Below are 114,562 nucleotides of genomic sequence, written 5' to 3'. Positions count from 1 at the left end.
TCCTCCCCTTCCGGATGACGCTTATGTCCAAGTTAAAACATATATTTCTGCAAGCAGCCGGCTGGCTGCTCTTCCTCAGCCTGCTGATGGGTCTCGCCCTGCTGTTGCCGGCGAGCACCTTCGATTCGCAATCGAAGAATTTTATTTTCCTGATTGGCGCCGTGGGTATCTGGCGTTACTCGATGGGTGCGACGCATTTCTTTCGCGGCATGCTGTTCCTGTACGTGGTCTACCCGCACCTGCGACGCAAAGTGCGCAAGCTGGGCAAGGCCGCCGACCCGTCCCATGTGTTCCTGATGGTCACCAGCTTCCGCATCGACGCGCTGACCACCGCCCAGGTCTACAGCTCGGTGATTCGTGAAGCCATCGAATGCGGCTTCCCCACCACCGTGGTCTGCTCGCTGGTGGAAATGTCCGATGAGCTGCTGGTCAAGAGCCTCTGGGAAAAGATGAACCCGCCGGCCCACGTCAAGCTCGACTTCGTGCGTATCGCCGGTACCGGCAAGCGTGACGGCCTGGCCTTTGGCTTCCGCGCCATCTCCCGCCACCTGCCGGATGACCGCGCCGTGGTGGCCGTGATCGATGGCGACACGGTGCTGGCCGAGGGCGTAGTGCGCAAGACCGTGCCGTGGTTCCAACTGTTCGGCAATGTCGGCGGCCTGACCACCAACGAATTCTGCGAAGTGCGCGGCGGCTACATCATGAGCGAGTGGCACAAGCTGCGCTTCGCCCAGCGTCACATCAACATGTGCTCCATGGCCTTGTCCAAGCGTGTGCTGACCATGACCGGGCGCATGTCGGTGTTCCGTGCCAGCGTGGTCACCGACCCGGGCTTTATCGCCGATGTGGAAAGCGACTCGCTGCAACACTGGCGCCTGGGCCGCTTCAAGTTCCTGACCGGTGATGACAAGTCCAGCTGGTTCAGCCTGATGCGCCTGGGCTACGACACCTTCTACGTGCCGGACGCCGCGATCAACACCGTGGAACACCCGCCGGAAAAGAGCTTTATCAAGGCCAGCCGCAAGCTGATGTTCCGCTGGTACGGCAACAACCTGCGCCAGAACTCCCGCGCCCTCGGCCTGGGCGTGCGTCGCCTGGGCCTGTTCACCAGCGTGGTGCTGTTCGACCAGCGCGTGTCGATGTGGACCTCCCTGCTCGGCCTGACCGTGGCAATCATCGCCACCTTCAAGTACGGCGGCGCGTTCATCCTCGCCTACCTGCTGTGGATCGGCATCACCCGCCTGATCCTGACCCTGTTGCTGTCGTGCTCGGGCCACAAGATCGGCCCGGCCTACCCGGCGATTCTCTATTACAACCAGATCATGGGCGCGTTGGTGAAGATCTACGTGTTCTTCCGCCTTGATCAACAGTCCTGGACCCGCCAGGACACCAAACTGACCCGCGATTTGGCCAGCTTTCAACGTTGGTTCAACACCTGGTCGTCTCGGACCATGACCTTCTCCGCCGGCAGCATCTTCGTTGCCGTGTTGCTGATGATGGTCTGACCCTGCCAAGCCTGAATTAACTTAAGGAAATGCCCTGATGAACAGCCAAGTAAACGCCAACGTTGTCCACGAATCCGAAGCCCAGCGCCAGCACGCCCGGGTCAAAATCCCGGCCAAGTTGCGCTTCTTCAACAGCGACCGCACGCCCACTGAAGCGCGGGTCATCGACCTGTCCGCCGGCGGCCTGGCCTTCACCGCGACCCAGCCGCTCACTGTCGGGCAAGTGCACAAGGGCCGCCTGCAGTTCGTGATCGATAACCTCGGCCTGGCCATGGACGTAGAGCTGCAGATTCGCTCCTACGACCGCCAGACCGGCCGCACCGGCTGCCAGTTCCAGAACCTCGATGCCCAGGATATTTCCACCCTGCGCCACCTGATCACCTCGCACCTGTCCGGTGACATCGTGACCATGGGCGACGTACTGGCGACCCTGCAACGCGACAACTTCACCAAGGCACGCAAGGTCAAGGACGGCGGCAGCGGCATGACCGCGTTCGGTCGCCTGCGCGCCGTGGTATTCAGCGCCGGCATCTTCATTGTTGGCCTCGCAGCGTTCGGTTTTGTCTTCAAGTCGGTGTATGGCATGTACTTTGTCAGCCACGCCCAGGCCGGCCTGGTGAGCGTGCCCGGTATGAACGTGACCATGCCGCGCGACGGCACCGTGCAAAGCCTGCTCAAAGGTGATTCGGTTGCGGCCAAAGGCGCGCCCCTGGCGACCTTCAGCACCAGCATGCTCGACGTACTCAAGGGCCACCTGGACGAAGACCAACTGCAACCGGCCAAGGTCGAAGAACTGTTCGGCAAACAAATGACCGGCACGCTCACCTCGCCGTGCGATTGCGTGGTAGCACAGCAACTGGTCGCCGACGGCCAGTACGCCAGCAAAGGCGACGTGATCTTCCAACTGGTGCCACGCGGCAGCCAGGCTAACGTCGAAGCTCGCTTTACCTATCGCCAGTTCGGTGACGTGCGCCCAGGTACCCCGGTGAGCTTCCAGGTGGCCGACGAAGAACAAGTGCGCACCGGCACCATCGTCAGCAGCACCAGCCTGAACAGCGCCGACCTGTCCTCCGACATCCGCGTGCAGATCAAGCCGGACGCCCCGCTGGACAGCACCTACGCCGGCCGCCCGGTGGAAGTCATCAGCGACCGTGGCCCGTCCCTGAACTGGCTGATCGATAAAGCCATGGCTCACGGTCTGTAAGCGAGGACATGCCTGTGACGAATTTCTCAAATACACCCAGGTCAATGTGGGAGCGGGCTTGCTCGCGAAAGCAGTGTGTCAGCCAACACATGCATCAACTGACAGGGCCTCTTCGCGAGCAAGCCCGCTCCCACATGAGTACTGCGGCGTTGCTGGCTGTTGCGGTCAGCCTCGCCGGTTGCGCCGGCCTGCCCGACCAACGCCTGGCCAATGAAGCGCTCAAGCGCGGCGACACGGTCACCGCCCAGCAGAATTACCAGCAACTGGCAGACCTGGGCTACAGCGAGGCCCAGGTCGGCCTGGCCGATATCCAGGTAGGCACCCGCGATCCGGCGCAAATCAAGCAGGCCGAGGCCACCTACCGCGCCGCGGCGGACACTTCGCCCCGCGCCCAGGCACGCCTCGGCCGTCTGCTGGTGGCCAAGCCCGGCGCTACAGAAGCCGAACACCATGAAGCCGAGAGCCTGCTGAAAAAAGCCTTTGCCAATGGTGAGGGCAACACCCTGATTCCGCTGGCGATGCTGTATCTGCAATACCCGCACAGCTTTCCCAACGTGAATGCCCAACAGCAGATCAGCAAGTGGCAGGCAGCCGGTTACCCGGAGGCCGGCCTGGCCCAGGTGCTGCTGTATCGCACCCAGGACACCTACGACCAGCACCTGGATGATGTGGAGCGCATCTGCAAAGCCGCGCTGAACAGCACCGATATCTGCTACGTCGAGCTGGCCACGGTCTACCAGAAAAAAGCCCAGCCGGAACAACAGGCCGAGCTGCTCAAGCAGATGGAAGCCGGCTATAGCCGTGGCAGCGTCACCGCGCAGCGCGTGGATAGCGTCGCTCGCGTGTTGGGCGATGCATCGCTGGGCAAAACCGACGAGAAAACCGCCCAGGCCCTGCTGGAAAAAATCGCCCCGGGCTACCCGGCATCTTGGGTCAGCCTGGCGCAGCTGCTCTACGACTTTCCCGAACTGGGCGATGTCGACCAGATGATGAAGTACCTGGAAAACGGCCGCGCCGCCGACCAGCCGCGTGCCGAATTGCTGCTGGGCAAGCTCTACTACGAAGGCAAGTGGGTGCCGGCCGACGCCAAGGCCGCGCAAGCGCACTTCGAAAAAGCCGTGGGCCGTGAAGTGGCCGCCGATTACTACCTCGGCCAGATATACCGCCGTGGCTACCTGGGCAAGGTCTACCCGCAAAAAGCCCTGGACCACCTGCTGACCGCCGCGCGCAACGGCCAGAACAGCGCCGACTTCGCTATTGCTCAACTGTTTTCCCAGGGCAAGGGCACCCAGCCCGACCCATTGAACGCCTATGTCTTCAGCCAACTGGCCAAGGCCCAGGACACGCCAGAGGCCAATGACTTGGCCACGCAGCTCGAAGCGCCGCTGACGCCTGAGCAACGCGCCGAAGGCCAACGCCTGGTGCAACAGGAACTGGCCGCCCGCGGCACCCTGGCCCAGAGCACGCTGCAACTGCACGCCCTGCAAGAAGAAGACGGCGAGGAATCCCTATGAAGCTCAACCCATTCGTCAAGGCCGGCATTGGCCTGACCTTCGCCCTGCTGTGGTCGTGCCCGACCCTGGCCGCGCTGACCGAAGCCAAGAACTTCGGCCTGGAAGTCAAAGCCACCGCGCAGTCCGAAGACGACCGCGACCTCGGCACCCAGAAAGGCGGCGACGTCAACGGCATCGGCCTTGACGTGCGCCCGTGGATCTACGGCGAAAGCGGCGCATGGAGCGCCTACGCCATGGGCCAGGCGGTCGTGTCCAGCGACATCATCGAGACCGACACCCTGCAACAGTCGGCCGATGACACGACCGAACAATCGAGCAACGACGACCGCAAGGCCAAGAAAAACTACCTGGCCCTGCGCGAGTTCTGGGTCGGCTACAGCGGTTTCACGCCCTACCCCGGCGAGATCCTCAAGTTCGGCCGCCAGCGCCTGCGCAATGACGACGGCCAATGGCGCGACACCAACATCGAAGCGCTGAACTGGACCTTCGACACCACCTTGCTCAAGGCCAATGTCGGCGCCGCTGAACGTTTCAGCGAGTACCGCACCGACCTCAAAGAACTGTCGCCCAAGGACAAGGACCGCCAGCACTTCTACGCCGACGCCGCCTACCAGTGGACGCCGGGCCAGTGGATCGGCCTGCGCGGTCACCATACCCATGACGACGGCAAACTCGACTACGCCGAACCGGGCGTGGCCACTGACCCGTTGGACAAGCGCGAGAACGGCGACCTGACCTGGCTCGGCATCGAAGCCAACAGCGACGCTTATAACTGGCGCAACACCAATACGGTCAACTACTGGGCCAGCATCACCGGCATGAAAGGTGACCGCGACACGGTCAACGCCTTGAACGCCGACGGCAGCCGCCCGACCAACGCCAAGCGCAGCGATGACGTGAATGGCTGGGCCACCGATATCGGCGTGCGCTTGCGCCTTGACCCGCAGTGGCAAGTGGGCGCGGCGTATTCACGCGCCAGTGCCGAATACGAGCAGAACGGCCTGCAAAGCAACCGTTCGAACTGGACCGGCACCCAGTCCCGTGTGCATCGCTTCGGTGAAGCGTTCCGCGGCGAGATGAACAACATGCAGTCCATGAGCCTGTTCGGTTCCTGGCAGCTGCGCGAGGACTACGACGCTAGCCTCGTGTACCACAAGTTCTGGCGTGTAGACGGCAACAAGCCGGTGGGCAGCAATGGCATCGATGCGGTGCAGAACAACACCGACGACGTCACCGGCGCGATCCTCTCCAGCACGTCCCTGCCCCTGGAAGACGGCAAGAAAGACCTCGGCCAGGAGATGGACCTGGTGGTCACCAAGTACTTCAAGAAAGGCTTGCTGCCCGCCGCGCTGAGCCAGTCGATCGACGAACCATCGGCCCTGGTGCGCTTGCGTGCCGGCGTGTTCAAGCCGGGCGACGCCTATGGCAGCCAGGTCGACTCGTACATGCACCGCGCGTTTGTCGACGTGGTCTGGAAATTCTGATGGGAGCCTGCGCAATGAATGCTCAAAGCCTACTCGTCGCGGCAATGCTGATGGCCAGCGCCACAGCGTTTGCCGATACGGCGGCCAAGGCGCCGATCATCGCCAAGGAACTGCAACAGGCCAAGACCTACACCATTTCCAGCCCGCCCACCGCGCCGCTGGAAATGGCCAAGCCGGCGTTGCCCGACCTGTCGGGATACACCGCTGCGGCCATGGAAAAAAAGATCGTCAAGACCAAGGCCGGCAAAATCAGCATCCGCCGCATGATGCAGGAAGACGCGCTCAAGGACTTTATCGGTGGCGACAACAAGATGGCCGAATGGGTGGTACGCCAGCACGGCATTCCCCAGGCGATCTTTGTCGACGACGGCTACATGAACCTCAAGGACCTGCTGGGCAAGGTGCCCAAGCAGTACTTCAGCGAGACGTCGCCGGGTGTGTTCCTGGCCAAATTGCCGATCGTGGTCGGGCGTAAAGGCATCCTCGATATCGACAAAAACACCCAGGAATTGCGCCTGTCCCAACAAGCCGGTTCGTTCCTGATCAACGACGGCCAGCTGTTTGTGCGTGACACCAAGGTCACCGGCTGGGACGAAAAAACCAACGGCCCGGCGTTGTTCAAGTCGGCCAAGGAATTCCGCCCGTTCCTGCTGGCCTGGGGCGGCACCGAGACCTATATCTCCAAGACCAGGATGGCCAGCTTCGGCTACGCCAACAGTAAGTCGTACGGGGTGAGTATTTCCCAGTACACGCCGAACATGGCCAAGGTGCTCAAGCGCCCTGAGCCGACCGGCTGGATCATCGACTCCGAGTTCTCGGACATGTGGTACGGCTTTTACTGCTACGAGACCACAGGCTTCGTGATCAAGGGCAATACCTACAAAGACAACATCGTCTACGGCATTGACCCCCATGACCGTTCCCACGGCCTGATCATCGCCGACAACACTGTGTACGGCACCAAGAAGAAGCACGGCATCATCATTTCCCGTGAAGTGAACGACAGCTTCATCTTCAACAACCGCAGCTACGACAACAAGCTCTCGGGCCTGGTGATCGACCGTAACAGCGTGAACAACCTGATCGCCGACAACGAGATCTACCGCAACCACACCGACGGCATCACCCTCTATGAGAGCGGCGACAACCTGCTGTGGGGCAACAAGGTGATCAGCAACCGTCGTCACGGGATCCGTGTGCGTAACAGCGTGAACATCAAGCTCTACGAAAACACCTCGATGGCCAACGGGCTGACCGGCGTGTACGGCCACATCAAGGACTTGACCGACACCGACCGCGACATCGCCCTCGACCCGTTCGACACCAAGGTCTCGCTGATCGTGGTCGGCGGTGAGCTGGCGGGTAACGGCAGCGGGCCGCTGTCCATCGATTCGCCGTTGAGTATCGAGCTGTATCGCGTGTCGATGCTGGCGCCGACCAAATCCAGCGGCATCAGCTTCTCCGGCATTCTGGGCGACCGCCAGGAAGAAATTCTCGACCTGCTGGTGCGCCAGCAGAAAGCCGTGCTGATCGACCCCGTCGAACGCCAGACCGAACTGCAGGACTGAGGATGACCCTTATGCACCCACACATGATCAAACTGCTGAGCCTCTCGGGTCTGACCCTCGGCCTGCTTGCGGCCAGCCAGGGCGTGCGCGCCGACGAAGTCAAGGCGCCGACCTTCAGCGCCGAACCGTGCTGCAGCCTGTGCCCGGCGGCCCATGACGCGAAGAACTACACCACGCGCTACCAGCAGAACTTCACCACCCTGGTACAAGCCCAGGGCGACTGGCTGTTCCGCACCCAGGAAGACCTGCGCACCGAATTCGACACCAGCCCCGCCGGCTACAAGCGCATGCAGCAACTGCACGATGCGTTCAAGGCCAAGGGCGTGGAACTGGTGGTGGTCTACCAGCCGACCCGTGGCCTGGTGAACCGCAACAAGCTCAACCCCGAGGAAAAAGCCAAGTTCGATTTCGACAAGGCCCTGGGTAACTACAAGACCATGCTCGGCCGTTTCGCCAAGATGGGCTACGTGGTGCCGGACCTCTCGCCGTTGACCAACGAGCAACTGCCGGACGAATTGCCGGCCCACGATTTCTACTTCCGCGGCGACCAGCACTGGACGCCTTATGGCGCCCAGCGCACGGCAAAAATCGTTGGCGCCAAAGTGCGTGCAATGCCTGAATTCGCCGATATTCCCAAGCGCGAATTCGAAACCACGCGCTCGGGCCGCATGGGCAAGACCGGCACCCTGCACAACATGGCCGGGCAACTGTGCGGCACCAGCTACGCGATCCAGTACATGGACCAGTTCACCACCGAGCCCAAGGGCGAAGCCGGCGACGGTGACCTGTTCAGCGATTCGGGCAACCCGCAGATCACCCTGGTGGGCACCAGCCACAGCGGCAAGAACTACAACTTCGCCGGCTTCCTCGAACAGGAAATCGGTGCCGACGTCCTCAACGTCGCCTTCCCTGGCGGTGGCCTGGAAGGCTCGATGATCCAGTACCTGGGCAGCGACGAATTCCAGAAGACCCCGCCGAAGATCCTGATCTGGGAATTCTCGCCGTTGTATCGCCTCGACCAGGAAACCATCTACCGCCAGATGATGGCGCTGCTGGACAACGGCTGCGAAGGCAAGACCGCGCAGATGTCCGCCAGCACCACATTGAAGCCCGGCAAGAACGAGCTGATGGTTAACAGTGCCAACAAAGACCTGCGCAACGCCAACCACCAGGTGGATATCCGCTTCGCCGACCCTTCGGTGAAAACCTTGCAAGCCACCCTCTGGTACATGAACGGGCGCCACGAGGACATCAAGATCGAGAAACCCGAAACATCCGATACAGACGGGCGTTTCGCCTTTGAACTGCGCACCGATGAAGACTGGGCCTCGCAGAACTTGCTGGCCGTGGAAGTGCAGGGCCCGGAAAAGGGCGCTGCCGCGCAGAAGGTCGAAGCAAAAATTTGCACACGCAACGTATTCCCAAGCGGTGGTCAACAGACCGCTTCAACGCCTTGAAATAAGCGTGCAATGAGGTTACTTATGCAGAAGCTATTGATTCCATCGTTACTGGGCCTGGCGATCTTCGCCGGCTCAGTCAACGCCGCCGCGCCGCTGCGTCCGCCCCAAGGCTATTTCGCGCCAATCGAAGCGTTCAAGACCGGCGACTTCAAGAATGACTGCGACGCCATGCCGGCGCCGTACACCGGCTCGCTGCAATTTCGCAGCAAGTACGAAGGTTCGGACAAGGCGCGCTCCACGCTGAATGTGCAGTCGGAAAAAGCCTTCCGCGACAGCACCGCCGACATCACCAAGCTGGAAAAAGACACCAGCAAGCGCGTGATGCAGTTCATGCGCGACGGCAGGCCCGAGCAGCTGGAATGTACGCTGAACTGGCTGGCTACATGGGCTCGGGCAAATGCGTTGATGTCCAAGGACTTCAACCACACCGGCAAATCCATGCGCAAATGGGCGTTGGGTAGCATGGCCTCGGCCTATGTGCGCCTGAAATTCTCCGAGTCGCAGCCGCTGGCCAAGCACCCGCAGGAATCCCAACAGATCGAAGCCTGGTTCAACAAGCTGGCCGATCAGGTGGTGAGCGACTGGGACAACATGCCGCTGGAAAAAACCAACAATCACTCCTACTGGGCCGCTTGGTCGGTGATGGCGACTTCCATCGCCACCAACCGCCGCGACCTGTTTGATTGGGCGGTGAAGGAATACAAGGTCGGCGCCAACCAGGTCGATGACCAAGGCTTTTTGCCGAACGAGTTGAAGCGTCAGCAGCGTGCCCTGTCGTACCACAACTACGCATTGCCGCCATTGTCGATGATCGCCAGTTTTGCCCTGGTCAACGGTGTCGATCTGCGCCAGGAAAACAACAGCGCACTCAAGCGCCTGGGCGACAAGGTGCTCGCCGGGGTGAAAGACCCGGACATCTTCGAGCAGAAGAACGGCAAAGAGCAGGACATGAAGGACCTCAAGGAAGACATGAAATTTGCCTGGCTTGAGCCCTTCTGCACGCTCTACACCTGCGCGCCGGAGGTGATCGAACGCAAGCATGGCATGCAGCCGTTCAAGACCTTCCGCCTGGGGGGCGACCTGACCAAGGTCTACGACCCGGCGCACGAGAAAGGCAACAAAGGTTCCTGAGCGTACTCGGTAAAAAATGTGGGAGGGGCGGTGCGACGATTCGACTTGCTCCCGATGGCGGTGTACCAGTCGCCATGTGTGTTGAATGACACACCGTTATCGGGAGCAAGCCCCCTCCCACATTTGAAGCCGGTTTCGACAGTGAGAATGCAATACAACCTCCCCGAAATTCGTGGGGGGGTTTGGGGGGGCTCTGGCCCTTGACTGTTGGTTAAACATGGAGAGATCGGGATGGTTTTCTCGTCCAATGTGTTCCTGTTTCTGTTCTTGCCGATCTTCCTCGGCTTGTACTACTTGAGCGGGCAACGCTATCGCAACCTGCTGCTGCTGATTGCCAGCTATGTGTTCTACGCCTGGTGGCGAGTGGACTTCCTGGCGCTGTTCGCCGCCGTGACGCTGTGGAACTACTGGATCGGCCTCAAGGTCGGTGCCGCCGGCGTGCGCACCAAGCCGGCGCAGCGCTGGCTGTTGCTCGGCGTGGCAGTCGACCTGTGCATCCTTGGCTACTTCAAGTACGCCAACTTCGGCGTCGACAGCATCAATGTGATGATGAAGTCAGCGGGGCTGGAGCCGTTCATTCTTACCCACGTACTGTTGCCGATTGGTATCTCGTTCTACATTTTCGAGTCCATCAGCTACATCATCGACGTGTACCGTGGCGATACCCCGGCGACCCGCAACCTGATCGACTTTGCGGCGTTCGTAGCGATCTTCCCGCACTTGATCGCAGGTCCCGTGTTGCGCTTTCGTGACCTGGCCGACCAGTTCAACAACCGCACCCACACCCTCGACAAGTTCTCCGAGGGCTGCACGCGGTTCATGCAGGGTTTCATCAAGAAAGTCTTCATCGCCGACACCCTGGCGGTGGTGGCCGACCACTGTTTTGCCCTGCAAAACCCTACTACCGGCGATGCCTGGCTGGGTGCGCTGGCCTACACCGCACAACTGTACTTCGACTTCTCCGGCTACAGCGACATGGCCATCGGCCTGGGCTTGATGATGGGCTTCCGCTTCATGGAAAACTTCAAGCAGCCGTACATCAGCCAGTCGATCACCGAGTTCTGGCGGCGCTGGCACATCAGCCTGTCCACCTGGCTGCGTGACTACCTGTACATCACCCTGGGCGGCAACCGCAAAGGCACGCTGACCACCTACCGCAACCTGTTCCTGACCATGCTGCTCGGTGGCCTGTGGCACGGTGCAAACATCACCTACATCGTGTGGGGTGCCTGGCACGGCATGTGGCTGGCGATTGAAAAAGCCATCGGCCTCAACACCGCGCCACGCAGTTTCAACGTGGTGCGCTGGGCCTTCACCTTCCTGCTGGTGGTGATGGGCTGGGTGATCTTCCGCGCCGAAAACCTGCACGTCGCCGGGCGCATGTACGGTGCGATGTTCAGCTTTGGCGAGTGGTCGCTGTCGGAACTCAACCGCGCCAACCTCACCGGCCTGCAAGTGGCAACCCTGGTGGTGGCCTACGCAACCCTGGCGTTCTTCGGCCTGCGCGACTTCTACACCAACCGCCCTGCCGAGAAAACCAAGCCGGCCGACCCGAGCCTGATCAAGGCGGTACCGGGCGACAACCCCGGCAGCATTCACGAGCCCGGTTTCACCGTGGGCCAGGACGCCGCCGTGCAACCGGCCTACTGGACCGCTGACTGGCCACGCTACGCCATGCGCGCGGCGGTGCTGCTGCTGTTCGTGGCGTCGATCCTGAAACTGTCGGCGCAGAGTTTCTCGCCGTTCCTTTACTTCCAATTCTGAGGGAGCCGACCATGACCCGTTCATTACGCGTCCTCTATATCGCGCTGTTCCTGGTGGTGCTGTTGGCATTGGGCGCCTGGTCGCTGCGCAGCTTCATGGGGTTCAGCACCAACGCCGAGGCCACCGTGCTTAACGGGCGCTGGACCAAGGCCGTCGAGACCCACTACGACGACGAGTTCCCGATCAAACGCATCGGCACCAACCTGTGGGCGGCGCTGGACTACAAGCTGTTCAATGAAGGCCGCCCTGGCGTGGTGCTGGGTCGCGATCACTGGCTGTACAGCGACGAGGAGTTCAACCCCGCCGTCAATGAAGACCAGAACCTGGAGGGCAACTACGCGCTGGTCGAAGGCGTGCGCCAGAAGCTCAAGGCCCAGGGCATCCAACTGGTGATGGCGATTGTGCCGGCCAAGGTGCGCCTGTACCCGGAACACCTGGGTGAAGTGAAACCGGCGAGCATCCACGCCAACCTGTACCAGGACTTCCACGCCCGTGTCGCAGCCGACCAGATTATCGCCCCGGACCTGCTCGGCCCGCTGCAACAGGCCAAGCTGGGCGGCAAGCAAGTGTTCCTGCGCACCGACACCCACTGGACCCCGGACGGTGCGGAAATCGCCGCCAAGCAACTGGCGAAGACCATTGCCGACAAGACGCCACTGAGCGGCGAGCCGCAGCGTTTTGTCACCGAGGCCGAGAAAACCGAGCCGCATAAAGGCGACCTGCGTCTGTTCCTGCCGCTGGACCCGCTGTTTGAAAACCTGATGCCGCCTAAAGAGCCGCTGCAAAAACGCGTCACGCACCTGGCCGAAACCAAAGGCGACGACGCGCTGTTCAGCGACAGCGAAACCCCGGTGGCACTGGTGGGCACCAGCTACAGCGCCAACCCCAACTGGAACTTCGTCGGCGCGCTCAAGCAAGCCTTGCACAGCGACGTGGTCAGCTACGCCGAAGACGGCCACGGCCCGATCCTGCCGATGCTCAGCTACCTGAAAAGTGACGACTTCAAGAACAACCCGCCCCAGGTGCTGATCTGGGAGTTTCCTGAACGCTATCTGCCCGTGAATAACGAAATCGGTGATGCCGACCCATCGTGGGTTGCGCAGCTTAAACAAGCCGGTTCGCGCCAACAGAACATGGCAATGAACACCCCAGCTGAAAACCCTAAATCCGAGACGCCCGACCGGGCGCAAAACTGAAAGAGAGGTAACTCACATGACTTTCACTACTACTCCGCGTCGTCTCGCTAAGACTCTGGCCCTGGCTGCCGGTATGAGCTTGGTATCCCTGTCCGCCTTCGCCGGTGACGCTGCCTTGTACGGCCCAGTCGCACCGAAAGGCTCAAGCTTCGTGCGTGTCTACAACGCCTCCAACCAGGAAGTCAGCGCCACCGTCGGCGCCACCAACCTCAGCGACGTCGCGCCGCTGGCAAGCAGTGACTTCAGCTTCATGCCAGGCGGCGACTACAGCGCCAAGGTCGGCAGCCAGACCGTGCCGGTCAAACTGGCCGCCGATCACTACTACACCCTGGTCAACAACAACAGCGGCCAGCCGCAGTTGATCGAAGAACCACCGTTCAAGAACAAGCAGAAATCCCTGGTACGCGTGCAGAACCTCAGCGACAAGGCCCTGACCCTGAAAACTGCTGACGGCAAGACCGACGTGGTCAAGTCGGTGGCCGCCAAGGGCCGTGGTGAGCGTGAGATCAACCCGGTGAAGGTGAGCCTGGCGCTGTATGACGGTGACAAGAAGGTCGGCGATGTGAAGCCGGTTGCGTTGGAACGTGGTGAAGCGGCGGTGCTGTATGTCACCGGCTCAGGTTCGAGCTTGTCGCCAGTCTGGGTCAAGCGCCCAGTGTCGACCCGCTGATTAGATTCTGAAATTGACGCTCCCCCTGTGGGAGCGGGCTTGCTCGCGAATGCGATAGTTCAGCACCCAGTGTGCCGACTGAAACACCGCTTTCGGGAGCAAGCCCCCTCCCACAGGCTCTGACCCAAACTGATTCAAGGAGAAACACCCATGATCCCAGTAATCCTTTCCGGTGGTAGCGGCTCACGTCTTTGGCCGCTTTCCCGTAAACAGTTCCCAAAACAGTTCCTGGCCCTGACCGGCGAGCACACGCTGTTCCAGCAAACCCTGGAACGCCTGGTATTCGAAGGCATGGACTCCCCTATCGTGGTCTGCAACAAGGACCACCGTTTCATCGTCAACGAGCAGCTGAGCGCACGTAAGCTCGAATGCCAACGCATCCTGATGGAGCCTTTCGGCCGCAACACCGCGCCGGCCGTGGCGCTGACCGCGATGATGCTGGTCAACGAAGGCCGCGACGAGCTGATGCTGGTACTGCCCGCCGACCACGTGATCGACGACCAGAAAGCCCTGCAACGTGCACTCGCCCTGGCCACCGTGGCGGCCGAGCGTGGCGAGATGGTGCTGTTCGGCGTGCCGGCGACCCGTCCGGAAACCGGTTACGGCTACATCAAGTCCAGCAACGACTCGCTGCTGCCTGAAGGCGTGAGCCGCGTACAACAGTTCGTGGAAAAGCCCGATGAAAAGCGCGCCATCGAGTTCGTCAAAAGCGGCGGCTACTTCTGGAACAGCGGCATGTTCCTGTTCCGCGCCAGCCGCTTCCTCGAAGAACTGAAAAAGCACGATCCGGACATCTACGACACCTGCGTGCTGACCCTGGAACGCAGCGAGCAGACCCACGACACCGTGACCTTCGACGACGCCACCTTCGCCTGCTGCCCGGACAACTCCATCGACTACGCAGTGATGGAAAAAACCCAGCGCGCCTGTGTCGTGCCGCTGAGCGCCGGTTGGAGCGACGTGGGTTGCTGGGCCTCGCTGTGGGCGGTCAACGATAAAGACGCCGACGGCAACGTGAGCAAAGGCGATGTGGTGATTCAGGACAGCCGCAATTGCATGATCCACGGCAACGGCAAACTGGTCTCGGTGATCGGCCTGGACAACATCGTGGTGGTGGAAACCAAGGACGCGATGATGATTGCCCACAAGGACAAGGTCCAGGGCGTCAAGCAGATGGTCTCCACCCTCAACGAACAGGGCCGCAGCGAAACCCAGAACCATTGTGAAGTCTATCGTCCGTGGGGCTCCTACGACTCGGTGGACATGGGCGGACGCTTCCAGGTCAAGCACATCTCGGTCAAGCCGGGCGCATGCCTGTCGCTGCAGATGCACCACCACCGCGCCGAACACTGGATAGTGGTCAGCGGCACCGCCGAAGTCACCTGTGACGATAACGTGTTCCTGCTCTGCGAGAACCAGTCCACCTACATCCCGATCGCGTCGGTGCATCGCCTGCGCAACCCAGGCAAGATCCCGCTGGAGATCATCGAAGTGCAATCGGGCAGCTATCTGGGTGAGGACGATATCGAGCGCTTCGAAGATATCTACGGTCGCTCGACGCCGGTTGAACGTGGCGTGTCGGTGAAAACTATCGCGCAGTAAAACAGTCGTACAAGAAGCCCTCGCCCAACCCATTGCGTCCCCTATCCGCAGTGGGTTGGGTGGGGGCTTTTTGTTTGGGATTGGTGGTGCCTGTCAGGCCCTCATCGGGAGCAAGCCCCCTCCCACAGTTTGACCTTATTCCGAGGATGCACCCTGGCCAAATGTGGGAGGGGGCTTGCTCCCGATGGCGTCAGCCCAACCAACACACCTTTCAAGGTAACCAATCCCACCTACGCTTAAGTTAGGATGCTCGTTCCCTATTTGAGGTGGTCTCCATGTTCTTCGGCGTTCTCCTGATCATCACCTGGCTGATCCTGCTGCTGCGCTACCCGGCCAAGGCGCTGCCGGTGTCACTGGCAGCGGCCGTCGGCCTGGGTTTCGTCGCCGTCTGGGTGGTATGGCTGGACAACCGCGAAGCCGCGCAATTGGCCCGCCTCGAGCTGCGAATCACCTATGCCCCGCTGGAATGCCCGGCCGACCGTCCTTTAAAACTGACCCTGAACAACGGCAACGACGTACCGCTGACCGAACTGCGCTGGCGCGTCGCCGCCTATGCGCCGGGCGACACGGTCAACCTGGCTGACAACGTCTACGCCGCCCCACGCTATCGCGGCCCCGGCGAATTGCAGGCCGGTGCCACCTGGGACGATTGCCTGCCCGCACCGCCGCTGCGCCCCGGCTATCGCCCGCAAACCCTGGAATTTCGCGCCGAGCACCTGCAAGGCAGTTTCTCGGACTGACAAAGGAATGATGCATGCCCAACGTACTGATCACCGGTTGCTCCAGCGGTATCGGCCGCGCCCTCGCCGACGCCTTCAAAGCCGCCGGTTTCGAGGTGTGGGCCAGCGCCCGCCAACCCGATGACGTTGCCGCTCTCGCCGCCGCCGGCTTTAACGCCGTGCAGTTGGATGTCAACGACAGCGCCGCCTTGCAGCACTTGGCCGAGCAGTTGGGCGAGCTGGATGTGCTGGTCAACAACGCCGGCTACGGCGCCATGGGCCCGTTGCTCGACGGCGGCACCGAGGCGATGCAGCGCCAGTTCGAAACCAATGTGTTTTCCATCGTCGGCGTGACCCAGGCGCTGTTTCCCGCCTTGCGTCGCAGCAAGGGCCTGGTGGTGAATATCGGCAGCGTTTCCGGGGTGCTGGTCACACCGTTCGCCGGCGCTTACTGCGCGTCCAAAGCTGCCGTACATGCCTTGAGCGATGCCCTGCGCATGGAGCTGGCACCGTTTGGCGTGCGCGTGATGGAAGTCCAGCCCGGTGCGATCAATACCAGCTTTGCGAAGAACGCCGGAGCCCAGGCCGAATTGTTGATCAACGAAAAATCGCCATGGTGGCCGCTGCGCGAGGGCATTCGTGCGCGCAGCCAGGCCTCCCAGGACAAGCCAACCCCAGCCACTGAGTTTGCGGCGGCTGTGCTCAAGGCCGTGCAACAAGCGCAGCCACCGCGCTTGCTGCGCGCGGGCAATGGCAGCCGGGCGTTGCCATTGATGGCGGCACTGTTGCCCAACGGGTTGTTGGAGTGGGTGTTGAAGAAGCGCTTTGGCTTGGGCGGCAGGCTCTAACCCTTCATAAAATCAATAAACGCCCGCACCTTCAGCGGCAAATGCCGGGTGTCCGGATACATCGCATAGATGCCCTGGGGCGCGAAGCGATGGTCCGCCAACAAGCGCACCAACCTTCCAGCATCCAGATCCTCCTGCACCAGCCATTGCGGCAAAATCGCTACACCGTGGCCGCGCACGGCAAACGCTTGGAGCACCGCCGCACTGTCGGCCACCAACGCTGCCGGGCCGGCGCGGTATTGATGTTCATTGCCTGCCGGGTCGGTCACGCTCAACTCGGTCAAGCGGCCATGGCCCAGCCTGGGCACCTGGTCCAACTCATCCAGGGTTTGAACCCCGGCAAACTGCGGTGCCGCAATGGCGAACACATCGAACGTCGACAACTGCACGGCGCGGTGACTGGAGTCCATCAAGCGCCCCAAACGAATTGCCACGTCAAAACGCTCGGAAATCAAATCGGCGTGAGTGGAGGATGTGGATAAGTGGATATGCAGGTCCGGGTGCAGGCGACGGAAGGCTTCCACCGCTGGGGCAACCACTGCCAACGCATATTCCACGGTGGTGGTGATGCGCAGGGTGCCTTTGAGCTGGGCATGTTCCGAGCGGGCCTCTTCCACCGCCAACTGGGCCTCTTCCAACATGCGCGTGCAGCGCAGGTAAAAGCGTTCGCCAGCATCGGTCAGCGCCAGTTGGCGGGTGTTGCGGGTCAGCAGGGTGACGCCCAGTTCTGCCTCCAGGCGCTTGAGGTTGAAGCTGACAACGGCCCGGGTCTGGCCGAGTAGATCCGCCGCGGCGGTGAGCGAGCCGGCCTCGACTACGGCCTTGAAAGTGTCGAATCGGTCCAGGCTGACCATCAATCACGCCCCCTTTTGTCAAAATATTTTTGACAAACTAGCAGGCAAACCGGTGTATCCCAAACCCTGCGTGCGGCCTACCCTGCCCGCTTCACTCGCAGGATCGCGTTCATGACCTACCGCTCGAAAGTCGCCTGGATCTTTTTACTGGGCTTTGCCCTGGACCTGGTGAACATGTTTGTCGCCACCGTCGCCTACCCGGATATCGCACGCGAACTGCACGCCTCGGTCACGCAACTGGCGTGGATCAGCAATGCCTACATGCTTGGGCTGACCCTCATCATTCCGTTGAGTGTGTGGCTGGCGGCAATCATGGGCGAGCGCACGCTGATCGCCACCAGCTTGCTGCTGTTCGCCGGCGCCTCTGTGATGGTGGGCCAGGCTGGCTCCATCGACGCGTTGATTGGCTGGCGTGCCGTACAAGGGCTCGGTGGCGGCCTGCTGATTCCCGTAGGGCAAGCCATGGCTTACCGGCACTTTCCAGCGGCCGAGCGCAGCCAGTTGACGGCGCGGGTGATGTCAGTGGCGTTGCTGGTGCCGGCGCTGTCCCCGGCGTTGGGCGGGGTGATTGTCGACAGCGTGTCCTGGCGCTGGATCTTCTACGCCAATCTGCCACTGGCCTTGGTGCCCTTGCTGCTGGCATTGCTGTGGATAAAACCCGATGTGCCTGAAAGCGAGCGCCCGCGCCTGGACCTGGGCAGCATTTTCAAACAGGCCGCCAGCCCGATGCTACGCGTGGCGATGTTGGTCTACCTGTGCATTCCCGGGGTATTTATCGGCACCAGCCTGATCGCCATCCTTTATGTGCGCGGCCTGGGGTATGACGCCACCCAAACCGGCGCGTTGATGCTGCCGTGGGCGCTGGCCTCGGCAGTAGCAATTTACCTGAGCAAAAAACTCTTCAATCGCTGCGGCCCAAAACCTTTGCTGCTGGCGGGCATGGTGCTGCAATGCGGCGGCATCTTGTTGCTCAACGAGCCGGCCATGATCATTGCGGCCTACGTCTTGATGGGCCTGGGCGGCAGCCTGTGCAGCAGCACCGCGCAGACCCTGGCTTTCCTGGATATCCCCGCCGACCGCATGGGCCACGCCAGCGCCTTGTGGAATATCAACCGCCAAGTGAGTTTCTGCGTGGGCGCCGCCGTACTCAGCGCGGTGCTGTCGGCCTTGGATTCCTATGCCATAACCTTCACGATGGCGGCAGCCTTGACCCTGTTGCCGCTTTTCGCAGTGCTGCGCCTGGATACGTCCAGGGTACGCACACTGCTTCACCCTTCCAGCGAGCCCAACCATGATTGACTACAGCGATTTTTTTGAAGAAGTGATCCAGACCCACGTCGAGATCGAGCAATGGTTTGCCGGCGTTGCGCCTGAGGGCACGCTGCAAAATCTGCTGGCGCGCTTCTCACCCGAGTTCAGCATGATCGCGCCCGCCACGGGCACACGGGTCAATACGGCCGGGGTCAATGCGTTGTTCACCCGCCTGGGTGGGATGCGTCCGGGATTGAAAATCACCTTGAGTGAAATGACCGGGATTGACCGGCATGCACGGGGGGCCACGGTGACTTATCGCGAACATCAGGTGGATGACAGCGGTACGCAGACGGATCGACGGGCCACGGTAGTGTTCGAGAAGCAGGCCAGTGGTGCGCTGTTGTGGCGGCACTTGCATGAAACTTATGTAGCGCCATGAAATAACCGTTCGGCCAGATCCTACAGAAAACAGCGAATGGCCTGACATCATTACGAGGAAGCTATCCCCAGGCTCTCTCACCTCTGTCTAATCACAGGTGAAAGGATGCCAAGCGCTTTCCTGCGAAGCGGTGTGCCTGATGCGCACACCACGACTCGCCAGCGGCTAATCAATCTGCTGGACCTGCCCAAACTCTATCGAACCATTGACGCCGACCCGGCCATCGTCGGCGCCGGCGTAGTGCATATCGGCAGTGATTATCAGGTGACGGTGCTGCGTGAGTTTGTGCCGTCGTGCAGTATCAAGCCTAAGCGGGTGATTCTGCGAGAAGTGACAGGCCCAATGATGACTGCTGATGAGTACGCGCATTGGGTGGCAAACTCGCCACGCGAGTCGCAGATATGGCGCGAAGCCGCGGGAATGGCCGTAGCATGCGGTGGGGCGGTGATTGGGATTATTGTTGCCAAGGCAGGCATCGCGTCAGCGCCCCTCAGTGCAGGTTCCAGCCTTGCAGTTACTTACATTGCTTATACAGCTGCAGCCGCCAGTGCTTTGCAATGTGGCAACGGCCTATGGCGAACCTACAAAGAACTAACCAATCCGTCTGACAACGATTATTACGACAGCCATAGTTGGTATCAGGCAATGACCGTAGCCCTGGACGGCATTTCGCTGGTGGGCGCGGGCAGCACGACGTTTGTTACGGTAAAGACCGTCATGACGATCAAAAATACGACCGGCCGCAACCTGACCGACATCTTGAGGCACATGAGTCGCCAGGAGCGCGCAAAGCTGACAAACGAAGTACTACGCCTGCAAAACCCTCGTCATCCTCGCGAAATGATTCGGTTAAAGCAGCTGGCCGGAACACTCCCCAAACGCTTCAGCAATACCCGGTTACGCCAAGACCTTCTCACTCAACTCTCCGATCAGGTAGGTGCCGCTCTGGCGATTACTGGCAGCGGACTGTCCGGGAATATCAACCCTATCCTTATCGGCATCTATGAAGAGTTCAACAGCCATGAACAATGACATCGATACCCTGCAGGCCCCCCGAACGTTAAGTCGTTACACACGACGTTTTGCATTCACGGTGGGTATGGGGGTATCAATGAACTTAGTCAGCATTTCAGGCAACCTGTCACATAGCCTGTCGTATTACGCCCGAATAAATTATCTCCCTGGCGAATATGCGATCGTGGCGGGCATGGCTCTGCTACTGGCAATGTGCATTGGCCTGGCCTTAGTGGCGGCAGGGTTTCGTTCGGGGCCTCCACTGCTTGTAGGCGTCGCGGCCCTGAACGCCTTGCTTTCGGCAGGCTACTTGGGAAACAACCCAGTGACTATGTTTGCAGTATTTCCATTGTTTCAATCGCTGTTCTGCCTGCTGATCCTCAATACAAGAAACCACCGCCGCTTCGTCGGCATGCTGCGGGTCAAGCGTCGACGGAAAATCAGAGCCAACACACAAACCTGAGGCGGTGCCCAATCCGCCCCTCCCACATTTCAGTTTTGTGTTGGGTTGACGATAACGGTGCAGGTAATCCCTGCCGCCAACAACACCCCTTCCGGCACTTCATCGATATGAATGCGCACCGGCACGCGCTGGGCCAGCCTCACCCAGTTGAACGTCGGGTTCACGTCGGCGATCAGCTCGCGGCTCTCGGGGTTGTCGCGGTCGTAGATACCGCGCGAGATGCTTTCCACGTGGCCCTTGAGTGTCTCGCCACTCATCAATTGCATATCGGCTTTATCACCGACTTTGACGTGGGGCAGCTTGGTCTCTTCGAAGAAGCCATACACCCAGAACGAGTTCATATCGACCACGGCCATCTTGGCTTCGCCGATGCGCGCGTAGTCACCGCGATGCACGTTGAGGTTGGTGACGTAGCCGTCCACTGCCGCCAGCACTTGCGTGCGTTTCAAGTTGAGTTCGGCGGCTTCCAGTTGCGCCAGCGCATGCTGGTAATCGGCCAGGGCCGAGTCGGCGATGTTGCTGGCGTCGTCACGGTTTTCCTTGGAGATCACCAGGGCGTCGAGGTCGGCGCGGCGGTGGGCGTTGACCTTGCGCATTTCCCAGGTGGCCTTGCGTGAAGCCACCAGCGATTGCGCCTGTTTCACCGCGATGCGGTAGTGCTCGGGGTCGATCTGCATCAGCAGGTCGCCTTTTTTCACCAACTGGTTATCGCGCACCGGCACGTCGACCACTTCGCCTGTAACGTCGGCGGCGACGTTGATGATGTCAGCGCGTACGCGGCCGTCGCGGGTCCACGGCGTTTGCATGTAGTGCACCCACAACGTGCGGCCAATCCAGATCGCCAAAGCCAGTACGAGCAAGGTCGCGAGCAGGCTGAAAAACTTTTTCATCGGGGCATTCTCAACGGTAGACGGTCAGCGCCAGGGCGCCGAACAGGCAAGCGAACAGGCTCAGGCGCAGTAACGCCGGATGCCAGAAAAAACGGTACAGGTCGAACCCGGCCAGGAAGCGATCAACCGCCCAGGCCAGCCCCGCCGCGATCAGGAACATCAGGGTCATGGTCGGCATATAGACGCCGTGGAATGCGATTTCACGAGGCATGCGGGGCTCCTTTGAGGGCCGCCAGGGGCGATTGCGGGTCGAGCAGCGAGGTGCGGATAAAGTGCAGGTAGCTCTTCACCCGGCGCAGGGCCGAGGTATCGAAGTGCGGGGCGAAGGGTTCATCGGTGGCCTGCACGCGGCTGATCGCATGGTCGACGGCGATCAGGCCGCGCTCCAGGTTGCTGGCGCTGGGTTGCAGGAACAGCCGCACCAGCGAGCGGCCCATCACGCGGATTGCCTGGCGCCACGGCTGGGACTCGGCGTACGCCGGGTGCACCGGCAGGATCGCCTGCTCCTTGCGCAACTCGATGATCGCGTGGCCGACTTCCAGCACTACGAACATCCAGCGCAACAAGTCGCGCTGCACCTGCGGCTGGCCGACCGCGAGGCCGTAGGCCTGGTGCAGCAGGTCGCGGGTGCGGCTTTCAAAACTCGACGCCAACCCCTTGAGCTTGCCGCTGATCGCGTACACCACCTGCTCGCGCAGATCCTGCTCCAGGCGCCGCCACAACCAGCGACTATTGGGCGGCAGGATGATCGCCCCCGCCGCCGCGCACACCAGCATGCCGATGACCATGGCGATGTAGTCGTTGATAAAGGTGTAGGGGTTGTAGACCGTGAGGTTGTCCGGCACCGAGCCGGTGCTGAAGAAGATCAACAGACCCACGCCGACACCCGCGTATCGGGGGCGGGAAGAGAGGAAGGCACCGAAGATGATCACCGGCGCGAGCATCACGCACAGTAGCGGGAAGCCGTCGATCCGGGGGAACACGAAGAACATCTCGACAAAGCCGACCAACGCGCCGATCAAGGTGCCGCAGGCCATCTGGAACGCCATGCGCTTGGGGTTCGGCGAAGCGGCGGAAAGGCCCACCGTGGCCGCCGCAATCAAGGTCATGGTTGCGCCGCTGGGCCAGGCGGTGGCCACCCAGTAACTGCCCAGCACGATGAGGATGAACGAGGCCCGCACACCGGCGGCGGCGCAGGCCAGCCAGTTGGTTTTCGGCGTATAGGCTTCGTGCCAGTCTTCCCGCGCGTGGCGGTGGTCGGCCAGGGAAGCATGGGTTTGTGCGTAGTTGTGAAGGTCGTCGACGAAGCGGTACAGCAGCTCGTAGGCGGTATGGAAATCCAGTTGCTCGGCTTCCGTGGGGCCGTCTACCTGGAAGCTCGCCCGCAGGCTGCGCACCTTGGCGGGCAGGCCGTCCTTGTAGGCGCTCATCTGGTTGACCAGGCGCGCGGCATCCGGGCTGGTGAGGGCGCGGCCTGAGAAGCTGTCGAGCACTTCAGCCAAGTCTTGCAGGCCGGGTTTGATCGCTGCGACCACATGATCGGCCGCATCGGCACGCAGGCGTTCAAGCAACTGGTGCAGGGCGTTGAAGCGCGTGGTGATGCTCATGAATTCGCTGTTGAGGCGACTGAGCCGGCCGTTGCGCCGACGCATGTGCGGGTCTTCGAACACGGTGACACTGCGCAACCCTTCCAGACCCACGGCTTCGGCGATAAAACGCACGTTGCTGGCCTCGAAAGCCTCGCGCTGGCTGCGCCCACGCAGGCCGTCGGTGACGAACAGCGCGAACACGCCAAAGCGCTGGTAGAGCGCGTTACGCATGGCGGCGCTGGAGGTCTGCGGCAGGATCGCCGCGCTGACCAGCGTAGAGCAAAGAATCCCCAGGGAAATTTCCAGCACCCGCCACACCGCCGCCATAAAGGCACCGTCCGGGTGGGCCAGGGCCGGCAGGCCGACCATCGCCGCGGTGTAGCCGGCGAGCACAAAGCCATAGGCGCGGAAGTTACGATTGCGCGTGGCGCCAGCGGTGCAAATGCCCACCCAGATCGCCAGCGCGCCGAGGAACAGTTCAGTGTTCTGCGCAAACAAGGCGATCAGCAGCACCATCACCGCCGACCCCGCCAGGGTGCCGAGGAAACGATAGAAGCTCTTGGCGAACACCTGGCCGCTCTGGGGCTGCATCACGATAAATACGGTGATCATCGCGGTGCGCGGTTGCGGCAGTTCCAGGCGCATGGCCAGCCACAGCGTGAGGAATGCGGCGACCAACACCTTGAAGATATACACCCAGGTCACGCCGTCGCTACGTGCCCAGTCGAAGAAACCACGGCGCCACTCAAGGGAATGCAGCCAGCGCAGCGGTGCAGGCAAGGGAGTCATTAAATCCTACTCAGTGATCAAACACGGCAAGCGCCGTCGGGGTCTTGCTTGGAAGGGTCTTGGCATCCTCGGGCGCATCGTTGCCGGCGCCGAGGCCGCCGCCCAGGGCCGTCACCAGCTCGGCATGCGCACTCAGGCGTGCCGCCTGTACCTGCTGCTCGACCTGTTGCTGACGGAACAGCAGAGTCTGGGCGTTCAGTACGTTGAGGTAATCGGTAAGGCCACGCTGGTAGGCGATCATGGCGATGTCGTAGGTTTTCTGCGCCGAGGCCACCGACTGCGCGGCGAAGGTCGACTGCTTATCCATGGACTCGCGGCGGATCAACTGGTCGCTGATGCCCTTGAGCGCATTGACCAGGGTCTGGTTGTACTGGGCGACCGCGATGTCATAGCCGGCACTGGCTTCGCCCAGTTCGGCGCGCAGGCGGCCGCCGTCAAAGATCGGCAAGGTGATCGCCGGGCCGACGTTGTAGTTGAATTTCTTGCCGGCGAGGAACTCCAGCATACCGCCGCCGGTGGCCATGTAGCCGAGGCTGCCGACCAGGTCGACATTGGGGTAGAAACCCGCATGGGCCACATCAATGCCCCTCGCCTGGGCCGCCACCTGCCAGCGGCTGGCAACCACGTCCGGGCGCTGGCCGAGCAGTTGCGCCGGCAGGCTCGAGGGCAGTTTCAACGGCGCGGCGAGAGCCAGGGTCGGGCGCTGCAACTGGGCGCCCTGCCCCGGGCCTTGGCCGGCCAGCGCCGCCAACTGGTTACGGCTCAGGGCGATTTCTTCGTCGAGAGCATCCAGCTGGCGATGGGTTTCCGGCAGCGGAGTTTCGGCCTGGCTGACGTCGAAGTGTGTACCGATCCCGGCGTTCAGGCGTTTGTTGGCCAGGTCGAGGATCTGCTGTTGCTGGGCCAAGGTGGCGGCGGCGATATCGCGGTTGGCGTAATGCAGCGACAGCTGGATATAGGCGCGCACTATGTTGTTCTGCAGTTCGAGCTGGGCCTGGCGCGCTTCGGCGGCGCTCATATGCGCGAGGTCGACGGCGCGCTCGGTGCTGTTGCTTTCACGGCCCCACAGGTCGAGGGCATAGCTCAGGCCCAGGGACGAATTGTTGTCCCAGGTGTTGGCGCCGCTTAATTCGCCGGGGCCGTAGAACTGATCCTTGGGCCAGTTGTGGCGCTTGAGGGTGGTGTCGCTGTTGATCTGCAACGACTCGGCCGACTCTGCAACCCCGGCCAGCGCCCGAGCCTGGCGCACGCGCGCGGCGGCCATGGCCAGGCTGGGACTGTTCTGGGTGGCGAGCTCGACCCAACGGTTGAGTTGCAGGTCGCCGTAGGCTTGCCACCAGTGTGTGGTGGGCCAGTGGGCGTCCTGGGCGGCGCTCTGGATGGCTTCGTCGGTGGCCAGGGTATTGGCGTTGATGGCCTGGCTGTGCGGGGCGATCCCTCCGGTTCCGATGCAACCGCTGATGGCTAACGATAAGGCGCAAATACTGAGAGCCTTCAGCTCTCTGCTGATGTGACGCGGCACGGCAAGCGAATTCCTGAAAGGGTGTAGCGCAAGAGGTGGCGCAATTCTAGGCGGCGGCAGGAAGGACGATAAGCTGGCATTCCTGTGAATCTTTGTTACCGTTCAGGCGATAATCCGTTGGTAGGGATCACTGGACGGCGTAACTTTCTGTCACAATTTGTTATCTCCCTTGAGAACACTCCATGGACACTTTGCAAAACATGCGCGCCTTCAGTTGCGTGGCTGAAGCCGGCAGCTTCACCGCCGCCGCCGTGCAACTGGACACCACCACGGCCAATGTCTCGCGCGCGGTCTCCAACCTTGAGGCCCACCTGCAAACCCGCTTGCTCAACCGCACCACCCGGCGCATCGCGCTGACCGAAGCCGGCAAGCGCTATTTGTTGCGCTGCGAGCAGATCCTCGCCTATGTGGAAGAAGCCGAGGCCGAAGCCAGCGACGCCCACGCCCGCCCCGCCGGGCAGTTGAAAGTGCACACCATGACCGGCATCGGCCAGCACTTCGTCATCGACGCAATTGCCCGTTACCGCCGCACGCACCCCGACGTGACCTTCGACCTGACCCTGGCCAACCGCGTGCCGGACCTGCTCGACGAGGGCTACGACGTCTCCATCGTGCTGGCCAGCGAACTGCCGGATTCAGGGTTCGTATCCCAGCGCCTGGGCATCACCTACAGCATCGCCTGCGCCTCACCGGAATACGTCAAGGCCAAAGGCTGCGCACAACGGCCCCAGGATTTGCTCAACCATGCGTGCCTGCGCCTGGTCAGCCCGGTGATCCAACTGGACAAATGGACCTTCAACGGCCCTGAAGGTCAGGAAAGCGTGTCGATCAATAGCTCGCCATTCCTCGTCAACTCGGCCGACGCCATGAAAACCGCGATCACCAGCGGCATGGGCGTCGGCCTGTTGCCGGTGTACGCCGCCATCGAAGGGCTGCGCAACGGCACACTGGTGCGAGTGATGCCGACCTACCGTTCCCAGGAGTTGAACCTGTACGCCATCTACCCCTCGCGCCAATACCTGGATGCGAAGATCAAGACCTGGGTGGAATACCTGCGTGGTTCGTTGCCGGAGATTCTGGCCGCGCACCAGGCGGAGTTGGTGGCGTATGAGTTGAGCGGAGGCTTGGGTGGCGTGCGGATGGCGAACTGAGTCTTACCAAACGATAGAGATTAAATATGGGAGGGGCGGTGTCCTGACAACTGTAACCAGGAATGTTAGCGTGCTTGGCATTCTCCCGTAGCCGATGAGCCCGCCTGCAATGAAAAAGACTGTCCTGGCCTTCAGCCGTATCACCGCGCCCATGATCGAACGCCTGCAACAGGATTTCGAAGTGATCACGCCCAACCCCAAGCTGGGTGACATCAACGCGCAATTCAACGAAGCCCTGCCCCACGCTCACGGCCTGATCGGCGTAGGTCGCAAGCTGGGCCGTGAACAGCTTGAAGGCGCGAGCAAGCTGCAAGTGGTGTCCAGCGTGTCGGTGGGCTACGACAACTATGACGTGCCGTACTTCAACGAGCGCGGGATCATGCTCACCAACACCCCTGACGTGCTCACCGAAAGCACCGCCGACCTGGCCTTCGCCTTGCTGATGAGCAGCGCGCGCCGGGTGGCCGAACTGGACGCCTGGACCAAGGCCGGCCAATGGAAAGCCAGCGTCGGCGCACCGCTGTTTGGCTGCGATGTGCACGGCAAGACCCTGGGCATCGTCGGCATGGGCAATATCGGCGCGGCCGTGGCTCGACGTGGGCGCCTGGGCTTCAATATGCCAATCCTTTACAGCGGCAACAGTCGCAAGAGCGCGCTGGAACAAGAGCTGGGCGCGCAGTTTCGCAGCCTCGACCAGTTGCTGGCCGAGGCGGACTTCGTCTGCCTGGTGGTGCCGTTGAGCGACAAGACCCGCCACCTGATCAGCACCCGCGAATTGGGCCTGATGAAGCCCAGCGCGATCCTGATCAATATTTCCCGTGGGCCGGTGGTGGATGAACCGGCGCTGGTCGAAGCCCTGCAAACCCAGCGTATTCGTGGCGCCGGCCTGGATGTGTATGAAAAGGAACCGCTGAGCGATTCGCCGCTGTTCCAGCTGAGCAATGCCGTGACCCTGCCGCATATCGGTTCGGCAACGAATGAAACCCGTGAAGCCATGGCCAACCGCGCCCTGGACAACCTGCGCGCCGCCCTGCTGGGCCAGCGCCCGCAGGATCTGGTGAACCCTCAGGTGTGGAAAGGCTGACACCTAATCCATGTGGGAGGGGGCTTGCTCCCGATAGCGGTGTATCAGTGAAGAATCTATTGCCTGACACTCCGCAATCGGGAGCAAGCCCCCTCCCACACTGATCCAGCCCGACACAAAATCCGGTTAAAGCCTGGCGCGCCCAAGTCGATAACCTTCCATAGATCATCATCCCTGATCCACAGAAGGTTTTTATGTCCACCACCAAAGCCCGCGCAGACTCACTCTCGCTTCTGCTCTTTACCTTGCGCAGCGGCAAGCTGATGGCCATCAACCTGCTGAAAGTCAGTGAGATCATTCCCTGCCCGCCGCTGACCAAGCTGCCGGAGTCGCACCCCCACGTCAAAGGCATCGCCACCTTGCGCGGTGCTTCGCTGGCGGTGATCGACCTGAGCCGCGCCCTGGGCGAAATGCCCCTGCAGGACCCGGACGGTGGCTGCCTGATCGTTACCGATGTCAGCCGTTCCAAGCAGGGCCTGCATGTGCAGGCGGTGAGCAAGATCGTGCATTGCCTGACCACCGATATTCGCCCGCCACCCTACGGCTCTGGCGGCAACCGTGCGTTTATCACGGGGGTGACCCAGGTGGAAGGTGGCCTGGTGCAAGTGCTGGATATCGAGAAAGTCATTCACGGCATCGCCCCGGCGCCGATTGAAGTGGCGCCGACCGACCTGACCATGGAAGAAGCCGAAGTGCTCGGTAACGCTCGCATCCTGGTGGTGGACGACAGCCAGGTGGCCCTGCAGCAATCGGTACACACCCTGCGCAACCTCGGCCTGACCTGCCACACCGCCCGCAGTGCCAAGGAAGCCATCGATGTATTGCTGGAGCTGCAAGGCACCGGCGAGCAGATCAACGTGGTGGTGTCGGATATCGAAATGTCCGAGATGGACGGCTACGCCCTCACCCGCACGCTGCGCGAAACTCCGGACTTCAAGGACCTCTATGTGCTGTTGCACACCTCTCTGGACAGCGCGATGAACAGCGAGAAAGCCCGCCTGGCCGGTGCCGATGCGGTGCTGACCAAGTTCTCCTCCCCAGAATTGACCAAGTGCCTGGTAATCGCCGCACAAACCGTGGCGCAAAAGGGCCTGTAAGCGTTGGCCGACTATTTCCAGCTGCTGCGTCGCGACCTCACGGGCAGCCTGCCCGCCCCGCAGTGGCCGGCAGATACTCGGTTGGATCATTACCGTGATGAACTGGCCCCGGCGATCCATGCCGTGCTGCGCATGACCCAGGATCAGGGCGGTGGCCGTGTTGCCAGCCTGGATGACTGGCGCCGGCAGTTCGTGAGCGATGCCGAGTGCGACCCGACACTGTGCCTGGTGGCCAGCAACGCCGACGGTATCCTCGCAGTGGCCCAATGCTGGACCAGTGCCTTTATCAAGAACCTTGCCGTACACCCTTGCGCCCAAGGCCAGGGGCTGGGACGCGCCTTATTGCTGCACAGCTTCCAGGTGTTCAAGCAGCGCGGCGAACCCTATGTGGACCTCAAGGTGCTGGAGAGCAACCTGCGGGCCCGGCAACTGTATGAAAGTGCGGGAATGAGATTTGTCCTACGAGACATAGTGCCCAAGGGCTGACCATCACTGGCGCATAACTTGCTTCCAGAGAGCCCGAGCGGTGGATAGAGGTAAAAACCCGTCACCCCTCAAGCGTCCCCTCTGACCTTGCCTGGTGACAGATCCGCCATGAACACTCAGTTTTCTTGCGTAGGTTGCGGCAAATGCTGCAGCGACCATCACGTCCCGCTGACTCTCGAAGAAGCCCGGAGTTGGACGGCTGACGGTGGTAACGTCATCGTCCTGGTCGAGGGTTTTCTCGGCAACGGCCTGGGCTTGCCCATGCAACAACGTGAACACGCCGAGCGCCGTTCGGTGGTCGTGCCCAGCGGCACTACCCAGGCGTTTGTGGCAATTACCTTTGCCGCCTATAACGCCGGGCGCTGCCGGAATCTTGACGAAGACAACCTCTGCCGCATCTATGAGCGGCGGCCGCTGGTGTGCCGGATCTACCCGATGGAGATCAATCCGCATATCCCGCTGAACCCGAGCGCCAAGGACTGCCCACCGGAATCCTGGGAACAGGGCCCGGCGCTGATCGTCGGTGGCGAACTGATGGATCAGGAACTGGCTGAGCTGATCCGCCGTTCACGCCAGGCCGACCGTGATGATGTTCAGGCCAAGGAAGCGGTGTGCGCGTGGCTCGGCATTCGTAGTACAGCGCTCAAGGGCGACGGCTTTACCGCATACCTGCCGGATATGCAGGCGTTTGCCCAAGCCATTGAGCGGGCGACTGAACAGCCCACCATGGCCAGTGAATGGGTGTTTCATGTGTCCGGGATGGACATCGCCGAACAACTGCTGGACGCCGGGGCGCAGATCGTCACCGAGGTGCCGACCAACTATGCATTTATCTCGCTGAGGGCGGCTTAGCTGCAGCTCCCGTGGCGGCCTGACAGTCAGCGTCGTCTGCGCCAAAACTCCTGCGCCAACTGACGCAAATCCTCAGCCAGCGACGCTACGCCCCCTGAGCTGAGCTCGCTCTGCTGCCCGGCGCTGACGGTGGCCTCGCCGGCATTGCGGATACCGACGATATTGCGGTTGATGTCCTCACTCACTGCGCTCTGCTCTTCCACCGCCGCCGCGATCTGCTGGCTCATGGCGGTAATCTGGGTGACGCGCCGGCTGATGCCGTCCAGTGCCAGCGCAGCCTGTTGCGCCTGCTCGACGCTGGCTTCAACGTGCTCGCTGCTGTGGGCCATGGCCTGCACCGCATCACGGGCACCGCCTTGCAGGGTGCTGATCATGCGTTGGATTTCGTTGGTCGATTGCTGGGTGCGCTGCGCCAGGCCTCGCACTTCATCGGCGACGACGGCAAAGCCTCGCCCTTGCTCACCCGCTCGCGCCGCTTCGATGGCGGCGTTGAGTGCCAACAGGTTGGTCTGCTCGGCAATCGTGCGAATCACTTCCAGTACGCCGCTGATTTCGCCGCTGTGGTGCTCCAACTGCTGAATCACTTCGGTGGCGCGCGCCAATTCCTGGGACAAACGCAACACTGCGTCGCGGCTTTGATCGACGCGCTGATGGCCTTCGTGAGTTTCACCACCAGCCTGATCCGCTGCCTTGGATGCCTCAAGTGCGTGGCTGGCGACCTCGGCCACGCTGGCCGCCATTTGGTGTATGGCCGCCGCTACCTGATCGGTCTGGGCCTGCTGGCCAAGCATGCTGGCGTGGCTGTTGTGCAGATTTTCGACCAACTGTGCGGCATGCCCCGACAAGCGCTGGGATGCGTCGCCAATGCGACCGACCACCGCGCTCACTTGGGCTTCGAGCATTTGCAGGGCGAATTCGATCTGCCCGCACTCGTCACCGCGCCCGGTGTAGATCATCTGGCTCAACGGGTTATCGGCAAGCGCCCGCGCCCGCTGATTCAACCGCGCCAATGGCTGCATGATCGCGCGCGTACCGACCACACCCACCGCACACCCGCCCACAAGCGCCAGCAGTTGCCAGGCCAGCGACCACGTGGCCAGGCCCAGGCCCAAGGCCCAGGCGACTGCGCAGCTGACGGTGACCCAGGCCGATACTTTCACGCCCATGCCGAACACAGACCAACGCTGACGTTTACCCGAGCGTAGCCGCGCATACATGTGCTCCGCCGTTGCGATCCTGCGCGCATCAGGTTTGGTGCGCACAGACTGGAACTCCACTGTGACCCCGTCCCGCGTCACCGGCGTGGCATACGCGCTAACCCAATAATGGTCGCCGTTCTTACAGCGGTTTTTCACCATGCCCATCCACGAGCGACCCCGTTTGAGGGTCTGCCACATATGCGCGAAAGCAGCGGGTGGCATGTCGGGATGGCGCAGCAGGTTGTGCGGCGAGCCGAGCAGTTCTTCGCGGCTGTAGCCACTGATGTCGATGAAGTCCTGGTTGGCGTAGGTAATCGCGCTGGTCAGGTCGGTGGTCGAGAGGATGTTGGCGTCCGGGGCAACGTCCACATTCCGACCGGTGACCGGCAGATTGATCTTCATGGATAGGCGCGCTCGTGATTATTGGAGGAGTCGGCAGGGCGTCGACTCTAAGCGCACTCATCGGGCAAAGATTGATCTAGCTCATATTCCGCGCAATTAATTAGCCATCATGGACTGGAAGACAACAGGTCGAGACGATAGGGCTTGAGGATGCGCTGGTATTCCCCATTGTGCATCAGTTGCTCAAGCGCGTAGTTGAGTTCGTTACGCAGCGCGGTATCGAGCTTGCGCACCGCGATCGCCACGCTGTTGCCCAACAGGTCGGATGATACGGGGGGGCCGACGAAATCGAAGTCCATGCCGGCTTCCTTGTCGAGCAAAGCCTCACGCACCTCCACGGCGCCTTGCAGGGTCGCATCGATCTCGCCCGCGAGCAGGCTCTGGACCAGTTGGTCGTTGAGCCAGAAACTCCTGATGATCACACCCGACGGCGCCCACTGCGCCAGGGCAAAGGCTTCACGATTGCTCCTGACCAACACGCCCACACGCTTGCCCTTGAGCGACCGCCGGGTAGGCGTCAGGCCTGATGTCTTACGCGCCACCAGGCGGGTTGTAATCGGGTAGAGGTCATCGGTGAAATTCACCCGCTGTCGCCGACGACATGTCGGCGCGATGCCCATGATTGCATCAAATTGCCTGGCTTCGAGGGCCTGGAAGTTTTCCATGACGACTTGGTCAACCCAAATACAGCGTACGCTGAGTTGCTCGCACAGGGCGTTGCCCAGTTCGATATTCAACCCCACCAGTTGTCCCTGCGGATTGCGACTTTGAAAGGGCGGGAAATGTGCGGCAACGGCGAAACGGATTTCACGCCGCGGTTGATCAGCCGCGACGACGGCAGTCGCCGACAGCAAGAGAGCAAGCACTGCACAGAGGTGTATCAGGGGCACGGGAATGTCCTTTTCCGGAAAGCTGACTCGCTACGCCCCGATGGGCGTCATCGGGACAGAGCAAACGCTGTGCAAGCTTTCAAGAATCGGTCACGGACCTACAAGTAGAAATCTCGACGGGCGACGTAGGCAATAGCCTATAACTCGAACGCTGATTTAATCTCAGCGTTTACCCATCGAACGGCGTGTGCCCGGTGGTGCCATGCCCGGCGTCTTGGTATGGCCGTTCTTGGCGCCGCCTTTATACCAAGGCTGGCTGGCGTTCTTGGCCCCGCCCAGCTCACCCGGCTTGAAAGGGAACTTGAACGCCGGGATCTCGGCTTTTTCAACGCCGTCGGCAGTGGCCGATTCGACAAGGTCGGCCGCGTCAACAGAGGGTTGGGTCGGGGAATTCATAGGAGGCTCCGGCGCAGCTGTAGGTGTAAAACCGCGAGTATACGGGGGTGGAGCGGCAAGCGGCGAGCTTCAAGCTGCAAGTTAAAGCGCCTAGCTGTCACGGCTGTCAGTTTGCCGTCACCGTGCTGACCGGGTTACAGAGCTATAAGGCATTTACACACACTTCAACTTGCAGCTTGCAGCTTAAAACTTGCAACTGCGCCCCCGGCGCCCTCCTATGCAAATAAAACGAATCACGGCCCTGATGGTGGGCGTCCTCTTGGTACTGGCCGTTGCAGCCTGGGCGTTGACCCGACCGGTCAAGACCCGCCTCGCAGCGCCTACCGCGATACCGGTGCGGGTGGTGAGTGTGGTGCAACAGGATGTTCCACGATTTGTCAGCGGCATCGGCTCGGTGTTGTCGTTGCACAGTGTGGTGATTCGCCCGCAGATCGACGGCATTCTCACCAAACTGTTGGTCAAGGAAGGCCAATGGGTAAAAGCCGGTGACCTGCTGGCGACCATCGACGACCGCTCTATCCGGGCGAGCCTTGACCAGGCCAAGGCGCAATTGGGCGAGAGCCAGGCGCAACTGCAAGTGGCACTGGTCAACCTCAAGCGCTACAAAGAGCTGAGCATCGACGACGGCGTGTCGAAACAGACCTATGACCAGCAACAGGCGCTGGTCAACCAGCTCAAGGCCACTGCACAAGGTAACCAGGCTGCGATAGACGCTGCTCAGGTGCAACTTTCCTATACCCAGATTCGCTCCCCGGTCAGCGGCCGGGTAGGTATTCGCAGCGTGGATGAAGGCAACTTCCTGCGCATGATCGACACCCAGGGGCTGTTTTCAGTCACCCAGATCGACCCGATTGCCGTCGAGTTCTCCTTGCCGCAGCAGATGCTGCCAACCCTGCAGGGCTTGATCGCCGCACCCACCCAAGCCAGTGTCGACGCCTACCTGGGCGCCGATACCAACGGCCAGACCGGCGACCTGCTCGGCGAGGGCCACTTGAGCCTGATCGACAACCAGATCAGCTCCACCACCGGCACCCTGCGGGCCAAGGCCGAGTTCAACAACCCATCGCAAAAGCTGTGGCCGGGGCAACTGGTGACCATCAAGATCCAGACAGCCCTGGACAAGAACGCGCTGGTGGTGCCACCGACCGTGGTACAGCGCGGCCTGGACGCGCACTTCGTGTACCGGGTGATGGGTGACAAGGTGGAGGTGGTGCCGGTGCAGGTCGCCTACCAGAACAGCGAGATCAACATCATCAAAGGCGTGCAGGCCGGGGATGTGCTGGTCAGCGACGGGCAGTCGCGGCTCAAGGCCGGCGCGCAGGTGGAGGTGCTCAAGGAGCCGCCACAAGTGATCCAGACCGCTGACACCAAGGTGCAACCATGAGCGGCAGCCGTTCGCCCTCGGCCTGGTGCGTTGATCACCCGGTCGCCACCCTGCTGCTGACATTCGCCTTGGTGCTGTTGGGGGTCATTGCCTTCCCGCGCCTGGCTGTCGCGCCACTGCCGGAAGCGGAATTCCCGACAATCCAGGTCACCGCGCAACTGCCCGGCGCCAGCCCGGACACCATGGCCTCATCGGTAGCCACGCCTCTGGAGGTGCAATTCAGTGCCATCCCCGGCATGACTCAGATGACCTCCAGCAGCGCCTTGGGCTCCAGCCTTTTAACCCTGCAATTCACCCTGGAAAAAAGCATCGACACCGCCGCCCAGGAGGTCCAGGCCGCGATCAATACCGCGTCGGGCAAGCTGCCCAGCGATATGCCCAGTTTGCCGACCTGGAGGAAGGTCAACCCGGCGGACAGCCCGGTGCTGATCCTCAGCGTCAGCTCCGCCAGCATGCCCAGCACCGAGCTGAGCGACTACGTGGAAACCCTGCTAGCGCGTCAAATCAGCCAGATCGACGGTGTCGGCCAGATCAACATCACCGGCCAGCAGCGCCCGGCGATTCGCGTGCAGGCGTCCCCCGACAAACTCGCGGCCATCGGCCTGACCCTCGCCGATATCCGCCTGACCATCCAACAGTCGAGCCTGAACCTGGCCAAGGGCGCGATTTATGGCGAGAACAGCGTGTCGACCCTGTCGACCAACGACCAACTGTTTCACCCGGAGGAATACGGCCAGTTAATCGTTTCCTACAAGGACGGTGCGCCGGTTCAACTGCGCGATATCGCCAAAGTCATCAATGGTTCGGAAAACGCCTACGTACAAGCCTGGTCCGGCGACACGCCTGGGGTCAACCTGGTTATTTCACGTCAGCCCGGCGCCAACATCGTCGAGACCGTCGACCGCATCCAGGCCGAACTGCCGCGCCTGGAAGGCATGTTGCCGGCCTCGGTGCAGGTCAGTGTATTGACCGACCGCACCAAGACCATCCGCGCCTCCCTGCATGAAGTGGAAATGACCCTGCTGATCGCTATCCTGCTGGTGGTGGCGGTCATGGCGCTGTTCCTGCGCCAGCTGTCGGCGACGCTGATTGTGTCTGCCGTACTCGGTGTATCGCTGGTGGCCAGTTTCGCCTTCATGTACGTGATGGGGTTCAGCCTGAACAACCTGACCCTGGTGGCCATCGTGATTGCCGTGGGCTTTGTGGTGGACGATGCGATTGTGGTGGTGGAGAACATTCACCGGCACCTGGAGGCCGGCCTGGGCAAGCGCGAAGCCGCGATCAAGGGCTCCGGCGAAATTGGCTTTACCGTGGTGTCCATCAGCTTCTCACTGGTGGCGGCGTTTATACCGTTGCTGTTCATGGGCGGCGTAGTCGGGCGGCTGTTCAAGGAGTTCGCGCTGACGGCCACCTCGACCATCCTGATTTCAGTGGTGGTCTCGCTGACATTGGCACCGACCCTGGCCGCCTTGTTCATGCGTGCGCCGACCCACCATGCCCACGCCAAGCCCACCTTCAGCGAACGCCTGTTGGCCGGCTATGCACGCAACCTGCGCCGCGCGCTGGCGCACCAACGCAGCATGGCCGCGATCTTCGTGGTGACCCTGGCCCTGGCCGTGGTTGGCTACGTGTTTATCCCCAAGGGTTTCTTCCCGGTCCAGGACACCGGCTTCGTGCTCGGCACCAGCGAGGCGGCGGCCGATGTGTCGTACCCGGACATGGTCGCCAAGCACAAGGCCCTGGCCGAGATCGTCAAGGCCGACCCGGCGGTGCAAGCCTTTTCCCATTCGGTGGGCGTCACCGGCAGCAACCAGACCATCGCCAACGGGCGCTTCTGGATCGCCCTGAAAGACCGTGGTGATCGTGACGTGTCCGCCAGCCAGTTCATCGACCGCCTCCGCCCGCAACTGGCCAAGGTGCCGGGTATCGTGCTGTACCTGCGCGCCGGCCAGGACATCAACTTGAGCTCCGGCCCCAGCCGCGCTCAGTATCAATACGTGCTCAAGAGCAACGACGGCCCGACGCTCAATACCTGGACCCAACGCCTCACCGAAAAACTGCGCGCCAACCCGGCGTTTCGCGACCTGTCCAACGACCTGCAACTGGGCGGCAGCATCACCCACATCAGCATCGACCGCCAGGCCGCCGCCCGCTTCGGCCTGACCGCCACCGATGTCGACCAGGCGCTGTACGACGCCTTCGGCCAGCGCCAGATCAACGAGTTCCAGACCGAGATCAACCAATACCAAGTGATACTCGAACTGGACAGCCAACAGCGCGGCAAGGCCGAAAGCCTCAACTACTTCTACCTGCGCTCGCCGCTGACCAACGAGATGGTGCCCCTGTCGGCACTGGCCAAGGTCGACCCGCCCACCGTCGGGCCGTTGTCCATCAGCCATGACGGCATGTTCCCCGCCGCCAACCTGTCGTTCAACCTGGCGCCCGGCGTGGCCCTGGGCGATGCAGTGATCATGCTCAACCAGGCCAAGAACGAAATCGGCATGCCGAGTACCCTCATCGGCAACTTCCAGGGCGCGGCACAGGCGTTCCAGAGTTCGCTGGCCAGTCAGCCGTGGCTGATCCTCGCGGCGCTGGTGGCGGTCTACATTATCCTGGGTGTGCTGTATGAGAGTTTCGTGCACCCGCTGACGATCATTTCCACCTTGCCCTCGGCGGGCCTGGGTGCATTGATCATGCTGTGGCTGCTGGGCCAGGATTTTTCGATCATGGCCTTGATCGGCCTGGTGCTGCTGATCGGCATTGTGAAGAAGAACGGCATCCTGATGATCGACTTCGCCCTGGAAGCCCAACGCGTGCGCGGGCTGCCGCCGGAGGATGCGATCTATGAAGCCTGTGTCACGCGGTTCCGGCCAATCATCATGACCACCCTCGCCGCGCTGCTCGGTGCGGTGCCGTTGATGCTGGGCTCGGGCCCGGGTGCGGAGTTGCGCCAGCCACTGGGCATCGCGGTGGTCGGTGGCTTGCTGGTGAGCCAGGCGCTGACGCTGTTCACCACTCCGGTCATATACTTGTACCTTGAACGGCTTTTCCACAGGCCCAAACCAGCGCGAGCGCTGGCGACCACACACTGAGGCGGTCATGCGCGTCCTGATTATTGAAGATGAAGAAAAAACCGCGGACTACCTGCACCGCGGCCTGACGGAGCAAGGCTACACCGTCGATGTGGCACGCGAAGGCGTCGAGGGTTTGCACCTGGCGCTGGAGAACGATTACGCGGTGATCGTACTTGACGTGATGCTCCCCGGCCTGGATGGCTTCGGCGTGTTGCGGGCCTTGCGCGCCCGCAAGCAGACGCCGGTGATCATGCTCACCGCCCGCGAACGCGTGGAAGACCGCATACGCGGCCTGCGCGAAGGTGCCGATGATTACCTGGGCAAGCCCTTTTCGTTCCTGGAACTGGTGGCACGCCTGCAAGCCCTGACCCGGCGCAGCGGCGGCCACGAACCGGTACAAGTCACGGTCGCCGACCTGTGGATCGACCTGATCAGCCGCAAGGCCAGCCGCAACGGCCAGCGCCTGGACCTGACGGCCAAGGAATTCTCACTGCTCAGCGTATTGGCGCGACGCCAGGGTGAGATCCTGTCCAAGACCGCCATTGCCGAGATGGTCTGGGACATCAACTTCGACAGCGATGCCAACGTGGTGGAAGTGGCGATCAAGCGCCTGCGCGCCAAGCTCGACGGGCCGTTCGAACATAAGCTGCTGCACACTATTCGCGGCATGGGCTACGTGCTGGAGAGCCGTAGTGTCGACTAATTCCATCGCCCTGCGCCTGAGCAGCATGTTCACCCTGGTGGCGCTGCTGATCTTCGTATTGATCGGCGGCGCACTGTACCAGCAGGTGGACCGCGGCTTGGGGCTGTTGCCGGGGGCCGAACTGGATGCGCGCTACAGCGTGCTGGAATCATCGGTCAATCGCTTCGGCACGCCGGACCATTGGGTCAAGATCAAGGCCAAGCTCAAGCTGCTGGGCGAAGAAGACAAGCGCATCCGCTTCTGGGTGGTCAGCAGCGACCCGAGCTACGAGTACGGCGAGCCGGACGCCAAGATTCGCGCCTTCGCTGAAGGCTCGACGGGCAAGCGCGACCTGCGCCTGCCAGGCCACGATTACCCGTTCAAGGTGCTGGTCAGCCAGTTTCCAGCCAAGGACCAGCGCCCGGCACTGCGCTTTATGATCGCCATCGACACCGAAAACTTCCGCGCCACCCAGCACCACTTGCTGATGGCGTTGGTCAGCCTGGCGCTGGTCGGTGTGGTGCTGGCGGCGTTGCTGGGGTTCTGGGTCGCGCGTATCGGCCTCAAGCCCCTGGGCAAACTCTCGGATGAAGCGCAAAAACTTGCGCCGCCCAAACTCTCCGGGCGCCTGCAGTTGTCGCCACTGCCGCCGGAATTGAGTCAGTTCGTCAACTCATTCAACGCCACCCTCGACCGCGTTGAACAGGCTTACTCGCGCCTGGAATCGTTCAACGCCGACGTCGCCCATGAGCTGCGCTCGCCGCTGACCAACCTGATCGGCCAGACCCAGGTAGCCCTCACCCGTGGCCGTTCGGCGGAGCAGTATTTCGAGGTGCTGCAATCGAACCTGGAAGAGCTGGAGCGGCTGCGCTCGATCATCAATGACATGCTGTTCCTCGCCAGCGCCGACCAGGGCAGCAAGGCCACCAAGCTGATCGAAAGCTCCCTGGCCGATGAAGTGGCAACCACCCTCGACTATCTGGATTTCATCCTCGAAGACGCCCAGGTCGAGGTGCGGGTGCATGGCGATGCCCTGGTGCAGATCGAAAAGGCCCACCTGCGCCGTGCGCTGATCAACCTGCTGAGCAACGCCGTACAACACACCGCGCCCGGGCAGGTTATCGACGTGCATATCGAAATACAGGAGCAACAGGTAGCGATTGGCGTGACCAACCCCGGCGAGGCGATTGCCAGCGAACACTTGTCACGCTTGTTCGAACGCTTCTATCGGGTGGATGCATCGCGCAGCAACAGCGGGGCGAATCACGGGCTGGGGCTGGCCATCGTCAAGGCGATTGCGTTGATGCACGGCGGGGATGTGTTTGTACGCAGTGAAGGCGGCGGTAATACCTTCGGCATCACCCTGCCGGTCTGACTGTTGCGATTTGGGCAATAGTTATTATCTTGTTACACTCTGTATCGCACCGCTCGCCTGCGTTAATTTGACGCATCGATGAGCGCGACGGCAAAGGCAGCTGACCCGCTTACCCGAATTTCCCTCGACTTTTTTCCAGGGCTCTACACTGGGAATCTGTCTTAAAGCCGCTGACTTCAGCGGCTTTTTTTTGCCGTAAAAAAAGGCCGGGCACACCCCCACGACACTGGCCGTTCTTGATTGACCAAAGGAGCTCCACCGGTGAAGACCTCGCTGACGTTCACCCCGCTATTCCTCGCGATTGCCGCAACGATCGCCCCTCTCGCCCAGGCGGCAGACACCACTTCCACTGACGGTTTCGTCGAAGGCTCCCACCTCACGATCAACACTCGCAACTACTACATGAACCGCGACCGTCGCGACATTCACACCGATGACAGCAAGGAATGGGGCCAGGGCTTTATCGGCACCTTTGAATCCGGCTACACCCAAGGCACCGTCGGCTTCGGCCTGGACCTCAATGCCATGCTCGGCCTCAAGCTCGATGGCGGTGGCGGCACTGACGGCTCCAGCATCCTTCCCTACGGCAGCGGCAACGGCAAGGCACCCGGTTCGTTCTCCACCGCCGGTGGCACCTTGAAAATGCGCGCCTTCGATACCGAACTGAAGGCCGGCGACCTGTTCCTCAATAACCCGGTGATTGCCGGCGGCATGACCCGCATGTTGCCGCAGACCTTCCGTGGCGTGAGCGTGACTAACCACAGTTTCGACGGTTGGATGATCGAAGGCGGCCAGGCCAGCTTCACCAAGCTCTATAACCAGAGCGGCCATCGGCGCATCGGCACCAGCTACGGCGCATTGCCCACCAACACCGACAGCCAGCACCTGGACTGGGCCGGCGTATCATTCAGCGGTATCCCAGGGCTGACCAGCAACCTGTACGCCTCTGAGCTCAAGGATGTATGGCACCAGTATTACTACGACCTGGAATATACCTACGCGCTGAATGACCTGATCAGCCTGACCCCCGGCCTGCACTACTACCACACCCAGGACACCGGCCAATCTTTGCTGGGTGATATCGACAACAACACCTACAGCCTGCATTTCACCGTAGGCGTGGGCAACCACAGCGTCACTGCCACCTACCAGCGGGTCAACGGCAACACCCCGTTCGACTACATCGCCCAGGGCGACAGCATTTACCTGGACAACTCCCAGCAGTACTCGGACTTCAACGGCCCCAACGAGCGCTCATGGAAGCTCAAGTACGCTTACGACTTCGCCGGCCTCGGCGTGCCTGGCCTGACGTCCGCCGTGTCGTACATCAGCGGCAAGACCGACCTGACCAAGGTCGACCCCAACAGCCGCGGCTACAGCAGTTGGTACAGCGCCGATGGCAAAGACGCCAAGCACTGGGAACGGGATATTGACCTCAAGTATGTGGTGCAGGGCGGCAAGGCCAAGGACCTGGCCGTACGCCTGCAATGGGCAACCAACCGTGGTGGCAATGGCTACTCGGCGGTGGATCGGGATGTGGATGAGTACCGCGTGATCGTGGACTATCCGATCAACGTGTTCTGACAACGTTCCAAATGTGGGAGGGGGATTGCTCCCGATAGCGGTGGGTCAGTCGACATATTATTGACTGACACTCAGCTATCGGGAGCAAGGCCCCTCCCACATTTTGGTTCTGCGCCCTATTCCGGAGTTGCTACTAAGCTATTGGCATCCTCAAAGCAGAAGTACCTCCGATGAGTCCAAGCCTCGTTCGCCCCAACCGCCGCCCGGAGCGCTTGCTGATCCTGGGCAGCGCGCTCACGGTGTTGCTGATCGTGGGCATCGTCACTGCACTGCTGATTCGTGAACATGCCAATACCTTGCAGGCGGCCAAGCGCACCGCCAACACCATCACGCAATTGATCGACGCCGACGTGCTGCGTAACGTCGAGCTCTATGACATGGCCCTCAAAGGCCTGATCACCGCCACCGAGCGCACTGACCTGCAGGACGTATCAGAGGGCATCCGCCATCTGGTGCTATTCGACCGCTCTGCCGCCGCGCCCTACAAGGGCGATATCCTGCTGCTGGACCCGACCGGCGAGGTGATTGCCGACTCCTCTGTGCTCACACCGAAGATGGGGAACTTCGCCGATCGGGACTACTTTCAGGTGCACCGCAGCAATCCCGATGCTGGGTTGTACATCAGTCGCCCGTTCATGGCCCGCTGTGTGTGCGATGACCCATGGCGTATCGCATTCAGCCGCCGCGTGTCGTCACCGGACGGGCGCTTCCTGGGTGTGGCCGCCGCGTCCATGCGCCTGTCGTACTTCCACCAATTGTTCAGCAGCCTGAATATCGGCAGCAACAGCACCATCAACCTGATCAACCATCAAGGCATCCTGTTGGCGCAGGAGCCGTTGCTTGAAGTGGGTATGATCGACAAGGACATGAGCCAGCGCCCCAACGTGGCACGCATGCTGCGCGAGCGCGATGGCAGCTTCCAGAGCATCTCCAGTGTCGACCGCCAGGCACGGCTCTACAGTTTCTCCAATGTGGGTAACTTGCCGCTGATCGTCGCGGTGGCGTTGTCCAGCGATGAAGTATTCGCACCCTGGCGGCGTGCGGCATGGTTGGTGAGTATCGCGACGGGCGTGCTGTGCGTGGGCCTGCTGTGGCTGACCTGGGCATTGTGTGTGGAGCTGCGTCGTCGCCATGGCGTTGAGCAGATGCTGTCAGAACTGGCAGCAACAGATGCCCTCACCGGCCTGGCTAACCGCCGTACCCTGGACGAACGCCTGCGCCTGGAATGGGACCGGGCACAACGCTCAACCGAGCCGCTGACGGTGCTGATGATCGATGTGGACCACTTCAAAGCCTTCAACGACCGCCATGGCCACCAGGGCGGCGATGATGCACTGCGTACGGTGGCGCAAGTGATCGACAGCAATATCCGGCGCCCAGCCGACCTGGCGGCACGCTATGGAGGTGAAGAGTTCGCCGTGGTGCTGCCCCACACCGACGCCAAGGGCGCCTGGGTGATCGCCGAGCATATCCGCGAGGGCGTTCAACACTTGCCGCGGGTAGCCGGGGACGAACAGCCGATTACCGTAAGCATCGGCATGAGCACCTGGCACAAACGCAGCCGTATGACCCTTGAGGGTTTGCTGCTCAAGGCTGACCAGGCGTTGTATGAGGCCAAGCACAGGGGGCGCAACCGGATCGTGGATGCTGAACAGCTCCCACATTTACATCCTCATCGCCCATAAAAAAAGGCCACCCGAAGGCAGCCTTTCAAAACTAAAGAAAGAGAGTTGTTACTTACACCGCCGCAACGGGACGCATGTAAGAGATCGGTGCGGTGCTGGCATCTTCGAAGGTCACGACTTCCCAAGCGTCTGTCTGCTCAATCAACTTGCGCAGCAGCTGGTTGTTAAGGGCGTGGCCCGACTTGAAGCCTTTGAACTCGCCTATCAGGCTATTGCCCAGCAGGTAGAGGTCACCGATTGCATCGAGGATCTTGTGCTTCACGAACTCGTCTTCATAGCGAAGGCCGTCTTCGTTCAGTACACCATCCGCGTCGACCACAATGGCGTTTTCAACGCTGCCGCCGAGTGCGAGGTTGTGCTTGCGCAGGTACTCGATGTCACTCATGAAACCAAAGGTACGGGCGCGGCTGACTTCTTTTACGAACGAAGTGCTGGAAAAATCCACGCTTGCACTTTGGGTGCGGTCACGGAATACCGGGTGATCGAAATCGATCTCAAAGCTCACTTTAAAGCCTTCGAACGGGACGAAGGTGGCGCGCTTGTCGCCGTCTTCTACTGTCACTTCCCGCAGAATGCGAATGAACTTCTTGGCTGCGTCCTGTTCTTCCAGGCCGGCAGATTGAATCAAGAATACGAAGGGGCCAGCGCTGCCATCCATGATCGGGACTTCGGACGCGGAGAGCTCGACGTAGGCGTTATCGATGCCCAGGCCAGCCATGGCCGAGAGCAAGTGCTCCACCGTGTCCACTTTGACGTCACCGTTGACCAATGTGGTCGACATAGTGGTTTCGCCAACGTTTTCCGCGCGAGCAGGAATCTGCACCACAGGGTCCAGGTCGGCACGCACAAACACGATGCCGGTGTCGACAGGTGCAGGCTTGAGGGTCAGGTATACCTTCTCCCCGGAGTGCAGACCTACACCTGTGGCACGAATAATATTCTTCAGGGTGCGTTGTTTAATCATGGCTTGGACCGCTTCAGCGCAAATTGCGAACTGGTATCAACAAAGGCTGGCGATAATAGCAGACCAGACCTTTGCTGAACACCAATCACCTTCATAGCCCTGATACATTCCATTAATCGGCCTGACGACGCAGGAATGCCGGGATGTCCAGGTAGTCCAGATCATCTTGCGGATTCGGGCTACGGGATGCCGCAGCACCGGCCTGAGCCTGGTTGCGCATCACGGTCGGACGATCCAGGTCGCGGTAGTTAACAGACGGCAGTTCCTGGCGCGCAGGCGCTGGAGCGGCAGCTTGTTGGCTGGCGTGGCTGTTATGGCCGGTGTGAACGGTATTGTCGATGACCTTCACAGGCTTCTCGATTTTCGCGCCCAGGCCGGTAGCAACCACGGTTACATGCAGTTCATCGCGCATGTCCGGGTCGATAACGGTACCGACTTTGACCATGGCGTGCTCGGAAGCGAAGGCTTCGATGATGCTACCCACGTCGGAGTACTCACCCAGGGACAGGTCAGGACCGGCAGTGATATTCACCAGGATGCCGCGTGCGCCTTGCAGGTTCACGTCTTCGAGCAACGGGTTGCGGATGGCCGCTTCGGTGGCTTCGCGTGCACGGTTCGGACCGCTGGCGCAGCCAGTGCCCATCATCGCCATGCCCATTTCGCTCATGACAGTACGTACGTCGGCAAAGTCGACGTTGATCATGCCCGGGCGCTTGATGATGTCGGAGATACCGCGAACGGCACCGGCCAGTACATCGTCAGCCTTGGCGAACGCGGACAGCAGGCTTGCGTCCTTGCCCAGGATGGTCAGCAGTTTCTCGTTGGGGATGGTGATCAACGAGTCGACGCTTTCAGACAGCAGACGGATACCTTCGTCGGCGATCTGCATGCGCTTGCGGCCTTCGAACGGGAACGGACGGGTCACGACTGCGACTGTCAGAATCCCCATTTCCTTGGCCACTTCGGCAATGATCGGCGCAGCACCGGTACCGGTACCGCCGCCCATGCCGGTGGTGATGAACACCATGTTGGTGCCTTGCAGCACTTCGGCAATACGTTCGCGGTCTTCCAGGGCGGCTTGACGGCCGACTTCCGGATTGGCGCCAGCGCCGAGGCCCTTGGTCACGGCTGTGCCCAATTGCAGGATGGTCCGCGCGCCGATGCTTTTCAGCGCCTGGGCATCAGTGTTGGCGCAGATGAATTCAACGCCTTCAATGTTGCTCTTGACCATATGATTGACAGCGTTGCCGCCGCCACCGCCGACACCGATTACTTTGATAACCGGGCTTGCGGGGATGTTGTCTACGAGTTCAAACATTTTCCCTCTCCTTTCGTTTTCTCTAGTTTTTTCGCCTACTGCTTACTGCGGGTGCTGCGGTGTCGCGGTAAATCTTTAGAAATTGCCTTTTACCCAAGCCTGCAGCCGCTCGAACAACGGCGCTTTCGCTTCGTCGTCACTGCGGTAGCTGTCACGGATGCTCGGGCCCGACAGGGAAATGCCGTCGGTCTGCTTTTGCAGCCCGTACAACAGCAAGCCCACACCGGTGGAATAAATCGGGTTGCGTACTACGTCGCCCAGGCCTTTGACGCCATGGGGAACGCCCAGGCGGACCGGCATGTGGAAGATTTCCTCGGCCAGCTCGACCGCGCCTTCCATCTTCGACGTGCCACCGGTCAGCACAATGCCGGCCGGGATCAGGTCTTCGTAGCCGCTGCGGCGCAGTTCAGCCTGGATCAGGGTGAACAGTTCGTCGTAGCGCGGCTCGACCACTTCAGCCAGGGCCTGGCGCGACAGTTCACGCGGTGGACGGTCGCCCACGCTTGGCACCTTGATGGTCTCGCCGGCACCGGCCAGCTTGGCGAGGGCGCAGGCGTAGCGAATCTTGATTTCTTCGGCGTACTGGGTCGGCGTACGCAGCGCCATGGCGATGTCGTTGGTGACCTGGTCGCCGGCAATCGGGATCACGGCGGTGTGACGGATCGCACCCTCGGTGAAGATCGCGATATCGGTGGTACCGCCGCCGATGTCCACCAGGCACACGCCCAGTTCTTTTTCGTCGTCGGTCAGCACCGAGTAGGCCGAAGCCAACTGCTCGAGAATGATGTCGTCGATTTCCAGGCCGCAGCGGCGCACGCATTTTTCAATGTTCTGTGCGGCGTTGACGGCGCAGGTCACTACGTGGACCTTGGCTTCCAGGCGAACGCCCGACATGCCCAGGGGCTCACGCACGCCTTCCTGGTTATCGATCACGTAGTCCTGCGGCAGGGTGTGCAGCACGCGCTGGTCAGCCGGGATCGCCACGGCCTGGGCGGCATCGAGTACGCGTTCGAGGTCGGCCGAGCTGACTTCGCGGTCGCGGATCGCCACGATGCCGTGGGAGTTCAGGCTGCGGATGTGGTTGCCGGCGACGCCGACGAACGCCGAATGGATCCGGCAACCGGCCATCAGCTGCGCTTCTTCGATAGCGCGCTGGATCGATTGCACGGTGGACTCGATGTTCACCACCACGCCCTTCTTCAGGCCCCGGGACGGATGCGTGCCAATACCGACGATTTCGATCGTGCCGTCTTCCCCGACCTCGCCAACCAGCGCCACCACCTTGGAGGTGCCGATATCGAGACCGACGATCATTTTGCCGCTTTGCACGTTTGCCATGGGTCCTGCCTCTTCTTAATTCTTCGCGACAGCGGGTTGTGCTGCCGTGGGCGCAGCCGGTGCACGCCAGCCGACGGCCAGGCCGTTGGCGTAACGCAGGTCGACGCTCGCAATGTTCGTAATCTGTTCTTTCAAGGTTTTTTCATAGATGGCAATAAAGCGGCGCATCTTTTCCACCAAGCGGTCGCGTCCCAGCAACAACTCGATGCCCGGGCCGGAACTGCCTGCCCCGGTCGTCAAAAACCAGCTGCCCCGCTCACGCAATTCCAGGCGTGCAATGGAGAAGCCCAGCGGCCGCAGCATCTGGCTCAAGGCCTGGTACTGCTGCATCACTTGCTGCTGCGCCCGCTGCGGCCCGAACAGCTGCGGCAGGTGCTCATAGTTCGCCAGTTCACGCGGGGTGAACGCCTGGCCCTGGTTATTCAACAGCGCGCCATCGCCCCAACGGGCCACGGGCAGTTGTTCTTCCAGGCGGATCGTCACCTGGTCCGGCCAAACACGGCGGACTTCGGCGTGAGCGATCCAGGGCATCTGTTCCAGCTCCGCGCGCATGCCGGCCAGATCGATGGTAAAGAAGCTCGCCGCCAGGTACGGGCCGATGCGCTGCTGTACCGCTTGCTGGCTGATGTAGCTCAAGTCGCCCTGCACACTGATCTTGGTGATCGGCCGGTCGGCATACGGCAACAGGCGCTGCGCACCTTCGTAGGTACCGAAGCCCAGCACCACCAGCAACACCGGCCAGAACAGCGCCTTGATAAAACCAAAGTTGGCTTTCGGCAGGCGCGCCGACATCGGCTCTTTAGCCACCATTCGGCTGGCACCCCGTGGCACCGGCTTGCGGCTCGGGGCTTGTGGGGGCTGATGACGAAGCGATGCGCCGTTCATGTGTTTAGCCTCTTGGCTCAATGCTGTCGGCCAGGATCGCCAGCACCAACTGCTGGAAGTCCAGACCGGCGGCACGGGCGGCCATGGGAACCAGGCTGTGGTCGGTCATACCCGGTGCAGTGTTGACTTCAAGGAACCAGAAATTCCCTTGCTCATCCTGCATCACGTCTGCCCGTGCCCAACCGGCGATACCCAGCGCCTCACAGGCTTTCGCCGTGAGGTCCATCAATTCGTGTTCCTTGGTTGCATCGAGGCCGCACGGGATCCGGTACTGGGTATCGGAAGCCACGTACTTGGCGTCGTAGTCATAAAAGGTGTGGGGTGTGCCCAATGCGATAGGCGGCAATACCTGGCCACGCAGGGTGGCGATGGTGTACTCGGGACCGGAGATCCACTGTTCCACCAACACTTGCGAATCGTAGGTACTTGCCGCTTTCCATGCGTCGATCAATTCGGCGGCCGAGTTCACTTTAGCCATGCCGATACTGGAGCCTTCATGGGCTGGTTTGACGATCAAAGGCAGGCCCAGTTCCTTGGCCGCAGAAATACAATCGTCTTCGCTGCACAGCACGGCGTGACGTGGCGTCGGAATCCCCAAACTGTGCCACACCTGCTTGGTGCGCAACTTGTCCATGGCCAGCGCCGACGCGAGGATGCCGCTACCGGTATAAGGAATGCCGACGCACTCCAGCAGGCCCTGCATGCTGCCGTCTTCACCGCCACGGCCATGCAGGATGATGAAGGCGCGGTCGATCTTTTCGGCTTGCAGGCGAGCGAGGAAGTCATCGCCCACGTCGATTCCGAATGCGTTCACGCCGGCGCTTTGCAGAGCCTCAAGCACGGCATTGCCGGAATTGAGCGACACTTCGCGCTCAGCGCTCTTGCCGCCGAACAGCACTGCCACGCGGCCGAAGTCGGCAGGCGTGAGGGTGGAGAACAGGGCGTCGTAGTCAGTGGTCATTTCGACTTCCCCTTTGCGGCCGCAAATACTTCTTTTACGAACAATGGGCTCGCCAGCAGTTTAGGGGCAAGGCCGCCGATATCACCGGCGCCTTGGCACAGCAAAATGTCACCCGCGCGCAGCAGCGGCTTGACGATAGGCGCCAGGTCCACGCCACGTTCGATGTAGATCGGGTCCAACTGGCCACGCTGGCGGATGCTGTTGCACAGCTTGCGGCTGTCAGCGCCAGGGATCGGCTCTTCGCCGGCCGGGTAGACTTCCATCAACAGCAGCACGTTGGCATCGGCCAATACATTGACGAAATCGTCGTACAGGTCGCGGGTACGGCTGTAGCGGTGCGGCTGGTAGACCATCACCAGGCGGCGCTCCGGCCAGCCACCGCGCACGGCCTTGATCACCGCTGCAACTTCAGTCGGGTGGTGACCGTAGTCGTCCACCAGCATCACGTCACCGCCTTCAACCGGCAGTTGGCCGTAGACCTGGAAGCGTCGGCCCACACCGGCAAAGCGCGACAGACCTTCGACGATGGCTTCATCGCTGACGCCTTCATCGGTGGCGATGCAGATGGTCGCCAGGGAATTGAGCACGTTGTGGTTGCCCGGCATGTTGACCGACACGTCCAGCGGCTCGCGGTCGGGGCGCAGCACGGTGAAGTAGGTTTGCATGCCTTCCTGGCGCACATTGATCGCACGCACATCGGCATCTTCGCTGAAGCCGTAGGTCACGGTCGGGCGCTTGACCTGAGGCAGGATCTCACGCACTACCGGGTCGTCCAAGCACACCACCGCCAGGCCGTAGAACGGCAGGTTATGCAGGAAGTCGACGAAGGTTTTCTTCAACTTGTTGAAGTCACCGTCGTAGGTCGCCATGTGGTCTTCGTCGATGTTGGTGACGACGGCGACCAGCGGTTGCAGGTGCAGGAAGCTCGCATCGCTTTCATCGGCTTCGGCGATCAGGTAGCGGCTGGTGCCGAGCTGGGCATTGGTACCGGCTGCATTCAGGCGGCCACCGATGACGAAGGTCGGGTCCAGGCCACCGGCGGCGAACACCGAGGCGATCAGGCTGGTGGTGGTGGTCTTGCCATGGGTACCGGCAACGGCGATGCCGTGGCGGTAGCGCATCAGTTCGGCGAGCATCTCGGCACGCGGCACCACCGGGATACGGCGCTCAAGGGCGGTGGCCACTTCCGGGTTGGAGGTGTTCACGGCACTGGATACCACCAGCACGTCAGCCTCGGCGGCGTTCTCGGCACGGTGGCCGATAAAGATCTGCGCGCCAAAGGACTTCAGGCGATCGGTAACCGGCGACTCTTTCAAGTCCGAGCCGGACACCTGGTAGCCCAGGTTCAGCAGCACTTCGGCGATGCCACACATGCCCACGCCGCCGATACCAACGAAGTGAATACGACGGATGCGGCGCATCTCGGGTTGCGGCATGGCTTTCTGATTCTCAACCATGGGCCACCTCCAGGCAGATATCGACTACGGTGCGGGTTGCATCAGGTTTGGCCAGGCGGCTTGCGGTGCTCGCCATGCTGTTGAGTCGTTCCGGTTGCATCAAAACCTCGGTCAGGCGTGCGGCCAAATCGGCGGCGCCAGTCGTTCTTTGCGGCAGCAGGAAGGCAGCGCCCTCCCCGGCCAAATATTCGGCGTTGCGGGTCTGGTGATCGTCGATGGCGTGGGGCAAAGGCACCAGCAAGGACGGCAGACCGGCAGCGGCCAGTTCACTGACGGTCAGCGCACCAGCGCGGCAAACCACCAGGTCGGCCCAGCCATAGGCTTGGGCCATGTCTTTGATGAAGGGCTGTACGTTCGCCTCTACACCGGCCTCGCGATAACGTGCGGCGGTGACTTCATCGTGGTTCTTGCCGGCCTGATGGAAGATCTCCGGGCGCAATTCCACAGGGAGCTGCGCTACCGCTTCGGGCAGCAATTTGTTCAGCGGTTCGGCGCCCAGGCTTCCGCCGAGGATCAGCAGGTGCGCCTTGCGCCCGGCCAATGCATCACGCGCAATCGCCATGAACAGCTCGGTACGCACCGGATTGCCGGTGGTGCGCAGCTTGTCCGAGGCGGCGAACGTTTTCGGGAAAGCTTCACACACCCGCGAGGCCAACGGCACCAGCAGGCGGTTGGCGGTACCAGCGACGGCATTCTGCTCGTGCACGATCACCGGCACACCGGCGAGCTTGGCCGCGACACCGCCAGGGCCAGTCACGTAACCGCCAAAACCGAGCACACATACCGGTTTCAATTCACGAATAACGTTGCGTGCTTGCCACACCGCCTTGAGCAACACGAACGGCGCCTTGAGCAGGGACAACTTGCCCTTGCCGCGCAGGCCGGTGACGTTGATCAGATGCAGCGGCAGGCCGGCGTTCGGTACCAATTCGTTTTCGATACCACGCGGTGTACCCAACCAGTGCACGGTGTAGCCACGGTTCTGGAATTCACGCGCGCAGGCCAGGGCCGGGAACACATGGCCCCCGGTGCCGCCCGCCATGATCAGCACGTTAGCGCCCATGGGTCGGCTCCTCGGCAAAGTCGCTTTCGCTGAACTCCATCTCTTCGCTGCCCAGATGGGTTCGACTCTCCCACTCGATGCGCAGCAACAAGCCGAGACAGGCGCAGCAGATCACCAACGAGCTGCCGCCATAGCTAAGGAACGGCAGGGTCAGGCCTTTGGTCGGCAGCAGGCCGACGTTCACACCGATGTTGATCAGGAACTGGCCAATCCACAGGAATGCCAACCCATAAGCAACGTAGGCGGCGAAGAACTGCTTGGCTTTCTCGGCCCACAGGCCGATGTACATGGCGCGTACGCAGACGAATACAAACAGCCCGACCGTGCACAGCGAACCCACTACACCCAGCTCTTCGGCAAGTACCGAGAACACGAAGTCGGTGTGGGCTTCCGGCAGGTAGAACTGCTTCTGCACACTGTTGCCCAAGCCCACGCCCAGCCACTCGCCGCGACCGAAGGCGATCAGCGCCTGGGTCAACTGGTAGCCGGAACCGAACTGGTCGGACCAGGGGTCGGTAAAGGTGATCAGGCGCGCCATCCGGTAGGGTTGCGCCTGCACCAGAATCGTCACTGCAGCCACCGCCAGCACCACCATCAAGGTGAAGCGGAACAGGCCGACGCCGCCGAGGAACAGCATCGCCGCCGCCGCGCCCATCATGACTACGGTGGCGCCGAAGTCGGGCTCCATCAGCAACAGGCCGGCCATCGGCAGCAGCACAATGAACGGCTTGAAGAAGCCCATCCAGCTTTCGCGTACTTCTTTCTGGCGCCGCACCAGGTAGCCGGCGAGGTAGATCACCACGAACACCTTGGCGATTTCCGAGGGCTGCACGTTGAACGCGCCGAAGCCGATCCAGCGCATCGAACCGTTCACCTCGCGGCCGATGCCTGGCAGGATCACCATCACCAACAGGCCGAACGCACCGATCAGCATCAGCCAACCCAGGCGCTGCCAGGTGGCGATGGGGATCATCATGGTGACGATGCACGCGCCAAGGCCGATCACCAGGTACACCAGGTGACGGATCATCATGTACAGGGTATTGCCCGACTGCACGGCGGCCACTTCGGATGATGCCGAGGTGATCATCACCAGGCCCAAGCCCAGCAGCGCCAGGCAACCGGCGAGCATTGGGAAGTCGAGGTCGATACCGCGCCCAGTGATGATCGGCGACGGGTATGGCTTGATGATATTTCTGAAGTCGATACTCATGCCAAGGCCTCCACGGCGCGGGCGAACAGCTGGCCGCGCTCTTCGTAGTTCTTGAACATGTCGAAACTGGCGCACGCCGGCGACAACAGCACCGCATCGCCCGGCTGGGCCAGGGCTTTGCACTGGGCGATGGCGTCGTCCAGGGACGTGGCGCGTACTTGTTGCACGCCTTCGCCCAAGGCAGCAGCGATCAAGTCAGAATCGCGCCCCATCAGCACCACGGCACGGCAATGTGCAGCGACCGGACCTTTAAGGTCCTTGAAGTCGGCACCTTTGCCGTCACCGCCAGCGATCAGTACCAGCTTGCCTTCGATATCGGCGCCAAGGCCCTCGATGGCAGCCAGGGCCGCACCGACGTTGGTGGCCTTGGAGTCGTTGTAATAGCTGACGCCATCCAGGTCACGTACCCACTGGCAGCGATGCTCAAGACCGCCGAAGGTGCGCAGCGCCGACAGCATGGCGTCGAACGGCAGGCCCACGGCATGGCCGAGCGCCAAGGCCGCCAGGGCGTTGGACTGGTTATGTGCGCCACGGATTTTCAGCTCGCGCACCGGCATCAGGTTCTGGAATTCGAAGGCCAGGTATTTCTCGCCGTTCTCTTCGCGAATGCCGAAGGCTTTGAAATCAGGCTTGCTCAGGCCGAAGGTCCAGCATGGCAGGCCCTCGCCCATCAGCGGACGGCTCAATGCATCCTGGCGATTGACCACCACTTGCCTGGCACCACGGAAGATCCGGTGCTTGGCCAGATGGTAAGCCGGCAGGCCGCTATAGCGGTCCATATGGTCTTCGCTGACGTTCAATACGGTGGCGACTTCAGCACCGAGGTCGTGAGTCGTTTCCAGCTGGAAGCTCGACAGTTCCATCACGTACAGCTCAACGTCGTCGCTCAGCAGGTCGAGCGCCGGCGTGCCGAGGTTGCCGCCCACGGCCACACGCTTGCCGGCCGCAGCCGCCATCTCGCCGACCAGGGTGGTCACGGTGCTTTTCGCATTCGAGCCGCTGATGGCGATAATCGGTGCCTTCGCGTTACGTGCAAACAGGTCGATATCGCCGGACAGCTTCACGCCCCGCGCCGCTGCGGCTTGCAGGGCCGGTGTCGCGATTGCCAGGCCCGGGCTCACGTAGAGCTCATCGGCACGGCACAGAAACTCGACATCCAGCTCGCCACAACGCACTTCCACGTGCGGGTAGTCACGGCGCAGCGTGACCAGCTCCGGTGGATTTTCCCGCGTGTCAGCCACGGCAAACGACGTGCCCCGGTTCGCCAGGAAGCGAACCAGGGACATGCCGCTCTTGCCGAGGCCGACAATGATGCGGAAGTGGTCTGAAGCGATCAGGGACACTCGTTTCTACCTCAGTTTCAGGGTGGCAAGGCCGACCAGCACCAGAATCACGGTGATGATCCAGAAACGGACAATCACGCGTGGCTCGGGCCAGCCCTTGAGTTCAAAGTGGTGGTGGATCGGCGCCATGCGGAACACGCGACGCCCGGTCAACTTGAAGGAAGCCACCTGGATGACCACCGACAGGGTTTCCATCACGAACACGCCGCCCATGATGAACAACACGATTTCCTGGCGGACGATCACCGCAATGGTGCCCAAGGCTGCGCCCAGCGCCAGTGCGCCGACGTCGCCCATGAAGACTTGTGCCGGGTAGGTGTTGAACCACAGAAACCCCAGGCCGGCGCCGATCAGCGCGCCGCAGAATACGATCAGCTCACCGGCGCCCGGTACATAAGGGATCAGCAGGTATTCAGCGAATTTAACGTTACCCGACAGGTAGCAGAAGATGCCGAGCGCGCCGCCGACCATCACCGTCGGCATGATCGCCAGGCCGTCGAGGCCATCGGTGAGGTTCACCGCGTTGCTGGAGCCGACGATCACGAAGTAGGTCAGCACCACGAAACCGATGCCTAGGGGAATGCTGGCGTCCTTGAGCATCGGGATGATCAGGGTGGTCTCGACCGCACTCGGCGCAGTTGTGTAGAGGAAGATCGCCGCGGCCAGGCCGAACACCGACTGCCAGAAATACTTCCAGCGGCTTGGCAGCCCCTTGGAGTTTTTCTCGATCACTTTGCGGTAGTCATCCACCCAGCCGATGGCGCCGAACAACAGGGTCACCAGCAACACTACCCACACATAGCGGTTGTGCAGGTCAGCCCACAGCAAGGTGCTGATGCCAATGGACGACAGGATCAACGCACCGCCCATGGTCGGGGTGCCGGACTTGGACAGGTGCGACTGCGGGCCGTCATTACGAACCGATTGACCAATTTGCAGGCTCTGCAGGGTGCGGATCATCCACGGCCCCAGGAACAGCGACAAACACAGCGCGGTCAGCACACCGAGGATCCCGCGCAGGGTCAGGTACTGAAAGACCGCGAAGCCTTTGTGGAACTGTTGCAGATACTCAGCCAGCAGCAGCAGCATTAATGTTTCTCCGTACTTGAGCCACACAAGGCTGCGACGACGTTTTCCATCACCGCGCTGCGCGATCCCTTGATCAAAATGGTTGTGTGTTTGTCGTGTTCAGTCGCGGCCAACGCCTGGATCAGCTCGGCCTGGCTGGCGAAATGCAGTGCGCCGGCACCGAAGGCGTTAACCGCGTGAGCCATGTTCGGGCCAACGGCGTAGAGCGCGTCGACCTTGCCTCTGGCGTAGGCGCCGACTTCGCGATGGGACTGTTCGGCCCAGTCGCCCAGTTCGGCGATATCACCCAGCACCAGCACCTTGCGACCGTCGAAGCCCTTGAGCAGATCGATGGCGGCGCAGACCGAGGACTGGTTGGCGTTGTAAGTGTCATCAATCACGCGCATGCCGTTGCTGGCCAATTGCGCCACGGTGCGGCCCTTGACCGGCTGCACCGCGCCCAGGCCGGTAGCGATACCGAACAGCGACACACCCAGGGCATGAGCGGCAGCGGCGGCGGCCAAGGCGTTGGCGACGTTATGGTTGCCCAACAGGTTCAACTGCACGTGTTCGTCACCTTGCGGGGTATGCAAGGTAAAGGACGGGCAGCCCCGGGCGTCGACGCGGATGTTGGAGGCGTGGAAATCGGCGGCTGCATTCAGCACCGCAAACGTCAGCACCTTGCGACCGGCGGCGCGTACACGCCAGGTCTCGAAAGCCTTGTCGTCCAGGTTCAGTATGGCGGTACCCGAGGCGTCAAGCCCCTCGAGGATTTCGCCCTTGGCTTCGACGATTTTTTCCGGCCCGCCGAACTCACCGACATGGGCGGTACCGGCGTTGTTGATAATTGCAACGTGGGGCTTGGTCAGCGCTACGGTGTAGGCGATTTCGCCGATGCGCGAAGCCCCCAGCTCGATCACCGCCGCCGTGTGTTCCGGGGCCAGTTCGAGCAGGGTCAGCGGTGCGCCGAAATCATTGTTCAGGTTGCCACGGGTAGCAAGTACCGGCCCGCGCGTGCGCAGGACACCGGCGAGCAGTTCCTTGACCGTGGTCTTGCCGCTGGAGCCGGTAATGGCCGCCACCGGCTTATCAAAAGCGGCACGGTTGAGTGCACCCAACTGGCCCAGGGCCAAGCGAGTATCGACAACCAGTAATTGCGGCAAGGTCGAATCGGCCACTTCACGCTGCACCAAGGCGCCAACGGCACCTTTGGCGGCGACGTCATTGAGGTAGTCGTGACCATCGAAACGCGGACCCGTCAGGGCGATAAACAATTGCCCCGGCTTGATGTTGCGGCTGTCGATACTGACGCCGTTGAACGTGCAATCGCTTGACAGCACACGGGCCGACAGGGCCTGGGCCAGCTCGCTGAACTTCATCGCTTTAAGCATGGGTGACCTCCCAGGCGGTCAAGGCATGATCGGCCTCGACCAAGTCGGAGAAGGCATGGCGCTCACCCTTGATTTCCTGATAGTCCTCGTGGCCTTTACCCGCCAGGACCACCACATCGTCAGCGCTGGCGCTAGCGATCAATTGGGCAATGGCAGTACCACGGCCGGCAACGAAGGTGACCTTGCCCGCATCTTTGAAGCCGACACGGATGTCGTCGAAAATCTGCTTCGGATCTTCGCTGCGTGGGTTGTCGTCGGTGACCAGCACGCCATCGGCCAAGCGCTCGACAATCTCGGCCATCAACGGACGCTTGCCACGATCACGATCACCGCCACAGCCGAACAGGCAGAGCAATTTGCCCTTGGCATGCGGGCGCAGGGCTTCGAGGACTTTTTCCAACGCGTCCGGGGTGTGGGCGTAATCGACCACCACCAGCGGCTGCGTGCCGCCACCCAGGCGCTGCATGCGCCCAGCCGGGCCTTCGAGCTTGGGCAGCACACGCAGGATTTCATCCAGGGCGTAATCCAGGCCCAGCAACGCGCCGATGGCGGCGAGCACGTTGCTGAGGTTGAAGCGACCGAGCAAGGTGCTGCGCAAGTGGTGCTCGCCCTGGGGCGTGACCAACGTGGCGCGCACGCCTTCGTCATTGAATTGAGCTTCGCGGCAATACAGGTAAGCGCTGGGATCTTTCAGGCTATAGCTGATCAGGCGAGATTCGCTGTCTTCGGCGGCCAGTTGGCGGCCGAATGCGTCGTCCAGGTTGACTACCCGGCACCTCAGGTCATTCCAGGCAAACAGCTTGGCCTTGGCGGCGGCATACGCCTCCATGGTGCCGTGGTAATCGAGGTGGTCGCGGGACAGGTTGGTCATCACCGCAACGTCAAAGGCCAGCGCGGTGACTCGCCCCTGGTCCAGGCCGTGGGAGGAGACTTCCATGGCAACCGCCTTGGCCCCGGCTTTTTTCAGGTCGGCCAAGGTCGCTTGCACGGCAATAGGATTCGGCGTGGTGTGCAGGCCGCTTTGCAGAGCGCCATAGAAGCCAGTGCCCAGGGTGCCGACGATGCCGCAGTGCTGGCCCAACAGGTCAAGGGCCTGGGCGACCAATTGGGTCACGCTGGTCTTGCCATTGGTGCCAGTCACACCTACCAGGTTGAGCTGGCGGCTTGGGTCACCGTAGAAACGCCCGGCAATGTCGGAGAGCTGCGCAGCCAGGCCCTTGACCGGGATCAACGGCACGTCGGTGATCGGCAGCACAGTCGCGCCTTCCACTTCATAGGCCACAGCGGCAGCACCGCGTTGCAGGGCGTCGGCGATGTGCGCACGGCCATCGAACTTGCCGCCGGGCACTGCCAGGAACAGGTCACCGGCACGCACATTACGGCTGTCCAGGCTCAACTCGCGAATCAACAGATCGCGGCCGGCGTGGGCAAAAATCTTGTTCAGGCTAAGAGACATCAGCCACGCCCTCCATTGGCTTTTACAGCAGCGGCCGGTGGCCCGGCGTTCGCTTGTTGGGTCGGCGGCAGGTTGTCCGGCGTGATGTTCATCAGACGCAGGGTGCCGGACATCACTTTGCTGAACACCGGCGCCGATACCAGGCCACCGAAGTAACCGGCTTTGCTCGGCTCATCGATCACAACAACGATTGCGTAGCGCGGGTCGCTCATCGGGCCGAAGCCTGCGAACAACGAACGGTAGGAGTTTTCGGCATAACCCTTGGTGCCTACCGACGTCTTACGCGCAGTACCGGACTTGCCTGCTACGTGATAGGCCGGCACCTGGGCGCGGAACACGCCACGGGGCGCCTCGATCACTTGTTGCAGCATGCCCTGGATGGTCTTGGCGACCTTTTCCGGGATGACCTGGGTAGCTTTCGGCGCTTCGTCGACGTGGATCAGGCTCAGCGGGACCATGCGGCCATTATTGGCCAACACAGAGAACGCGTGGGCCAGTTGGATGGCAGTCACCGACAGGCCGTAGCCGTAGGAAAGCGTAGCGGTCTCGGCCTTTTTCCATTCGCGGTAGTTCGGCAGGTTACCGACCCGCTCACCCGGGAAATCGAGGCCAGTGGGTTGCCCCAGGCCAATTTTTTGCGCCAGGTGATAGATGGTCTCGCCGCCGATATCGAAGGCCACTTTACTCATGCCGACGTTACTGGAGTTGATCAGGATGCCTGTCAGATCCAGCACTGGGCCTTCGCTGCGGGACACGTCACGAATGGTGTATCTGCCGAGCTGAAGAGTGCCTGGGTACACCTCGACCTTGTCGCTGGGCTTCCAGCGCCCGGTTTCCAGGGCGGCGCTCATGGAAATGGCTTTCATGGTCGAACCGGGCTCGAACACGTCGATCATCGCGCGGTTACGCATCATTGCCGGCTGCAGGTTGCGACGGTTGTTCGGGTTGTAGGTCGGCTGGTTGACCATGGCGAGGATCTCACCGGTCTTCACGTCCATGATCACCAGGCTGCCGGCTTTCGCGCCGTTCTCGATAATCGCGTTGCGCAGTTCGCGGTTAGCCAGGTATTGCAGGCGCAGGTCAATCGACAACGCCAAGGGCTTGCCGGCCTTGGCGTTTTTGGTGACCTGGACATCCTTGATCAATCTGCCGCGCCGATCCTTGATGACCTGTCGCTTGCCGGGAACCCCGGCCAGCCATTCGTCATAGGCCAGCTCTACACCTTCGCGGCCATGGTCATCAATATCGGTAAAACCGACCATATGTGCGGTGGTTTCGCCGGCCGGGTAGAAACGACGAAACTCCTCGATGCCGTAGACACCGGGGACTTTAAGGTCGAGCACTTGTTGACCTTGTTCGGGGGTCAGCCCACGAACCAGGTAGATGAATTCTTTATTGGCCTGGGCTTCCAGGCGCTCGGTCAGGGCTTTGCGATCCTGGCCGAGAGCGGCGGCAAGTTCAGGCCACCTGTCCTTGGCGACCTGCAATTCCTTGGCGTTAGCCCACAGGGTGGTCACCGGAGTACTGACCGCCAGAGGCTCGCCATTACGATCGGTGATCAGGCCGCGGTGCGCAGGAATCGGGATATGCCTCAGGCTGCGGGCATCACCCTGGCCGATCAGGAAGTCACGATCGACCACCTGCAGGTCGAAGATGCGCCAGACGATCGCGCCCACCATCAATGCCAGCAGGCCGAGCATCAGGCGGAAGCGCCATGGGTAGAGTGCGCCTTCGAGCTTCATCATGGCGCCACCATGCGGACTTCGGCCGCGCCAGGGATGTGCATTTTCAGCTGTTCGGTAGCCAGTACTTCGATACGGCTGTGGGCTGTCCAGGTACTTTGCTCGAGGATCAGCCGGCCCCACTCCGCCTGCGCTTTATCACGCACGCTCAATTCCCCATACAGGGTATTGAGCAACTGGCGGTTCCAGTGGGCGCTGTAGGACACCGCAATCGCGGACACCAGCACGCCGACAAACAGCAGCAACATAAAGAAGCTACCGCCCGGGAGGGGCTTGGCGAAAAGCTTGCTCACCGCAGCTTCTCCGCGACGCGCATGACGGCGCTACGGGAACGTGGGTTGGCCTTGAGCTCGGCTTCGGAAGCGAACTGCGCTTTGCCATGGATTTTGATTTTCGGCACAAAGGCTTCGAAACGTACCGGCAAGTTGCGCGGCAGGTTGTCGGACTCGCCCTTGACCAGACGACGCATGAACAGCTTGACGATGCGGTCTTCGAGGGAGTGGAAGCTGATCACCACCAGGCGACCGCCCACTTCCAAAGCGTCCAGAGCGGCTTCGAGGCCGGCTTCCAGATCGCCCAATTCGTTGTTGACGTGAATGCGCAGGCCCTGGAACGCACGGGTGGCCGGGTTCTTGCCCTTTTCCCACGCCGGGTTGGCGACTTTCAGCACTTCGGCCAGGTCAGCTGTACGCTCGAATGGCTGGATTTCACGGCGCTCGACTACGGCACGCGCCATGCGACCGGCGAAGCGCTCTTCGCCATATTCCTTGAAAACGCGGGCGATTTCTTCCACCGGAGCAGTAGCGATGAACTGCGCGGCACTGACGCCACGGGTAGGGTCCATGCGCATGTCGAGCGGCCCGTCGTTCATGAAACTGAAGCCACGCTCAGGGTCGTCGAGCTGTGGCGAAGACACGCCCAGGTCGAGCAAAACCCCGGCAACCTTGCCCGCCATGCCACGCTCGGCGACTTCGGCGCCCAGCTCGGCAAAGCTGCGTTGCACAACGACAAAGCGGCCGTCTTCGGCCGCTAGCGCTTGCCCGGTGGCAATCGCTTGAGGGTCTTTGTCAAACCCGAGGAGCTTACCGTCGGAGCCGAGCTGGCTGAGTATCAACCGGCTGTGCCCACCCCTGCCGAAGGTGCCATCCAAATAGCAGCCATCCGCGCGTACGGCGAGAGCCTCGACGGCTTCGTCAAGCAGTACGGTGATGTGGTTAAAGCCGCTATCAATAGTCACAGGATCAAATCACGCAGTTCATCAGGCATGGCGCCCGGTTGTTGAATAGCAGCCAGGTCTGCTGCAGACACAGCATCCCAGGCATCTTCGTCCCATAATTGGAACTTGTTCAGTTGGCCCACCAGCATTGCGCGCTTGTCGAGCTTGGCGTACTCGCGCAGACGCGGCGGCACCAGGAAACGACCGCTGCCATCAAGCTCAAGGTCGACGGCATTACCAATCAGCAAACGCTGCAGGCGACGGTTTTCTTCACGCAATGAAGGCAGCGCGCGCAACTTGGTTTCGATCAACTCCCACTCATCGAGGGGGTAAACACACAAACAAGGGTCAACAGCGTCAATCGTGATGATTAACTGCCCTGAACTTCGCGAAATGAGCTCGTCACGATACCGGCTCGGCATGGCGAGACGGCCTTTTGCATCGAGACTGATAGCGTTAGCTCCGCGAAACACAGATGCGTTTCTCCAAATTTTAGCGTTTTACGTTCAAAAAACCCACTTTGTGCCACTTTCCGCCACTTGCGCACACTATAGGAATGCGCCTACCACACCGTCAAGGCGCGTATTCAAGGAAAAGCCTTACAGAACGGAGATTTAGGAGGGTAAAAGGAGGAGAAACGAGAGTTTGGAGATGTTTTTGACTCAAGAACGGCAGATAGCTCATAGAGCTACGGCCTAAAGTTAAAGTAATTTATTAAGAGTAAGATTTTTTTGGTATTACGAAGATGCATCTGCCAATGATTTGGCAGGGAGGGATTCTTGCGTTGCTACCGGGTTTGCGCACGGGATTCGAACGCAAGGAAAAAAGGTGGAGAGTCGATCTGTAAGCCGGGTTCTGTCTTGAACAGTCATTCGTCTACGATGGCCATCACTGGACATCTTTAGCAACCTACCCGGTCCCAGCGCGGGCCACGCCTTGGGACCCTATTTGGTCTTGCTCCAAGTGGGGTTTACCTAGCCACGAACTGTTGCCAGTCGTGCGGTGCGCTCTTACCGCACCTTTTCACCCTTACCGGCACCGAAGTGCTTAGGCGGTTATTTTCTGTGGCACTTTCCGTAGGCTCACGCCTCCCAGGCATTACCTGGCACTTCGCCCTATGGAGCCCGGACTTTCCTCCCCCCCCTAATTTTCATAGAGGGCAGCGACTGTCCAATCGACTCTCCGCCGCGCAGGTTAACGGCACGGCGGTCTCAGGACAAGTATTAAAGTGCAGCAGTGCCATCACGTTCAGACGGAATACAGGTTTACCCCTGGAACTATTCGGCTTTCTGTTTATCCAGCGCTACCTGATACAACACATTTTTGCGCACCCCGGTAATTTCCGCCGCCAGGGCGGCAGCGCGCTTGAGTGGCATTTCCTTGAGCAGCAAATCAAGGATGCGCATGGCCTCGCTCCCCACGGCGTCTTCATTCTCCGGCGCGGTCCAGCCCGCCACCAGCACCACACACTCGCCCCGCTGTTGATTGCTGTCGCCCTCGACAAACGCGCGCAGCTCTTCCAGCGGCAAGCCCTTGAGGGTCTCGAAGGTCTTGGTCAGCTCACGGGCCAACAACGCCAGACGCTCGCCGCCAAACACCAGCTCCATATCTTGCAGGCATTCCAGGATACGGTGCGGGGCTTCGTAGAAGATCAGGGTGCGCGGCTCTTCTTTTAGCGCTTGCAGGCGTGCACGACGCCCTACCGCCTTGGCCGGAAGGAAACCCTCGAAGATAAAGCGATCCGACGGCAAGCCGGCGGCAGATAATGCAGCGATCAGCGCGCACGCCCCCGGAACAGGCACTACATTGATACCAGCGGCGCGCGCCTGGCGGACCAAGTGGTACCCCGGGTCGGAAATCAGGGGCGTACCCGCATCGGAGATCAACGCCACGTCATCGCCGGCCAGCAGGCGCGTGATAAAACGGCTGCCCTCTTCACGTTCGTTGTGCTCGTGGCATGCCGCTAATGGCGTGCTGATTCCAAAATGTTGCATCAACCGCTGGGAGTGCCGCGTGTCTTCTGCCGCGATCAATTTAACCTCGCGCAACACTTTCAGCGCACGCGCACTGATGTCGTCCAGGTTGCCAATGGGCGTCGCCACGACAAAAAGCGAGCCTGCAGTGGAATTCAATGGACCTGGAGCAGTCAAAACGCACACCTCGATGGTTGGCAAAAGCCACATTGTAGCGCGTAGATGCCTTGAAAATATGCCATCACGGTAGATGCCGTTTCAGCCACCGTTAGTTAACCGCAACATTTGCACGACCTAAATCCACGGTTTCACGCCACTAACATCGCGCCTGGGCCAGTGCTTGGGTACAATTCCACGCTAATTTGATCGGTATCAGGACACTTACATGATCGCTTGCCTGCGGCTGCTCTCCGCCCTCTGCCTCGCTGCCTTGCTGGCCGCTTGCGCCAGCTCGCCCTCGTCCAGCCTTGGCGACCTTCCACGGACTCCGGATGCCAGTATCGAGCAACTGCTCGAACAGGCAACGAACGCCAAGACGCCAGAAAAGGCCGCGATGCTGCGCCTGAGTGCGGCTGACCTGGCCTACCAGCAGAATAATCCCGGCCGCTCGTCGCAGATTCTTGCGCAGGTGCCCCTGGATGTCCTGAAGCCGGCCGCGCAAGTATTTGCCAGCACCCTGGCCGCCGAACTGGCGATGACGCGCAACCAGCCCAAGGCGGCATTGGCGGCGTTGAACCACCCCAGCCTGCAGAGCCTGAAGGAACTGCCGGCAGACCAGCAGATCCGCACCAGCACCGTGCATGCCCGCGCCTATGAAGCCGACGGCCAGACCCTCGCCGCCGCTCGCGAGCGTGTAGCCATCGCGCCGCTGCTCACCGGCGATGCCGCCGCAAGCAACCACGAAGCCATCTGGGTATTGATTGCCGCGCTGCCAGCCGAACAACTGCAAGCGACGGGCAACCCGACACTGGACGGCTGGATTACCCTGGCCCAAGCGGTCAAGGGTGCTGGCACCCTGGAGCAACAACAAGCCGCCATCGATACCTGGCGCGCGCAGAACCCGGGCCACCCGGCGGCAGTGCAACTGCCAACGCCGCTGACCAAGCTCAAGGAACTGGCCAGCCAGCCCCTGAACAAGATTGCCGTGCTGCTTCCACAGGAAGGCCCGCTGGCTTCGGTCGGCAAGGCGCTGCGTGAAGGGTTCATGGCGGCTCACTACCAGGCTGAACAAGCCGGGCAGAAGGCGCCGGTCATTGAGTTCTACGACAGCTCGCGCCTGACCTCCATCGACGATTTCTACGCCAAGGCCCAGGCCGCTGGCGTGCAATTGGTGGTTGGCCCGCTGGAAAAACCACTGGTCAAACAACTCAGCGCACGCCCGCAATTGCCGATCACCACCCTGGCGCTGAACTACAGCGAGACCGATCAAGGCCCGGCGCAGTTGTTCCAGTTCGGCCTGGCCGCTGAAGACGAAGCCCGTGAAGTATCGCGCCGTGCCCGTGCCGATGGCCTGCATCGCGCCGCCGCCATGGTGCCCCGTGGCGAATGGGGTGAGCGCGTCTACAAAGCCTTCCGCCAGGATTGGGAAGCCAATGGCGGCACCGTCATGGGCGTCGAGTACGTGGATCAGCCCGTGGCACTGGCCCAGCAGATCGCCGATCTGTTCCAACTGCGTAAAAGCGAAGGCCGCGCCAAGAGCCTGCAAAGCACGGTCGGCACCGACGTTGCCGCACAGCCTTCGCGTCGCCAGGACATCGAGTTCATCTTCCTGGCCGTTACTCCGCAACTGGCCCAACAGATCAAGCCGACCCTGAACTTCCAGTACGCCGGGGATGTGCCGGTCTACGCAACGTCCCACGTGTTCAGTGCCAGCGGTGACAGGAACCAGTACCTGGACATGACTAACGTGATGTTCTGCGAAACCCCTTGGCTGCTCAACACCACTGACCCGCTGCGCAACCAGGTAGCCACGCAATGGCCGCAGGCCAATGGCAGCCTGGGTCGCCTGTACGCCATGGGTGTCGATGCCTACCGCCTGGCGCCACGCCTGGGCCAACTCAAGGCGTTGCCGGACACCCGTGTCGACGGTCTCTCGGGCAACCTGGGCATCAGCGCCAACCAGCGCGTTGATCGTCAGATGCCATGGGCGAAATTCGTCGGCGGCGAGATCCAGCGCCTGCCCGATACCCCGCGCTGATGCCCGAGCGCTCCAGCGCACAAAGCGGCAAGGATGCCGAACTTCAAGCGCTGAAATACCTGCAACAACAGGGTCTGCGCCTTCTGGCGCAGAACTGGTTGTGCAAACGCGGCGAGCTTGATCTGGTCATGCTTGACGGCGATACAGTAGTATTCGTCGAAGTCCGCTACAGAAAACACGCACAATGGGGTGGCGCGCTCGCCAGTATTGACGGGCGCAAGCGTCAGAAACTGATACTCGCTGCGCAGTTTTTCCTGCAAAAAGAGCATCGCTGGGCTGACAGCCCCTGCCGTTTCGATGTGGTTGCCATAGAAAGCACACCGTCGGGTCCTGCTGATCTGAACTGGCTCAAAGATGCCTTCGACAGCTGAAGCTCCCGGCACCTTCACCACACACACTTTTGCTCTTTGCTTTGCGGGCTGCACATTACCTGTGCCAAACAGCCGCGCTACTTAAGGTCACACAGATGGACATGCAATCCCGAATTCGCCAGCTTTTCCAGGCCAGCATCGACACCAAGCAACAGGCGATGGACGTACTTGCACCGCACATCGAGCAAGCCAGCCAGGTCATGGTCAACGCGTTACTCAACGAAGGCAAAATGCTTTCCTGCGGCAACGGTGGTTCGGCCGGCGATGCCCAGCATTTTTCTTCCGAGCTGCTCAACCGCTTCGAGCGTGAGCGCCCCAGCCTGCCGGCCATTGCCTTGACCACTGATTCGTCGACGATCACCTCGATCGCCAACGACTACAGCTACAACGAAATCTTCTCCAAGCAGATCCGCGCCCTCGGCCAACCAGGCGACGTGTTGCTGGCGATTTCCACCAGTGGCAACTCGGCGAATATTATTCAAGCGATCCAGGCCGCACATGATCGCGAAATGATTGTCGTAGCCTTGACCGGCCGCGACGGCGGCGGCATGGCTTCGCTGCTGCTGCCGGAGGACGTGGAGATTCGCGTCCCGGCCAATGTCACTGCACGCATTCAGGAAGTCCACCTGCTGGCGATCCACTGCCTGTGCGATCTGATCGACAGCCAACTGTTCGGGAGTGAAGAATGACCGTTAACCGCCTCAGCCTTATGGCTATTACGCTGTGCCTTGCCATCAGCGGCTGCAGCTCGGCAATCACCGCTACACGGGACACCCCCATCCAGGACGACCGGGGCACGCGCACTTTCGGCAGCACCATCGATGACTCGCTGATCGAAACCAAGGTCAAGGTCAACGTCGCCAAGGCTGCTACAGACCTGGGCAACGGCGCCTCACGCATCGTGGTGACCAGCTTCAACGGCATCGTCCTGCTGGCAGGGCAAACACCCCGCGCCGACCTCAAGGCCCAGGCAGAACAAGCTGCCTCGACCGTGCAACGGGTCAAGAAGGTCCACAACGAATTGCAGGTCATGGACCCGATCACCCTGCTGGCCATCAGCAACGATGCCTTGCTGACCACCAAGATCAAGGCGCAGATGCTCACCGACAGTGCGGTCCCTGGCTCGCGGATCAAGATCGTCACCGATAACGGCATCGTCTACATGATGGGCCTGCTGACCCAGGCGGAAGCGACCCGCGCGGCCAACCTGGTACAGGGCGTGTCCGGTGTGCAGAAGATTGTGAAGGTGTTCGAATACATCGATTGATGTAGATCGGCAGCCATAAAAAAGGGCGCCGTGCATTGACTGCACGGCGCCCTTTTTAGTGGCCAGCGTTTATTGGTACTGCTGGTACGGGTTGCCCTGGAACTGGTTGTTCTGCTGTGGCGCTTGTTGCTGCTGGCCAGGCTGGCCGTATTGCTGGCCAGGGATCGGGCCAAGATTGACCTCGACACGACGGTTCTGGGCACGGCCATTCACGTCAGCGTTGCTGGCAATCGGGTTATCCGGGCCGGCACCGCGTGCGCTCAGGTTGGCAGCGCTGACGCCCTGGGAGGTCAGGTAGTTGGCCACGCTCTGCGCACGGCGTTGGGACAGGTCCATGTTCAACTGGCGGCTGCCGGTGCTGTCGGTATAGCCGACGATCTGGATGGTGTTCTGGTTGAACTGCTTGAGGGAGTTGGCCAGGTTGTTCAGCGGCTGGTAGAAGCTGCTGGAGATCGCGTCCGAGTTGGTGGCGAAGGTGATATTGCCCGGCATGATCAGCTTGATCTGGTCACCCTGGCGCTGCACTTCCACGCCGGTGTTGGCCATGCTTTCGCGCAGTTTTTTCTCTTGCTGGTCGGCGTAGTAGCCATAACCAGCCGCGCCAGCACCCGCAACGACTGCGCCAATCAGCGCGCCCTTGCCACGGTTGTTATGGTCGATGGCCGCACCGGCCAATGCGCCAGCCAGCGCACCGAGGCCGCCGTACTTGGCGGTCTTGCTCATACCGCTTTCGGAACCATTGCTGGCCTGTCCCTGGCTGCCGTCATAAGGATTAGGTGAAGCGCAGCCAGACAACAGGGCTACGGCGGTAGCGACAACAAGCAGACGACGCGGAGTAAACATGAAGGGAGCTCCTACTTTTGCATTCTGTGATGCAGAGGACATTGGCAATGGACCTGTGCCGAGTTTGGAACGCGACCAGCGGTAAAAATTCCGTGAGTGGCGCCTATGCTGTAACAAAAGGTTCAGCCACTTTCATCGTTACAGAAACCGTAGCAGACGCAGGCTGAATACGACCTGAGTTTTTGCTGCAACGCCTGTCAGACACAACAGCGCTGCCAGCCGGACAATTCCATGCTCGTTCGCCACCTCGCCCAGAAATTGATCGGGCCTGGATATGTTTAAGAACTGCTAATGTTCAGTTCATAAACTTTGGATCCATTATTTCGCGTCATTCCCGCCTCGAATCCGGCTCTTCAATTGACCGGTTGCCCACCTGTTTACTTATGTTTTTATTCATTAAATTCATAGTGTTAGGTTTTCCACTGCAGAAACACATACACCCCTCTATCGTGATATTTGCGTCTCTCCACCCCCGTAGCTGCCAACTTGAGTTCTTTAACGGATCTGCTATAGATGTCGAACTTCCTAAAGACGTATGGAAATGTCGACGATCCACAGTGATCGTTTTATTAAGGTAAAGGAGTACTGGGATGCTGGGGTTCCCCCGTGACGAATCTGCTTTGCCTGAACTGATGGCTGAGGTCTGTCGTATTTCGCTGGATTTTCTGGCAGACGCTCGTAATGCCGATGTGGTCAATACTCAGCCTCACCACCGCACGATTCAGTCCGCGATGCCTGAGCAGGGGATTGGCGGGTTAGCCGCTCTGGCAACGTATTGGGAAAACTACGGCGAATCCCACACTCGCAGTACAGGCCCGCGATACTTTGGTTTTGTCACCGGCGGTACTACGCCCGCAGCGTTGGCTGGTGATTGGCTGGTTTCCGTGCTGGATCAGAACGTTGCGACTGAACGCCATTCTGTAGCAGCGTTCATCGAAGCCCAGACCCTCAGTTTTCTGGCAGATTTACTCAGGCTCCCATCAGGTGCTTTCCACGGCGTACTGACAACAGGCGCCACCGCAGCGAATCTCGTCGGCCTGGCCACCGCCCGTGAATGGTGTGGTGAACAGAACAACGTCAGCATCGCCCGGGACGGTCTTCAGGCCGCGCCTCCCGTAATGGTTTTCTGCGCCTCGCCCCACTCAAGCATTGTCAAAGACCTGGGGCTTCTCGGTATAGGTCAGCGTAACTTTATCAATGTAACTTGCCTGCCTGATCGCGAAGTGTTTGATCTACAGGCGCTGGAACAGGCGCTTGGCACTTGCCCATCGACCTGTCGAATCGTGGTGGCCAGTGCAGGCACCGTTAACAGTGGCGATTTTGATGATCTGGTTTCGCTGGCCGCGTTATGCAAAAAATACGCTGCATGGTTGCATGTCGATGCAGCGTTCGGTGCCTTCGCGAGGTGCTCGAGTCAGTATGCGCATCTGGTAGAAGGCTTGGAGCTTGCGGACTCTATTACAGCCGACGCGCATAAATGGCTCAACGTTCCATATGACTGCGGCATCGCATTTACCCGCCATGTCACTCTTCATGAGCGAGCATTTTCAGCTGATGCGCCCTACGTTCCGATGGAAGGGCAATTACCGGCTTTCATGAACCGTGGTGTCGAACAGTCTCGACGCTATCGGGCGCTGCCGTTATGGATGACGTTGATAGCCTATGGCAAGGCTGGATACAGGGAACTGATAGAACGCCACTGTGGTTATGCCCAGCGTATCGCCGCATGGATTAATGAAAGTCCCAGCTTTCAACTTTTATGTGAAGTCAGGTTGAATCTCCTGGTCTTTCGTTACTTCAAAGACGCTTGCTCTCCCACTGCCTTGGCGGAACTCAATAAACAGGTGCTGAGTAACCTCAACAGCAGTGGCGAATTGTATATCACCCCGACGACATACAAAGGTGAATACGCGTTGCGTTTATCCATCAGTAATTGGATGACCCAAGTGGAAGATATTGATCGGGTAACCGCCGCGTTAAAACGCGCAGCTGATTAATTCCTCTACCGACTCATCACTTTCGATTCCACAAGGAAAGAAGCCCATGTCTTCACAAACGTCCGCGAGCCACGCTACTGGCAACGGGCTGTTCGGCCTGTTTTGCCTGGGCAGCTATTTACTATCCCTGTCTTACGGCACTACGTTCCTATTGGCAATGAAGCTCAGGGAAAGCGGCGGCAGCGAGTCCGACGCCGGTACGATCATCTCGGTTGCGATGCTCAGTACGTTCCTGGCAGTCATATTCTCAGGCCACTTGACCGATCTGATCGGCGCTCCCAGAGCCATCGCAGCGGGTGCTGTGTTACTGGCAGCGGCTTGCCTGGGCTTCGCAACCGTGCCTGCTTTCGGCGTGGCACTGCTGGCCAGCGGCTTGATCCTGGGGTTCGGATGGGGCGTGTTCTATACCCTTGGACCGATCATCGTGGCGATGATCATAGAACCTGCCCGGCGCGTGAAGTATTTTGCCTTGCTGTCGGGCAGCATGATGAGTGGCATAGGCACGGGGCCTTTGGTCGGGCGAGCCTCCGAGGCGCTGGGCTATTCCGTGGAGTCGGCGTTTGTAGTGGCCGCGATCGCCAGCCTGGCAGGGGGATTGGTGTTTTTCCTGCTCGGGCCGAACATCAAGCAGCAACAAGCGCGCCTTGGGCCGGTGACCGTTTGCAAGATCAGCGCCCGGGCAGCGCAGGCAGTGCTGAGTTCCAAGGCGGTATTTGCCATCATCATGGTAGGCCTCGGCGGCGCGATCTTCGGCGGACTCTCGAGTTTCCAGACCTCCTATGCCGCGCTTAACCATCTCGATTACTCGCTGTTCTTCCTGGGCTTCATGAGCGCAGCGATCTCCTGTCGCCTGCTGGTCGCAGGCTATATCGTCAAACGTGATCCCTACCTGATGTCCAGCCTGTTGAGTGCGCTGATGGTGGTTTCGGTGTTGATGTTCACTTTCTTCGTACACTCCTCAGCAGCGTATTTGCTAGCCGCCGTTGTGCTCGGGGTAGGTTATGGCCTGACTTACTCCGTGATAAACGGACTGGCAGCCAATGAAGCACCCGCCGGCCAGACCGCTCAATCATTGGTGTTATTCAGTCTCTCCTACTTTGTCGGTGTGTTCGGGTTTCCGTTGTTGGCCGGTAAAGTCATCGTCAACCATGGCATGTCGACGTTGCTCTATATCATTCTGGTTGTCGCCCTGTGCAACTGGTCGATCACATTGGCGCGTCTTGTATGGCGACGAACAATGGTCGGCGCGACGGCGTAAATGCGTTATTACACTCAACGCTGACTAACTATCGCCGCACCTCGAAGACGGGGCCGGCAATCAACCTGGCAACAAGAACTCTCTCGGGCAGCCGGGACAATAAAAACAAACGCTAACGTGTCGAGTGCGATTCACATCGCGCTCGCCACAGTGACGCACCTCAACGTTCTCCAGCATGGATGTGAATGAACATGTCTACCTTGATGACCTCGCCTGCTCTTCCCTATGAAACCGTCGGTGACGGTGTCGAGTCGCGCAATGCGGCCTGGAGTTTCGGTGGCACAACGCCGCAGCACTTTGACTCGCATGTATCAAAGTCCGTACCCCGATATAAAGATGGGCATGAAATCGTTTTGTCACTCAGCGACTTTTTTGTAAAGAGCGACAGTACCTGTTATGAACTGGGCAGTTCTACCGGCACCCTGACTCGTCAACTTGCATTACGCCACTGCGCCTCGACAAAGTGGGTAGGCATCGATGTGGAAGATGCGATGACGTGCCAGGCGAACACACTGTTGAGCGCGGCACCGCAGCCCAATGTCAGCTTTGTAACTGATGACATACTGACGTTCGATTATCAAAAAAGCGATTTGATCGTGGCTTATTACACGGTGCAATTCGTGCACCCGCGCATCCGCCAGGCCCTGTTTGATCGAATATACGAAGCATTGAATTGGGGAGGCGCGTTCATCATGTTCGAGAAAGTCCGCGGGCCGGATGCGCGCTTTCAGGACATTCTCAGTAGTCTCTACGTGGACTACAAACGCGACCAAGGTTATAGCGCCGATGAAATACTGGCGAAGACCAGAAGCCTCAAAGGTGTCCTTGAACCCTTCTCCACCGCCGGAAATATCGACCTGTTAAGCCGTGCAGGCTTTAAGGATATAACCACGGTATTCAAATACATCTGCTTTGAAGGTTTTTTCTGCATCAAGTGACCAGGATGTCATCGTGAGCACACCTATAGAACAAAAATACTTACAACGCTTGCAAATGCCTGACACTTTTCGCGCGCACAAGATGGACTGCGAACTGTGCAACTCCAAACAACACTGGGTGCTATTGCACAGCGTTCATGGGCCGGGCGAGCAGGCGGTAGACTTGCCTGTACTGGGTTGCCAGGAATGCGGGCATATTTTTCAGCAATACCGCTTCGAGGAAGCCTTCTATAACGCTTACTACGACAAGTTTTACCGCCTGAGCCTGTTCGGCAATTCAGAACCGGAGCGCGCGTTTTTTCTTGACCAGGTACGCCGCGGAGAACACCTGTATCGGTACCTCAAAGAGCTACTTCCCGCCACAGGCAAAATGCTCGACGTCGGTTGTTCCGCGGGCGGGTTGATGATCCCGTTTGCCAAACATGGCTGGGCGGTCAGAGGCAATGATCCCGACCGTGCCTATGTGGAATACGGCAAGAGGATCGGCCTGGACATCGACCTGGTGGGCGCTGAGCACATGAGCCCCACTGGCGAATACAACCTGATCATCATCAATGGGTCACTGGAACATGTCCATGACGTCAATCAGGTCATGCAATTGTGCCGGCAGGCCAGTGCGGACGATGGGTTGTTGTTGATTGAGGGCCGCGCCCTGGGCTACGGCCTCGAACAGGGCTTCCTGACCCATAACCATCGACGCTACCTCAGCGCCAGCAGCATCGAACACCTGATGTGTAAACATGGCTGGGAACCGATCCGCACCACCCATGAACCCGTCTGCGGCCCAACCCGCCCTGGGGCGGTTTTTGTGCTGGGCCGCGCCAGTCATCAGCGCACGGACGAGCGCCTGGCCGACGTCAAGGCTCAAGGCCGCAAAGCGCTGGTGGAAACCTATAGGCCGCGCCTGCACGCGTGGTGGGCTCAGCCATGAGCAGCTCAGCCTATGCGACCAGGAAGCTTGCAGCGCCAGCCCATGCCTGTTTCAGAAATGACCTGATCGTGACACCGCCGGCAGCCGATAGCGCCGTGCAACGTTACCAACTCTATGACCCGTCTTCGGACCTCGGTTTTGAACTGGGCAAGGCCGAGTACTCCCTCGCGTTGCTATTCGATGGCCACAGCAGCCACTCCGACATCATGGCCTCAGCCCTTGCCCGTCACCGAATGAAGATCAGTCCCGAGAAGCTGGTGCAATTCGAGCGCAAGTTGCTCAACCTGAAACTGCTGAGCAGCGAGCACACGGCTCATAAAAGTAACTTGCGCGACCCGGCCACGGGTATCACCTATGGCCCGCTGAAAGAACACTTGTTGATCAACCTTGTGAAGACCAACCCGCAGCCGTTGCTCGATCACCTTTACCGGTGGGCTCCATGGTGTTGTCGCGCGACCTTTAATGTGCCGCTACTGGTGTTGGCGCTGGCGAGTTTCGTTTACCTGGGTATGCACTTTGACGCGTTCATGGCTGACGCTGCCGCGACCTATGTGCACAGCTACCGTTGGTTGATCTGGCACTTCCCCGTCATCATCACGTCCATTGCCCTGCATGAGCTTGGCCATGCCATGGCATGTCGACATTATGGCGTCAAAGTCAACGATTTCGGCATTGGTATCTACTTGCTACTGGCCACAGGCTGGGTACGTCCAGTGCAAAAACAGTGGTCGCAACTTCCCCTGAATCAACGCGTCATCACCATCCTGGCAGGCCCGATGGTCAGCCTGATGTACGCCGGTGCCGGGATCGTCCTGTGGGCGTTGTACCGAGATGCCCAAGGCGTTTTCCCCGCGCTGTTCGTGGTGATGGTCGTAGCGTCGTTCATTTCCCTGATACCGACCCTGCTCCCGATCTTCAATGGCGACACCTACCTGGCAATTATCGAATGCCTGGAGCAGCCACGCTTGCGCCAGCGAGCGTTCAATTATGTGCGGCGCTCGCGCCGCGCAGCGCCGGAGCCGGTCTCCCCACAGCTGCGCAGACTCTACTGGAGCACCTGTGTGTTGACCTGCCTGGGATGGGTCATCGCCTGGTGCTTCACGGCCTTCACTGTGATCCGCCTATTCAACCACCCCTGAGGAAAGTGCCATGACTCAATCTCCAACCACCCCGATCGTCAATAACGACCTGCCCGTCGAAAACGCATCCGTTCCCGCGCCCCAAGCTACCGAAGAGGCGCTGTTCGAGGAGTTCGACCTGGATGACATCGAAGTCATCGAGAGCAAGGTTTTTGCCTGACTGTTCCAAACCTTCCCCGGCATGCAGCCGGGGAAGCCCCTTCTTTCGCCTGACAGGGCAACCCATGACTCAATTCGTTAAGCCCGACCCGATTGGCGTGGGCATTCAGTACAACCCCGAGATCCTTGACTGGTTTCCCTTCGAGGACATTGAAGTCGATGTCCTGGAAATCCTGCTCGATAACATCATGGCGCCCATGGACGGTCCGCAGATCATCAAGCCGGCGGCCAGAGCGATGATGGAGCGGCTGGCCGAGAAGTTCACGTTATTGGCGCACTCCAATTACGGCTGCGACTTTGGTTTCAGCCCTTTGGAGCAAACTGCGGCGGTGCAGCGCCATGTACCCCTGGCGAAGATGTTGAACAGCCCGTGGGTGGCCAATCATTGCTTTTATGGCGATAACTCATGGCTGGATATCTGGAGCAGCCCCCTGCAGTTCTCCAACGCCGAAGTACTGCGCTGTGCCGAACGGGCCAAGGCGTTGCAAATGCACTATGGGATGCCGCTGGCCCATGAAAACGCAGCCTATTATCTGCAATGCCCAGGCGCAGAAATGCGCGAAGCCGAGTTTCTCGCCCGGCTGGTGCAGCAGTCCGGTACGTTTCTGCACCTGGACCTGCACAACATCTACACCAACCACCTGAACCTCAAGGATTTCGACCTGCGTGACTACCTGGATACCTTGCCGCTGGACAAGGTGATCTCGGTGCACCTGGCCGGGGGCAGTTGGCACGAGGGGCTTTATCACGACTGGCATGACACCAGCGTGCCCGAGCCTGTCTGGGACCTGTACGAAGAACTGATGTCACGGGCCCGACCTTCGGCGATCATCCTGGAATATCAAGGGCAGGCCCACCATGCGCTCACCCGGGTAATGGATGCCAATGACGAACACATGATCGTCACCGACGTCCGGCGAGCACAGAAAATCTGGAATCATTACACCCAACCTGCACGGGAGCTGGCGCATGGATGCTGAGCAGGTCTGGAAGCTTTGGCGGCGTCTGCTGCGCGATGAAACCTTGCAGCAACAGTTGTTCCAGGCGCAGGGAGCAACGCAATGGCTGCAACATTTTCCTGAGGATGAACGCACGATTCTGCAAGCCTATGCCGGCCAGTTCGACCGCGTGAAGTGGTTCGTCGAAAACTACCAGTTCCGCCTGGTCAACTCCTTTACCAATGCGCTGGAGACCGGCGCCCCGCTGACCTTGCGCGCGCTGATCAACATCGGATTGGATCTACCCACACTCTCCCGGACGTTTTTGCGCGAACACGACTGGTTCGACTTTGGGCCAAGGGTGTATGGCTATTGCGACGCGGTACTGGAATTCTTACTGGAACGCCAGGAGCTGGCCGATCATCCCGAGATCCGGGACCTGATCGGGCTTGAACGCGAGTGCGTTCATTTATACACCGGGTTGATGGACGTCGCCGTTCCGGTACCTGGTCGTTATCAACGTACCGCCCAGGCCCGCCTTCACCATAGCCGCTTTGCGCTCTCACACTGGCTGCGCGATAAGACCCAACTGGGACGCGGGCCGCTGGAACCGGCCTGTCAGCACATCCTGGTGTATTTACCCAACCCCGAGGCTCGGCACAAATTCACGCTCATCAGCCCGCAGGCGGCACGCCTTTACGCCGACCTGGAACAGCCACGGTTGCTTGAGGATCTGGCATCGCATGCCCCCCACAACGGCGATGATCTTGCAGTGCTTGGCAAGCTGCATCAACTCAACGCAATAAGGATGCCGGCCTGAATCATGCAAAGCTCACATTACTTCTGGCTGCGCTCAACCGGTTTCCCCATTCATCACCTGACCGCGCTCGGAGGGTTTTCCGAGCTGCCTGCCTGCGGAGCCTTTGAACAGTGTTTTCGCGCACTGCAAGCGGTGAAGGCCACCCTGTTTGAAGCGGCCAATGCCCACTCACCCCAAGCCTGCCGCAAGCTGATTCGTAAACTCAACGAAGGCCTCACGCTGCAGATCGCCGACCTGCCGCAAGCCTTGCGCGAGCCTTTGACCGCTGCCGTACACGACTGGAATGGCTTACTGGAACAGACCGCAACACGCACAGAGGCAGACCAGCAATACCAGGCTTACCTGGAACGCACCCGCCAAGGGTTGATCGACTTTCTGGATGACGACGCAGTCGCCGAGGCTCTGTTCATTTCCAACCCGTCCGCATTGACGCGCACGCGTGAGCTGATTCGCGACCGGTACGCCAAAAACGATACGCGCAAGAAACAGAAGCTGCGATTAGGCTGGAGCTATGCCCAGCGTTTCTGCGCCAAAAACGACACCTCAAGCTTTTTCGGCCCCCTGGCCTGGGGCCGATTCGATCCCCAGCAGGCAGAGAACATGCACGTCACTTACGGTGATGCATGGATCAAGGACCGCCATACGTTTTTCGAAAACTGGGCAGTACAACGTCTGGTCGATCAAATCAACCAGCAATGCCCTGCCCTCGACTGCATGCCATTGCAACTCAACACGGGTTGCTACCTGCAAGAACAGACCTTGTTCATGCCGATCGGCAAAAAGCAGCACCTGAGCCCGCCAACCGCGCAGGTATTGGCCTACGTCAACAACCCAGGCGATGGCACGCCGACATTTCGCGGGTTGTTGAACGCCAGTGCGGACACGCCAGCCAGCGCCCTGCGCGACCTGCTGGAAAACTTGGTCAGCAAACGCATCGTGCGTCGTGGCTGGCGAATATCGCCGCGCGAACGTCAGCCGATAGAACAGATGCAACGCTGGCTGGAAGATGCCCGACTACCTGAAGCCTTTCGCCAAACCTGGCAATTGCGCCTGGAGAAGCTGGAAAACGCACGCCGCGACTACGCCATAGGCGACCTTGAGCGCCGCACGGAATGCCTGGATACGCTGAACCAACTGCTCGCTGAAGCCGGTGTCGACCTCAGTCGAGAAACCGGTGCTATGTATGTCGGTCGTTACCCCGTGTACGAAGACTGTTCGAGAAACATGACTATCAGTCTGGGTGGAGGCTTGCTCGCGCAGATAAATGATGACTTGGGGCCACTGATGCGAATCCACCAATGGCTCATCAAAGCCATCGCGCATCAGCTCAACCAGGCGTTCATTGAAGTATGGGAGCAGCGTCAAAATGCCCTGGCGGGCACGCCCGTGGATTTTCTCGACCTGCTCAACTCACTGGCTCCACTATTGCCAGCGATTGAAGCGCGAATTGTCATCGACCTGGAGCAGCGCCTGGACAATGCCTGGGCACAGCAACTGGAGGGCTTCCCGGACAACCTCGATGTGCATCTGCGGGCTGCAGACGTCGAACGCCTGATAAGCCGTCTGGATGCCGAACTGGGCGTCACCGACTTCGAGGTGTTTGGCAGTGACTACCACTCGCCGGACTTTCTGCTTTCCAGTGCATCGGTGGACGCTATCAACCGAGGCGATTACGCCATCATCGTGGGTGAAGTTCACCCGGCGGTGCATACCCTCAGCCAGCCCGTTGCGGCCCCCTTCGGTCCGTTCAATACTCAGGTGAACGAAGAGGTAGAGGCGATCTTTCAGCGTCCGCGGCTGGTTCTGGCTGACTCGCCGGAAAGTTACCAACGGTCCCATATCGACTGGCCACTGCTGCCGTCCTATCAGCAATTGGTACTGCCCACCGGCGGGGGTTGCGTCGCCGCGCATCAACAGTTTGCCGCCGGCCGGGCAAAAGTGACGTACGCCAATGGACGCTTGCAGGTAATCGATGCCCTGGGCCAATTCAGCGAAGATTTGCTCTGCGTCTACCCGACCCCACTGCATCGCCTCGGTTTCGCCCTGGCCGGCAGCGCTGTCGCCAAACACGATCAGCGCCGTATCTGGCTGGGGCGCGCGCTCTACAAACGGGCTTCCTGGTTGTTCTCAAGCGACCAACTGCCGCAACTGAAAACCTCCATCGACGATCTTGACCATACGTTGCAATGGCGCTCCTGGGCAGTAGCCCAGGGGTTGCCGCGCTATGCCTTCATCAAGATTGACTCCGAGCCCAAACCTTTATTTCTCGACTTTGATAACCCGTTGTCGTTAGACGGCATCAGCAATGCCCTGCAGAGCGCCAGCCAGGTGAAGTTCTCGGAAATGCGCCCTTGCCCTGAGGAGCTATGGCTCGCGCAAGCGCGAGGCCGATTTTGTTGTGAAATACGCACAACGTTTTCTACCCATAAGGAGATAAAGCGTTAGGTAAAACGGTGGCATCCGCTGCTAAGCTACGCAAACGCGATTGCCCCCCGGCAGCGGCCAACACCGCAGCCGGTCGCATTTGGAGCAGCACCTATGGCGAATCAGCAGATCATCTGCGAACACTGCGACTGCGTGTACGAAAAGGTCACGCTCGCCAAGCATCAAAAAGCCTTGTGCGTACGCTGCTCGGGCGTGCTGCAGCGCTATAACGGCCTGTCGGTACAACAACGCCTCGCCCTGACGGTGACCGCCGCGGTGCTGTGGACCTTCGCCAACTTTTATCCGGTGATGAGCATCAGCCTGCAGGGCTTCAAAAACAGCGCGACCCTCTGGGATTCAGTGGTGGCGTTGAGCCTTGGGCCGATCACGTTCATTGCGTTGGTGGCGGCGATTTCCATCATCATCGCGCCGGTGTTTCAGCTGCTGTTGCTGATCTGGGTATTGAGTTACGCCTTGGCCGGCAGGCGCTCCCCGGCGTTCAAGCTGTGCATGCGCTGGCTGGAAGCGCTCAGGCCCTGGAGCATGCTGGAAGTCTGCCTGCTGGGCGCGATGGTCGCGGTGTTCAAACTGGCAGGCATGCTGGATGTGATCCCCGGCACCGGCCTGTTTGCCTTGGCCGCCCTCAGCCTGTTGCTCATCCGCATTGCCGGGCGCGATGTGCGCGACCTGTGGGACACCGTATGAATTCACCCCCCACCGCCCGCGAACTCAACCTGTGCCTGTGCCATACCTGCGGCCAGCCCTGCGACATGCGCTTGGAACCCACCGAGTGCGACCGCTGCGGCGCGCCCTTGCACCGGCGCAAGGTTCAATCCCTGACCCGAACCTGGGCCTACATGCTCACCGCCCTCGCCTTTTATGTACCGGCAAATTTGCTGCCGGTCATGAACACCACCATGCTCGGCTCGGGCGCAGACAGCACTATCATGAGCGGCGTGCTGGAGTTCTGGCAGCATGGTGCCTGGGACATTGCCCTGATCATTTTCATCGCCAGCATCGCCGTGCCAGGCATCAAGTTCGTGTCACTGGCCCTGCTGCTGATCACCGTGCAGCGCAACAGCCTTTGGGCGCGTAAAGAGCGCTCGAAGCTGTTCCGGTTTATCGAGCTGATCGGCTACTGGTCGATGCTCGATGTGATCGTGGTCGCGCTGGTGGCCGCGCTGGTGAAGTTCCAGGCCCTGGGCACTATCGAGCCGCGCCTGGGCATTCTGTTTTTTGGCCTGGTGGTGGTGTTCACCATGCTTGCGGCCATGAGTTTCGATCCACGGCTTATCTGGGAAAACCCACACTATAAGGAGCGCTCGGATGACGCCACACGACGTTGACACCCCTGCGGGGAAACCTGCGATCAAGACGCGTCGCTTCAGCGTTTCGCTGGTGTGGATCGTGCCAATTGTCGCCGTGCTGGTGGGCATCTCGCTGGTGGTTCACAGCGTCATGCAACAAGGCCCGACCATCACCCTCAACTTCAAGACCGGCAGCGGGCTTGTGGCCAACAAAACCGAGGTCAAATACCGTAACGTGGTGATCGGCCAAGTCTCGAACGTCGCCTTGAGCGATGACCAGAAAAGTGTCAACGCCACCATCGAGCTGTCCAAGCAGGCCGAAAGCTTCACCCGCGAAGACTCGAAGTTCTGGGTGGTACGCCCGCGCATTGGCGCGGGCGGCGTGTCCGGCATCGACACCTTGCTTTCCGGTGACTACATCGGCGCCGACATCGGCCAATCCGAAACCCGCGCCAAACATTTCACCGGCCTGGAAAACCCTCCACCCATCACCTACGGCGAGCCCGGCAAACGTTTCACCCTGCACACCCAGGGCCTCGGCTCACTGGATATCGGCTCGCCAGTCTATTACCGGAAAATCCCGGTGGGCCAGGTGGTGGCCTATGAGTTGGACAACGAGGGCAAGGGCGTGAATATCGAAGTCTTCGTGCATGCGCCCAATGATGTGTATGTCACCGAAAACACCCGTTTCTGGAATGCCAGCGGCGTCGATTTAAGCGTGGGTGCCAATGGCTTCGCACTGAAAACCGAATCCTTGTCGTCGATGTTGATGGGAGGCATCTCCTTCCAGGCGCCGCCCTACAACCCCAACGACAAGCCGGCTGAGGAAAATCGCGGCTTTGAGCTGTTCGAAGATCAGCAAAGCGCCCTCGCCCCACCCAATGGCAAGGGACAATACATGGTCCTGCGCTTTGACCAGGCCCTGCGCGGGCTGAAAGTCGGCGCGCCGGTCGAGTTCCTCGGCGTCGAATTCGGCAAGGTGGTGTCGATCAACCTGGATTTCGATGCGAAGAAACGCAGCTTCCCGGTCAACGTCGGCATCGTGATATATCCACAATTGCTCGGGGAGGCCAATACCAAGCTGCTCAAAGCCACTAACCGCGACCCCGACGACGAAGCGGCCGGCGTGCGCTTGATCGGCACCTTTATCGAGAACGGTCTGCGCGCCCAGGCCCGCAGCGGCAGCCTGTTGACCGGCCAGCTGTATATCGCCCTGGATTTCTTCCCCAAAGCCGACAAAGTCGCGTTTGACCCGAACCAGCGTCCCGTCGGTATTCCCACCATCCCCGGCAACCTGGAACAGTTGCAGGAAAAATTCGAAGGCATCGTCAACAAGATCAACCAACTGCCGATCGAGCGCATTGCCGGCAATCTCGACAGCAGCCTGGTGGAGTTGCGCAAGGGCCTGGCCCAGTTCAACGCCAAGACATTGCCCGGCGTGCAGAACACCCTGTCTGACGTGAGCAAGACCCTGCAATCGGCCAGTTCAACCCTGGCCGAAGACTCACCGCAGCGTGAACAACTGACCCAGACCCTGGATGAACTGGCGCGCATGTCACGCTCTCTGCGCGAGCTCTCGGATTACCTCGGACGGCATCCGGAGTCGCTGATTCGCGGTCGCCCCGATAACGCCGCGCCGACCGACCTGCAAGGACCACCGCGCAAATGACCCCTGGAGCCGCCATGACATTGCCGTTGAAGATCACGCTGCTGACCACCCTGCTGCTGCTCGCGGCGTGTCGCAGTGAACCCATCGCCTTCCACACCCTGACCCCGGCGCACTGGAGTAGCAGCTCACGAGCGGATGCCGGCGGTGTGCGCATCGAAAGCATCAGCGTGCCGCCCCAGGTCGACCGCGCACAGATAGTCGTTCGCCAGGGCGACAGTGGGTTGGCGATTCTTGAAACCCAGTGGTGGGCCGCCAGCCTCGCCGATGAGCTGAGGAGCGCGTTGGTGGATCAACTGGCCAACAGCAATCCCCGGCAAGCGGTGACCTTGCGCGTGGAAGTACAGCGCTTTGACTCGGTACCCGGGCAGTACGCGTTGCTCGACGTGCGCTGGCGCCTCAGGCAGGTCAATGGCGATCGCCCGGCCCTGACCTGCCGCAGCACATTGCAGTCACCCGCAGGGCCGAGCATTGACGACTTGGTGGTAGCGCACCAGAACAACCTCAAGCGTTTCGCGGCGCTGATCAATCAAACCGTCGACACGTCACTCAAAGGCTGCCCCACTGCGCAATGAATGGCGACGGTCTCAGGCCAGCAAGCCCATGGACTTGGCTCGCGCCACCGCCTGGGTTCGTCGCTCCACGCCGAGCTTGCTGTTGATATGGCTGGCGTGGGTCTTCACCGTGTGCAGGGAGATAAACAGCTGGTTGCTGATTTCCTGGTTTGAACACCCTTGGGCAATCAGTTGCAGCACCGCCAACTCTCGGGTGCTCAGGGTTTCGTGATGCGCCGAGGTCTGGGCCACGCTGGCTTGGGGTAGCAGCGCCAGCAGGCTCTGGTTCAGCAGGCCATGGGTATCCTTGCCCAACTGCTCGCGCATCCAGCCTGGGTGACCCTCCAGCAACCGTTGGAACGGCTGCAGCGCGCCCCCCGAGCCGGCTTCAAGAGCGCGGGTCAATACCAACCTGGCCGTGGCCTCCTGACCGCACTCCAGCAGCAGCTGAGCCTGCTGGGTCAAGGCCATCAGGGCAATCATCTGGCGCCCGCTGCTTTGGGCCTGCTGCGCCAGAGCCTCCAAACGTTGCAGTGCGCTGTCAGGCTGATGGCGCGTGGCATCCAGTGCGGCTTGTTGCAGCTCGATATGTTGCGGCAGGTGCGGATGAAACTCCGGGGCGGCGGCAGCGTGCTCGCCGTTGTAGGTCTGCCCCAGCCGGGTCAGCCAGGCGTCGGCCAGGTCAGTGCGCCCCTGGGCCAGCCACAGTTCGCATTTGATCAGGGTGATCATCGCCAGGTAGTAGATCGGCGGCACGTCCCAGATATGCATCAAGCGCTCAGCCTCGGCCAACTCGGCAAAGGCACTGGAAAAGTCGCCGCGCCGCCCTTCGAAGTTGGCAATCACACAATGCCCGATCAGCACACTGATATCCCGGCAGGCGCGGGCTTCGGTAAGGCCGGCGCGCAAACGCGCAAGACCGGCTTCGGGCTGGCAACGCGCCAGCAGCAAATAGCCTTCGTACAGCGACAACCGCGCGCGCACGGCATATAGGCGCTGGGGGGCCAAGCCGTGCAGGCGCTCCAGACCCTGGCGCACTTCGTCCAGGGAGCGCAGGATCTCGCCGCGCGCCTGCAGCACCCGGGCACGATCGTAATGGGCCAAGGCTTCAAACAGCGGGTTGCCGACGCGCTGCGCCAGCTCCAGGGACTCGCGGTTCAGGCCACGGGCGCGCCACAGGTCGGCATCGACAATCGCCAGGTTGGACAGGGTCGACAGGCACATAAGACGCTGGCCGTAACGCTTCTGCGGCAAGCTTTCCAACGCCTCGTTGCAATAGCGCTGGGTCAATTCGCGATCCCCGCGCCCACGGGCAATGATCCCGCTCAGCGCCAGCCATTGGGCCAGCATGGATTTTTGCGCAGTGGCCGATGGCGCCGGCAGGAAACGACTGAGGTAGCTGGACAGCTCCTGCGCCGCATCCAATTGACACGCCAGCCCCAGCGCCCAGCTGTACAGCACGATCAAACGCGGCGTGCTGATCAGCAGGCTGTCGGGCAAGTCCATCTTCCAGCGCAGTAGCATGCCGACGTTCTGCTCCGCCAACAGTTGCTCTTCGGACAGGTTCTGTACCAGGTTCGCTGCCACATCCAGGTGGCCGGCCCGCAGCGCCTGCTCCACCGCCTCGTCGATCAAGCCCTGGGCGTTGAACCAGCGGCAGGCACGCAAGTGCAAACTGGCAGGCGGCAAGATGGCACTCTTCTCGCGGCGGGTGCGCAGCAGGTCGGAAAACAAGTGGTGATAGCGGTACCAGTGGCCTTGGTCATCCAAAGGCACCAGAAATACTTGATGAGCCTGCAAATAGCGCAAGATTTCCGCGCTGTCATGGGCTTCGCGCACGGCGTCACACAACTCGCTGCAAAAACGCTCCTGAGGGGCGGTGTCGTACAGGAACGCTTGCACTTCGGCAGGCAGGCAGTCGATGACTTCTTCCAGCAGGTAATCGCGAATCAACCCTTCGCCACCATGCAGGCTCTGGGGCAAGGCACCGTCATTACCGCCAGCTTCGGAAGCCGCCAACAACCAGAAGCGCAGGCCGGCGACCCAGCCCTCGCTACGGCGGATCAGGTTTTCCAACGCCTCGCCGCGCAACGCACTGCTGTGCCCATCCAGCACGGCCAGGGATTCGTCGTGGGTCAGGCGCAGGTCTTGCTCATGCAGTTCCAGCAGGTGCCGCGACAGGCGCAGGCGCGCCAGGTGCCAGTCGGGGCGCTGCCGGCTGGTAACAAGGACCACAAGGCCATCGGGCAGATGATTGAGAAAAAACTGCAGGCAGCGATCCAGCACCGGGCCCTGGGCGAGGTGGTAGTCATCCAGCACCAGCAATAAAGGCAAGCGCGGCGACAGCTGGACCGCCAGCTCATCGAGCAAGCCATCCAGCCATTCTTCGAAGGCAAAGGGTTGATGACGCTGGCGCATTTTCAGCAAGCCGAGGGATTGGGCGCCGAGTTGCGGGAAATATTGCTGCAAGCCATCCAGCAGCCGTTCCAGGAAGCGCCCGGGGTCGCTGTCCCGTGGGCTCAGGCCCAGCCAGAGGCTTCGCCAATGGGCTGGCAGGCCCTGGCAGAACTCCACCGCCAACGAACTCTTGCCGAACCCCGCGGGTGCGCAGACCAGCAACAGTCGCCCGTCCAAGCCGGCATTCAGCCGTTCGCACAGGCGCGGGCGCAGCACGTAGCCGTCAGGCAATGGCGGCCTGTAGAAACGACCTTCCAGGGTGGGGATCACCACCCTGGCAGGCGCTTGGATTCGGGACAGATCAGTCATCGCCGGGCTCTTGTAGAAGGCTGTTGTCGGCATTGCAGATGTCCGCAGACTAGCGGTAAAAGCGGCGGGATTGTAGATCTTTGCAACAATTGGCTGAAAAAGAACTGCGACAAAAAATATCCCTACAGACAGCACATACAAAAAGTGGGAGGGGGCTTGCTCCCGATAGAGGCGGATCAGTCAATGCATGCGTTGACTGTCACACCGCTATCGGGAGCAAGCCCCCTCCCACATTGAGTCACTCGTGCAGGTTAGCGAACACCGTCCTGGCGCAGGGCCGCCGGGGTGAAATCGCTGGTGGTGGCGGTGAAGCCGAAGTCATAAGCCTGCTTCTCTTCGTTCTTCATGCCCAGGGCCAGGTAGCGGCCGGACTGCAGGTCGTAGAGGGTTTCCACGGCGTACCACGGCACTTGCTTGTCGTAGTAGTTCTCGGCATGGGCTTCGGCGACGCGCCAAAGTTGGCCACGGCCGTCGTAGTGGTCGATCACCGCGGCTTGCCAGGTGTCTTCGTCGATGAAGAAGTCACGCTTGGCGTAGATGTGGCGCTGGCCCTCCTTCAAGGTGGCGACTACGTGCCAGACACGGCGCAATTCATAGCGCGCCAGATCCTGGTTGATGTGGCCGGCCTTGATGATGTCGGCGTACTTGAGCTTGGGATCGTCGAGCTTGTAGCTGTTGGAGGCGATGTAGATTTCTTTCTTGCCTTCCAGCTTCCAGTCGTAGCGATCCGGCGCACCGTTGTACATGTCGAGGTTGTCGGAAGTGCGCAGGCCATCGGCGGCAGTACCCGGCCCGTCATAGGACACTTGCGGCGCCCGGCGCACGCGGCGCTGGCCGGCGTTGTAGACCCACGCCGAACGCGGTTCCTTCACCTGGTCCAGGGTTTCGTGCACCAGCAGTACACCACCGGCCAGGCGTGCCGGCGCGGTGACTTGCTGCTTGAAGTAGAACAGCACGTTGCCTGGGTTTTTCGGGTCGAAGTCCTTCATTTTGTCGCGGAACACGAACTGGTCGCGGAAGTACACCAGGCTATAGGAGCCGTTGGTTTGCGGTGTGGCCTGGGTGACCAGGCGAGTCACGCTGCCGCCGCGATAACGGGTGATGTGGTTCCAGATGACTTCGACACCGCTCTTGGGAATCGGAAACGGTACGGCGGTCTCGAAGTTTTCCAGGCCGTTGCCGCCGGACACCAGGTTGGTGGTGGTGGCATTCTTCTTGATCGAGGCAAACACATCAGCCGGCACGGTGGCACCGCGATGTGTCGGGTAGACCGGCATCTTGAAGCTGTCCGGGTAGCGCTTGAACATCGCGTACTGCCCCGGGGCCAGCTTGTCTTTGTACTGCTCGACGTTCTGCGCGGTGATGGTGAACTGCGGTTGTTCGCTGGCATACGGGTTGGCCAGGAAGCCACGGGCATCCACCGCGCCGGCGTTGGTCGGCATTGGCGACCATTTAGGGATGGTACCGGCCGCGTTGCCGGCCATCTCGGCGCCCATCGGGGTCAGGGTCGTGCCGAGCTTGGCGGCTTCATCCGCCGAGACTGCCGCCATGACGTTGCTCGCCAGGATCGACAGCCCAAGCACACCCACGTGCAACAGACTTTTAGTTATTTTCATACTCTGGTCTTCCTGAATACATACCACTTGAAAAGAGTGTGCTTAGAAGTTGGCGCCGAAGCTCAACGCGACGAAGTCGCGGTCATCCACGGTGCTGAACTTGCCACCAAAGAAGTTGGTGTAGGCCAGGCTCGCGGTGTAGGTGTTCTGGTATTCGGCATCCAGGCCCAGGCTGACGGCCTTGCGACCTTCTTCAAAGTTGCCGCCAGGGCCTGGCGAGTAACCTTTGACGTCATGGGACCAGGCCACGTTGGGCTTGAGGTTGACGCCAGCGAACACGTCCGGGTATTCCCAGATGGCACGGGCGCGGTAGCCCCAGGACGTTGCGGTGGTGTAGCCGTCGTTATTGCAGTTGGTGTTCAGGCCGGCAGCGTTGGGCAGGCCCGCGCCGGTAGCGGTCGAATTGTTAAGCGCGTTGCAGAAGCCACCCGGCAAGGTGCCTGGGCCGAACACTGGATCGCGGCCATAACGCGCCTGGGATTTGCTTTCCAGCCCACCCACATGGGTCACGCCAATTTCACCCACGGTAGTCAGGCGGCTGGCGCCCATGACTTGGTCGAAGAAGTGCGTGAAGGTGGTCTGGAACTGGGTTACTTCCTTGCGGTTGTAGCCATGCAGGTCCTGGCCCGGCGAACCTTTGAGCACAGAAGCATTACCATAGCCCGGGATCGGCGTCACACCGGCGAACAGGATGTCGGTGGTGCTCAACTGCACCGGAGCATTCGGCCGGTAGCTCAATTCACCACTCCAGGCAGTGCCGGTAGGCAGCGTGGTGGAGAAGCTCAAGCCGTAGAGACGAATATCTTCCGGGTACTCGACGAAGTAGTTCGAACTGCCGGCCACGATCAGCGGACGCAAGGCGGCCAGCGGCCCCAGCGGACGGGTATAGGCCGAAGACGGCGCACCCTGCGCACTGAAGATCGGCGCACGGCTGTGGTAGTTCATGAAGTAAGCGCCGAACTCGGTATCCAGCGGCTCGAAGTTGTAGTGCATGGCCACGCCGAACTGGCCGCTGTCCCGTGCATCACGGTCCGGCCCACGCCGCACCAGTACACCTTCGCTGTTAACGTCCACACCCAGGGCATTCAGGGTCGGCAGTGCCGCGCCCGGAATGGTCGAGCGCTTGTTCAATACGCGCAGGTTATTGCTGCAACCATCGGAGATCACGTCAGGCTGTGAGAAGAAGGTGCCGCAGTTATCAGTGACGGTCTGGTCCCACTCCAGTTGATAAAACGCTTCGGCCGACAGGTTGTCGGTGAGCGTCTGGGACACATAGAACATGTTGACCGGGATCAAGCCTTCCTTGATCTCGGCGCCCGGACGACGGAACGCTGACACGTCGATCGGATTGATGGAGTTGATGCCGCCGCCGATGAAGGTACTTTCACCCCAGCTCACCACTTGTTTACCAAAACGCACGGAGCCCGGCGCATCGGCGATCGAGTAGTTGTGGTAGATGAACGCATCGAGGATCTGCCCGCCCGAAGACTTGGCGCCCTCTTTGCGGTTGTTGTCGCTGATGTCCTTGAACGGACGGCTTTCGTCCTTGAGCTCAAAGTCATACCAGTACTTGCCACGCACAAACACGCCGGTGTCGCCGTACTTCAGTTCCAGGTCGTGGATGCCCTTGAAGATCTTCGAGAACGTCTCGCCGCGCTTGAAGTTCAGATGACCGTCATCGGAAGTCTGGGACAGGCCCTTGCCTCCGTTGTTGGCACCGATCAAGTCGCGGTTGGGCTTGGCCGTGGACCAACTGGCCCCGACGGAGAGCGACGAGTCAAAACTCCCTTCGATCTCACCAATGTTGAAACTGACGCCGAATGCGGGCCCGGCGAGCGTAGAAGCGAGACTGACGGCCAGAGGCAGTCTTGCCCGGCGCCAGAACTGGTTTACTGAGGTCATCGACGCTACTCCATGTGCATTTTATTGTTATGGCAGTGAGTTCTGCGGCTGGATGCATGTAACGGCCGGAATACAACGATTCCAATGCCGCACGACAACCGGGCCCCCATGGCCCGAAGCACAACATCCTTGAAAAACTCTGGATGGGACTATAGCCAGCGGGGGGTATCGCTTGATCCCTCTAAAGTGTGATTTGCATCACCAACCCGTCTGCCACAACCCTTTCGCCACGCCGACAAAGGCCGGCGCGAGAAGGATGGCTGAAATTCGGTAAATCACAAGTAGAGCCGCAAGATAGAGCATTGCCGCGCCCGAACGGGCGCGGCGAGGGGCATTAGAGTGTGGACAGGAAGGTGCTGTTGTTGGCCTGCCATTCGATGATGTCGATTCGGATACGTTTTTTGTCGAGTTTTCCTACACTGGTCTTGGGAATTTCAGTAACAACGGCGATCTGGCTCGGAATCGCCCACTTGCTCAAGTGGCCCTGTTCGACGAAAGGCTTGAGGTGTTCCTTAAGCTCCCGCGCACCGATTGCGTGCCCCTCATGCACCACTAGCAAGGCGAACGGGCGCTCGCCCCACTGCGGGTCGGCAATGCCCACCACCGCGACTTCGCGGACCGCCGGGTGGCGGCTGACCAGGTCTTCCAGGGCCAGGGACGAGATCCATTCCCCCCCGGTCTTGATCACATCCTTGATGCGGTCGCGGATATCGATCACGCCGAACGCATCCAGCGTGGCCACGTCACCGGTGTGCAACCAGCCACCAGCCCACAGCTCGGCGCCCTTCTGAGGCTCGTTGTAATACCCCTCGGTAAGCCAAGGTGCACGCAGTACCAACTCGCCTTGGGATTCGCCATCGGCGGGCAGGAAGTTGCCGTCCATGTCCATGATCGCCGCCTCCACCAACGGCCCTGGCACGCCAGCCTTGATGCGATAGGTAGTGCGTTCATCTTCGCTGCCGGCCATCAGCTCTTCATTGAGATGCGCACAGGACACCAACGGCCCGGTTTCGGACATGCCGTACGCGGCGGTCAGTTGAATGCCACGGGCCTTGGCCGCTTCGTACAGCGAGCGGTTAAGCGCGCTACCGCCGATAACGATTTTCCAACCGCCAAAATCCACACCCTGGGCAGCCTTGGCGTTGAGCACCATTTGCAGGATGGTCGGCACACAGTGGGAGAAGGTGACCTTCTCCTTGCGCCACAGCTCCACCAGGTATTCGGGGTCGTAGCGGCCGGGGTAGACCTGCTTCAAGCCGAGCATGGTCGCCACATACGGCAGGCCCCAGGCGTGTACGTGGAACATCGGCGTGATCGGCATGTACACATCGTTGGTGCCCAGCAGGCGCACGCTGTCGACGCTGCCCATGATCATCGCCACGCCAATGGAGTGCAGCACCAGTTGACGATGGGTGAAATACACCCCCTTGGGATTGCCGGTGGTGCCTGTGGTGTAGAAGGTGGTGGCGACGGAATTTTCGTCGAAATCCTCGAAGTCGTACTTGGGGCTGGCGGCAGCCAGCAGGGTTTCGTACTCACCGACCAGGTTGGGTAGCTCGGCAGTCTTGGTGTCACCATCGGTAATCAACAACGTCTTGTCGACCGTGGTCAGTTGCCCGGCAATGGCCTGGTAGAGCCCCAGGAACTCACTGTTGACCAGCACAAAGCGGTCTTCGGCGTGGTTCATGGTGTAGAGAATCTGTTCCGGCGACAGGCGCACGTTGATGGTGTGGATTACCGCGCCGATCATCGGGATGGCGAACATACACTCCAGGTAACGGTGGCTGTCCCAGTCCATCACGGCCACGGTGTCACCGGCCTTGACCCCGGCGGCGGTCAACACATTGGCCAGGCGCGCGACGCGCTCGATCAGCGTCGGGTAGGTGTAGCGCAGCTTGTCGCGGTAGACGATTTCCCGGGTCTTCTCGTAGCGCGTCCCGGACATCAGCAGGCGTTTGATCAACAGCGGGTATTGGTACGCACCTTCGGCGGGCGGGATAACACGGGTCTGCAACATAAGAATCCCTTTAATGACTGCACGGTCTTGGCTTGAAGACCTGCACTGTAGAGGGCTTATGTTTCAGCCAAATCAGCCAAAGGAATGATTTGCAGGGCCCAGCAAATACTGGCTTTGCGCCAGTATCTTCGGCTCATGGAAATCTAATGTGGGAGGGGGCTTGCTCCCGATTGCGGTGGATCAGCTGATGAATACTTGGCTGAAACACCGCAATCGGGAGCAAGCCCCCTCCCACATTTGGACCGTACCCACTTAAGTTGGAAGCGTTACTTCATGCTGGTAAACGCCAACTTCACCCCAATCGCAATCAGCACCGCGCCCATGGTCCGATCAAACCAGTGCCCCATCCGCGCAAACCCGGCGCGTACGCGCTGCTGGCTGAATAGCATGGCCACCATGCAGAACCACAACGCCGTCGCCACCGCCAGGTACACGCCATAACCCGCCTGTACCGCCAGCGGTGTGTGCGGGTTGATCACCACGGTGAACAGCGACAGGAAGAACAGCGTAGCCTTGGGGTTCAACCCGTTGGTCACAAAGCCTGCGGTAAATGCACCGCGTGGCGTGCGCTCGCCGGCTTCACGGTGCAACTCGCCCTCGGCGACAGGCTTGGCCGGCTGGGCGCGCAGGGCTTTGAAGCCGATATACAACAGGTAGGCCGCCGCCGCCCATTTCAATGCGTTGAACAGCACGATGGACTGGGACACGATCAAGCCGATACCCAGCAACGAATAACCCACATGCACGAAAATCGCCGTGCCGACGCCCAGGGCCGTCCAGGTCCCGGCGCGACGACCGTGGGTCACACTTTCACGCACCACCACGGCGAAATCCGGGCCGGGGCTGGCCACCGCCAACAAGTGAATCAAGGCTACGGTCAAAAACTCGGCGACGTACATGCTCACTCCATTAAGTAACTGATTATTTCATCTGATAGGCTCGGCAGATTACGCCTTCGAACCTCGTCGCAAAAGGTACAGTTGATAATGAACAATCGCCGCGCCGTCTTCCTTGATCATCCCTCCCTGGACCTGGGAGACCTCGACCTCAGCGGTTTGCGAGCATGCTTCAGCGACCTGCAATTGTTTGAGCAGACCACGCCGCAAAATGTGGTGGAACGCGTGCAAGGCGCCCACGTCGCGATCAGCAACAAAATCCCGCTAACGGCTCAAACCCTGGCGGCCTGCCCGGAGCTCAAGCTGATCCTGGTATCAGCCACCGGCACCAACAATATCGACCTCGAAGCCGCACGCGCCCATGGCATTACCGTCAGCAACTGCCAGGGTTATGGCACGCCGTCGGTGGCGCAGCATACGATCATGCTGTTGCTCAACCTGGCGACGCGCCTGAACGACTACCAGCGGGATGTAGCCGCTGGCAAATGGCAACAGGCCAAACAGTTCTGCCTTCTGGACCACCCGATTGTCGAGCTGGAGGGCAAAACCCTCGGCCTGCTCGGCCATGGTGAACTGGGCAGTGCCGTGGCGCGCCTGGCCGAAGCCTTCGGCATGCGCGTGATGCTGGGCGCGATACCCGGGCGCCCTGCCCGCGCCGACCGCGTGCCACTGGATGAGTTGCTCGCCCAGGTCGATGCGCTGACCCTGCATTGCCCACTCAACGAACACACCCGCGACTTTATCGGTGCCCGCGAATTGGCGCTGCTCAAGCCCGGCGCGTTTATCGTCAACACCGCACGCGGCGGCTTGATCAATGAACAGGCATTGGCCCACGCGCTACGCAACGGTCATCTGGGCGGCGCGGCGACCGACGTGTTGAGTGTCGAACCGCCAGTAAATGGCAATCCGCTGCTGGCCGATGACATTCCACGCTTGATCGTCACGCCTCACAACGCCTGGGGCAGTCGCGAAGCACGGCAGCGCATCGTCGGCCAACTGACGGAAAACGCCCGGGGCTTTTTCAGCGGCGCCCCGCTGCGCGTTGTGAGTTGATAAACTGCGCCCCTTTTCAAGGAGCAGACCATGGATCCGCGCAGTGAAGTACTGCTTCGTCAGGCCGAACTTTTTCAAGGCAACCTGCTGCTCGTAGGTTTGCCCGCCGACGATTTGCTCGGGCGCCTGCCCAACGCCCACGGCTGGTGCTGGCATGCCGGCGACCAGGCAGCGCTTGATGCACGCTTTCCTGAGCGCAGCCAGTTTGGCGTGAATGTGCCTGACCGCGCGTTCGATGCGGCAGTCATCTTCCTGCCCAAGTCCAAGGACCTCACCGACTACCTGCTCAACGCCGTGGCGGCACGCCTGCCGGGTGCCGAGCTGTTTCTGGTGGGCGAGAAAAAAGGCGGTATCGAAAGCGCGGCCAAGCAAATGATCCCCTTCGGCAAGCCACGCAAGCTGGATAACGCGCGGCATTGCCAGCTGTGGCAGGTCACCGTGGCCAACGCCCCGCAAGCGGTGGAGCTGGAGAGCCTGGCGCAGGTCTTCGATGTACCGCTGGCCGAAGGCCCGCTGAAGGTGGTGAGCTTGCCGGGTGTGTTCAGCCACGGGCGCCTGGACCGCGGCACCGAGCTGCTGCTGGAGCATCTGGACAAGCTGCCCAGCGGGCATTTGCTCGACTTCGGTTGCGGCGCCGGCGTACTCGGCGCGGCGGTCAAGCGTCGCTACCCGCATAACACGGTGACCCTGCTGGATGTGGATGCGTTCGCCGCCGCAAGCAGCCGCCTGACCCTGGCTGCCAATGGCCTGGAAGCCGAGGTGCTGACCGGTGATGGCATTGACGCGGCGCCTATGGGTTTGAACGCGATCTTGAGCAACCCACCGTTTCACGTCGGCGTGCATACCGATTATTTCGCCACGGAAAACTTGCTGCGAAAAGCGGCGAAACACCTGGCAAAAGGCGGCGAACTTCGCTTGGTGGCCAACAGCTTCCTCAAGTATCAGCCACTGATCGAAGAGCATCTGGGCATCTGTGCGATCAAGGCCGAAGGCAATGGCTTTCGTATCTACCGCGCCAAGCGCCCCTGACGGGCGTTTGAAAAAGAAGGCTTGCCGAATGGGTTTTGCCTAGGCAGAATCCGCTCCGTCCTAGGGGAGTAGTCTCCCACGAGCGTCACGCTCGTCCGGCATACGTCAACATACTTGGTCAGCAGACCATGGCGTATGCGACCCAGGAGTCCGCACAGACGGACCGGGGTTTGACAAGACCTATGACACGCACACCTTACCCGGGGCGGGAAGGCTGTACGTGTCATAGCCGTGTCGACCCGCCCCTGGAAACTACCTGATGCTGGATTCATTACTCGTTCCTACCGCAATCGTTGCCTTGGCCGAAATCGGCGACAAGACGCAACTGCTCGCGCTCATCCTTGCCGCACGCTTTCGCAAACCCTGGCCGATTATCGCCGGTATCGTTGCCGCGACCCTGGCCAACCATGCGGCTGCCGGTGCCGTAGGGGCCTGGTTTGGAAGTTTCTTCTCGGACGCGGTGCTGCACTGGATCCTCGCCGCAAGCTTCTGCGCCACGGCGCTGTGGACTCTGGTACCGGACAAACTCGATGATGACGAAGCCAGTACCACCCGTAAGTTCGGGCCGTTCCTGACCACCTTGATCGCGTTCTTCCTCGCCGAAATCGGTGACAAGACCCAGATCGCCACGGTGATGCTGGCGGCGCAATACCCGGAACTGTGGCTGGTGATTATCGGCACCACCCTGGGCATGTTGATTGCCAACGTACCGGTGGTTCTGGCGGGGAATTTCGCGGCGGAGAAACTGCCGCTGACTTTGATTCGTCGATTGGCCGCTACGGCATTCTTTGTACTGGCGATCGTGGCGGTCTACAAAGCCATGCAAAGCAGTGGCTGGATCTAGCTGCAAGCCATATGCCTCAAGCAGCAAGAAGAAGCAGTGACGCTTCTAACTTGCAGCTTGAGGCTTGAAACTCATAGCTGAAGTTTTATGACTTCTTGGCCTGTTGGTAGAGCGGCATCACCTTTGGAATGGCCGCCTGCAACGAAGCGATGCGGCTGTCGGAAGCCGGGTGGGTGCTCATGAATTCCGGCGGTGCGCCTTCGGATGCCTTGGCCATCTTGTTCCACAGGGTGATCGCCGCGTTCGGGTTGTAGCCGGCGCGGGCCGAGAGTTCCAGGCCGATCAGGTCCGCTTCGTTTTCGTTGCTGCGGCTGTTGGGCAAGGTCATGCCGTAGTTAGCCACTGTGTCAGCCAATGCCAGGCTGTCCTGACCAAGCCCGAATATCGCACCGGCGCCCTGCTTGGCCATTTCGATGCCGTAGGCCTTGGACATGGCTTCACGCCCGTGTTCGCGCAAGGCGTGAGCGATTTCATGGCCCATTACCGCGGCCAACTCGTCATCGGTGAGCTTGAGGTTATCGATCAATGCGCTGTACACGAAGATCTTGCCGCCAGGCCCGCAGTTGGCGTTCATCTCGTCGCTCTTGATCAGGTTTACTTCCCACTTCCACTGCGCCGCATCCGGTCGGAAGGTCGGCGCCTGGGCAATCAGACGCTTGGCGATGGCCTGCACGCGCTTGGCGTTGGCACTGGTCTTGTCCACCATGCCCTTGCCGCTGGCTTCACCCAGAGTCTGCTGGTACGACTGGGCATACATCTGGTCGACTTCCTGACTCGACAGCATGCTGAACATGTACTGCTTGCGCTCTACCCCAACGGCGCCACCGCTGGTGGTATTAACCGACTGACAACCCGCCAGCAGCATCGCTGCAACCAAACCGCTTACCGCCAATGACTTCTTCATGAACGCGCTCCCTGAAAACATGGCGCGTATCGTAGGCGGTCGTTTGTATCAGCGCCAGATACACCAGACATTTAACCGCTGAATCTCGGATATATCCCACAGCGCGAACGGCCCGGTTGGCATCGGCTCACGCTGGGGTCAGGCACTCCGGCCCATTGAGCTTCGGATCGTTGACCATATTGGCCAGCACGCGCTCGCGCAACGCGGCGGGTTCGCCGGCCAGCAGGCCCTGCAACACGTGCAGCGGCGTCTCGGGGTCGAGCCAGGCTGCCTGCCCTGCCGCATCCAGGATCAACGGCCGCCGCTGACTTTGCGCCGCCTGGGTAACGACTGCCGTACTCAGCCACACTTGCTCCTGCACTGGATACGCTTCCCAGATCGCGGCAAAAAACAACGTGGAGCCCTCCCCCGGTGTCAGCCAGTACGGGCGCTTGCGTTGGGTACCGCGCCATTCATAGAAACCATTGGCGGGTAGCAGGCAGCGGCGCTGGCGGAACGCCTCGCGGAACATCGGTTGCTCGGCCAGGGTTTCGGCGCGGGCGTGGGCCGGAGTGCGGGAAAGGTCTGTGAGCCAGGGCGGCGTGAGGCCCCAACGCGCACGGGCCAGGGTGAGCTGGCCTTCGCTCAGGCGCTGGATCAGCACCGAATCATTGGGAGAGATGTTCCACTGGGCCTGCTGGTCGGCGGGGAAGCCGGGCAAGGCAGCAAAGGCAGGGTTCCAGCGAAACAGGGCATAACGTCCACACATGGGGCAACACGACTCTTGGGTAAACCAACCGACAGCCTAACAGACCAATACGTCGGGGAAGCTGTCAGGTTCATCGCCAGGCAACGGTTGCGCGCCGATATAGGCCGTGATCAGCTCGCGGGCGCTGGCAGCCTGATCGTTGTCGACTTCCAGCCCGAGCAAGCCGAAGATCGGCAGCTCGCCGGTGCCACCGAGCAAATGGCGGCCCACCAAGTGCGCTTCGATGCCCTCACTGGCAAGCATCTGTTGCAGCAGCTCGCCTTCCATCAGGTTTTCCGGTTCGTAGATTCGCTGCATGGGCGCGTACCTTTTTATTTGTTCTCGCTACGCATTATTCGTTTTCGCTGCGGGTTTCAAGCATCCACTCGTCGCCATGGACTTGCAGGTCGAATGTGATCGGCCGGCAACACACTTGGCAGTCTTCTATATAGGTCTGGTCACCACCAGACAAATCCACCGTTGTCTCGACCGCTTCGCCACAATAAGGACAATCGTACAGCGCAGTTTCCAGCATCGCAGTCTCCAAGGTGACTTGTGCGTATAATCGCCGGTCTATTTACAGGGCTATTTCCGGCTGAGCCAGTTTACTCACGCCGCTCCTGCTATTCCCTTTACTTACCCTAGCCGTTTCTAACAAGAGAGCATGATGGGCGAATTCGATACCATCCGACCTTACAACGACAGCGAAGTCCCGGCAGTGCTGGCGCGTCTGTTCAGTGACAAGGCCTTTCTGGACATCCTGACTCACTTCCGTTTCCCGCGCTTTGCCGGCGCCCTGGGCTGGTTGCTCAAGCCGATGATCGCGCGCAAATTGCGCCGCGAGTTTGCCGGCGTCACCACCGTGGCCACGCTGCAAGACAAAGTCGAGTATTACGTCGACCACACCATTGACCGGGCGACCGACGGCGTGACCTATACCGGCGTCGAGCAACTGAAATCCGGCACCGCCTATCTGTTCTTGGCCAACCATCGCGACATCGTGATGGACCCTGCCTTCGTCAACTATGCCGTGTATCACGCCGGCCTGCCGACGCCACGCATTGCCATCGGCGACAACCTGCTGCAAAAGCCGTTTGTCAGCGACCTGATGCGCCTGAACAAGAGCTTCATCGTGCACCGTTCGATCACCGGGCGGAAGGAGAAGATGGCGGCCTATAACCTGTTGTCGGCCTACATCAACCATTCGATCCGCAACGACTGCCAGTCGATCTGGATTGCCCAGGCCGAAGGCCGGGCCAAGGACGGCGATGATCGCACCGAATCGGCGATCCTCAAGATGTTCCACGTCAGCCGCAAGGACGAGCCGTTTGCCGAGGTGATCCAGTCGTTGAACCTGACGCCGGTGTCCATCAGCTACGAGTACGACCCCTGCGACGCCGCCAAGGCCCGCGAGCTGTTCATCCGCGCCACCACCGGCACCTACGCCAAGGCGCCGGGCGAGGACGATGTGAGCATTGCGCTGGGGATCACCGGCTACAAGGGCCGGGTGCACGTGAACTTCGCACCGCCGATCACCGAGCGCTTCGAAGATACCAAGCTGCTGGCGGTGGAAATGGATCGGCAGATCCTCGGCGGTTACCGCTTATTCCCGGTGCATTACCTGGCGTACGCGCAGTGGAGTGATGCCGACCCGCAACTGCAGGTGCCCAAGGCCGCCGAGGTGTTCCCGGCCGATGAGCTGGCCAAGGCCAAGGCGGAATGGGAACGGCGACTGAATGAATGCCCGGCCGAACACCGCCCGTACCTGGTGGTGCAATATGCGACGCCGGTACGCAATCAGTATCGGGTGAAGGCCGGAATTCCCCTGTAAATACTGATCCAAAAATGTGGGAGGGGGCTTGCTCCCGATTGCAGTGTGTCAGTCAGCTTGACTGTATCTGACCCACCGCTATCGGGAGCAAGCCCCCTCCCACATTTGAATCTTCAGTGTTTTTAGAGGTGGGTGCTGAGCCAGGAGACGGCCAGGGCCAGGCCAAGGCAGGCGAACCCGACGCGGTAAGCCAGACGTTGCGACCGCTCGGTGCGCACATCCAGAAACAACATCGGCTGGTCGATTGCGCGGTCTTCGCTTTGGGCGGTCAGATCAGCGAGCGCTCGCTGTTCGAGCAAGCGGGTAATGAACAGCAGCGCTGCCCCCAAGCAGGCAACCAACAGGGCAACAGCATTGATGAACAGTGCGGGCAGCGCCATCGCAAACCTCGGCGGATCAGTGTTCGGGTATCAGTCCAGATACAAAGCTGAACGATAGTCGCCTCCTGCGCCTTTGATACTCCCTTCCCCTTAACGGCTAATGTATCGAGTAATTTACAGCGTCACCTGAACGTCACCTTAACAAGCCACTCTGTTGCCCTTCGACGCTTGAGGAGCTTGTCATGTTGCATGCGCAAAACCAGGATCGGCTGTATCTGATCGCCCCAAGCGATGAGCAAGAGGCGCTGATCGGCGGCCTCGCATTCAATGTCCAGGACCGCCACTGGCTGGTGTATTGCGCCCTCGGCGGGCACCAGCATGCCGACCTGCCGGAGCTGGATGGGCTCACTGGCGTGAGTGTGCTGGACTTTTATGTCGATACGGCGGCATGACCAAACCACAGGCATAAAAAAACCGGGCTCAGCGATGAGCCCGGTTTTTTGTGAACAGCTTATTGCGAACTGAGCAATTGGCCGATGCTTGGGTCCTTGAACAGACGGGTCAGGGCATCACTGAGCACGTCGCTGACCAGCTTGGTGTTGGTTTCCTGGTTGGGCGACATACCGAAGCGCTGGTTGAGCGAGGCAGCGTAGCGGCCACTGTAGCGACGGGTACCGGCGCTGACGTCGGACTTGAAGGTCGCACCAATGGAAGCTTCAGTCACATACAGCCCCTCTTTGGGCGACTGATATTTCAGTTCGGCCAGGGTCACGGTCAGTTGCGGCACACCTGGGGAATTGGTCGGGGTAAAGCCCAGCAAGCGCACGGCGGCTTCAGCCTGGGCCTGCAACTTGGGCAGCACATCCTGGCCGGTCACCGAAATCAGTGCAGTCTCCGGATACAGGCCGCCACGCGAACCCAGGGTCGGCGACGGACGACCGTCCACCACCCGTACCGACACCGGCTGGCCATGGCCTACGGCGGCCAACGGCGCACTGACTTTAGGTTGCGGACTGAGTTGTTGCGGGCTGTTGGCGCAGCCAACCAGGGTCAAACTGGTCACAGTGATCAAACCGAACAACAGGCGTTGCAACATACTCATTTCTCCAGGACTAGGTGCAGACAGGTCGCCAGTATAACGGTGCACGCGCGCCACTCACCAGCGATCCTGAACGGCGGCTGAAGCCATGTGCAAATTACAAATTCGCATAAATTCGTCACCCCAGTGTCATGCCACACTGGCAACCTTCAAGCATGTAACGCAATAGGTACACAGCCATGCGCCTTCTCAAGACACTGTTCATGTCACACGCCCCTCGCCGCCACTTCGCCCTGCTCGATGCCCACGGCCATTGCCTGGCATTCAAGCAGTGCAGCCTGCCGCCCGTCGGTGAGGGCTGGGTAGAAGTAACAGAGATTCACCTGGGCTGGATGCACCGCCCACTGCCAGCCAGCGCTCGAGTCAGCCCACAGGTTTTTCGCGCACGACACCGGCAAGCGTTGGTCTCCTGACCGAGGTCCTAATTAAAGTCATAAAACACGCCCATTTCCTTGGCGTTCTTCGCTACAATCTCCCCCCGATTATAAGGACGTCTCCTGATCGGGCCTCGCAGCATCGTTAATGCCTCGGCATTAGCCCCCAAATCGCCCACAGAGAGCCGCCCACACAGATCGAGTGAAGCTGGCGTGCTTGCTGTTTCCTTTGCAAACCACCCCGTCTTTATCGAATCTGCCAGAGCTGCCATTGCGCTCGGCCACTTGAGTTGTTTGCCCGTTTTGCCGCGTGTCGGCAGAGGTTCGCGGGCCAGGTGCCAGGTAGGGGCAGCCCTTTTTTGAGGTTCACGTCTTCAAAAGAGCGTGAAAAAACGGGTTTTCACAACTTCACAAGAGTGTGGCGAGCAAATGAATAGTTTGGCGTTTGTACAAGCACCATCAGCGTCTGGGGCAGCCCAATTACACAGGATCGAGCATTCCTCAAAAATTGGAGCTTGAGCCTGTCCGCTACGGATTGGTTGCACGAATCGCACGCTTTGACCATAAGTCGAATTGCCACAGGGGCCTATGAATGCGTTCATAGGCAGATTAGCCCGGCAGGAAGCGTGTGCTGAAGTTGCAAAGAATTGCGAATCGGACATGGCGATCCTGGCCATGGGTAACCTGGGGCAACACGTGAACCGCCCCGTCACTCCTGGCAGCCATGCCGTCAATTTGGTGCTGCAGATTTTGGAGACGCGTTAAATGGCGCATAACGAAGCAGTCGACGTAGTTCTGGTAGGGGCCGGCATCATGAGTGCCACCCTGGCCGTACTGCTCAAAGAGCTCGACCCCGGCCTCAAGCTGGAAGTCGTTGAGCTGATGGATTCGGGTGCCGCGGAGAGTTCCAATCCGTGGAACAACGCCGGTACCGGCCACGCCGGGCTGTGTGAGCTGAACTACACGCCGCAGGCCGCCGATGGCTCCATCGACATCAAGAAAGCTGTGCACATCAACACCCAGTTCGAGGTTTCGAAGCAGTTCTGGGCGTACCTGACCAAGAAGGGCACCTTTGGCTCGTCCAAATCATTCATCAGCCCGGTCCCGCACCTGAGCTTCGTACAGGGCGAAAAAGGTGTGTCCTTCCTCAAGAAGCGCTTTGAGACCCTCAGCCAGCACCACGCGTTTTCGGACATGCACTACACCGAAGACCGCAGCGAAATGGCCGAATGGATGCCGCTGATGATGCCGGGCCGTCCTCTCGACGAAAAAATCGCCGCCACTCGCGTGATGAACGGCACTGACGTCAACTTCGGTGCACTGACCAATCAGTTGCTCAGCCACCTGACCAGTTCGCCGGACGCACAGGTCAAGTACTGCAAGCGCGTCACCGGCCTCAAGCGCAACGGTGCCGGCTGGACCGTGAGCATCAAGGACGTCAACAGCGGCAACAGCCGTGACGTCGATGCCAAGTTCGTATTCCTCGGCGCCGGCGGTGCGGCGCTGCCGCTGCTGCAAGCCTCGGGCATTGAAGAAAGCAAAGGTTTTGGCGGCTTTCCGGTCAGCGGCCAGTGGCTGCGTTGCGACAACCCGGAAGTGGTCAAGCAGCATCAGGCCAAGGTTTATAGCCAGGCTGCCGTGGGTTCGCCACCGATGTCGGTGCCGCACCTGGATACCCGCGTGGTGGATGGCAAGAAATCCCTGCTGTTCGGGCCATACGCCGGCTTCACCACCAAGTTCCTCAAGCACGGCTCGTTCCTTGACCTGCCGATGTCGATTCGCGCCGGTAACATTGGCCCGATGCTGGCCGTGGCCCGCGACAACATGGACCTGACCAAGTACCTGGTCAGCGAAGTACGGCAGTCCATGGAGCAGCGCCTGGAATCCCTGCGCCGTTTCTACCCTGAAGCAAAAGCCGAAGACTGGCGCCTGGAGGTGGCCGGCCAGCGGGTGCAGATCATCAAGAAAGACCCGAAAAAAGGCGGCGTGCTGCAATTCGGTACCGAGTTGGTGGCGGCCAAGGATGGTTCGCTTGCGGCGCTGCTGGGCGCGTCCCCAGGCGCTTCGGTCACCGTGTCGATCATGCTCGAGCTGATTGAGCGCTGCTTCCCGCAGAAAACTGCCGGTGAATGGGCGACCAAGCTGCACGAGATCTTCCCGGCCCGGGAAAAGATCCTCGAGACTGATGCCGAGCTGTATCGCAAGATCAACACGCAGAACAACATCAGCCTGGAATTGGTTGAGCAAAGCAGCGAGACCCAAAGCTACGCTTGAGGTCTGGCTACAATAAAAAACGCCCCGCTCTCAGCATGAGAACGGGGCGTTTTTTATGTCTCGGATAATCAGCCGCGGGCGTTGTCGATCAGCTCGATGTACTCGGCGGCGTTGCGCTGGTCCTTGATCAGCTCAACGAAGGTCTGACCATGCTCGTCCTTGCCATCCAGATCCAGGCCGGCGTCCTTGAAAAAGCCCAGGAACCGCTCGAAGTCGTCGATACGCAGGCCGCGATAAGCCTTGATCAGTTTGTGCAGGGACGGCGAAGTCGCATCAACCGGCTCGAAGTCCAGGAACAACTTGATTTGGTCGTCACCGATCTCGTCGCCAATCACCTGTTTCTTATCTTTACGCATTACCGACTCCAGCCTGCAGACATTTACACGGGAAACGCAGTTTACCTGCGGGGCGGTGGCTTCGGAAGCGACGAAAATGGCCGGGCTTACATGCCTTTGACAGCAAAGATGCCATTGGCGTTACGCCAGTAGCCCTTGTAGTCCATGCCATAACCAAAGATATAGCGGTCCACACACGGCAACCCGACAAAATCGGCTTTCAGCTCAGGACGGGCCTTGCGGTCGTGGTCTTTGTCGATCAGCACGGCAGTGTGCACTTTACGTGCGCCGGCGTGTTTGCAGAAGTCGATGATCGCGCCCAGGGTGTGACCTTCATCGAGGATGTCATCGATGATCAGCACGTCGCGGTCGATGAACGAGACTTCCGGCTTGGCTTTCCAGAACAGGTCGCCGCCGCTGGTTTCGTTGCGATAGCGGGTGGCGTGCAGGTAAGAAGCTTCCAATGGGAATTGCAGATGGGTGAGCAATTTACCGGCGAAGATCAGGCCACCGTTCATCACGCAGAAGACCACGGGGTTGGTATCGGCCATTTCACGGGTGATGTGCTCGCCTACCTTGGCGATCGCTGCTTCGACTTGCGCTTCGGTGTACAGGCAGTCAGCCTCGTGCATGATTTGACGGATATGCTCGAGATCAGCGGACATGGCGCTCTCCAGGGGGTGCTGTGGCAAGAAAAGCGGGCGAAGGTACGCTTCTCGTGCGCTCCAATCAAGCCTTTATGGACTAACGTACTGGTTGTCTATAGGACAACACCCTCGGATAGATTAATCTAGGCCGGTTTTTTTGCCCGCCGCCGGAGCCTTTCCCATGCCCACTCGCGAGATCCGCCACCCGCTGATCCGACACAAACTCGGCCTTATGCGCCGTGCCGACATTAGCACGAAGAATTTCCGTGAGCTTGCTCAGGAAGTCGGAGCGTTGCTCACTTACGAAGCCACCAAGGATTTACCCCTGGAAACCTACGAGATTCCCGGTTGGGCTGGTCCCGTACAGGTCGAGAAAATCGCCGGTAAGAAAATTACCGTCGTGCCGATCCTGCGCGCCGGTATCGGCATGCTCGAAGGCGTACTCAGCCTGATCCCGGGCGCCAAGGTCAGCGCCGTGGGCGTAGCCCGCAACGAAGAAACACTGCAGGCTCACACCTACCTGGAAAAACTCGTCCCGGAAATCAACGAACGCCTGGCCATGATCATCGACCCGATGCTCGCCACCGGCAGCTCCATGGTCGCAACCATCGACCTGCTGAAAAAGGCCGGTTGCAAGGACATCCGCGCCATGGTGCTGGTGGCCGCGCCCGAAGGTATCGCCGCCGTCGAGAAAGCCCATCCGGACGTGCAGATCTACACCGCATCCATCGATGAGCGCCTGAACGAACACGGCTACATCATCCCAGGCCTGGGCGATGCCGGTGACAAGATCTTCGGCACCAAGCAGAAGGACGCGTGAGCATGCAGGATGAATTCAACGACCCGCTTTGGCGCCAGATCCTGTCTGGCGCACAAATGCTCTTCGTAGCATTTGGTGCGTTGGTGTTGATGCCACTGATCACAGGTCTTGATCCAAACGTCGCACTGTTTACCGCGGGCCTGGGCACGTTGCTGTTCCAGGTGGTGACAGGGCGGCAGGTGCCGGTATTCCTGGCATCGAGCTTTGCGTTTATCACCCCGATCATTCTCGCCAAGGGCCAATTCGGCCTGGCGGCGACCATGGGCGGGGTGATGGCGGCAGGTTTCGTCTATACGTTCCTGGGCCTGGCCGTGAAGGTCAAGGGCACCGGGTTTATCGACCGGCTGCTGCCGCCAGTGGTGATCGGCCCGGTGATCATCTCCATCGGCCTGGCCATGGCGCCGATTGCCGCCAATATGGCCATGGGTAAATCCGGCGACGGTGCTGAGTTGATCCATTACCAGACGGCGATGCTGATCTCGATGCCGGCGTTGCTCACCACCTTGATCGTGGCGGTGTTCGGCAAGGGCATTTTCCGCCTGGTGCCGATCATTTCCGGGGTGCTGGTGGGGTTTGCCATGTCGTTCTACTTTGGTGTGGTCGACACGGCGAAGATCGCCGCTGCGCCGTGGTTCGCCCTGCCCCACTTCACCGCGCCGGAGTTCAACTGGCAGGCGATCCTGTTTATCGTTCCGGTGGCCCTGGCCCCGGCGATCGAGCATATCGGCGGTGTGATTGCGGTCGGCAGCGTGACGGGTCGCGATTACCTGAAAAAGCCTGGCCTTCACCGCACCTTGCTGGGCGACGGTATCGCCACCACGGCTGCGGGGATGTTTGGCGGCCCACCGAACACCACTTACGCCGAGGTGACCGGCGCCGTCATGCTGACCAAGAACTACAACCCGAAAATCATGACCTGGGCGGCGGTATTTGCCATCAGCCTGGCGTTTGTCGGCAAGTTCGGCGCGCTGCTGCAGAGCATCCCGGTACCGGTGATGGGCGGGATTCTATGCCTGCTGTTCGGCTCGATTGCCGCAGTGGGCATGAACACGCTGATTCGCCACAGAATCGACCTGGGTGAAGCGCGCAATCTGGTGATTGTGTCGGTGACCCTGGTGTTCGGGATTGGTGGCGTGCTGGTCGGCACTGGCACCGGCCCGGATGATTTCGGCCTCAAGGGCATCGCCCTGTGTGCGGTGGTGGCGATTGGCTTGAACCTGCTGCTGCCGGGCAATGATGGCTGGAAGAACAAAAAGCCTGACGAGCCCCTGATCTAACTAACACCATACAAACCAATGTGGGAGGGGCGGTGCGACGATTCGACTTGCTCCCGATAGCGGAGAGTCAGTCAAAATATGCATTGACTGACACACTGCTATCGGGAGCAAGCCCCCTCCCACATTTGATTTTCAGCGTGTGTTAAAGCTCGCCGAGCCCATCAATCAGCGCCTGGTTCTGCTCCGGCGTGCCGATGCTGATCCGCAGGAACTGGGCAATGCGCTCCTGCTTGAAGTGCCGCACGATGATCCCCTGCTCACGCAACTTGGCCGCCAATCCAGCCGCGTCATGCCGTGGGTGGCGCGCGAAGATGAAGTTCGCTGCCGACGGCAACACTTCAAATCCCTTGTCTTCCAGTTGCGCGACCACCTTGTTGCGGCTGTCGATCACCAGCTGGCAGGTCTTCTCGAAGTATTCACGGTCTTCGAACGCCGCCGCCGCGCCGACAATCGCCAAACGATCCAGCGGGTAGGAGTTGAAGCTGTTCTTGACCCGCTCCAGCGCTTCGATCAGGTCCGGGTGGCCCACGGCCAGGCCTACACGCAAACCGGCCAGTGAGCGCGATTTGGACAGGGTCTGGGTCACCAGCAGGTTCGGGTAACGATCCACCAGGCTGATAGCGGTTTCGCCGCCGAAGTCGATATAGGCTTCATCGACCACCACCACCGAGTCCGGGCTGGCCTTGAGGGTCTGCTCCACCGCGTCCAGCGCCAGCACACAGCCGGTGGGCGCGTTCGGGTTGGGGAAGATGATCCCGCCATTGGGCCTGGCGTAGTCCGCCACGCGAATCTGGAACTGCTCATCCAACGGCATGGCGTCGAACTGTATGCCGTACAGGCCGCAGTACACGGGATAAAAGCTATAGCTGATATCCGGGAACAGCAGTGGCAGATCGTGCTGGAACAGGCCATGGAAGATGTGCGCCAGGACCTCATCGGAACCGTTGCCGAGGAATACCTTGCCGGCATCGATCCCGTAATACTTGGCCACGGCCTGCTTGAGCAGGTCACTGTTGGGGTCCGGGTACAAGCGCAAGTTGTCGTTCAACTCGGCCTGCATCGCCGCCAGTGCCTTGGGCGATGGCCCATAAGGGTTTTCGTTGGTGTTGAGCTTGACCAACCTGGTCAGCTTCGGCTGCTCGCCGGGTACGTATGGCACGAGGTCCTTGACGAAAGGGCTCCAGAATTTGCTCATTGCTCAGTTCCCCTTCTCTTCAAGGATGCGATATTCGGCACTGCGTGCGTGGGCACTCAAGGATTCACCACGGGCCAGCACCGAGGCAGTCTTACCCAGTTCGGAGGCGCCTTGCGGCGAGCAGAAGATGATCGACGAACGTTTCTGGAAGTCATACACGCCAAGCGGCGACGAGAAACGCGCGGTGCCGGAGGTCGGCAGCACATGATTCGGGCCGGCGCAGTAGTCGCCCAGGGCTTCGCTGGTGTGGCGCCCCATGAAGATCGCACCGGCGTGGCGAATCGACGGCAGCCAGGCTTGTGGGTCGGCTACGGACAACTCCAGGTGCTCCGGTGCGATGCGGTTGGCCACTTCGATAGCCTGCTCCATGTCACGCACCAGGATCAGCGCACCGCGGCCATTGATCGATTTTTCAATGATTTCGGCACGTTCCATGGTCGGCAGCAGCTTATCGATGCTGGCAGCGACCTTGTCGAGGAATTCGGCGTCAGGGCTGACCAGGATCGCCTGGGCGTCTTCGTCGTGCTCGGCCTGCGAGAACAGGTCCATGGCGATCCAGTCCGGGTCGGTCTGGCCGTCACACACCACGAGAATTTCCGAGGGGCCGGCGATCATGTCGATGCCGACCTGGCCAAACACATGGCGCTTGGCCGTGGCGACGTAGATGTTGCCCGGGCCGACCACTTTGTCGACCTTCGGCACGCTTTCGGTGCCGTAGGCCAGTGCCGCAACGGCTTGGGCGCCACCGATGGTGAACACGCGGTCGACGCCGGCGATGCAGGCGGCCGCCAGCACCAGCTCGTTGATTTCTCCACGCGGGGTCGGTACTACCATGACCACTTCGGTCACGCCCGCCACTTTGGCCGGGATCGCATTCATCAACACAGACGACGGATACGAGGCTTTACCGCCCGGTACATACAAACCGGCGCGGTCCAGTGGCGTGACCTTCTGGCCCAGCACGGTCCCATCGGCCTCGGTGTAGCTCCAGGAGTCCTGCTTCTGTTTTTCGTGGTAGCTGCGCACACGTGCCGCCGCTACCTCAAGAGCTTCACGCTGAGGCGCGGTGATGCGGGTCAGGGCCAGTTCCAGGCGCTCGCGGGGCAGAATCAGGTCTGCCATGGACTTGACGTCCAGGCCATCGAACTGGCGGGTGAAGTCCACCAGCGCCGCATCACCGCGCTCGCGCACGGCCTTGATAATGTCGAGCACCCGCTGGTTGACCGAATCGTCGGACACGCTTTCCCAGCTCAGCAGATGATCCAGATGATGGGCGAAATCCGGGTCGGCAGCGTTGAGTCGGGCAATTGCAGTGGACGTGGTCATAGCGAGGGCCTCAATAGAATTGGCAAAAACTCAGGCGCCCTAAACTAGCAGTCGTTTCCGCTTGGGCACCTGAGAATTCTGGCTATGAGGCGGATAGACGGGCGCGACCTAAGGCCGCACGGGTGAGTCAACCGCGGTGTCGAGACTCCACTGCCTTGCGCAGGGTGTCGATCAACGCCTGGATACGGGCGTGCTGCATCTTCATCGAAGCTTTGTTGACGATCAGGCGGGAGCTGATGTCGGCAATGAAATCCTGTGGTTCCAGACCGTTGGCACGCAGGGTGTTGCCAGTGTCGACCACGTCGATGATCTTGTCGGCCAAGCCGATCAGCGGCGCCAGCTCCATCGAGCCATAGAGCTTGATGATATCGACCTGGCGGCCTTGTTCGGCGTAGTAGCGCTTGGCGACGTTGACGAACTTGGTCGCTACGCGCAGGCGGCCCTTGGGCTCGACATCGCCGACACGGCCGGCGGTCATCAGCTTGCACAGGGCGATACGCAGGTCCAGCGGCTCGTACAGGCCCTGGCCACCGTATTCCATCAGCACGTCCTTGCCGGCAACACCCAGGTCGGCGGCACCATGTTCAACATAGGTCGGCACGTCGGTAGCCCGCACGATCAGCAGGCGAACATCGTCCTGGGTCGTGGGAATGATCAGCTTGCGGCTCTTGTCCGGATTCTCGGTCGGCACGATGCCCGCTTCAGCCAGAAGCGGCAAAGTGTCGTCAAGGATGCGGCCCTTGGACAGTGCGATGGTCAACATGGGAAACGTCAATCCTTCATCAGGCTATTGCTGTACGGTCGCAGATGGCGCCGGACGCAGATCGAGGCCATTACAGCCTCGATTTGAAACAAATCAGTTAACAGCAAACACAGTGCTGTGTTTGCTGTCTCGGGGGTTAGCCCGGTACGCGGCGGATTTTCGCGCCGAGCATCTGCAGTTTTTCCTCGATGCACTCGTAACCACGGTCTATGTGGTAGATGCGGTCGATCAGGGTGTCGCCTTCGGCGCACAGTGCCGAGATTACCAGGCTGGCCGAGGCCCGCAGGTCGGTAGCCATGACTGGCGCGCCCTTGAGCTTGTCGATGCCGGTCACGATGGCAGTATTGCCCTCGACCTGGATCTTGGCGCCCATGCGGTGCAGTTCATACACGTGCATGAAGCGGTTTTCGAAGATGGTCTCGATTACGGCACCGGTGCCTTCGGCAATCGCGTTCAGGGAGATGAACTGCGCTTGCATGTCGGTCGGGAACGCCGGGTAAGGAGCAGTGCGCACGTTGACGGCTTTTGGCCGCTTGCCGTGCATGTTCAGCTCGATCCAGTCTTCACCGGTGGTGATTTCTGCACCGGCTTCCTTGAGTTTTTCCAGGACGGCTTCAAGGATGGTCGGATCGGTGTCCTTGACCTTCACGCGGCCACCGGTCACGGCAGCGGCAACCAGATAAGTGCCGGTCTCGATACGGTCCGGCATGACCTTGTAGGTAGCCGAGTGCAGGCGCTTCACACCGTCGATGGTGATGGTGTCGGTGCCGGCGCCAGAGATGTTGGCGCCCATGGCAATCAGGAAGTTGGCCAGGTCGACCACTTCCGGCTCGCGCGCGGCGTTTTGCAGGACGCTGCGGCCATTGGCCAGGGCAGCAGCCATCATGATGTTCTCGGTACCGGTTACGCTGACGGTATCAAAGAAGAAGTTCGCACCACGCAGGCCACCTTCAGGCGCCTTGGCCTTGATGTAGCCACCTTCGACGTCGATGGTCGCGCCCATGGCTTCCAGGCCACGGATGTGCAGGTCGACCGGACGCGAACCAATGGCGCAACCGCCAGGCAAGGCCACTTCGGCTTCGCCGAAACGGGCAACCATCGGGCCCAGCACCAGGATCGATGCACGCATGGTTTTCACCAATTCGTACGGAGCGATCAGGGTTTTGATGGTGCGCGGGTCGATTTCGACAGACAGCTTCTCGTCGATCACCGGCTCAATGCCCATGCGACCGAACAGCTCGATCATGGTGGTAATGTCGTGCAGGTGCGGCAGGTTGGCCACGGTGACCGGGCCATCGCACAGCAGGGTCGCTGCCAGGATCGGCAAGGCGGAGTTTTTTGCACCGGAGATGCGAATCTCGCCATCAAGGCGGGCACCGCCGGTAATAATCAATTTATCCATAAGAATCTCGACGCCTTGGGGGCTCAGGTGCGCTCGGCCCAGGCCGCGCGGCTGAAAAATTTCATAGTGACCGCGTGGATGCTGCCATCGGTGATCCACGGGTTCAAATGGGCATAGATCTGCTGTTGACGCTTGACCGGGCTCAACGCCGCCAGTTCATCGCTAATCACGTTCAGCTGGAAGTTGCAGCCTTCGCCTTCAACTTCTACGCTCGTTTCCGGCAGCTTTCCTTCAAGGAAGCTTTTAACTTCTAGGGCCTGCATGCTCAACCTCTATCGGCGCCCAGTGCGCACGGGTCGCACATCATACAAAAAAGCCCCGCGCCTGCGAACCCCGCATAGCAGGACTCTGACGGGGGGCTTTCTGAAAGTGTGTGTTAAGGATGCGCCAACAGCTCGGTCAGACCAGAAACCTGGGCAATCTCACGCATGTCTTCAGGCAAGGCGCGGATGCTGACCGGCTTTTGGGCCGCCTCGGCATCGCGCATGAAGCACAGCAACAACGACAGACCGACACTGCTGGACTTGGTCACCGCCGAGCAATCGAGCACCAATGCAGGCGCTTTGCTCGCCTTGATCAACGCCTGCCCCTGCTTGCGCAGGTCAGGCCCGGTGCGGTAATCCAGCACGCCGCTGAGGAACAGCTCGCCGGCGTCGCCGATACGAACAGCCGACTCGGTCATTGCGCAGGCTTCCCGGCAGCTTTGTCGGTTTCTTCCTTGGCCTTGGCAACTTCACCGGCCCAACCATTGATGGTCTTGTCCAGGTTATTGCCATTGCGCTGCATCGCGTCGGCGAACTGGTCACGGAACAGTTTGCCAATGTTGATGCCGTTGATGACCACGTTGCGCAGCTTCCATTCACCGTTGATCTTGGTCAGGGTGTAGGACACTGGATAGATCGCGCCATTGCTTCCCGAGACTTTCATGCCAACCTCGGCACGATCGCCCGACTCATCCTTGGGCGGGTCAACGATAATGCCTTGGTTGTTGTATTCCAGCAGGGCGTTGCCGTAGAACTGGAACAGGCCACGCTTGAAGTTTTCCTGGAACGTCTTCATCTGCGCAGGCGTTGCCTTGCGCGAATACTTGACCGTCATGATGCTTTTGGAAATGCCTTCAGCATCGACCACCGGACCAACAATGGTGTTGAGTGCTTCGTAAAACCGGGAAGGGTCTTGCTTGTACTGTTCTTTGTTGGCTTTCAGGTCAGCCAGCATCTTGCTGGTAGTGTCCTGCACCAAATCGTGCGCAGAACCTGCCGCGTTGGCCATCAGCGGCAACGCTGCAAGCAGTACCAGCAGGCCGCGTCGCAAGGTAGAGATCATGAACAGATTCCTCATTTGGCGTCTTTATTGACCGTATTGAGCAGGAATTTACCGATCAGGTCTTCAAGTACCAACGACGACTGTGTGTCGTGGATTGTCGAGCCATCCTTGAGCAGGGCTGTTTCCCCGCCCACGCTGACACCGATGTATTTCTCGCCCAGCAGACCCGCAGTGAGGATAGATGCCGTGGAGTCAGTCGGCAGATTATCTACCTTCTTGTCCAACTGCATGGTCACTCGCCCGGTGAAGCTGTCGCGGTCCAGATCGATTGCCGTGACCTTGCCGATGGTAACGCCGGCCATGGTCACTTTAGCTCTGACCGTCAAACCGGCGATATTGTCGAAGTACGCGTAAAGTTTATAAGTATCGGCAGTGGGGCTGGCCGACAGGCCGCTGACTCGCAGGGCCAACAACAGTAAAGCCAGGATGCCAGCCAGCAAGAAAAGGCCGACACCGATTTCCACAGTGCGGTTTTGCATCAGAAATCTCCAAACATCAAGGCGGTCAAAATGAAGTCAAGGCCCAGTACCGCCAGCGAGGCGTACACAACGGTCTTGGTGGTGGCGCGACTGATCCCTTCTGAGGTGGGCTCACAGTCATAGCCTTGGAATACGGCAATCCACGTCACTACAAAGGCAAAGACAATGCTCTTTATGATGCCGTTGAGCACGTCACCGGTGAAGGTCACGCTGTTTTGCATGTTGGCCCAGTAGGAGCCGTCATAGACCCCCAACCAGTCAACCGCCACCCACGAACCGCCCCAGATACCAACCACGCTGAAAATCATCGCCAGCAATGGCAGGGAAATGAAGCCGGCCCAGAGTCGCGGGGCAACAATGTACTTGAGCGGGTCCACGCCGATCATTTCCAGGCTGGACAACTGCTCGGTGGACTTCATATTGCCAATTTCGGCAGTCAACGCCGAACCTGCACGCCCCGCGAACAACAAGGCGGTAACCACCGGGCCGAGTTCACGCAACAGGGTCAAGGCCACCATCTGGCCCACAGCCTGCTCCGAACCGTAGCTGGACAGGATGCTGAAGCCTTGCAGCGCCAGCACCATGCCGATGAACATCCCGGAGACCACAATGATCACCAGGGACATCACCCCGACGGAATGCAACTGCTTTAGCAGCAAGCCAAAGCCGCCACCGATACCGCCGCGCCCTAGCAAGGCGTGGAACAGGAAAATAGTCGAACGGCCCAGGACTTCGACGATGTCGATGCCCGAACGACCGAAAAGGCGAACCTTTTCGATAAGAGATGTCTTGCGCATCAGCGCTTCCCCAGAAGATCTGAGCGGTAGTCCGCTGCCGGAAAGTGAAAAGGCACCGGGCCATCGGGATCGCCGGTCATGAATTGGCGAATGCGCGGGTTATCAGAGTTCATCAACTCTTCAGGCGTACCCTGCCCCAGCACCTGACCATCACCCACTACATAAAGGTAGTCGGCGATGCTCGCGGTTTCGGCCAAATCGTGGGACACCACGATACTGGTGATCCCCAATGCATCATTGAGCAGACGGATCAGGCGCACCAGCACGCCCATGGCGATCGGGTCCTGACCAACGAATGGCTCGTCGTACATGAGGATCTGCGGGTCGAGGGCAATGGCCCGCGCCAGGGCGACACGGCGCTTCATACCACCGGACAACTCGTCCGGCATCAGGTCGACGGCACCGCGAAGGCCCACGGCCTGAAGCTTCAACAACACAATGTCACGAATCATTTCATCGGACAGCTGGGTATGCACCCGCAGCGGAAACGCTACGTTTTCGAAAACATCGAGGTCGGTGAACAGCGCGCCGCTCTGAAACAACACGCCCATATGCTTGCGCGCATCGAACAGATCACTGCGCGACAGCGTCGGCAGGTTCTGGCCGTTGACCCACACTTCGCCGGCACTGGGGCGCAATTGCATGCCCATCAGGTGCAACAGGGTGGTCTTGCCGCAACCGGAAGGCCCCATGATGCCCGTGACCTTGCCGCGAGGAATGCGAATATCGACGTTATTGAAGATGCTGCGCGTCCCGCGCTTGAAGGTAAGGCCCTTCAGCTCGACCGCGTAGGCGTTATCGGCACTCATCTAATCTCCTTGGGATGCAGCCTTTCACTCAGACACCATGTGTGCGACTTTGGTTTGCAACGGATGCGCAATAATTAGGCACATGGGTTGGGCGGACCGAACTGGCGGCGAACTATATCACTGCTGGTACAGAGCCCCCAAGGCCGGAACAGCGCTCGTTCAGATTTGGGACAGGGAAAAAGCGTTGCCGGCTATGCTGCCGATGATGATTGCCAGGCGCCTGGCGCACAAAGCCTGACGAACTTACGTGAGGGAATTGATCATTACCGCTATAATCGCCGACTTTTCGTCAGGCTATACGATTTCAGACATGAGCCAATCCAGCGACCTTATTCAATCCGCACAACGCACCATTCGCCTCGAGCTTGAAGCCGTAGAAGGTTTGCTGGCCCATATCGACGCGGATTTCGTACGCGCCTGCGAGATGATTCTGGCCAGCAAGGGCCGCGTTGTCGTGGTCGGCATGGGCAAGTCGGGCCACGTCGGCAACAAGATCGCCGCGACCCTGGCCAGTACCGGGACCACTGCGTTTTTCGTGCATCCGGCCGAAGCCAGCCACGGCGACATGGGCATGATCACCAAGGAGGACGTGATCCTGGCGCTATCCAACTCCGGCACCACCAACGAAATCGTGACCCTGTTGCCGTTGATCAAGCGCCTGGGCATTCAGATGATCAGCCTGACCGGCAACCCGGAATCAACGCTGGCCAAGGCCGCTGACGTTAACCTGAACGTGCATGTGACCCACGAGGCCTGCCCGCTGAACCTGGCACCCACCTCCTCCACCACCGCCGCTCTGGTAATGGGCGATGCCCTGGCCGTGGCGCTGCTGGAAGCCCGCGGGTTTACCGCTGAAGACTTCGCGTTCTCCCATCCAGGTGGCGCCCTGGGCCGTCGCTTGCTGCTGAAAGTGGAAAATGTCATGCATTCCGGCGCCGAACTGCCGAGCGTTCCACGCGGCACCCTGCTCAGGGATGCGCTGATGGAAATGACCCGCAAGGGATTGGGCATGACGGCAATCCTCGAAACCGATGGTCGCCTGGCTGGAATATTCACCGACGGCGATCTGCGTCGCACCCTGGACCGCACCATTGATATCCACACCGCGACCATCGACGCGGTAATGACACCTCACGGCAAGACCGCCCGCGCTGAAATGCTCGCGGCTGAAGCGCTGAAAATCATGGAAGACCACCGAATCGGTGCGCTCATCGTCGTCGACAATGATGATCGTCCGATCGGAGCCCTTAACCTTGGCGACTTGCTGCGCGCAGGAGTGATGTAAATGACCAGCGATCTGTTGCAACGCGGTAAAAACATCAAGTTGGCGATTTTCGACGTTGATGGCGTGCTCACTGATGGCCGCCTGTACTTTCTCGAAGACGGCAGCGAGTTCAAGACGTTCAACACCCTCGATGGCCAGGGCATCAAGATGCTGATGGCGGCGGGCGTGCAAACGGCGATTATCAGCGGTCGAAAAACACCGGTTGTGGAACGTCGCGCACAAAACCTCGGGATTCCTCACCTGTATCAGGGCCGCGAGGATAAACTGGTGGTGCTGGACGAGCTTCTTGGCCAACTCAACCTAAGCTATGAACAGGTCGCCTATCTGGGTGACGACCTGCCGGACCTGCCGGTGATTCGTCGGGTGGGCCTGGGCATGGCCGTCGCGAATGCTGCGGCGTTTGTGCGCGAACACGCCCACGGCATCACCGCCGCCCGTGGCGGCGAAGGTGCCGCACGCGAGTTCTGCGAGTTGATCCTGCGTGCCCAAGGCAGTCTTGAAGCGGCCCACGCCGCCTACTTATAGAGCGTTATATGCTGAGCAAAAAGATTCGCAACTTCCTGCTATTCGGGGTCATCGCCGCGCTGCTCCTGGCGGTGGGCTACTGGAATATCAGCCCGGAGCGCTTTCTCGACAAGCCTGTTGCACAGGTTGACGAAGGTGTCATCGACTATTACGCCACCAATGCCTACAGCATTCAGTACCTGCCCGACGGCAAGGTGCAATATGAGATGACGTCTGACAAGGTCGAGCATTTGAAAGCCTCCGAGGTCAGCCTGCTGACCAACCCGGACCTGAACCTGTATCGCGGCACCGAGTTTCCATGGCACGTCACCAGCAAGCGTGGCGAGGTCAACCCGGACGGCACCGAAGTTGAACTGATCGACTCGGTGCGCATCGCACGTACAGACGCGCAGAACCGCGACACCGTCATTACCAGCAGTCGCATGACCGTATTCCCACAGAAGCAATATGCGCAGACCGAGCAAGACGTTAGAATCGACGGCGCTGGCGGTGTATCGACCGGCAAGGGAATGAAAGCGTATTTGAAAGAAAGCAGGATACACCTGCTATCGAACGTAAGAGGACAGTATGAGGCTCGTTAAAACCCTCCCTATTTTGCTCGGTCTGGGCGCAGCACTGGGAAGCGTGAGCGCCTGGGCTCTGCCGAACGATAGCCAGCAACCGATCCACATCTCGGCTGACGATGCGCAGCTCGATGACAAGCAAGGTGTCGCAACCTACACCGGTGGCGTGATCATCACCCAGGGTTCGATGAAGATCACCGGCAACACGGTGACACTGACGCGCACCAAGACCGGTGATATCGATGTCGTGACCTCGGTGGGCAATCTGGCTTACTTCGAACAGCAGCAAGCAGCCAAAGACCCTGGCCCGATGAAGGGCTATGGCAAGACCATCCAATACCACG

Annotated in this window: 107 protein-coding genes, 1 other RNA gene and 1 riboswitch (1 of these 109 cut by a window edge); of the genes, 58 read left to right on the top strand and 50 right to left on the bottom strand. The window is 60.4% G+C overall.

What is annotated here, in order from left to right; translation table 11 throughout:
- The first annotated feature begins 23 nt into the window (after nt 1–23).
- From alg8 to FRT59_RS01585, 13 genes are all read left to right on the top strand, one after another.
- A complete protein-coding gene (gene alg8 / locus FRT59_RS01645) occupies nt 24–1,505 on the top strand; it encodes a mannuronan synthase (protein ID WP_167524243.1) in 1,482 nt (493 codons plus the stop codon).
- 37 nt (nt 1,506–1,542) lie between these two features.
- Nucleotides 1,543–2,709 (top strand): alginate biosynthesis protein Alg44, encoded by a 1,167-nt coding sequence (locus FRT59_RS01640; protein ID WP_153870229.1) that lies wholly within the window; start codon nt 1,543–1,545, stop codon nt 2,707–2,709.
- Between the two features lie 89 nt (nt 2,710–2,798).
- Nucleotides 2,799–4,223: an alginate biosynthesis TPR repeat lipoprotein AlgK gene (gene algK, locus FRT59_RS01635; RefSeq protein ID WP_233094142.1), complete on the top strand. Its 1,425-nt coding sequence runs from the start codon at nt 2,799–2,801 to the stop codon at nt 4,221–4,223.
- Nucleotides 4,220–5,707, top strand: a complete 1,488-nt coding sequence (locus FRT59_RS01630; protein ID WP_034118209.1) for an alginate export family protein — start codon at nt 4,220–4,222, stop codon at nt 5,705–5,707. The genes algK and FRT59_RS01630 overlap by 4 nt, the downstream gene beginning before the upstream one ends.
- On the top strand, nt 5,707–7,275 hold the full coding sequence (gene algG, locus FRT59_RS01625; RefSeq protein WP_153870227.1) for a mannuronan 5-epimerase AlgG: 1,569 nt from the start codon (nt 5,707–5,709) through the stop codon (nt 7,273–7,275). The genes FRT59_RS01630 and algG overlap by 1 nt, the downstream gene beginning before the upstream one ends.
- A gap of 11 nt (nt 7,276–7,286) precedes the next feature.
- Nucleotides 7,287–8,732 (top strand): alginate O-acetyltransferase, encoded by a 1,446-nt coding sequence (locus FRT59_RS01620; RefSeq protein WP_153870226.1) that lies wholly within the window; start codon nt 7,287–7,289, stop codon nt 8,730–8,732.
- A gap of 24 nt (nt 8,733–8,756) precedes the next feature.
- On the top strand, nt 8,757–9,866 hold the full coding sequence (locus tag FRT59_RS01615) for a mannuronate-specific alginate lyase (RefSeq protein WP_153870225.1): 1,110 nt from the start codon (nt 8,757–8,759) through the stop codon (nt 9,864–9,866).
- A gap of 231 nt (nt 9,867–10,097) precedes the next feature.
- Entirely contained in the window at nt 10,098–11,630 is a 1,533-nt protein-coding gene (locus FRT59_RS01610) for an MBOAT family O-acyltransferase (protein ID WP_034118206.1), read from the top strand.
- Nucleotides 11,631–11,641: 11 nt separating this feature from the next.
- A complete protein-coding gene (locus tag FRT59_RS01605; RefSeq protein ID WP_153838850.1) occupies nt 11,642–12,826 on the top strand; it encodes an alginate O-acetyltransferase in 1,185 nt (394 codons plus the stop codon).
- 16 nt (nt 12,827–12,842) lie between these two features.
- Nucleotides 12,843–13,496, top strand: coding sequence for an alginate O-acetyltransferase AlgF (locus FRT59_RS01600; RefSeq protein WP_153870224.1), 654 nt, complete (start codon nt 12,843–12,845; stop codon nt 13,494–13,496).
- A gap of 150 nt (nt 13,497–13,646) precedes the next feature.
- The gene (locus FRT59_RS01595) at nt 13,647–15,098 is read left to right on the top strand and encodes a mannose-1-phosphate guanylyltransferase/mannose-6-phosphate isomerase (protein WP_034118203.1); all 1,452 of its coding nucleotides are present in this window, start codon (nt 13,647–13,649) and stop codon (nt 15,096–15,098) included.
- 275 nt (nt 15,099–15,373) lie between these two features.
- Nucleotides 15,374–15,838, top strand: coding sequence for a hypothetical protein (locus FRT59_RS01590; RefSeq protein WP_034118202.1), 465 nt, complete (start codon nt 15,374–15,376; stop codon nt 15,836–15,838).
- 14 nt (nt 15,839–15,852) lie between these two features.
- On the top strand, nt 15,853–16,665 hold the full coding sequence (locus FRT59_RS01585; RefSeq protein WP_153870223.1) for an SDR family oxidoreductase: 813 nt from the start codon (nt 15,853–15,855) through the stop codon (nt 16,663–16,665).
- Here the strand turns inward: FRT59_RS01585 and FRT59_RS01580 are convergent.
- The gene (locus FRT59_RS01580) at nt 16,662–17,519 is read right to left on the bottom strand and encodes a LysR family transcriptional regulator (protein ID WP_034118200.1); all 858 of its coding nucleotides are present in this window, start codon (nt 17,517–17,519) and stop codon (nt 16,662–16,664) included. The genes FRT59_RS01585 and FRT59_RS01580 overlap by 4 nt on opposite strands.
- 111 nt (nt 17,520–17,630) lie before the next feature.
- Here FRT59_RS01580 and FRT59_RS01575 point away from each other — a divergent pair, with 111 nt between their 5' ends.
- The 4 genes from FRT59_RS01575 (at nt 17,631) to FRT59_RS01560 (ending at nt 20,689) form a co-directional block, all read left to right on the top strand.
- On the top strand, nt 17,631–18,818 hold the full coding sequence (locus FRT59_RS01575; protein ID WP_153870222.1) for an MFS transporter: 1,188 nt from the start codon (nt 17,631–17,633) through the stop codon (nt 18,816–18,818).
- The gene (locus tag FRT59_RS01570) at nt 18,811–19,212 is read left to right on the top strand and encodes a hypothetical protein (protein ID WP_034118198.1); all 402 of its coding nucleotides are present in this window, start codon (nt 18,811–18,813) and stop codon (nt 19,210–19,212) included. Before FRT59_RS01575 ends, FRT59_RS01570 begins: the two co-directional genes overlap by 8 nt.
- Before the next feature lie 105 nt (nt 19,213–19,317).
- On the top strand, nt 19,318–20,244 hold the full coding sequence (gene ssp4 / locus FRT59_RS01565; protein WP_153870221.1) for an Ssp4 family T6SS effector: 927 nt from the start codon (nt 19,318–19,320) through the stop codon (nt 20,242–20,244).
- The gene (locus tag FRT59_RS01560; protein ID WP_233094141.1) at nt 20,234–20,689 is read left to right on the top strand and encodes a hypothetical protein; all 456 of its coding nucleotides are present in this window, start codon (nt 20,234–20,236) and stop codon (nt 20,687–20,689) included. Before ssp4 ends, FRT59_RS01560 begins: the two co-directional genes overlap by 11 nt.
- Nucleotides 20,690–20,718: 29 nt before the next feature.
- Here FRT59_RS01560 and FRT59_RS01555 read toward each other — a convergent pair whose 3' ends face one another.
- The 4 genes from FRT59_RS01555 to FRT59_RS01540 are packed head-to-tail and all read right to left on the bottom strand — an operon-like array spanning nt 20,719 to nt 25,479.
- Nucleotides 20,719–21,579 (bottom strand): efflux RND transporter periplasmic adaptor subunit, encoded by an 861-nt coding sequence (locus FRT59_RS01555; RefSeq protein WP_153870220.1) that lies wholly within the window; start codon nt 21,577–21,579, stop codon nt 20,719–20,721.
- 10 nt (nt 21,580–21,589) lie between these two features.
- Nucleotides 21,590–21,790: a DUF1656 domain-containing protein gene (locus FRT59_RS01550; protein WP_034118195.1), complete on the bottom strand. Its 201-nt coding sequence runs from the start codon at nt 21,788–21,790 to the stop codon at nt 21,590–21,592.
- Nucleotides 21,780–23,957: an FUSC family protein gene (locus tag FRT59_RS01545; RefSeq protein WP_034118194.1), complete on the bottom strand. Its 2,178-nt coding sequence runs from the start codon at nt 23,955–23,957 to the stop codon at nt 21,780–21,782. The genes FRT59_RS01550 and FRT59_RS01545 overlap by 11 nt, the downstream gene beginning before the upstream one ends.
- A gap of 10 nt (nt 23,958–23,967) precedes the next feature.
- A complete protein-coding gene (locus tag FRT59_RS01540; RefSeq protein WP_198809561.1) occupies nt 23,968–25,479 on the bottom strand; it encodes an efflux transporter outer membrane subunit in 1,512 nt (503 codons plus the stop codon).
- A 182-nt stretch (nt 25,480–25,661) separates the two neighbouring features.
- On the opposite strand from FRT59_RS01540, the gene FRT59_RS01535 reads away from it, so the two are divergent.
- The 5 genes from FRT59_RS01535 (at nt 25,662) to FRT59_RS01515 (ending at nt 30,149) form a co-directional block, all read left to right on the top strand.
- Complete coding sequence (locus FRT59_RS01535) at nt 25,662–26,630, top strand: LysR family transcriptional regulator (RefSeq protein ID WP_034118192.1); 969 nt, start codon at nt 25,662–25,664, stop codon at nt 26,628–26,630.
- A 109-nt stretch (nt 26,631–26,739) separates the two neighbouring features.
- Complete coding sequence (locus FRT59_RS01530; protein ID WP_153870218.1) at nt 26,740–27,714, top strand: 2-hydroxyacid dehydrogenase; 975 nt, start codon at nt 26,740–26,742, stop codon at nt 27,712–27,714.
- Nucleotides 27,715–27,908: 194 nt separating this feature from the next.
- Nucleotides 27,909–28,811, top strand: a complete 903-nt coding sequence (locus FRT59_RS01525; RefSeq protein ID WP_034118190.1) for a chemotaxis protein CheV — start codon at nt 27,909–27,911, stop codon at nt 28,809–28,811.
- Nucleotides 28,812–28,814: 3 nt separating this feature from the next.
- Nucleotides 28,815–29,297 (top strand): GNAT family N-acetyltransferase, encoded by a 483-nt coding sequence (locus FRT59_RS01520; protein WP_153838861.1) that lies wholly within the window; start codon nt 28,815–28,817, stop codon nt 29,295–29,297.
- A gap of 108 nt (nt 29,298–29,405) precedes the next feature.
- Nucleotides 29,406–30,149: a YkgJ family cysteine cluster protein gene (locus FRT59_RS01515; protein ID WP_153870217.1), complete on the top strand. Its 744-nt coding sequence runs from the start codon at nt 29,406–29,408 to the stop codon at nt 30,147–30,149.
- Between the two features lie 26 nt (nt 30,150–30,175).
- Here FRT59_RS01515 and FRT59_RS01510 read toward each other — a convergent pair whose 3' ends face one another.
- The 3 genes from FRT59_RS01510 to FRT59_RS01500 form a co-directional block, all read right to left on the bottom strand.
- Nucleotides 30,176–31,750 carry a methyl-accepting chemotaxis protein gene (locus tag FRT59_RS01510; RefSeq protein ID WP_153870216.1) on the bottom strand — a complete coding sequence of 525 codons (1,575 nt, stop codon included), beginning with the start codon at nt 31,748–31,750 and terminating at the stop codon, nt 30,176–30,178.
- Nucleotides 31,751–31,857: 107 nt separating this feature from the next.
- On the bottom strand, nt 31,858–32,640 hold the full coding sequence (locus tag FRT59_RS01505) for a transporter substrate-binding domain-containing protein (RefSeq protein WP_198809560.1): 783 nt from the start codon (nt 32,638–32,640) through the stop codon (nt 31,858–31,860).
- A 162-nt stretch (nt 32,641–32,802) separates the two neighbouring features.
- Nucleotides 32,803–33,036 (bottom strand): hypothetical protein, encoded by a 234-nt coding sequence (locus FRT59_RS01500; protein WP_034118185.1) that lies wholly within the window; start codon nt 33,034–33,036, stop codon nt 32,803–32,805.
- Nucleotides 33,037–33,253: 217 nt separating this feature from the next.
- Between FRT59_RS01500 and FRT59_RS01495 the strand changes: the two genes are divergently transcribed.
- From FRT59_RS01495 to FRT59_RS01470, 6 genes are all read left to right on the top strand, one after another.
- Nucleotides 33,254–34,420, top strand: a complete 1,167-nt coding sequence (locus FRT59_RS01495; protein ID WP_153870215.1) for an efflux RND transporter periplasmic adaptor subunit — start codon at nt 33,254–33,256, stop codon at nt 34,418–34,420.
- Nucleotides 34,417–37,512, top strand: coding sequence for a multidrug efflux RND transporter permease subunit (locus tag FRT59_RS01490; RefSeq protein ID WP_153870214.1), 3,096 nt, complete (start codon nt 34,417–34,419; stop codon nt 37,510–37,512). Before FRT59_RS01495 ends, FRT59_RS01490 begins: the two co-directional genes overlap by 4 nt.
- 7 nt (nt 37,513–37,519) lie before the next feature.
- On the top strand, nt 37,520–38,197 hold the full coding sequence (locus FRT59_RS01485) for a heavy metal response regulator transcription factor (protein ID WP_034118182.1): 678 nt from the start codon (nt 37,520–37,522) through the stop codon (nt 38,195–38,197).
- The gene (locus tag FRT59_RS01480) at nt 38,187–39,551 is read left to right on the top strand and encodes a heavy metal sensor histidine kinase (protein WP_198809559.1); all 1,365 of its coding nucleotides are present in this window, start codon (nt 38,187–38,189) and stop codon (nt 39,549–39,551) included. The genes FRT59_RS01485 and FRT59_RS01480 overlap by 11 nt, the downstream gene beginning before the upstream one ends.
- 261 nt (nt 39,552–39,812) lie before the next feature.
- The gene (locus FRT59_RS01475) at nt 39,813–41,135 is read left to right on the top strand and encodes an OprD family porin (RefSeq protein ID WP_198809558.1); all 1,323 of its coding nucleotides are present in this window, start codon (nt 39,813–39,815) and stop codon (nt 41,133–41,135) included.
- 170 nt (nt 41,136–41,305) lie between these two features.
- Nucleotides 41,306–42,820: a sensor domain-containing diguanylate cyclase gene (locus FRT59_RS01470; RefSeq protein ID WP_153870212.1), complete on the top strand. Its 1,515-nt coding sequence runs from the start codon at nt 41,306–41,308 to the stop codon at nt 42,818–42,820.
- Between the two features lie 52 nt (nt 42,821–42,872).
- Here the strand turns inward: FRT59_RS01470 and lpxC are convergent, their stop codons facing one another.
- From lpxC to rsmI, 18 genes are all read right to left on the bottom strand, one after another.
- Entirely contained in the window at nt 42,873–43,784 is a 912-nt protein-coding gene (gene lpxC / locus FRT59_RS01465; RefSeq protein ID WP_003171886.1) for a UDP-3-O-acyl-N-acetylglucosamine deacetylase, read from the bottom strand.
- A gap of 112 nt (nt 43,785–43,896) precedes the next feature.
- A complete protein-coding gene (ftsZ, locus tag FRT59_RS01460) occupies nt 43,897–45,102 on the bottom strand; it encodes a cell division protein FtsZ (protein WP_017138180.1) in 1,206 nt (401 codons plus the stop codon).
- Nucleotides 45,103–45,177: 75 nt separating this feature from the next.
- Nucleotides 45,178–46,440, bottom strand: coding sequence for a cell division protein FtsA (ftsA, locus tag FRT59_RS01455; protein WP_137199717.1), 1,263 nt, complete (start codon nt 46,438–46,440; stop codon nt 45,178–45,180).
- A 15-nt stretch (nt 46,441–46,455) separates the two neighbouring features.
- The gene (locus tag FRT59_RS01450) at nt 46,456–47,325 is read right to left on the bottom strand and encodes a cell division protein FtsQ/DivIB (protein ID WP_034118176.1); all 870 of its coding nucleotides are present in this window, start codon (nt 47,323–47,325) and stop codon (nt 46,456–46,458) included.
- A gap of 4 nt (nt 47,326–47,329) precedes the next feature.
- Nucleotides 47,330–48,286 carry a D-alanine--D-alanine ligase gene (locus FRT59_RS01445; protein WP_153870211.1) on the bottom strand — a complete coding sequence of 319 codons (957 nt, stop codon included), beginning with the start codon at nt 48,284–48,286 and terminating at the stop codon, nt 47,330–47,332.
- On the bottom strand, nt 48,283–49,743 hold the full coding sequence (gene murC, locus FRT59_RS01440) for a UDP-N-acetylmuramate--L-alanine ligase (RefSeq protein ID WP_153870210.1): 1,461 nt from the start codon (nt 49,741–49,743) through the stop codon (nt 48,283–48,285). The genes FRT59_RS01445 and murC overlap by 4 nt, the downstream gene beginning before the upstream one ends.
- Nucleotides 49,736–50,806, bottom strand: coding sequence for an undecaprenyldiphospho-muramoylpentapeptide beta-N-acetylglucosaminyltransferase (gene murG / locus FRT59_RS01435; protein ID WP_034118173.1), 1,071 nt, complete (start codon nt 50,804–50,806; stop codon nt 49,736–49,738). The genes murC and murG overlap by 8 nt, the downstream gene beginning before the upstream one ends.
- Nucleotides 50,796–52,019: a putative lipid II flippase FtsW gene (gene ftsW / locus FRT59_RS01430; protein ID WP_034118172.1), complete on the bottom strand. Its 1,224-nt coding sequence runs from the start codon at nt 52,017–52,019 to the stop codon at nt 50,796–50,798. The genes murG and ftsW overlap by 11 nt, the downstream gene beginning before the upstream one ends.
- The gene (murD, locus tag FRT59_RS01425; protein ID WP_034118171.1) at nt 52,016–53,362 is read right to left on the bottom strand and encodes a UDP-N-acetylmuramoyl-L-alanine--D-glutamate ligase; all 1,347 of its coding nucleotides are present in this window, start codon (nt 53,360–53,362) and stop codon (nt 52,016–52,018) included. Before murD ends, ftsW begins: the two co-directional genes overlap by 4 nt.
- A 6-nt stretch (nt 53,363–53,368) precedes the next feature.
- Entirely contained in the window at nt 53,369–54,451 is a 1,083-nt protein-coding gene (mraY, locus tag FRT59_RS01420; RefSeq protein ID WP_034118170.1) for a phospho-N-acetylmuramoyl-pentapeptide-transferase, read from the bottom strand.
- The gene (locus FRT59_RS01415; protein WP_153870209.1) at nt 54,451–55,821 is read right to left on the bottom strand and encodes a UDP-N-acetylmuramoyl-tripeptide--D-alanyl-D-alanine ligase; all 1,371 of its coding nucleotides are present in this window, start codon (nt 55,819–55,821) and stop codon (nt 54,451–54,453) included. The genes mraY and FRT59_RS01415 overlap by 1 nt, the downstream gene beginning before the upstream one ends.
- A complete protein-coding gene (locus FRT59_RS01410) occupies nt 55,814–57,277 on the bottom strand; it encodes a UDP-N-acetylmuramoyl-L-alanyl-D-glutamate--2,6-diaminopimelate ligase (protein ID WP_153870208.1) in 1,464 nt (487 codons plus the stop codon). Before FRT59_RS01410 ends, FRT59_RS01415 begins: the two co-directional genes overlap by 8 nt.
- Nucleotides 57,277–59,019 (bottom strand): peptidoglycan D,D-transpeptidase FtsI family protein, encoded by a 1,743-nt coding sequence (locus FRT59_RS01405; RefSeq protein WP_167524251.1) that lies wholly within the window; start codon nt 59,017–59,019, stop codon nt 57,277–57,279. Before FRT59_RS01405 ends, FRT59_RS01410 begins: the two co-directional genes overlap by 1 nt.
- A complete protein-coding gene (gene ftsL / locus FRT59_RS01400; RefSeq protein ID WP_003188663.1) occupies nt 59,019–59,312 on the bottom strand; it encodes a cell division protein FtsL in 294 nt (97 codons plus the stop codon). Before ftsL ends, FRT59_RS01405 begins: the two co-directional genes overlap by 1 nt.
- Entirely contained in the window at nt 59,309–60,256 is a 948-nt protein-coding gene (gene rsmH, locus FRT59_RS01395) for a 16S rRNA (cytosine(1402)-N(4))-methyltransferase RsmH (protein WP_004371992.1), read from the bottom strand. Before rsmH ends, ftsL begins: the two co-directional genes overlap by 4 nt.
- A complete protein-coding gene (gene mraZ, locus FRT59_RS01390; RefSeq protein WP_003171868.1) occupies nt 60,253–60,708 on the bottom strand; it encodes a division/cell wall cluster transcriptional repressor MraZ in 456 nt (151 codons plus the stop codon). The genes rsmH and mraZ overlap by 4 nt, the downstream gene beginning before the upstream one ends.
- Nucleotides 60,709–61,063: 355 nt before the next feature.
- Nucleotides 61,064–61,417, bottom strand: an RNA gene (gene rnpB / locus FRT59_RS01385) — RNase P RNA component class A.
- Nucleotides 61,418–61,512: 95 nt separating this feature from the next.
- Nucleotides 61,513–62,418 (bottom strand): 16S rRNA (cytidine(1402)-2'-O)-methyltransferase, encoded by a 906-nt coding sequence (gene rsmI / locus FRT59_RS01380; RefSeq protein WP_152612317.1) that lies wholly within the window; start codon nt 62,416–62,418, stop codon nt 61,513–61,515.
- A gap of 175 nt (nt 62,419–62,593) precedes the next feature.
- Here rsmI and FRT59_RS01375 point away from each other — a divergent pair, with 175 nt between their 5' ends.
- The 4 genes from FRT59_RS01375 to FRT59_RS01360 all read left to right on the top strand — a co-directional run bounded on the left by FRT59_RS01375 (nt 62,594) and on the right by FRT59_RS01360 (nt 66,043).
- Complete coding sequence (locus tag FRT59_RS01375; RefSeq protein WP_034118165.1) at nt 62,594–64,405, top strand: penicillin-binding protein activator; 1,812 nt, start codon at nt 62,594–62,596, stop codon at nt 64,403–64,405.
- On the top strand, nt 64,405–64,776 hold the full coding sequence (locus FRT59_RS01370) for a YraN family protein (RefSeq protein WP_034118164.1): 372 nt from the start codon (nt 64,405–64,407) through the stop codon (nt 64,774–64,776). The genes FRT59_RS01375 and FRT59_RS01370 overlap by 1 nt, the downstream gene beginning before the upstream one ends.
- A 95-nt stretch (nt 64,777–64,871) precedes the next feature.
- Nucleotides 64,872–65,465 carry a phosphoheptose isomerase gene (locus FRT59_RS01365; RefSeq protein WP_007904374.1) on the top strand — a complete coding sequence of 198 codons (594 nt, stop codon included), beginning with the start codon at nt 64,872–64,874 and terminating at the stop codon, nt 65,463–65,465.
- Complete coding sequence (locus tag FRT59_RS01360; RefSeq protein ID WP_034118163.1) at nt 65,462–66,043, top strand: BON domain-containing protein; 582 nt, start codon at nt 65,462–65,464, stop codon at nt 66,041–66,043. Before FRT59_RS01365 ends, FRT59_RS01360 begins: the two co-directional genes overlap by 4 nt.
- A gap of 69 nt (nt 66,044–66,112) precedes the next feature.
- On the opposite strand, the gene FRT59_RS01355 is transcribed toward FRT59_RS01360, so the two are convergent.
- Complete coding sequence (locus FRT59_RS01355) at nt 66,113–66,886, bottom strand: YiaD family glycine zipper/OmpA-like lipoprotein (protein WP_034118162.1); 774 nt, start codon at nt 66,884–66,886, stop codon at nt 66,113–66,115.
- Between the two features lie 590 nt (nt 66,887–67,476).
- Between FRT59_RS01355 and FRT59_RS01350 the strand changes: the two genes are divergently transcribed.
- The 13 genes from FRT59_RS01350 to FRT59_RS01290 all read left to right on the top strand — a co-directional run bounded on the left by FRT59_RS01350 (nt 67,477) and on the right by FRT59_RS01290 (nt 81,038).
- Complete coding sequence (locus FRT59_RS01350) at nt 67,477–68,883, top strand: pyridoxal phosphate-dependent decarboxylase family protein (RefSeq protein WP_153838872.1); 1,407 nt, start codon at nt 67,477–67,479, stop codon at nt 68,881–68,883.
- 46 nt (nt 68,884–68,929) lie between these two features.
- On the top strand, nt 68,930–70,141 hold the full coding sequence (locus tag FRT59_RS01345) for an MFS transporter (RefSeq protein ID WP_034118160.1): 1,212 nt from the start codon (nt 68,930–68,932) through the stop codon (nt 70,139–70,141).
- A gap of 191 nt (nt 70,142–70,332) precedes the next feature.
- On the top strand, nt 70,333–71,079 hold the full coding sequence (locus FRT59_RS01340) for a methyltransferase domain-containing protein (protein ID WP_233094140.1): 747 nt from the start codon (nt 70,333–70,335) through the stop codon (nt 71,077–71,079).
- Between the two features lie 55 nt (nt 71,080–71,134).
- The gene (locus tag FRT59_RS01335; RefSeq protein WP_052224542.1) at nt 71,135–72,010 is read left to right on the top strand and encodes a class I SAM-dependent methyltransferase; all 876 of its coding nucleotides are present in this window, start codon (nt 71,135–71,137) and stop codon (nt 72,008–72,010) included.
- A complete protein-coding gene (locus FRT59_RS01330; protein WP_052224541.1) occupies nt 72,007–73,149 on the top strand; it encodes a M50 family metallopeptidase in 1,143 nt (380 codons plus the stop codon). The genes FRT59_RS01335 and FRT59_RS01330 overlap by 4 nt, the downstream gene beginning before the upstream one ends.
- 10 nt (nt 73,150–73,159) lie before the next feature.
- Nucleotides 73,160–73,309, top strand: coding sequence for a 3-thiaglutamate biosynthesis pearlin carrier peptide TglA (tglA, locus tag FRT59_RS01325; protein ID WP_153870207.1), 150 nt, complete (start codon nt 73,160–73,162; stop codon nt 73,307–73,309).
- Nucleotides 73,310–73,373: 64 nt separating this feature from the next.
- Nucleotides 73,374–74,288, top strand: coding sequence for an MbnB/TglH/ChrH family RiPP precursor modification enzyme (locus FRT59_RS01320; RefSeq protein ID WP_153870206.1), 915 nt, complete (start codon nt 73,374–73,376; stop codon nt 74,286–74,288).
- The gene (locus FRT59_RS01315; protein WP_153870205.1) at nt 74,278–75,066 is read left to right on the top strand and encodes a hypothetical protein; all 789 of its coding nucleotides are present in this window, start codon (nt 74,278–74,280) and stop codon (nt 75,064–75,066) included. Before FRT59_RS01320 ends, FRT59_RS01315 begins: the two co-directional genes overlap by 11 nt.
- Before the next feature lie 3 nt (nt 75,067–75,069).
- A complete protein-coding gene (locus FRT59_RS01310) occupies nt 75,070–77,511 on the top strand; it encodes a lantibiotic dehydratase (protein WP_153870204.1) in 2,442 nt (813 codons plus the stop codon).
- 93 nt (nt 77,512–77,604) lie between these two features.
- Nucleotides 77,605–78,195: a paraquat-inducible protein A gene (locus FRT59_RS01305; RefSeq protein WP_034118155.1), complete on the top strand. Its 591-nt coding sequence runs from the start codon at nt 77,605–77,607 to the stop codon at nt 78,193–78,195.
- Entirely contained in the window at nt 78,192–78,836 is a 645-nt protein-coding gene (locus FRT59_RS01300) for a paraquat-inducible protein A (RefSeq protein WP_034118154.1), read from the top strand. Before FRT59_RS01305 ends, FRT59_RS01300 begins: the two co-directional genes overlap by 4 nt.
- Nucleotides 78,817–80,466, top strand: a complete 1,650-nt coding sequence (locus FRT59_RS01295) for a PqiB family protein (protein WP_034118153.1) — start codon at nt 78,817–78,819, stop codon at nt 80,464–80,466. The genes FRT59_RS01300 and FRT59_RS01295 overlap by 20 nt, the downstream gene beginning before the upstream one ends.
- A gap of 14 nt (nt 80,467–80,480) precedes the next feature.
- Nucleotides 80,481–81,038, top strand: coding sequence for a PqiC family protein (locus FRT59_RS01290; protein ID WP_153870677.1), 558 nt, complete (start codon nt 80,481–80,483; stop codon nt 81,036–81,038).
- A 12-nt stretch (nt 81,039–81,050) separates the two neighbouring features.
- On the opposite strand, the gene FRT59_RS01285 is transcribed toward FRT59_RS01290, so the two are convergent.
- The 5 genes from FRT59_RS01285 to FRT59_RS01265 form a co-directional block, all read right to left on the bottom strand.
- Nucleotides 81,051–83,783: a winged helix-turn-helix domain-containing protein gene (locus tag FRT59_RS01285; protein WP_153870203.1), complete on the bottom strand. Its 2,733-nt coding sequence runs from the start codon at nt 83,781–83,783 to the stop codon at nt 81,051–81,053.
- 251 nt (nt 83,784–84,034) lie between these two features.
- Nucleotides 84,035–85,399: a DUF1329 domain-containing protein gene (locus tag FRT59_RS01280; RefSeq protein WP_034118150.1), complete on the bottom strand. Its 1,365-nt coding sequence runs from the start codon at nt 85,397–85,399 to the stop codon at nt 84,035–84,037.
- Nucleotides 85,400–85,441: 42 nt separating this feature from the next.
- Nucleotides 85,442–87,301, bottom strand: a complete 1,860-nt coding sequence (locus FRT59_RS01275) for a DUF1302 domain-containing protein (protein WP_153870202.1) — start codon at nt 87,299–87,301, stop codon at nt 85,442–85,444.
- Between the two features lie 334 nt (nt 87,302–87,635).
- On the bottom strand, nt 87,636–89,318 hold the full coding sequence (locus tag FRT59_RS01270; protein WP_034118148.1) for a fatty acid--CoA ligase: 1,683 nt from the start codon (nt 89,316–89,318) through the stop codon (nt 87,636–87,638).
- Nucleotides 89,319–89,584: 266 nt separating this feature from the next.
- The gene (locus FRT59_RS01265; protein WP_153870201.1) at nt 89,585–90,217 is read right to left on the bottom strand and encodes a LysE family translocator; all 633 of its coding nucleotides are present in this window, start codon (nt 90,215–90,217) and stop codon (nt 89,585–89,587) included.
- Between the two features lie 87 nt (nt 90,218–90,304).
- Between FRT59_RS01265 and FRT59_RS01260 the strand changes: the two genes are divergently transcribed.
- From FRT59_RS01260 to FRT59_RS01250, 3 genes are all read left to right on the top strand, one after another.
- Nucleotides 90,305–91,267: a 2-hydroxyacid dehydrogenase gene (locus tag FRT59_RS01260; protein WP_153870200.1), complete on the top strand. Its 963-nt coding sequence runs from the start codon at nt 90,305–90,307 to the stop codon at nt 91,265–91,267.
- A gap of 30 nt (nt 91,268–91,297) precedes the next feature.
- Entirely contained in the window at nt 91,298–92,296 is a 999-nt protein-coding gene (locus FRT59_RS01255) for a methyltransferase (protein WP_034118146.1), read from the top strand.
- A gap of 50 nt (nt 92,297–92,346) precedes the next feature.
- A riboswitch (yybP-ykoY riboswitch) is annotated at nt 92,347–92,468 on the top strand.
- 87 nt (nt 92,469–92,555) lie between these two features.
- Entirely contained in the window at nt 92,556–93,140 is a 585-nt protein-coding gene (locus FRT59_RS01250; protein WP_005784895.1) for a TMEM165/GDT1 family protein, read from the top strand.
- 85 nt (nt 93,141–93,225) lie between these two features.
- Here the strand turns inward: FRT59_RS01250 and FRT59_RS01245 are convergent, their stop codons facing one another.
- The 4 genes from FRT59_RS01245 to FRT59_RS01230 form a co-directional block, all read right to left on the bottom strand.
- Entirely contained in the window at nt 93,226–94,044 is an 819-nt protein-coding gene (locus tag FRT59_RS01245) for a M48 family metallopeptidase (protein ID WP_153870199.1), read from the bottom strand.
- 127 nt (nt 94,045–94,171) lie between these two features.
- Nucleotides 94,172–94,792: an SOS response-associated peptidase gene (locus FRT59_RS01240; protein ID WP_034118144.1), complete on the bottom strand. Its 621-nt coding sequence runs from the start codon at nt 94,790–94,792 to the stop codon at nt 94,172–94,174.
- 36 nt (nt 94,793–94,828) lie between these two features.
- Nucleotides 94,829–95,089, bottom strand: a complete 261-nt coding sequence (locus FRT59_RS01235; RefSeq protein ID WP_003188624.1) for a putative signal transducing protein — start codon at nt 95,087–95,089, stop codon at nt 94,829–94,831.
- A 34-nt stretch (nt 95,090–95,123) separates the two neighbouring features.
- Entirely contained in the window at nt 95,124–95,306 is a 183-nt protein-coding gene (locus tag FRT59_RS01230) for a CPXCG motif-containing cysteine-rich protein (protein ID WP_034118142.1), read from the bottom strand.
- Between the two features lie 132 nt (nt 95,307–95,438).
- Here FRT59_RS01230 and FRT59_RS01225 point away from each other — a divergent pair, with 132 nt between their 5' ends.
- Nucleotides 95,439–96,602: a 1-acyl-sn-glycerol-3-phosphate acyltransferase gene (locus FRT59_RS01225; RefSeq protein WP_198809557.1), complete on the top strand. Its 1,164-nt coding sequence runs from the start codon at nt 95,439–95,441 to the stop codon at nt 96,600–96,602.
- A 122-nt stretch (nt 96,603–96,724) separates the two neighbouring features.
- Here the strand turns inward: FRT59_RS01225 and FRT59_RS01220 are convergent, their stop codons facing one another.
- Entirely contained in the window at nt 96,725–96,982 is a 258-nt protein-coding gene (locus tag FRT59_RS01220; protein ID WP_153870198.1) for a hypothetical protein, read from the bottom strand.
- A 182-nt stretch (nt 96,983–97,164) separates the two neighbouring features.
- Here FRT59_RS01220 and FRT59_RS01215 point away from each other — a divergent pair, with 182 nt between their 5' ends.
- A complete protein-coding gene (locus FRT59_RS01215; RefSeq protein ID WP_153870197.1) occupies nt 97,165–97,374 on the top strand; it encodes a hypothetical protein in 210 nt (69 codons plus the stop codon).
- A gap of 59 nt (nt 97,375–97,433) precedes the next feature.
- Here FRT59_RS01215 and FRT59_RS01210 read toward each other — a convergent pair whose 3' ends face one another.
- Entirely contained in the window at nt 97,434–98,018 is a 585-nt protein-coding gene (locus FRT59_RS01210; protein WP_034118137.1) for a YajG family lipoprotein, read from the bottom strand.
- A 182-nt stretch (nt 98,019–98,200) separates the two neighbouring features.
- Here FRT59_RS01210 and FRT59_RS01205 point away from each other — a divergent pair, with 182 nt between their 5' ends.
- Together FRT59_RS01205 and mqo are read left to right on the top strand one after the other, a co-directional pair.
- Complete coding sequence (locus FRT59_RS01205) at nt 98,201–98,434, top strand: hypothetical protein (protein ID WP_080752933.1); 234 nt, start codon at nt 98,201–98,203, stop codon at nt 98,432–98,434.
- A gap of 726 nt (nt 98,435–99,160) precedes the next feature.
- On the top strand, nt 99,161–100,669 hold the full coding sequence (gene mqo, locus FRT59_RS01195) for a malate dehydrogenase (quinone) (protein WP_153870195.1): 1,509 nt from the start codon (nt 99,161–99,163) through the stop codon (nt 100,667–100,669).
- A gap of 68 nt (nt 100,670–100,737) precedes the next feature.
- Here the strand turns inward: mqo and FRT59_RS01190 are convergent, their stop codons facing one another.
- Together FRT59_RS01190 and FRT59_RS01185 are read right to left on the bottom strand one after the other, a co-directional pair.
- On the bottom strand, nt 100,738–101,025 hold the full coding sequence (locus FRT59_RS01190) for a PA4642 family protein (RefSeq protein ID WP_034118134.1): 288 nt from the start codon (nt 101,023–101,025) through the stop codon (nt 100,738–100,740).
- Between the two features lie 86 nt (nt 101,026–101,111).
- Nucleotides 101,112–101,669, bottom strand: coding sequence for a hypoxanthine-guanine phosphoribosyltransferase (locus FRT59_RS01185; RefSeq protein WP_005784869.1), 558 nt, complete (start codon nt 101,667–101,669; stop codon nt 101,112–101,114).
- A gap of 163 nt (nt 101,670–101,832) precedes the next feature.
- On the opposite strand from FRT59_RS01185, the gene upp reads away from it, so the two are divergent.
- Both upp and FRT59_RS01175 read left to right on the top strand, forming a co-directional pair.
- Nucleotides 101,833–102,471 carry a uracil phosphoribosyltransferase gene (gene upp, locus FRT59_RS01180; RefSeq protein ID WP_017138223.1) on the top strand — a complete coding sequence of 213 codons (639 nt, stop codon included), beginning with the start codon at nt 101,833–101,835 and terminating at the stop codon, nt 102,469–102,471.
- Nucleotides 102,472–102,473: 2 nt separating this feature from the next.
- Nucleotides 102,474–103,748, top strand: a complete 1,275-nt coding sequence (locus FRT59_RS01175; protein ID WP_034118133.1) for a uracil-xanthine permease family protein — start codon at nt 102,474–102,476, stop codon at nt 103,746–103,748.
- A gap of 142 nt (nt 103,749–103,890) precedes the next feature.
- Here FRT59_RS01175 and hisC read toward each other — a convergent pair whose 3' ends face one another.
- The 10 genes from hisC to FRT59_RS01125 form a co-directional block, all read right to left on the bottom strand.
- The gene (gene hisC / locus FRT59_RS01170; RefSeq protein ID WP_153870194.1) at nt 103,891–104,943 is read right to left on the bottom strand and encodes a histidinol-phosphate transaminase; all 1,053 of its coding nucleotides are present in this window, start codon (nt 104,941–104,943) and stop codon (nt 103,891–103,893) included.
- Nucleotides 104,944–104,946: 3 nt separating this feature from the next.
- A complete protein-coding gene (gene hisD, locus FRT59_RS01165; protein WP_034118131.1) occupies nt 104,947–106,269 on the bottom strand; it encodes a histidinol dehydrogenase in 1,323 nt (440 codons plus the stop codon).
- 127 nt (nt 106,270–106,396) lie between these two features.
- Nucleotides 106,397–107,032 carry an ATP phosphoribosyltransferase gene (gene hisG / locus FRT59_RS01160; RefSeq protein ID WP_003188599.1) on the bottom strand — a complete coding sequence of 212 codons (636 nt, stop codon included), beginning with the start codon at nt 107,030–107,032 and terminating at the stop codon, nt 106,397–106,399.
- 136 nt (nt 107,033–107,168) lie between these two features.
- Nucleotides 107,169–108,434, bottom strand: coding sequence for a UDP-N-acetylglucosamine 1-carboxyvinyltransferase (gene murA / locus FRT59_RS01155; protein WP_034118130.1), 1,266 nt, complete (start codon nt 108,432–108,434; stop codon nt 107,169–107,171).
- A gap of 23 nt (nt 108,435–108,457) precedes the next feature.
- Nucleotides 108,458–108,697: a BolA family protein gene (locus FRT59_RS01150; protein ID WP_049709972.1), complete on the bottom strand. Its 240-nt coding sequence runs from the start codon at nt 108,695–108,697 to the stop codon at nt 108,458–108,460.
- A 113-nt stretch (nt 108,698–108,810) separates the two neighbouring features.
- Nucleotides 108,811–109,116, bottom strand: coding sequence for an STAS domain-containing protein (locus FRT59_RS01145; protein ID WP_153870193.1), 306 nt, complete (start codon nt 109,114–109,116; stop codon nt 108,811–108,813).
- The gene (locus FRT59_RS01140; RefSeq protein ID WP_153870192.1) at nt 109,113–109,760 is read right to left on the bottom strand and encodes an MlaC/ttg2D family ABC transporter substrate-binding protein; all 648 of its coding nucleotides are present in this window, start codon (nt 109,758–109,760) and stop codon (nt 109,113–109,115) included. The genes FRT59_RS01145 and FRT59_RS01140 overlap by 4 nt, the downstream gene beginning before the upstream one ends.
- A gap of 11 nt (nt 109,761–109,771) precedes the next feature.
- Nucleotides 109,772–110,239, bottom strand: a complete 468-nt coding sequence (gene mlaD / locus FRT59_RS01135) for an outer membrane lipid asymmetry maintenance protein MlaD (protein WP_003171814.1) — start codon at nt 110,237–110,239, stop codon at nt 109,772–109,774.
- The gene (gene mlaE / locus FRT59_RS01130) at nt 110,239–111,036 is read right to left on the bottom strand and encodes a lipid asymmetry maintenance ABC transporter permease subunit MlaE (RefSeq protein ID WP_034118126.1); all 798 of its coding nucleotides are present in this window, start codon (nt 111,034–111,036) and stop codon (nt 110,239–110,241) included. The genes mlaD and mlaE overlap by 1 nt, the downstream gene beginning before the upstream one ends.
- Nucleotides 111,036–111,845, bottom strand: a complete 810-nt coding sequence (locus FRT59_RS01125; RefSeq protein ID WP_034118125.1) for an ATP-binding cassette domain-containing protein — start codon at nt 111,843–111,845, stop codon at nt 111,036–111,038. The genes mlaE and FRT59_RS01125 overlap by 1 nt, the downstream gene beginning before the upstream one ends.
- A 310-nt stretch (nt 111,846–112,155) precedes the next feature.
- On the opposite strand from FRT59_RS01125, the gene FRT59_RS01120 reads away from it, so the two are divergent.
- The 4 genes in view from FRT59_RS01120 to lptA are tightly spaced (at most 8 nt apart) and all read left to right on the top strand, a layout consistent with a single transcriptional unit that may run on beyond the window.
- A complete protein-coding gene (locus FRT59_RS01120) occupies nt 112,156–113,130 on the top strand; it encodes a KpsF/GutQ family sugar-phosphate isomerase (protein WP_034118124.1) in 975 nt (324 codons plus the stop codon).
- Entirely contained in the window at nt 113,131–113,655 is a 525-nt protein-coding gene (locus FRT59_RS01115; RefSeq protein WP_124361316.1) for a KdsC family phosphatase, read from the top strand.
- A gap of 8 nt (nt 113,656–113,663) precedes the next feature.
- Nucleotides 113,664–114,236, top strand: coding sequence for an LPS export ABC transporter periplasmic protein LptC (gene lptC / locus FRT59_RS01110; protein ID WP_034118122.1), 573 nt, complete (start codon nt 113,664–113,666; stop codon nt 114,234–114,236).
- Nucleotides 114,223–114,562 carry the 5' portion of a lipopolysaccharide transport periplasmic protein LptA gene (gene lptA, locus FRT59_RS01105; RefSeq protein ID WP_034118121.1) on the top strand. The gene runs 194 nt beyond the window's last position, so the window shows 340 of its 534 coding nt (coding positions 1–340); the start codon lies at nt 114,223–114,225; its stop codon lies beyond the right edge, outside the window. The genes lptC and lptA overlap by 14 nt, the downstream gene beginning before the upstream one ends.

The sequence above is a fragment of the Pseudomonas haemolytica genome, assembly GCF_009659625.1.
Taxonomy (GTDB): Bacteria; Pseudomonadota; Gammaproteobacteria; order Pseudomonadales; family Pseudomonadaceae; genus Aquipseudomonas; species Aquipseudomonas haemolytica.
This window is presented reverse-complemented; position numbering and strand designations above follow the sequence as displayed.

Excerpts from the sequence above, each read along its gene's own strand:
- FRT59_RS01305 (WP_034118155.1), top strand. The coding sequence starts at position 77,605 with ATGGCGAATCAGCAGATCATCTGCGAACACTGCGACTGCGTGTACGAA.
- FRT59_RS01265 (WP_153870201.1), bottom strand. The coding sequence starts at position 90,217 with ATGTACGTCGCCGAGTTTTTGACCGTAGCCTTGATTCACTTGTTGGCG.
- FRT59_RS01335 (WP_052224542.1), top strand. The coding sequence starts at position 71,135 with ATGCCTGACACTTTTCGCGCGCACAAGATGGACTGCGAACTGTGCAAC.
- FRT59_RS01240 (WP_034118144.1), bottom strand. The coding sequence starts at position 94,792 with ATGTGTGGACGTTATGCCCTGTTTCGCTGGAACCCTGCCTTTGCTGCC.
- FRT59_RS01535 (WP_034118192.1), top strand. The coding sequence starts at position 25,662 with ATGGACACTTTGCAAAACATGCGCGCCTTCAGTTGCGTGGCTGAAGCC.
- mlaD (WP_003171814.1), bottom strand. The coding sequence starts at position 110,239 with ATGCAAAACCGCACTGTGGAAATCGGTGTCGGCCTTTTCTTGCTGGCT.
- FRT59_RS01315 (WP_153870205.1), top strand. The coding sequence starts at position 74,278 with ATGGATGCTGAGCAGGTCTGGAAGCTTTGGCGGCGTCTGCTGCGCGAT.
- FRT59_RS01490 (WP_153870214.1), top strand. The coding sequence starts at position 34,417 with ATGAGCGGCAGCCGTTCGCCCTCGGCCTGGTGCGTTGATCACCCGGTC.
- FRT59_RS01600 (WP_153870224.1), top strand. The coding sequence starts at position 12,843 with ATGACTTTCACTACTACTCCGCGTCGTCTCGCTAAGACTCTGGCCCTG.
- FRT59_RS01585 (WP_153870223.1), top strand. The coding sequence starts at position 15,853 with ATGCCCAACGTACTGATCACCGGTTGCTCCAGCGGTATCGGCCGCGCC.
- FRT59_RS01415 (WP_153870209.1), bottom strand. The coding sequence starts at position 55,821 with ATGCTTAAAGCGATGAAGTTCAGCGAGCTGGCCCAGGCCCTGTCGGCC.
- FRT59_RS01260 (WP_153870200.1), top strand. The coding sequence starts at position 90,305 with ATGAACAATCGCCGCGCCGTCTTCCTTGATCATCCCTCCCTGGACCTG.
- FRT59_RS01615 (WP_153870225.1), top strand. The coding sequence starts at position 8,757 with ATGCAGAAGCTATTGATTCCATCGTTACTGGGCCTGGCGATCTTCGCC.
- FRT59_RS01185 (WP_005784869.1), bottom strand. The coding sequence starts at position 101,669 with ATGTCCGCTGATCTCGAGCATATCCGTCAAATCATGCACGAGGCTGAC.
- rsmI (WP_152612317.1), bottom strand. The coding sequence starts at position 62,418 with ATGTGGCTTTTGCCAACCATCGAGGTGTGCGTTTTGACTGCTCCAGGT.
- FRT59_RS01555 (WP_153870220.1), bottom strand. The coding sequence starts at position 21,579 with ATGAAAAAGTTTTTCAGCCTGCTCGCGACCTTGCTCGTACTGGCTTTG.
- FRT59_RS01445 (WP_153870211.1), bottom strand. The coding sequence starts at position 48,286 with ATGACCACTGACTACGACGCCCTGTTCTCCACCCTCACGCCTGCCGAC.
- murG (WP_034118173.1), bottom strand. The coding sequence starts at position 50,806 with ATGGGCGCTAACGTGCTGATCATGGCGGGCGGCACCGGGGGCCATGTG.
- ftsA (WP_137199717.1), bottom strand. The coding sequence starts at position 46,440 with ATGGCAAACGTGCAAAGCGGCAAAATGATCGTCGGTCTCGATATCGGC.
- FRT59_RS01590 (WP_034118202.1), top strand. The coding sequence starts at position 15,374 with ATGTTCTTCGGCGTTCTCCTGATCATCACCTGGCTGATCCTGCTGCTG.
- FRT59_RS01310 (WP_153870204.1), top strand. The coding sequence starts at position 75,070 with ATGCAAAGCTCACATTACTTCTGGCTGCGCTCAACCGGTTTCCCCATT.
- FRT59_RS01190 (WP_034118134.1), bottom strand. The coding sequence starts at position 101,025 with ATGCGTAAAGATAAGAAACAGGTGATTGGCGACGAGATCGGTGACGAC.
- FRT59_RS01220 (WP_153870198.1), bottom strand. The coding sequence starts at position 96,982 with ATGGCGCTGCCCGCACTGTTCATCAATGCTGTTGCCCTGTTGGTTGCC.
- FRT59_RS01270 (WP_034118148.1), bottom strand. The coding sequence starts at position 89,318 with ATGTTGCAGACCCGTGTTATCCCGCCCGCCGAAGGTGCGTACCAATAC.
- FRT59_RS01215 (WP_153870197.1), top strand. The coding sequence starts at position 97,165 with ATGTTGCATGCGCAAAACCAGGATCGGCTGTATCTGATCGCCCCAAGC.
- FRT59_RS01620 (WP_153870226.1), top strand. The coding sequence starts at position 7,287 with ATGCACCCACACATGATCAAACTGCTGAGCCTCTCGGGTCTGACCCTC.
- FRT59_RS01410 (WP_153870208.1), bottom strand. The coding sequence starts at position 57,277 with ATGTCTCTTAGCCTGAACAAGATTTTTGCCCACGCCGGCCGCGATCTG.
- FRT59_RS01280 (WP_034118150.1), bottom strand. The coding sequence starts at position 85,399 with ATGAAAATAACTAAAAGTCTGTTGCACGTGGGTGTGCTTGGGCTGTCG.
- FRT59_RS01560 (WP_233094141.1), top strand. The coding sequence starts at position 20,234 with ATGAACAATGACATCGATACCCTGCAGGCCCCCCGAACGTTAAGTCGT.
- FRT59_RS01250 (WP_005784895.1), top strand. The coding sequence starts at position 92,556 with ATGCTGGATTCATTACTCGTTCCTACCGCAATCGTTGCCTTGGCCGAA.
- FRT59_RS01375 (WP_034118165.1), top strand. The coding sequence starts at position 62,594 with ATGATCGCTTGCCTGCGGCTGCTCTCCGCCCTCTGCCTCGCTGCCTTG.
- FRT59_RS01175 (WP_034118133.1), top strand. The coding sequence starts at position 102,474 with ATGCAGGATGAATTCAACGACCCGCTTTGGCGCCAGATCCTGTCTGGC.
- FRT59_RS01580 (WP_034118200.1), bottom strand. The coding sequence starts at position 17,519 with ATGGTCAGCCTGGACCGATTCGACACTTTCAAGGCCGTAGTCGAGGCC.
- algG (WP_153870227.1), top strand. The coding sequence starts at position 5,707 with ATGGGAGCCTGCGCAATGAATGCTCAAAGCCTACTCGTCGCGGCAATG.
- FRT59_RS01340 (WP_233094140.1), top strand. The coding sequence starts at position 70,333 with ATGTCTACCTTGATGACCTCGCCTGCTCTTCCCTATGAAACCGTCGGT.
- hisC (WP_153870194.1), bottom strand. The coding sequence starts at position 104,943 with ATGAGCAAATTCTGGAGCCCTTTCGTCAAGGACCTCGTGCCATACGTA.
- FRT59_RS01205 (WP_080752933.1), top strand. The coding sequence starts at position 98,201 with ATGCGCCTTCTCAAGACACTGTTCATGTCACACGCCCCTCGCCGCCAC.
- FRT59_RS01275 (WP_153870202.1), bottom strand. The coding sequence starts at position 87,301 with ATGACCTCAGTAAACCAGTTCTGGCGCCGGGCAAGACTGCCTCTGGCC.
- FRT59_RS01255 (WP_034118146.1), top strand. The coding sequence starts at position 91,298 with ATGGATCCGCGCAGTGAAGTACTGCTTCGTCAGGCCGAACTTTTTCAA.
- FRT59_RS01500 (WP_034118185.1), bottom strand. The coding sequence starts at position 33,036 with ATGAATTCCCCGACCCAACCCTCTGTTGACGCGGCCGACCTTGTCGAA.
- FRT59_RS01370 (WP_034118164.1), top strand. The coding sequence starts at position 64,405 with ATGCCCGAGCGCTCCAGCGCACAAAGCGGCAAGGATGCCGAACTTCAA.
- FRT59_RS01470 (WP_153870212.1), top strand. The coding sequence starts at position 41,306 with ATGAGTCCAAGCCTCGTTCGCCCCAACCGCCGCCCGGAGCGCTTGCTG.
- FRT59_RS01525 (WP_034118190.1), top strand. The coding sequence starts at position 27,909 with ATGTCCACCACCAAAGCCCGCGCAGACTCACTCTCGCTTCTGCTCTTT.
- hisD (WP_034118131.1), bottom strand. The coding sequence starts at position 106,269 with ATGACCACGTCCACTGCAATTGCCCGACTCAACGCTGCCGACCCGGAT.
- FRT59_RS01515 (WP_153870217.1), top strand. The coding sequence starts at position 29,406 with ATGAACACTCAGTTTTCTTGCGTAGGTTGCGGCAAATGCTGCAGCGAC.
- FRT59_RS01630 (WP_034118209.1), top strand. The coding sequence starts at position 4,220 with ATGAAGCTCAACCCATTCGTCAAGGCCGGCATTGGCCTGACCTTCGCC.
- FRT59_RS01125 (WP_034118125.1), bottom strand. The coding sequence starts at position 111,845 with ATGAGTGCCGATAACGCCTACGCGGTCGAGCTGAAGGGCCTTACCTTC.
- lptC (WP_034118122.1), top strand. The coding sequence starts at position 113,664 with ATGCTGAGCAAAAAGATTCGCAACTTCCTGCTATTCGGGGTCATCGCC.
- FRT59_RS01295 (WP_034118153.1), top strand. The coding sequence starts at position 78,817 with ATGACGCCACACGACGTTGACACCCCTGCGGGGAAACCTGCGATCAAG.
- ftsW (WP_034118172.1), bottom strand. The coding sequence starts at position 52,019 with ATGAGTATCGACTTCAGAAATATCATCAAGCCATACCCGTCGCCGATC.
- FRT59_RS01510 (WP_153870216.1), bottom strand. The coding sequence starts at position 31,750 with ATGAAGATCAATCTGCCGGTCACCGGTCGGAATGTGGACGTTGCCCCG.
- FRT59_RS01320 (WP_153870206.1), top strand. The coding sequence starts at position 73,374 with ATGACTCAATTCGTTAAGCCCGACCCGATTGGCGTGGGCATTCAGTAC.
- mlaE (WP_034118126.1), bottom strand. The coding sequence starts at position 111,036 with ATGCGCAAGACATCTCTTATCGAAAAGGTTCGCCTTTTCGGTCGTTCG.
- FRT59_RS01610 (WP_034118206.1), top strand. The coding sequence starts at position 10,098 with ATGGTTTTCTCGTCCAATGTGTTCCTGTTTCTGTTCTTGCCGATCTTC.
- FRT59_RS01485 (WP_034118182.1), top strand. The coding sequence starts at position 37,520 with ATGCGCGTCCTGATTATTGAAGATGAAGAAAAAACCGCGGACTACCTG.
- FRT59_RS01210 (WP_034118137.1), bottom strand. The coding sequence starts at position 98,018 with ATGTTGCAACGCCTGTTGTTCGGTTTGATCACTGTGACCAGTTTGACC.
- FRT59_RS01245 (WP_153870199.1), bottom strand. The coding sequence starts at position 94,044 with ATGAAGAAGTCATTGGCGGTAAGCGGTTTGGTTGCAGCGATGCTGCTG.
- FRT59_RS01575 (WP_153870222.1), top strand. The coding sequence starts at position 17,631 with ATGACCTACCGCTCGAAAGTCGCCTGGATCTTTTTACTGGGCTTTGCC.
- FRT59_RS01550 (WP_034118195.1), bottom strand. The coding sequence starts at position 21,790 with ATGCCTCGTGAAATCGCATTCCACGGCGTCTATATGCCGACCATGACC.
- alg8 (WP_167524243.1), top strand. The coding sequence starts at position 24 with ATGTCCAAGTTAAAACATATATTTCTGCAAGCAGCCGGCTGGCTGCTC.
- FRT59_RS01150 (WP_049709972.1), bottom strand. The coding sequence starts at position 108,697 with ATGCAGGCCCTAGAAGTTAAAAGCTTCCTTGAAGGAAAGCTGCCGGAA.
- FRT59_RS01545 (WP_034118194.1), bottom strand. The coding sequence starts at position 23,957 with ATGACTCCCTTGCCTGCACCGCTGCGCTGGCTGCATTCCCTTGAGTGG.
- FRT59_RS01640 (WP_153870229.1), top strand. The coding sequence starts at position 1,543 with ATGAACAGCCAAGTAAACGCCAACGTTGTCCACGAATCCGAAGCCCAG.
- FRT59_RS01330 (WP_052224541.1), top strand. The coding sequence starts at position 72,007 with ATGAGCAGCTCAGCCTATGCGACCAGGAAGCTTGCAGCGCCAGCCCAT.
- FRT59_RS01115 (WP_124361316.1), top strand. The coding sequence starts at position 113,131 with ATGACCAGCGATCTGTTGCAACGCGGTAAAAACATCAAGTTGGCGATT.
- FRT59_RS01235 (WP_003188624.1), bottom strand. The coding sequence starts at position 95,089 with ATGCAGCGAATCTACGAACCGGAAAACCTGATGGAAGGCGAGCTGCTG.
- FRT59_RS01355 (WP_034118162.1), bottom strand. The coding sequence starts at position 66,886 with ATGTTTACTCCGCGTCGTCTGCTTGTTGTCGCTACCGCCGTAGCCCTG.
- FRT59_RS01345 (WP_034118160.1), top strand. The coding sequence starts at position 68,930 with ATGTCTTCACAAACGTCCGCGAGCCACGCTACTGGCAACGGGCTGTTC.
- lpxC (WP_003171886.1), bottom strand. The coding sequence starts at position 43,784 with ATGATTAAACAACGCACCCTGAAGAATATTATTCGTGCCACAGGTGTA.
- FRT59_RS01120 (WP_034118124.1), top strand. The coding sequence starts at position 112,156 with ATGAGCCAATCCAGCGACCTTATTCAATCCGCACAACGCACCATTCGC.
- mraY (WP_034118170.1), bottom strand. The coding sequence starts at position 54,451 with ATGCTGCTGCTGCTGGCTGAGTATCTGCAACAGTTCCACAAAGGCTTC.
- hisG (WP_003188599.1), bottom strand. The coding sequence starts at position 107,032 with ATGTTGACCATCGCACTGTCCAAGGGCCGCATCCTTGACGACACTTTG.
- FRT59_RS01225 (WP_198809557.1), top strand. The coding sequence starts at position 95,439 with ATGGGCGAATTCGATACCATCCGACCTTACAACGACAGCGAAGTCCCG.
- upp (WP_017138223.1), top strand. The coding sequence starts at position 101,833 with ATGCCCACTCGCGAGATCCGCCACCCGCTGATCCGACACAAACTCGGC.
- FRT59_RS01405 (WP_167524251.1), bottom strand. The coding sequence starts at position 59,019 with ATGAAGCTCGAAGGCGCACTCTACCCATGGCGCTTCCGCCTGATGCTC.
- algK (WP_233094142.1), top strand. The coding sequence starts at position 2,799 with ATGCATCAACTGACAGGGCCTCTTCGCGAGCAAGCCCGCTCCCACATG.
- murA (WP_034118130.1), bottom strand. The coding sequence starts at position 108,434 with ATGGATAAATTGATTATTACCGGCGGTGCCCGCCTTGATGGCGAGATT.
- FRT59_RS01450 (WP_034118176.1), bottom strand. The coding sequence starts at position 47,325 with ATGAACGGCGCATCGCTTCGTCATCAGCCCCCACAAGCCCCGAGCCGC.
- FRT59_RS01365 (WP_007904374.1), top strand. The coding sequence starts at position 64,872 with ATGGACATGCAATCCCGAATTCGCCAGCTTTTCCAGGCCAGCATCGAC.
- FRT59_RS01360 (WP_034118163.1), top strand. The coding sequence starts at position 65,462 with ATGACCGTTAACCGCCTCAGCCTTATGGCTATTACGCTGTGCCTTGCC.
- murC (WP_153870210.1), bottom strand. The coding sequence starts at position 49,743 with ATGGTTGAGAATCAGAAAGCCATGCCGCAACCCGAGATGCGCCGCATC.
- FRT59_RS01300 (WP_034118154.1), top strand. The coding sequence starts at position 78,192 with ATGAATTCACCCCCCACCGCCCGCGAACTCAACCTGTGCCTGTGCCAT.
- ftsZ (WP_017138180.1), bottom strand. The coding sequence starts at position 45,102 with ATGTTTGAACTCGTAGACAACATCCCCGCAAGCCCGGTTATCAAAGTA.
- FRT59_RS01605 (WP_153838850.1), top strand. The coding sequence starts at position 11,642 with ATGACCCGTTCATTACGCGTCCTCTATATCGCGCTGTTCCTGGTGGTG.
- FRT59_RS01140 (WP_153870192.1), bottom strand. The coding sequence starts at position 109,760 with ATGATCTCTACCTTGCGACGCGGCCTGCTGGTACTGCTTGCAGCGTTG.
- FRT59_RS01230 (WP_034118142.1), bottom strand. The coding sequence starts at position 95,306 with ATGCTGGAAACTGCGCTGTACGATTGTCCTTATTGTGGCGAAGCGGTC.
- FRT59_RS01530 (WP_153870218.1), top strand. The coding sequence starts at position 26,740 with ATGAAAAAGACTGTCCTGGCCTTCAGCCGTATCACCGCGCCCATGATC.
- FRT59_RS01495 (WP_153870215.1), top strand. The coding sequence starts at position 33,254 with ATGCAAATAAAACGAATCACGGCCCTGATGGTGGGCGTCCTCTTGGTA.
- FRT59_RS01595 (WP_034118203.1), top strand. The coding sequence starts at position 13,647 with ATGATCCCAGTAATCCTTTCCGGTGGTAGCGGCTCACGTCTTTGGCCG.
- FRT59_RS01145 (WP_153870193.1), bottom strand. The coding sequence starts at position 109,116 with ATGACCGAGTCGGCTGTTCGTATCGGCGACGCCGGCGAGCTGTTCCTC.
- FRT59_RS01570 (WP_034118198.1), top strand. The coding sequence starts at position 18,811 with ATGATTGACTACAGCGATTTTTTTGAAGAAGTGATCCAGACCCACGTC.
- FRT59_RS01350 (WP_153838872.1), top strand. The coding sequence starts at position 67,477 with ATGCTGGGGTTCCCCCGTGACGAATCTGCTTTGCCTGAACTGATGGCT.
- FRT59_RS01285 (WP_153870203.1), bottom strand. The coding sequence starts at position 83,783 with ATGACTGATCTGTCCCGAATCCAAGCGCCTGCCAGGGTGGTGATCCCC.
- mqo (WP_153870195.1), top strand. The coding sequence starts at position 99,161 with ATGGCGCATAACGAAGCAGTCGACGTAGTTCTGGTAGGGGCCGGCATC.
- ssp4 (WP_153870221.1), top strand. The coding sequence starts at position 19,318 with ATGCCAAGCGCTTTCCTGCGAAGCGGTGTGCCTGATGCGCACACCACG.
- FRT59_RS01290 (WP_153870677.1), top strand. The coding sequence starts at position 80,481 with ATGACATTGCCGTTGAAGATCACGCTGCTGACCACCCTGCTGCTGCTC.
- tglA (WP_153870207.1), top strand. The coding sequence starts at position 73,160 with ATGACTCAATCTCCAACCACCCCGATCGTCAATAACGACCTGCCCGTC.